This is a genomic window from Jeotgalibaca arthritidis (assembly GCF_011100465.1).
In the GTDB taxonomy this organism is placed as follows: Bacteria; Bacillota; Bacilli; order Lactobacillales; family Aerococcaceae; genus Jeotgalibaca; species Jeotgalibaca arthritidis.
The window spans coordinates 2,150,414-2,265,756 of record NZ_CP049740.1; the positions used below are offsets into that span (position 1 = coordinate 2,150,414).

101 protein-coding genes, 2 pseudogenes, 1 riboswitch and 3 other annotated features (1 of these 107 cut by a window edge) are annotated in these 115,343 nt (G+C 37.6%); of the genes and pseudogenes, 40 read left to right on the forward strand and 63 right to left on the reverse strand.

Going from position 1 to position 115,343, the window contains the following annotated elements; genetic code table 11:
* Window positions 1-211: 211 nt before the first annotated feature.
* The 8 genes from parE (at window position 212) to G7057_RS10815 (ending at window position 11,978) form a co-directional block, all read left to right on the forward strand.
* Window positions 212-2,287 carry a DNA topoisomerase IV subunit B gene (gene parE, locus G7057_RS10780; RefSeq protein WP_166163674.1) on the forward strand — a complete coding sequence of 692 codons (2,076 nt, stop codon included), beginning with the start codon at window positions 212-214 and terminating at the stop codon, window positions 2,285-2,287.
* Between the two features lie 2 nt (window positions 2,288-2,289).
* Window positions 2,290-4,761, forward strand: coding sequence for a DNA topoisomerase IV subunit A (parC, locus tag G7057_RS10785; RefSeq protein ID WP_193566087.1), 2,472 nt, complete (start codon window positions 2,290-2,292; stop codon window positions 4,759-4,761).
* A gap of 271 nt (window positions 4,762-5,032) precedes the next feature.
* Window positions 5,033-7,261, forward strand: coding sequence for a formate C-acetyltransferase (gene pflB, locus G7057_RS10790; RefSeq protein ID WP_166163676.1), 2,229 nt, complete (start codon window positions 5,033-5,035; stop codon window positions 7,259-7,261).
* Between the two features lie 111 nt (window positions 7,262-7,372).
* The gene (gene pflA, locus G7057_RS10795; RefSeq protein WP_166163678.1) at window positions 7,373-8,137 is read left to right on the forward strand and encodes a pyruvate formate-lyase-activating protein; all 765 of its coding nucleotides are present in this window, start codon (window positions 7,373-7,375) and stop codon (window positions 8,135-8,137) included.
* A 91-nt stretch (window positions 8,138-8,228) separates the two neighbouring features.
* Entirely contained in the window at window positions 8,229-9,158 is a 930-nt protein-coding gene (locus G7057_RS10800) for a manganese-dependent inorganic pyrophosphatase (RefSeq protein ID WP_166163680.1), read from the forward strand.
* 178 nt (window positions 9,159-9,336) lie between these two features.
* Window positions 9,337-10,158, forward strand: coding sequence for a metallophosphoesterase (locus G7057_RS10805; RefSeq protein ID WP_166163682.1), 822 nt, complete (start codon window positions 9,337-9,339; stop codon window positions 10,156-10,158).
* A 15-nt stretch (window positions 10,159-10,173) separates the two neighbouring features.
* Window positions 10,174-11,109 carry a magnesium transporter CorA family protein gene (locus G7057_RS10810; protein ID WP_166163684.1) on the forward strand — a complete coding sequence of 312 codons (936 nt, stop codon included), beginning with the start codon at window positions 10,174-10,176 and terminating at the stop codon, window positions 11,107-11,109.
* 26 nt (window positions 11,110-11,135) lie between these two features.
* Complete coding sequence (locus tag G7057_RS10815) at window positions 11,136-11,978, forward strand: VOC family protein (protein WP_166163686.1); 843 nt, start codon at window positions 11,136-11,138, stop codon at window positions 11,976-11,978.
* A 187-nt stretch (window positions 11,979-12,165) separates the two neighbouring features.
* Here G7057_RS10815 and G7057_RS10820 read toward each other — a convergent pair whose 3' ends face one another.
* A complete protein-coding gene (locus G7057_RS10820) occupies window positions 12,166-12,792 on the reverse strand; it encodes a glycosyltransferase family 32 protein (RefSeq protein WP_166163688.1) in 627 nt (208 codons plus the stop codon).
* 141 nt (window positions 12,793-12,933) lie between these two features.
* Window positions 12,934-13,079: riboswitch (Lysine riboswitch) on the forward strand.
* A gap of 84 nt (window positions 13,080-13,163) precedes the next feature.
* On the opposite strand from G7057_RS10820, the pseudogene G7057_RS12015 reads away from it, so the two are divergent.
* The 3 genes and pseudogenes from G7057_RS12015 to G7057_RS10840 all read left to right on the forward strand — a co-directional run bounded on the left by G7057_RS12015 (window position 13,164) and on the right by G7057_RS10840 (window position 16,554).
* Window positions 13,164-14,768: pseudogene (locus G7057_RS12015) on the forward strand (ABC transporter permease subunit).
* The gene (locus tag G7057_RS10835) at window positions 14,768-15,511 is read left to right on the forward strand and encodes an amino acid ABC transporter ATP-binding protein (RefSeq protein WP_076766118.1); all 744 of its coding nucleotides are present in this window, start codon (window positions 14,768-14,770) and stop codon (window positions 15,509-15,511) included. Before G7057_RS12015 ends, G7057_RS10835 begins: the two are co-directional and overlap by 1 nt.
* Window positions 15,512-15,639: 128 nt before the next feature.
* Window positions 15,640-16,554, forward strand: a complete 915-nt coding sequence (locus G7057_RS10840; protein WP_166163690.1) for a DMT family transporter — start codon at window positions 15,640-15,642, stop codon at window positions 16,552-16,554.
* Window positions 16,555-16,606: 52 nt separating this feature from the next.
* Here G7057_RS10840 and G7057_RS10845 read toward each other — a convergent pair whose 3' ends face one another.
* Window positions 16,607-16,948, reverse strand: coding sequence for a metal-sulfur cluster assembly factor (locus tag G7057_RS10845; protein ID WP_076766114.1), 342 nt, complete (start codon window positions 16,946-16,948; stop codon window positions 16,607-16,609).
* A 198-nt stretch (window positions 16,949-17,146) separates the two neighbouring features.
* Between G7057_RS10845 and ilvD the strand changes: the two genes are divergently transcribed.
* The 7 genes from ilvD to G7057_RS10880 all read left to right on the forward strand — a co-directional run bounded on the left by ilvD (window position 17,147) and on the right by G7057_RS10880 (window position 25,042).
* Window positions 17,147-18,850: a dihydroxy-acid dehydratase gene (gene ilvD, locus G7057_RS10850; protein WP_076766112.1), complete on the forward strand. Its 1,704-nt coding sequence runs from the start codon at window positions 17,147-17,149 to the stop codon at window positions 18,848-18,850.
* Window positions 18,851-19,254: 404 nt separating this feature from the next.
* The gene (gene ilvB, locus G7057_RS10855; RefSeq protein WP_166163692.1) at window positions 19,255-20,988 is read left to right on the forward strand and encodes a biosynthetic-type acetolactate synthase large subunit; all 1,734 of its coding nucleotides are present in this window, start codon (window positions 19,255-19,257) and stop codon (window positions 20,986-20,988) included.
* On the forward strand, window positions 20,976-21,461 hold the full coding sequence (ilvN, locus tag G7057_RS10860) for an acetolactate synthase small subunit (RefSeq protein ID WP_166163694.1): 486 nt from the start codon (window positions 20,976-20,978) through the stop codon (window positions 21,459-21,461). The genes ilvB and ilvN overlap by 13 nt, the downstream gene beginning before the upstream one ends.
* A gap of 52 nt (window positions 21,462-21,513) precedes the next feature.
* Entirely contained in the window at window positions 21,514-22,515 is a 1,002-nt protein-coding gene (gene ilvC / locus G7057_RS10865) for a ketol-acid reductoisomerase (RefSeq protein WP_166163696.1), read from the forward strand.
* A 40-nt stretch (window positions 22,516-22,555) separates the two neighbouring features.
* Entirely contained in the window at window positions 22,556-23,350 is a 795-nt protein-coding gene (locus G7057_RS10870) for an ABC transporter ATP-binding protein (RefSeq protein WP_166163698.1), read from the forward strand.
* 282 nt (window positions 23,351-23,632) lie between these two features.
* Window positions 23,633-24,655, forward strand: coding sequence for a threonine ammonia-lyase (gene ilvA / locus G7057_RS10875; RefSeq protein ID WP_193566088.1), 1,023 nt, complete (start codon window positions 23,633-23,635; stop codon window positions 24,653-24,655).
* A gap of 12 nt (window positions 24,656-24,667) precedes the next feature.
* Window positions 24,668-25,042: a RidA family protein gene (locus tag G7057_RS10880; RefSeq protein WP_166163700.1), complete on the forward strand. Its 375-nt coding sequence runs from the start codon at window positions 24,668-24,670 to the stop codon at window positions 25,040-25,042.
* A gap of 272 nt (window positions 25,043-25,314) precedes the next feature.
* Here G7057_RS10880 and nth read toward each other — a convergent pair whose 3' ends face one another.
* On the reverse strand, window positions 25,315-25,929 hold the full coding sequence (gene nth / locus G7057_RS10885) for an endonuclease III (RefSeq protein WP_166163702.1): 615 nt from the start codon (window positions 25,927-25,929) through the stop codon (window positions 25,315-25,317).
* A gap of 256 nt (window positions 25,930-26,185) precedes the next feature.
* Between nth and G7057_RS10890 the strand changes: the two genes are divergently transcribed.
* The 3 genes from G7057_RS10890 to G7057_RS10900 all read left to right on the forward strand — a co-directional run bounded on the left by G7057_RS10890 (window position 26,186) and on the right by G7057_RS10900 (window position 28,695).
* On the forward strand, window positions 26,186-26,854 hold the full coding sequence (locus G7057_RS10890; protein ID WP_166163704.1) for a SatD family protein: 669 nt from the start codon (window positions 26,186-26,188) through the stop codon (window positions 26,852-26,854).
* A complete protein-coding gene (locus G7057_RS10895) occupies window positions 26,848-27,597 on the forward strand; it encodes a DUF3307 domain-containing protein (protein WP_166163706.1) in 750 nt (249 codons plus the stop codon). Before G7057_RS10890 ends, G7057_RS10895 begins: the two co-directional genes overlap by 7 nt.
* Window positions 27,598-27,666: 69 nt before the next feature.
* Window positions 27,667-28,695, forward strand: coding sequence for a M42 family metallopeptidase (locus G7057_RS10900; protein ID WP_076766086.1), 1,029 nt, complete (start codon window positions 27,667-27,669; stop codon window positions 28,693-28,695).
* A gap of 18 nt (window positions 28,696-28,713) precedes the next feature.
* Here the strand turns inward: G7057_RS10900 and G7057_RS10905 are convergent, their stop codons facing one another.
* The 5 genes from G7057_RS10905 to G7057_RS10925 form a co-directional block, all read right to left on the reverse strand.
* Window positions 28,714-29,652 carry a 2-keto-3-deoxygluconate permease gene (locus tag G7057_RS10905; RefSeq protein WP_166163707.1) on the reverse strand — a complete coding sequence of 313 codons (939 nt, stop codon included), beginning with the start codon at window positions 29,650-29,652 and terminating at the stop codon, window positions 28,714-28,716.
* A gap of 67 nt (window positions 29,653-29,719) precedes the next feature.
* Window positions 29,720-30,703, reverse strand: coding sequence for a dipeptidase (locus tag G7057_RS10910; RefSeq protein ID WP_166163709.1), 984 nt, complete (start codon window positions 30,701-30,703; stop codon window positions 29,720-29,722).
* Window positions 30,704-30,713: 10 nt separating this feature from the next.
* Window positions 30,714-32,042, reverse strand: a complete 1,329-nt coding sequence (locus G7057_RS10915; protein WP_166163711.1) for a Na+/H+ antiporter NhaC family protein — start codon at window positions 32,040-32,042, stop codon at window positions 30,714-30,716.
* 156 nt (window positions 32,043-32,198) lie between these two features.
* Window positions 32,199-32,483 carry a transcriptional regulator gene (locus tag G7057_RS10920; protein ID WP_166163713.1) on the reverse strand — a complete coding sequence of 95 codons (285 nt, stop codon included), beginning with the start codon at window positions 32,481-32,483 and terminating at the stop codon, window positions 32,199-32,201.
* On the reverse strand, window positions 32,480-33,145 hold the full coding sequence (locus G7057_RS10925; RefSeq protein ID WP_166163715.1) for a hypothetical protein: 666 nt from the start codon (window positions 33,143-33,145) through the stop codon (window positions 32,480-32,482). The genes G7057_RS10920 and G7057_RS10925 overlap by 4 nt, the downstream gene beginning before the upstream one ends.
* A gap of 208 nt (window positions 33,146-33,353) precedes the next feature.
* On the opposite strand from G7057_RS10925, the gene G7057_RS10930 reads away from it, so the two are divergent.
* The 3 genes from G7057_RS10930 to G7057_RS10940 all read left to right on the forward strand — a co-directional run bounded on the left by G7057_RS10930 (window position 33,354) and on the right by G7057_RS10940 (window position 35,101).
* Window positions 33,354-33,782: a single stranded DNA-binding domain-containing protein gene (locus G7057_RS10930; protein ID WP_166163717.1), complete on the forward strand. Its 429-nt coding sequence runs from the start codon at window positions 33,354-33,356 to the stop codon at window positions 33,780-33,782.
* A gap of 23 nt (window positions 33,783-33,805) precedes the next feature.
* On the forward strand, window positions 33,806-34,084 hold the full coding sequence (locus tag G7057_RS10935) for a hypothetical protein (RefSeq protein ID WP_166163718.1): 279 nt from the start codon (window positions 33,806-33,808) through the stop codon (window positions 34,082-34,084).
* 879 nt (window positions 34,085-34,963) lie between these two features.
* Window positions 34,964-35,101, forward strand: coding sequence for a hypothetical protein (locus G7057_RS10940; protein ID WP_166163720.1), 138 nt, complete (start codon window positions 34,964-34,966; stop codon window positions 35,099-35,101).
* A gap of 417 nt (window positions 35,102-35,518) precedes the next feature.
* Here G7057_RS10940 and G7057_RS10945 read toward each other — a convergent pair whose 3' ends face one another.
* From G7057_RS10945 to G7057_RS10965, 5 genes are all read right to left on the reverse strand, one after another.
* A complete protein-coding gene (locus tag G7057_RS10945) occupies window positions 35,519-36,574 on the reverse strand; it encodes an ABC transporter permease (protein WP_166163722.1) in 1,056 nt (351 codons plus the stop codon).
* Entirely contained in the window at window positions 36,571-37,728 is a 1,158-nt protein-coding gene (locus tag G7057_RS10950; protein WP_166163724.1) for an ABC transporter permease, read from the reverse strand. Before G7057_RS10950 ends, G7057_RS10945 begins: the two co-directional genes overlap by 4 nt.
* Before the next feature lie 11 nt (window positions 37,729-37,739).
* On the reverse strand, window positions 37,740-38,681 hold the full coding sequence (locus G7057_RS10955) for an ABC transporter ATP-binding protein (protein ID WP_166163726.1): 942 nt from the start codon (window positions 38,679-38,681) through the stop codon (window positions 37,740-37,742).
* A 186-nt stretch (window positions 38,682-38,867) separates the two neighbouring features.
* Window positions 38,868-39,521, reverse strand: coding sequence for a response regulator transcription factor (locus G7057_RS10960; RefSeq protein ID WP_166163728.1), 654 nt, complete (start codon window positions 39,519-39,521; stop codon window positions 38,868-38,870).
* Window positions 39,502-40,647 carry a sensor histidine kinase gene (locus tag G7057_RS10965; protein ID WP_166163729.1) on the reverse strand — a complete coding sequence of 382 codons (1,146 nt, stop codon included), beginning with the start codon at window positions 40,645-40,647 and terminating at the stop codon, window positions 39,502-39,504. The genes G7057_RS10960 and G7057_RS10965 overlap by 20 nt, the downstream gene beginning before the upstream one ends.
* A gap of 185 nt (window positions 40,648-40,832) precedes the next feature.
* On the opposite strand from G7057_RS10965, the gene G7057_RS10970 reads away from it, so the two are divergent.
* The 8 genes and pseudogenes from G7057_RS10970 to G7057_RS11005 all read left to right on the forward strand — a co-directional run bounded on the left by G7057_RS10970 (window position 40,833) and on the right by G7057_RS11005 (window position 47,188).
* Window positions 40,833-41,174, forward strand: coding sequence for an NADPH-dependent FMN reductase (locus G7057_RS10970; protein ID WP_319592862.1), 342 nt, complete (start codon window positions 40,833-40,835; stop codon window positions 41,172-41,174).
* Window positions 41,175-41,413: 239 nt separating this feature from the next.
* Window positions 41,414-42,115 carry a DUF6710 family protein gene (locus G7057_RS10975; protein ID WP_166163733.1) on the forward strand — a complete coding sequence of 234 codons (702 nt, stop codon included), beginning with the start codon at window positions 41,414-41,416 and terminating at the stop codon, window positions 42,113-42,115.
* Between the two features lie 43 nt (window positions 42,116-42,158).
* A complete protein-coding gene (locus G7057_RS10980) occupies window positions 42,159-42,914 on the forward strand; it encodes a helix-turn-helix domain-containing protein (RefSeq protein ID WP_166163734.1) in 756 nt (251 codons plus the stop codon).
* Window positions 42,872-43,705: pseudogene (locus G7057_RS10985) on the forward strand (IS3 family transposase); the annotation flags it as partial. The gene G7057_RS10980 and the pseudogene G7057_RS10985, both read left to right, overlap by 43 nt.
* 13 nt (window positions 43,706-43,718) lie before the next feature.
* Window positions 43,719-44,117 carry a hypothetical protein gene (locus G7057_RS10990; RefSeq protein WP_166163736.1) on the forward strand — a complete coding sequence of 133 codons (399 nt, stop codon included), beginning with the start codon at window positions 43,719-43,721 and terminating at the stop codon, window positions 44,115-44,117.
* 171 nt (window positions 44,118-44,288) lie between these two features.
* Window positions 44,289-44,882: a type IV toxin-antitoxin system AbiEi family antitoxin domain-containing protein gene (locus G7057_RS10995; protein WP_166163738.1), complete on the forward strand. Its 594-nt coding sequence runs from the start codon at window positions 44,289-44,291 to the stop codon at window positions 44,880-44,882.
* 42 nt (window positions 44,883-44,924) lie between these two features.
* Window positions 44,925-45,665, forward strand: coding sequence for a Fic family protein (locus G7057_RS11000; protein WP_166163740.1), 741 nt, complete (start codon window positions 44,925-44,927; stop codon window positions 45,663-45,665).
* A gap of 104 nt (window positions 45,666-45,769) precedes the next feature.
* Window positions 45,770-46,001: a binding site (T-box leader), on the forward strand.
* Between the two features lie 77 nt (window positions 46,002-46,078).
* Window positions 46,079-47,188 (forward strand): 5-methyltetrahydropteroyltriglutamate--homocysteine S-methyltransferase, encoded by a 1,110-nt coding sequence (locus G7057_RS11005; protein WP_166163742.1) that lies wholly within the window; start codon window positions 46,079-46,081, stop codon window positions 47,186-47,188.
* A gap of 947 nt (window positions 47,189-48,135) precedes the next feature.
* Here G7057_RS11005 and coaBC read toward each other — a convergent pair.
* The 6 genes from coaBC to trpX all read right to left on the reverse strand — a co-directional run bounded on the left by coaBC (window position 48,136) and on the right by trpX (window position 53,351).
* Window positions 48,136-49,356, reverse strand: coding sequence for a bifunctional phosphopantothenoylcysteine decarboxylase/phosphopantothenate--cysteine ligase CoaBC (gene coaBC, locus G7057_RS11010; RefSeq protein WP_166163743.1), 1,221 nt, complete (start codon window positions 49,354-49,356; stop codon window positions 48,136-48,138).
* Between the two features lie 87 nt (window positions 49,357-49,443).
* Entirely contained in the window at window positions 49,444-49,857 is a 414-nt protein-coding gene (locus tag G7057_RS11015) for an OsmC family protein (protein WP_166163745.1), read from the reverse strand.
* Window positions 49,850-50,446 carry a xanthine phosphoribosyltransferase gene (locus G7057_RS11020; RefSeq protein WP_166163747.1) on the reverse strand — a complete coding sequence of 199 codons (597 nt, stop codon included), beginning with the start codon at window positions 50,444-50,446 and terminating at the stop codon, window positions 49,850-49,852. The genes G7057_RS11015 and G7057_RS11020 overlap by 8 nt, the downstream gene beginning before the upstream one ends.
* A gap of 181 nt (window positions 50,447-50,627) precedes the next feature.
* A complete protein-coding gene (locus tag G7057_RS11025; protein ID WP_076766053.1) occupies window positions 50,628-51,422 on the reverse strand; it encodes an ABC transporter ATP-binding protein in 795 nt (264 codons plus the stop codon).
* Window position 51,423: 1 nt separating this feature from the next.
* The gene (locus tag G7057_RS11030) at window positions 51,424-52,326 is read right to left on the reverse strand and encodes an ABC transporter permease (RefSeq protein ID WP_076766051.1); all 903 of its coding nucleotides are present in this window, start codon (window positions 52,324-52,326) and stop codon (window positions 51,424-51,426) included.
* 17 nt (window positions 52,327-52,343) lie between these two features.
* Window positions 52,344-53,351 carry a tryptophan ABC transporter substrate-binding protein gene (gene trpX / locus G7057_RS11035; protein WP_166163749.1) on the reverse strand — a complete coding sequence of 336 codons (1,008 nt, stop codon included), beginning with the start codon at window positions 53,349-53,351 and terminating at the stop codon, window positions 52,344-52,346.
* 622 nt (window positions 53,352-53,973) lie between these two features.
* On the opposite strand from trpX, the gene G7057_RS11040 reads away from it, so the two are divergent.
* Window positions 53,974-55,647 (forward strand): NFACT RNA binding domain-containing protein, encoded by a 1,674-nt coding sequence (locus G7057_RS11040; protein ID WP_166163750.1) that lies wholly within the window; start codon window positions 53,974-53,976, stop codon window positions 55,645-55,647.
* A gap of 38 nt (window positions 55,648-55,685) precedes the next feature.
* On the opposite strand, the gene pyrE is transcribed toward G7057_RS11040, so the two are convergent.
* The 5 genes from pyrE to lspA form a co-directional block, all read right to left on the reverse strand.
* The gene (pyrE, locus tag G7057_RS11045; RefSeq protein WP_076766045.1) at window positions 55,686-56,324 is read right to left on the reverse strand and encodes an orotate phosphoribosyltransferase; all 639 of its coding nucleotides are present in this window, start codon (window positions 56,322-56,324) and stop codon (window positions 55,686-55,688) included.
* A gap of 4 nt (window positions 56,325-56,328) precedes the next feature.
* A complete protein-coding gene (pyrF, locus tag G7057_RS11050; protein ID WP_166164241.1) occupies window positions 56,329-57,024 on the reverse strand; it encodes an orotidine-5'-phosphate decarboxylase in 696 nt (231 codons plus the stop codon).
* A 26-nt stretch (window positions 57,025-57,050) separates the two neighbouring features.
* Window positions 57,051-57,599, reverse strand: coding sequence for a bifunctional pyr operon transcriptional regulator/uracil phosphoribosyltransferase PyrR (gene pyrR / locus G7057_RS11055; protein ID WP_156892179.1), 549 nt, complete (start codon window positions 57,597-57,599; stop codon window positions 57,051-57,053).
* Window positions 57,600-57,773: 174 nt separating this feature from the next.
* Window positions 57,774-58,685: an RluA family pseudouridine synthase gene (locus G7057_RS11060; protein WP_166163752.1), complete on the reverse strand. Its 912-nt coding sequence runs from the start codon at window positions 58,683-58,685 to the stop codon at window positions 57,774-57,776.
* Between the two features lie 4 nt (window positions 58,686-58,689).
* On the reverse strand, window positions 58,690-59,151 hold the full coding sequence (lspA, locus tag G7057_RS11065; protein WP_166163754.1) for a signal peptidase II: 462 nt from the start codon (window positions 59,149-59,151) through the stop codon (window positions 58,690-58,692).
* A gap of 189 nt (window positions 59,152-59,340) precedes the next feature.
* On the opposite strand from lspA, the gene G7057_RS11070 reads away from it, so the two are divergent.
* Genes G7057_RS11070 through G7057_RS11080 form a run of 3 tightly spaced genes read left to right on the forward strand, consistent with a single transcriptional unit; the run spans window position 59,341 to window position 62,003 of the window.
* Window positions 59,341-59,958: a YkyA family protein gene (locus tag G7057_RS11070; RefSeq protein WP_227004712.1), complete on the forward strand. Its 618-nt coding sequence runs from the start codon at window positions 59,341-59,343 to the stop codon at window positions 59,956-59,958.
* A gap of 14 nt (window positions 59,959-59,972) precedes the next feature.
* Window positions 59,973-60,797, forward strand: a complete 825-nt coding sequence (locus G7057_RS11075) for a polysaccharide deacetylase family protein (protein WP_076766035.1) — start codon at window positions 59,973-59,975, stop codon at window positions 60,795-60,797.
* Between the two features lie 3 nt (window positions 60,798-60,800).
* The gene (locus tag G7057_RS11080; protein WP_166163758.1) at window positions 60,801-62,003 is read left to right on the forward strand and encodes a putative glycoside hydrolase; all 1,203 of its coding nucleotides are present in this window, start codon (window positions 60,801-60,803) and stop codon (window positions 62,001-62,003) included.
* 123 nt (window positions 62,004-62,126) lie between these two features.
* Here the strand turns inward: G7057_RS11080 and addA are convergent, their stop codons facing one another.
* The 16 genes from addA to rpsB form a co-directional block, all read right to left on the reverse strand.
* Window positions 62,127-65,906: a helicase-exonuclease AddAB subunit AddA gene (gene addA / locus G7057_RS11085; protein ID WP_166163760.1), complete on the reverse strand. Its 3,780-nt coding sequence runs from the start codon at window positions 65,904-65,906 to the stop codon at window positions 62,127-62,129.
* A complete protein-coding gene (locus tag G7057_RS11090) occupies window positions 65,875-69,489 on the reverse strand; it encodes a PD-(D/E)XK nuclease family protein (RefSeq protein ID WP_166163762.1) in 3,615 nt (1,204 codons plus the stop codon). The genes addA and G7057_RS11090 overlap by 32 nt, the downstream gene beginning before the upstream one ends.
* 277 nt (window positions 69,490-69,766) lie before the next feature.
* Window positions 69,767-70,126: a 30S ribosome-binding factor RbfA gene (rbfA, locus tag G7057_RS11095; protein WP_076766023.1), complete on the reverse strand. Its 360-nt coding sequence runs from the start codon at window positions 70,124-70,126 to the stop codon at window positions 69,767-69,769.
* Window positions 70,127-70,167: 41 nt separating this feature from the next.
* Window positions 70,168-72,366: a translation initiation factor IF-2 gene (gene infB / locus G7057_RS11100; protein WP_166163764.1), complete on the reverse strand. Its 2,199-nt coding sequence runs from the start codon at window positions 72,364-72,366 to the stop codon at window positions 70,168-70,170.
* 13 nt (window positions 72,367-72,379) lie between these two features.
* Window positions 72,380-72,697, reverse strand: coding sequence for a L7Ae/L30e/S12e/Gadd45 family ribosomal protein (locus G7057_RS11105; protein WP_166163766.1), 318 nt, complete (start codon window positions 72,695-72,697; stop codon window positions 72,380-72,382).
* Window positions 72,684-72,980: an RNase P modulator RnpM gene (gene rnpM / locus G7057_RS11110; protein WP_166163768.1), complete on the reverse strand. Its 297-nt coding sequence runs from the start codon at window positions 72,978-72,980 to the stop codon at window positions 72,684-72,686. The genes G7057_RS11105 and rnpM overlap by 14 nt, the downstream gene beginning before the upstream one ends.
* Before the next feature lie 13 nt (window positions 72,981-72,993).
* Window positions 72,994-74,259, reverse strand: coding sequence for a transcription termination factor NusA (gene nusA, locus G7057_RS11115; protein WP_166163770.1), 1,266 nt, complete (start codon window positions 74,257-74,259; stop codon window positions 72,994-72,996).
* A 26-nt stretch (window positions 74,260-74,285) separates the two neighbouring features.
* Window positions 74,286-74,759 carry a ribosome maturation factor RimP gene (gene rimP, locus G7057_RS11120; RefSeq protein WP_166163772.1) on the reverse strand — a complete coding sequence of 158 codons (474 nt, stop codon included), beginning with the start codon at window positions 74,757-74,759 and terminating at the stop codon, window positions 74,286-74,288.
* Window positions 74,760-74,904: 145 nt separating this feature from the next.
* The gene (locus tag G7057_RS11125) at window positions 74,905-79,230 is read right to left on the reverse strand and encodes a PolC-type DNA polymerase III (RefSeq protein WP_166163774.1); all 4,326 of its coding nucleotides are present in this window, start codon (window positions 79,228-79,230) and stop codon (window positions 74,905-74,907) included.
* A 76-nt stretch (window positions 79,231-79,306) separates the two neighbouring features.
* A complete protein-coding gene (gene rseP, locus G7057_RS11130) occupies window positions 79,307-80,554 on the reverse strand; it encodes an RIP metalloprotease RseP (protein ID WP_193566126.1) in 1,248 nt (415 codons plus the stop codon).
* 37 nt (window positions 80,555-80,591) lie between these two features.
* Window positions 80,592-81,392 carry a phosphatidate cytidylyltransferase gene (locus G7057_RS11135; RefSeq protein ID WP_166163778.1) on the reverse strand — a complete coding sequence of 267 codons (801 nt, stop codon included), beginning with the start codon at window positions 81,390-81,392 and terminating at the stop codon, window positions 80,592-80,594.
* A gap of 8 nt (window positions 81,393-81,400) precedes the next feature.
* Entirely contained in the window at window positions 81,401-82,153 is a 753-nt protein-coding gene (locus G7057_RS11140) for an isoprenyl transferase (RefSeq protein WP_166163780.1), read from the reverse strand.
* A 351-nt stretch (window positions 82,154-82,504) separates the two neighbouring features.
* Window positions 82,505-83,059 carry a ribosome recycling factor gene (frr, locus tag G7057_RS11145; protein ID WP_076766003.1) on the reverse strand — a complete coding sequence of 185 codons (555 nt, stop codon included), beginning with the start codon at window positions 83,057-83,059 and terminating at the stop codon, window positions 82,505-82,507.
* Window positions 83,059-83,784 carry a UMP kinase gene (gene pyrH / locus G7057_RS11150; RefSeq protein ID WP_166163782.1) on the reverse strand — a complete coding sequence of 242 codons (726 nt, stop codon included), beginning with the start codon at window positions 83,782-83,784 and terminating at the stop codon, window positions 83,059-83,061. The genes frr and pyrH overlap by 1 nt, the downstream gene beginning before the upstream one ends.
* Window positions 83,785-83,876: 92 nt before the next feature.
* The gene (tsf, locus tag G7057_RS11155; protein ID WP_166163784.1) at window positions 83,877-84,755 is read right to left on the reverse strand and encodes a translation elongation factor Ts; all 879 of its coding nucleotides are present in this window, start codon (window positions 84,753-84,755) and stop codon (window positions 83,877-83,879) included.
* A 135-nt stretch (window positions 84,756-84,890) separates the two neighbouring features.
* On the reverse strand, window positions 84,891-85,670 hold the full coding sequence (gene rpsB / locus G7057_RS11160; protein ID WP_166163786.1) for a 30S ribosomal protein S2: 780 nt from the start codon (window positions 85,668-85,670) through the stop codon (window positions 84,891-84,893).
* 246 nt (window positions 85,671-85,916) lie between these two features.
* On the opposite strand from rpsB, the gene G7057_RS11165 reads away from it, so the two are divergent.
* Window positions 85,917-86,549 (forward strand): lysophospholipid acyltransferase family protein, encoded by a 633-nt coding sequence (locus G7057_RS11165; RefSeq protein WP_166163788.1) that lies wholly within the window; start codon window positions 85,917-85,919, stop codon window positions 86,547-86,549.
* 15 nt (window positions 86,550-86,564) lie between these two features.
* On the opposite strand, the gene G7057_RS11170 is transcribed toward G7057_RS11165, so the two are convergent.
* The 3 genes from G7057_RS11170 to G7057_RS11180 form a co-directional block, all read right to left on the reverse strand.
* The gene (locus tag G7057_RS11170; RefSeq protein WP_166163790.1) at window positions 86,565-88,340 is read right to left on the reverse strand and encodes an ABC transporter ATP-binding protein; all 1,776 of its coding nucleotides are present in this window, start codon (window positions 88,338-88,340) and stop codon (window positions 86,565-86,567) included.
* A complete protein-coding gene (locus G7057_RS11175) occupies window positions 88,340-90,088 on the reverse strand; it encodes an ABC transporter ATP-binding protein (RefSeq protein WP_166163792.1) in 1,749 nt (582 codons plus the stop codon). Before G7057_RS11175 ends, G7057_RS11170 begins: the two co-directional genes overlap by 1 nt.
* Window positions 90,089-90,168: 80 nt before the next feature.
* Entirely contained in the window at window positions 90,169-90,402 is a 234-nt protein-coding gene (locus G7057_RS11180) for a YneF family protein (RefSeq protein WP_166163794.1), read from the reverse strand.
* 170 nt (window positions 90,403-90,572) lie between these two features.
* Here G7057_RS11180 and lexA point away from each other — a divergent pair, with 170 nt between their 5' ends.
* Window positions 90,573-91,196, forward strand: coding sequence for a transcriptional repressor LexA (gene lexA, locus G7057_RS11185; protein WP_076765987.1), 624 nt, complete (start codon window positions 90,573-90,575; stop codon window positions 91,194-91,196).
* Window positions 91,197-91,287: 91 nt separating this feature from the next.
* Here the strand turns inward: lexA and G7057_RS11190 are convergent, their stop codons facing one another.
* The 14 genes from G7057_RS11190 to G7057_RS11255 all read right to left on the reverse strand — a co-directional run bounded on the left by G7057_RS11190 (window position 91,288) and on the right by G7057_RS11255 (window position 104,868).
* A complete protein-coding gene (locus G7057_RS11190; RefSeq protein WP_166163796.1) occupies window positions 91,288-91,800 on the reverse strand; it encodes an adenine phosphoribosyltransferase in 513 nt (170 codons plus the stop codon).
* A gap of 18 nt (window positions 91,801-91,818) precedes the next feature.
* Complete coding sequence (gene recJ, locus G7057_RS11195) at window positions 91,819-94,143, reverse strand: single-stranded-DNA-specific exonuclease RecJ (RefSeq protein ID WP_166163798.1); 2,325 nt, start codon at window positions 94,141-94,143, stop codon at window positions 91,819-91,821.
* 71 nt (window positions 94,144-94,214) lie between these two features.
* Entirely contained in the window at window positions 94,215-94,643 is a 429-nt protein-coding gene (locus tag G7057_RS11200; protein WP_166163800.1) for a lipopolysaccharide assembly protein LapA domain-containing protein, read from the reverse strand.
* Window positions 94,644-94,669: 26 nt separating this feature from the next.
* Entirely contained in the window at window positions 94,670-95,599 is a 930-nt protein-coding gene (gene rnz / locus G7057_RS11205; protein ID WP_166163802.1) for a ribonuclease Z, read from the reverse strand.
* Window positions 95,600-95,635: 36 nt separating this feature from the next.
* Window positions 95,636-96,943 carry a GTPase ObgE gene (obgE, locus tag G7057_RS11210; protein ID WP_076765974.1) on the reverse strand — a complete coding sequence of 436 codons (1,308 nt, stop codon included), beginning with the start codon at window positions 96,941-96,943 and terminating at the stop codon, window positions 95,636-95,638.
* A 192-nt stretch (window positions 96,944-97,135) separates the two neighbouring features.
* A complete protein-coding gene (gene glyS / locus G7057_RS11215) occupies window positions 97,136-99,199 on the reverse strand; it encodes a glycine--tRNA ligase subunit beta (protein ID WP_166163804.1) in 2,064 nt (687 codons plus the stop codon).
* A complete protein-coding gene (gene glyQ / locus G7057_RS11220; RefSeq protein WP_166163806.1) occupies window positions 99,196-100,113 on the reverse strand; it encodes a glycine--tRNA ligase subunit alpha in 918 nt (305 codons plus the stop codon). The genes glyS and glyQ overlap by 4 nt, the downstream gene beginning before the upstream one ends.
* A 69-nt stretch (window positions 100,114-100,182) precedes the next feature.
* Window positions 100,183-100,352: a binding site (T-box leader), on the reverse strand.
* A 49-nt stretch (window positions 100,353-100,401) separates the two neighbouring features.
* Window positions 100,402-101,214 carry a DNA repair protein RecO gene (gene recO / locus G7057_RS11225; RefSeq protein ID WP_166163808.1) on the reverse strand — a complete coding sequence of 271 codons (813 nt, stop codon included), beginning with the start codon at window positions 101,212-101,214 and terminating at the stop codon, window positions 100,402-100,404.
* On the reverse strand, window positions 101,207-102,118 hold the full coding sequence (gene era, locus G7057_RS11230; RefSeq protein WP_076765965.1) for a GTPase Era: 912 nt from the start codon (window positions 102,116-102,118) through the stop codon (window positions 101,207-101,209). The genes recO and era overlap by 8 nt, the downstream gene beginning before the upstream one ends.
* Before the next feature lie 15 nt (window positions 102,119-102,133).
* Window positions 102,134-102,550, reverse strand: a complete 417-nt coding sequence (locus G7057_RS11235; RefSeq protein ID WP_076765963.1) for a diacylglycerol kinase — start codon at window positions 102,548-102,550, stop codon at window positions 102,134-102,136.
* Window positions 102,522-103,004 (reverse strand): rRNA maturation RNase YbeY, encoded by a 483-nt coding sequence (gene ybeY, locus G7057_RS11240; RefSeq protein WP_076768629.1) that lies wholly within the window; start codon window positions 103,002-103,004, stop codon window positions 102,522-102,524. The genes G7057_RS11235 and ybeY overlap by 29 nt, the downstream gene beginning before the upstream one ends.
* The gene (locus tag G7057_RS11245) at window positions 103,004-103,948 is read right to left on the reverse strand and encodes a PhoH family protein (RefSeq protein ID WP_373836763.1); all 945 of its coding nucleotides are present in this window, start codon (window positions 103,946-103,948) and stop codon (window positions 103,004-103,006) included. The genes ybeY and G7057_RS11245 overlap by 1 nt, the downstream gene beginning before the upstream one ends.
* A gap of 206 nt (window positions 103,949-104,154) precedes the next feature.
* Window positions 104,155-104,328 carry a 30S ribosomal protein S21 gene (gene rpsU, locus G7057_RS11250; protein WP_166163812.1) on the reverse strand — a complete coding sequence of 58 codons (174 nt, stop codon included), beginning with the start codon at window positions 104,326-104,328 and terminating at the stop codon, window positions 104,155-104,157.
* Between the two features lie 144 nt (window positions 104,329-104,472).
* Window positions 104,473-104,868, reverse strand: a complete 396-nt coding sequence (locus tag G7057_RS11255; protein ID WP_166164243.1) for a Fur family transcriptional regulator — start codon at window positions 104,866-104,868, stop codon at window positions 104,473-104,475.
* Window positions 104,869-104,987: 119 nt separating this feature from the next.
* Here G7057_RS11255 and G7057_RS11260 point away from each other — a divergent pair, with 119 nt between their 5' ends.
* Window positions 104,988-105,797, forward strand: a complete 810-nt coding sequence (locus tag G7057_RS11260; protein ID WP_166163814.1) for a pyruvate, water dikinase regulatory protein — start codon at window positions 104,988-104,990, stop codon at window positions 105,795-105,797.
* A gap of 240 nt (window positions 105,798-106,037) precedes the next feature.
* On the opposite strand, the gene G7057_RS11265 is transcribed toward G7057_RS11260, so the two are convergent.
* From G7057_RS11265 to hisS, 3 genes are read right to left on the reverse strand one after another with little or no spacing between them, the layout of a single operon-like run.
* Entirely contained in the window at window positions 106,038-106,931 is an 894-nt protein-coding gene (locus tag G7057_RS11265) for a deoxyribonuclease IV (RefSeq protein ID WP_166163815.1), read from the reverse strand.
* 53 nt (window positions 106,932-106,984) lie between these two features.
* The gene (gene aspS, locus G7057_RS11270; protein ID WP_166163817.1) at window positions 106,985-108,751 is read right to left on the reverse strand and encodes an aspartate--tRNA ligase; all 1,767 of its coding nucleotides are present in this window, start codon (window positions 108,749-108,751) and stop codon (window positions 106,985-106,987) included.
* 22 nt (window positions 108,752-108,773) lie between these two features.
* Window positions 108,774-110,093, reverse strand: a complete 1,320-nt coding sequence (gene hisS, locus G7057_RS11275; protein WP_166163818.1) for a histidine--tRNA ligase — start codon at window positions 110,091-110,093, stop codon at window positions 108,774-108,776.
* 69 nt (window positions 110,094-110,162) lie between these two features.
* Window positions 110,163-110,366: a binding site (T-box leader), on the reverse strand.
* A gap of 182 nt (window positions 110,367-110,548) precedes the next feature.
* On the opposite strand from hisS, the gene G7057_RS11280 reads away from it, so the two are divergent.
* Window positions 110,549-111,856 (forward strand): N-acetylmuramoyl-L-alanine amidase, encoded by a 1,308-nt coding sequence (locus tag G7057_RS11280; protein WP_227004602.1) that lies wholly within the window; start codon window positions 110,549-110,551, stop codon window positions 111,854-111,856.
* A 44-nt stretch (window positions 111,857-111,900) separates the two neighbouring features.
* Here G7057_RS11280 and dtd read toward each other — a convergent pair whose 3' ends face one another.
* From dtd to deoC, 3 genes are all read right to left on the reverse strand, one after another.
* Window positions 111,901-112,347 (reverse strand): D-aminoacyl-tRNA deacylase, encoded by a 447-nt coding sequence (gene dtd / locus G7057_RS11285; protein ID WP_166163820.1) that lies wholly within the window; start codon window positions 112,345-112,347, stop codon window positions 111,901-111,903.
* Between the two features lie 19 nt (window positions 112,348-112,366).
* Window positions 112,367-114,583: a RelA/SpoT family protein gene (locus G7057_RS11290; protein ID WP_166163821.1), complete on the reverse strand. Its 2,217-nt coding sequence runs from the start codon at window positions 114,581-114,583 to the stop codon at window positions 112,367-112,369.
* Window positions 114,584-114,729: 146 nt separating this feature from the next.
* Window positions 114,730-115,343, reverse strand: partial view of a deoxyribose-phosphate aldolase gene (gene deoC, locus G7057_RS11295; RefSeq protein ID WP_166164247.1) — the 3' portion only. Its footprint extends 52 nt past the window's final position; only the last 614 of its 666 coding nucleotides appear in the window; the start codon falls outside the window, past its right edge — the gene reads right to left on this strand; it ends in the stop codon at window positions 114,730-114,732.

A 115,343-nucleotide genomic window follows, 5' to 3' on the forward strand; every position in this document is an offset into this window, starting at 1 on the left:
AATAAAAATAATACCTTATTAGTTTACCATCTTTTTGTTTTGATTGATACTAAGTTTTTGCAACCGATTCCTAAAAAAAGTTGCGAAATGCCTTTAAAACAATCCTTTCAATGATATAATGATATGATTTTCCTTTTACAATTTAGTGCATTTACAGTATTATAATAGAATGGATGTTCGAATTCCGTAGAAGTAATAAAGGGGTTTAACTATGACACGAATGAAAAGCAACGAATATAATGATAATTCAATACAGGTTTTAGAAGGGCTGGATGCCGTTCGGAAAAGGCCAGGGATGTATATTGGATCTACGGATAGTCGTGGTTTGCATCACATGGTATATGAAATAGTCGACAATGCTGTCGATGAGGCTCTATCTGGTTTTGCAGATGAAATAGCTGTTACTATCCATGCTGATCAAAGCATCACTGTTAAGGATAACGGACGTGGGATGCCAACTGGTATGCATCAATCGGGAATACCAACGATTCAAGTTATTTTTACCGTCCTACATGCAGGTGGTAAATTTGGCCAAGCAGGTGGCTATAAAACATCTGGTGGCTTGCACGGTGTAGGTGCCAGTGTCGTTAATGGCCTCTCTGAATTCTTAGAAGTTAGCGTGACACGCGATAAAATGATTTATCATTTAAATTTTGAAAATGGCGGTAAACCAGCCGGAAAACTAAAAAAAGAAAAAACAACAGCTACTTCAAGTGGCTCATCTATTCATTTTTTACCAGACCGTGAGATTTTCGGATCAGCTCAACTATCTTATGATATTTTGGCAGAGCGGATGAGAGAATCTGCTTTCCTTTTAAAAGGCTTGAAGATTACCTTAACTGATGAACGTCATGATAAGAGTGAGGTTTTCTATTACGAAGAAGGAATCAGTGAATTTGTTGCCTACTTAAATGAAGAAAAAGACACCTTAACTAAGATTACAAGTTTTTCAGGAATTATTGAAGGTATTGAAGTGGAGTTTGCCTTCCAATATAACGATGGCTATTCGGAAACCATTTTATCTTTTGTTAATAATGTACGGACTAAAGATGGTGGAACCCACGAGATTGGTGCTAAGACAGGAATGACAAAAGCATTTAATGAATACGCCCGTAAAATTGCCTTGTTAAAAGAAAAAGATAAAAATTTAGAAGGCAGCGACGTTCGTGAAGGACTGACAGCTGTCTTAAGTTTGCGCGTTCCAGAAGAGATTCTACAGTTTGAAGGACAAACAAAAGAAAAACTAGGAACACCACAAGCTCGCCCAATCGTTGATAATTTAATTAATGAGAAGTTAAGTTTTTTCTTAATCGAGAACGGTGAAATTGGACAAATGCTCATTCGTAAATCATTAAAAGCGAGAGAAGCGCGTGACGCTGCTCGTAAGGCGCGAGAACTATCACGTAATGGTAAAAAGAAAAAGGGCGAATTACTTTTATCTGGCAAGCTAACACCTGCTCAAGGGAAAAATGCTAAGAAAAATGAATTGTACTTAGTCGAAGGGGATTCTGCTGGTGGATCTGCTAAACAGGGACGTGACCGTAAATTCCAAGCTATCTTACCGCTAAGAGGGAAGGTTATTAATACTGAGCGTGCCAGCATGCAGGATATTTTGAAAAACGAAGAAATCAGTACCATTATTCATACTGTGGGTGCTGGTGTTGGAACTGATTTTGAAGTCGCAGACAGTAATTACGATAAAGTCATTATTATGACCGATGCGGATACCGATGGGGCTCATATTCAAACCTTGCTATTAACATTCTTCTACCGTTACATGAAACCACTTCTAGAAGCCGGTAAAGTTTACTTAGCACAGCCACCATTATATAAGGTATCAAAAGGTAGTGGAAAAAAAGAAGTTATTGAATACGCTTGGACAGAAAAAGAGTTGGACGAAAAAATTAAAAAAGTTGGCAAAGGTTATATTTTGCAACGCTATAAAGGGCTCGGTGAGATGAACGCTGACCAATTGTGGGATACAACGATGAATCCAGAAACTCGTACACTTATTCGAGTTGTCATTGATGACAAAGCTCAGGTCGAGCGACGTGTGACGACCTTAATGGGTAATAAAGTAGAACCACGGCGTAAATGGATTGAAAGTCATGTCCAGTTTACACTGGAAGATGATAAAAGTATTCTAGAAGAAACAGAAAAAGACGAACGTTCAGAAGCAACTCAACAAGTAAAGAAACAAATCCGTCATGAAAAAACTCATACAGAAGCCGATGCATCGTTTGATGGTATCGACCAAACTGTCTTGGATATTGAAAGTGGTGAATAAGGTTGGCAGAAAGACAAGATATTAAAGAACTAATGATGGAAGATGTCATGAGTGATCGTTTCGGTCGCTATTCTAAATACATCATCCAAGACCGCGCGCTTCCTGATATTCGCGATGGTCTAAAACCTGTACAGCGTCGTATCTTATACGCCATGTATGTTAGTGGCAATACTGCCGACAAGCAATTTCGTAAATCAGCTAAAACAGTTGGTAATGTTATTGGTAACTATCACCCTCATGGGGATTCCAGCGTTTATGAGGCGATGGTTCGCTTAAGTCAAGACTGGAAGATACGTGAACCTTTAATTGAAATGCACGGTAACAATGGTAGTATGGACGGTGATCCAGCTGCCGCTATGCGGTACACGGAAGCAAGATTATCAAAAATTGCTAGTGAATTATTAGGTGATATTGATAAAGAGACCGTTGATTTTATGCTTAACTTTGATGATACGGATGAAGAGCCATTGGTATTACCAGCTCGTTATCCCAATTTATTAGTTAATGGGACAACTGGGATTTCAGCAGGTTATGCGACCGATATCCCACCTCATAATTTGGGTGAGATTATTGACGCTACAACTTATTTAATTGACCATCCCAATGCGAGTTTGGATAAGCTTATGACCTTTGTTAAGGGACCAGACTTTCCAACAGGAGCGATTATTCAAGGGATTGATGGTTTAAAATCGGCTTACAAGACCGGTAAAGGGAAAGTTGTTGTACGTTCAAAGACAACAATAGAGTCTCTTAGAGGCGGTAAGCAACAAATCGTCATCAATGAAATTCCTTATGAAGTTAACAAAGCCCAGTTAGTGAAGAAAATGGACGAAATCCGTATCAATCGTAAAATTGAAGGGATTGCTGAAGTTCGTGACGAAACTGACCGTACAGGCTTACAGATTGTTGTTGAACTGAAGAAAGATGTTAATGCAGAGGGGATTTTAAATTACCTTTTCAAAAATACTGATCTTCAAGTAAACTACAACTTCAATATGGTTGCTATTGATGAACTGATGCCAAAGCAAATTGGATTAAGCGATAGTTTAAACGCCTATATTAAACACCAAAAGGAAGTTATTAGCAGACGTACACGCTATAATCTGAAAAAAGCAGAAACACGCTTGCATATTGTGGATGCTTTGATTAAGGTTATTTCCGTTTTGGATGAAGTGATTCAATTGATTCGTAACTCGAGCGACAAGCGTGATGCTAAAAACAACTTAATTAATGCTTATCAATTTTCAGAAGCTCAAGCAGAAGCGATTGTATCCTTGCAGCTATACCGTTTAACCAATACAGATATTGTTGCATTACAAAATGAACGGTTAGACTTAAGCGAATTAATTGCGTCATATAATAGTATTTTAAAAAATGAACAAACATTATTACGTGTGATGAAAAATGAACTAAATGATGTGAAGAAAAAATACGCAACGCCAAGATTGTCTGTTGTTGAAGAAGAAATTGAAGAAATTAAGATTGAAACAGAAGTTTTAATTCCAGAAGAAGAGGTCTTTGTTGTCTTAACTCAAGAAGGTTACTATAAACGCACAACTTTACGATCTTTCGCTGCCAGCGAACGAGATGATGTTGGGCTTCGTGAAGGAGATCAACCATTGTTAATTGAAAAAGCATCAACCTTAGATGCTATTGCAATTTTTACTAGCAAGGGCGATTACATGCATTTTCCAATTCACGAATTACCTGAATTAAAATGGAAAGACATGGGTCATCACTTATCACAAAGTATCCCATTCTCAAGTAATGAAGAAATTATCGCTGCTAAAGTTATTCGTCATGATGAACCGTTAACAGATAAACAAACGGTTGTCTTCATGACAAAAGAAGGTATGATGAAACGTTCACTGTTATCAGATTATCAAAGCTTTAGAGGCTATAAACGAAAGAAAACAACAGCGATTAAGCTAAAAACAGAAACTGATAGTGTCACTAATATTTACTTTGTTGATGAAACAAATACGTCTCATGAAGTATTGTTGATTACAAACGGCGGCTTTAGCTTGCGTTACTTACTCGATGAAGTATCACCAACGGGCTTACGAACAAGTGGTGTTAAAGCCATTAACCTAAAGGCAGATGATTATGTTGTCGGTGGTGCAGTCTTTGATCTAGACGATGAAAAGTATCCAATCTTAATCTTGACGCAACGTGGCAATGCTAAACGTTTTAGAACTGGAGAAATCCCTCGTTTAGGAAGAGCAAAACGCGGCTTAATGTTGATTAAAGAATTAAAGGCTAACCCACACCGAATTATCTTCGTCGATGCGGGAACAGATGCTAACAGTTTATACGCCCTTCGGACAACGAGAGGGCAAGATAAAGAAGTCTATAGCAAGTCTATTCCATTTACTGCTCGCTACACTAATGGTAGTGCTCTTCTTGCAGAACGAGATGAAGGCAACATTTTTACCATTAAAAAAATACATGACCTTTCACAATTAGAAGGATAAAGTAACACAAATTAGTACAGAAACAGACTGTTGTATAATACAGGCTGTTTCTTTTTTTTAAAAAATTTGTCTAAAAGGTGAATAAAATACGATGTTTGACGTTTGATAAAACGCTGTTAAATCAATGTTTTATCGGGTTTCTTCACACGTTTTAAATAAATAAAACAAAAAGCTTGAAAAGTGTTGCACAATCATTTTAACGTGTTATAATAGTGGCATAAAGTGTGTTACATAAATCACAATAAGCTATTTAAAATAGGGGGCAATACAAATGGAACAATGGCAAGGCTTTAAAGGTAAAACATGGAAAGAAGAAGTTGATGTTCGTGACTTTATTCAACAAAACTATACACCTTACGTAGATGGGGCTGACTTCTTAGAGGGTCCAACAGAAGCTACTAACTCGCTATGGGCACAAGTTATGGATTTAACAAAACAAGAGCGCGATGCTGGTGGCGTTCTAGACATGGATACAAAAATTGTATCAACGATTACATCTCATGGTCCTGGTTACTTAAACAAAGACAAAGAAAAAGTTGTCGGTGTTCAAACTGACGAACCATTTAAACGATCATTACAACCATTTGGTGGTATTCGTATGAGTGAGCAATCAGCAGAAGCTTACGGTTATGAAATTGATGCGGAAGTATCTAAAATTTTCCGTGACTACAGAAAAACACATAATCAAGGTGTATTCGATGCTTACACACCAGAAATGCGTGCAGCACGTTCAAATAAAGTTATTACAGGTTTGCCAGATGCTTATGGACGTGGCCGTATTATCGGAGACTACCGTCGTGTAGCACTATATGGTGTTGACTTCTTAATGCAAGAAAAACTAAAAGATTATGCAGTGGTAGGAAACGGTACAATGTCAGAAGATATTATCCGTCTACGTGAAGAAATGAGCGAGCAATACCGTGCATTGAAACAATTAAAAGAACTTGGAAATATTTATGGTTTTGATATTTCAAGACCTGCTGAAACAGCACAGGAAGCGTTCCAATGGTTATACCTTGGTTATCTAGCAGCTGTAAAACAACAAAATGGTGCGGCTATGTCTCTAGGACGTGTATCAACATTCTTAGACATCTACATTCAACGTGATCTTGAGAATGGTACATTGACTGAAATCGAAGCACAAGAAATTGTTGACCACTTTGTTATGAAATTACGTTTGGTTAAATTTGCACGTACACCTGATTACAACGAATTATTCTCAGGAGACCCAACATGGGTAACAGAGTCAATTGGTGGTATGGGTGAAGATGGTCGTACATTAGTGACAAAGAGTAGCTTCCGTTTCTTGCAAACACTTAAAAATATGGGAACAGCTCCAGAACCAAACTTGACTGTGTTATGGTCAACACATTTGCCTGAAGCATTCAAAAAATTCTGTGCTCATATTTCGATTGAAACAAGCTCAATCCAATACGAAAATGATGATGTGATGCGTCTAGAGTGGGGCGATGATTACGGTATTGCATGTTGTGTGTCAGCTATGCGTATTGGTAAACAAATGCAATTCTTTGGTGCTCGTGCCAACTTAGCGAAAACACTTCTATATGCGATTAACGGTGGTGTAGATGAAGTAACTAAGAAACAAGTTGGTCCTAAATACCAACCAATTACATCTGAATACTTAGACTACGATGAAGTAATGGAGAAATATGACTTAATGAATGAATGGGTTGCAGGATTGTACCTCAATACATTGAATGTTATTCATTATATGCATGACAAATATAGCTATGAAGATCTAGAAATGGCGCTTCATGATACACATATCGTTCGTACAATGGCAACAGGTATTGCTGGCTTCTCTGTAGCGATTGATTCATTATCAGCTATTAAACATGCTAAAGTAAAGGTTATTCGTGATGAAGATGGTATCGCTGTAGATTTCGAAATAGAAGGCGACTATCCAAAATATGGTAATAATGATGACCGTGCTGATGATATTGGTGTTTGGTTATTGAAAGACTTCATGAGTAAAGTGAAGAAACACAAAACTTACCGTGATGCAAAACATACAACATCAATTTTAACGATTACATCAAATGTTGTTTACGGTAAGAGTACAGGAGCAACACCAGATGGCCGTAAAGCGGGTGTCCCATTTGCGCCAGGAGCAAACCCATTACACGGTAGAGATACACATGGTGCTCTAGCAAGTTTATCATCAGTTGCTAAAATCCCTTACCAATACTCATTAGATGGTATCTCAAATACATTCTCAATCGTTCCAAAAGCATTAGGACGTGAGGCTGATATTCAAGAAGAAAACTTAGCAAGTATGTTAGATGGTTACGCACGTAAAGGTGGTCACCACTTGAACGTTAACGTATTTAACCGTGATACTTTACTAGATGCTATGGAGCATCCAGAAAACTACCCACAATTAACCATTCGTGTATCAGGTTACGCTGTTAACTTTATTAAATTAACACGTGAACAACAATTGGACGTTATTAACCGTACAATGCACGAAAGCATGTAAGACCAATCGGATGCGGATGAGTCAATGATTCATCCGTTTTCCATCAAAGGGAGAGAGCCCCTTATCTCTCTTTTTGATGGGAAAGAAGCAAAGAGAAAAGGAGTTATGACGATGACTAACGCACTAACAGGATTTGTTCACTCAACTGAAAGTTTCGGATCGGTTGACGGACCTGGTATTCGTTTTATTGTTTTTATGCAAGGTTGTCGCATGCGATGCGAATTTTGCCATAATCCAGACACATGGAATATGGGTGGCGGAAATGAAATGACAACAGATGACGTATTAGAAATGGCATTACAATATAGAGAGTTTTGGGGAGAAAAGGGTGGTATTACCATTAGTGGTGGTGAACCATTATTACAGATTGACTTTATTATTGAACTCTTCCAAAAAGCAAAAGCACAAGGCATTAATACAACGATTGACACGTGTGGCCAACCGTTTACCTATGATGAACCATTCTTCGGTCGCTTTGAAGAGTTAATGAAGGTTACTGACCTATTATTAATGGATATTAAACACATCGATAGCCAAAAACATAAAGAACTAACCATGTGGCGTAATGAGAGCATCATTGATATGACCCAATATTTATCAAAAATCGGCCAGCCGATTTGGGTTCGTCACGTTTTAATTCCAGAGCGAACTGACTATGACCATTATTTGAAAGAATTAGGCGACTATATTGCCACTTTGGAAAATGTTCAAAAAGTAGAGATTCTTCCATACCATAAAATGGGGATCTATAAATACCAAGCCTTAGGTATTCCTTATAAATTAGAAGGCATTGATCCTCCAACAGCAGAACGTGTGGAGAATGCTCGGAAATTATTACGCTGTGATGAGTATAAAGGTTACTTAAAAGCAAATTAAATCTACAAGGAAAAGGGAGATAACCGTTGCCCTTTTCCTTTTTTTTGATTATCATTAAAAAAGATAAGAAATGAAAGAGGGACATTAAACTATGGAAAAATTATTAGTTTTCGGACACCAAAATCCGGATACAGATGCAATTACATCAGCAATCTCATTTGCATATTATTTAAATCAAATCGGCGTTGAAGCAGAAGCTGTTGCGCTAGGAGAGGTTAGCGATGAAACGGCATATGCCTTAAACCAGTTTAATACTGAAGCACCACGCGTAATCGAAACAGCTGCAAACGAAGTGAAAGCTGTTGCGCTTGTGGACCACAATGAATTCCAACAAAGTGTATCAGATATTGCTGACTTAGACGTTCAATACGTGATTGACCACCACCGTATTAGTAACTTCCAAACTGCAAATCCACTTTATTACCGTGCAGAACCAGTAGGCTGTACAAACACAGTTATTTACAAACTATTTAAAGAAAAAAATATCGAGATTCCAGCGCAAATTGCAGGGTTGATGTTATCAGCTATTATTTCTGATACCTTATTGTTCAAATCACCAACATGTACGCAAGAAGATATTGAAACGGCAGCCGCTTTAGCTGAAATTGCTGGCGTTGATTCATCAGATTACGGTTTAGCTATGCTAAAAGCTGGTACAAATCTAGATGATATCTCATCAGAAGATTTACTTGATTTAGATGCTAAGTCATTCCCAATGGCTGACAAAACTGTTCGTGTGGCACAAGTTAATACGGTTGATTTCCAAGATGTTTTAAAACGTCAAGATGAATTAATGGCATTAATGACTGCTGAAAATACAAAAGAAAATTATGATTTATTTGTCTTAATTGTAACGAATATTATTGATAGTGATTCAACGATCTTAGCAATTGGATCAGGTGTTGCTAAAATTGAACAAGCTTTCAACGTTCAATTGGATAATCACCAAACTTTCTTAGCGGGCGTTGTGTCACGTAAGAAACAAGTTGTTCCACAATTAACAGAAGCATATACAAACTAATCCAAAACCGCTATGTTTATTAAAAACATAGCGGTTTTTATAATAATATCATTAAAAATAATAATATCATTAAAAATAATAATATCATTAAAAATAAAAATATCTTAAAAAATAATATCTTCATTTCGAGATATATGTTATACTCTTAAGTGAGCACAGCTAGTGAGGTGTAAACAGCATGAAAATAGGTGTCTTATCTGACTTACATATTGACACAAATAGAAAGAAACTAAATAGAGGAGACACGTATGACCGGTTGCTCGCTCAATTACTCTACAATAATGAAATTGATTTACTACTAATGGCTGGTGATATATCATCGGATTACCAAGATAGCATTCAATTTTTAGATCAAATGGTTAAACATAGGGTTTCAAAGCTACTATTTGTTCCAGGTAACCATGATTTTTGGTCGATTCGTAATAAGGATACTGACACAGAGGGTATTTACCAAACCTTTTTACAAAGGGAGGATTCGCCTGTCGGCAAACCACTCTTACTAAATGACAAATGGTCAGTTGTGGGGAATCCAGGTTGGTATGATTATGGATTTGCCAGTCAAAGTTATACAACTGAACAATTTGAGCAGAAGAAATTGCGTATTGGTGGCTGGAATGATCGATTATATGTACACTGGAAGCAAAGCGATCAAGAGGTAGCAGAAGCCATGCGGCAACAGCTAGAAGTAGACTGCCAGTCTGTTAATGATCGTCAAATAATTTTGATGACACATATCGTCACACATCCCCAGTTTACCGTACCTTTGCCGCACCGGGTTTATGATTATTACAATGCCTTTTTGGGTAGTAAGAGTTATATGTCCTTGTATGAGGATTATCCAATCCGACATAGTGTGATGGGACATGTCCATTTTCGGAAAAGCATGAAAGAAGATGAGATAGCTTATTATTGTCAGTGTCTAGGCAATGGCAGACATTGGTGGTCAGATGATCCGTATACGGAATTAGCATCAACATTAGAAACCTTTATCATTGAATAGAGTGGAGTGAACAAGATGAGAGCTTTTCGGTTAGAAGGGCAACACTTTGTGGAGACCAAGGATAGTAATCAAGCAACCCTGATTTTGTATGATAATCCGTCTCAAGACGAAATGGATGACTTGCATCAAAAAGAAGAGATACCGCTGGATTTTATTACAGATAGCTTGAACCGCTATATGATTCCAAGAAAAGAAACCTTTCGCAACAGTCAGCAAACAGACATTCAATTATTGTTGTTTCTCTATCCTTTAATGAAAATTGATGAAACTAATCGACTTGAATATCAAACATTGCCGATCTCAATCATTACGTTAGAAAAAAAAGTTATTATGATTTATTCAAAAGAACCTCCGTTTCTAAAAAATGTTCTGAATAGCAACGGAAACTATGATGATTCTCTCTTTATTTTACAATTGCTCTGGCAGCTCACCAATGAATACATTGAGGCTATCACACGAATTGATGACATGATTGAAAATATGGAAGAAAACATCGTCCACACAACTCGGAATGAAGCCTTTTATAAAATGATCGCCATTAATAAAAGTCTGGTTTATTTTGAAACGGGTATTACCAAGAACCATGACATTATCGCTCATCTGTTTGATCACTTACAAGAAGGTAAGGGGTCAGACGCAGGTGAACTGTTGCATGACATCCGTGTCTTATCTAACCAAGCAAAGGTCATGCGGAAAGAATCCGATGAAATGATTAGTCATCTCAGTGAAGTGTTTTCAAGTGTGATTTCTAATAACTTGAATAACATTATGAAGTTTTTGACATCACTGACTATTGTTTTGACCATTCCGACCATTATTGGCTCTTATTGGGGCATGAATGTAGCTCTACCGTTTGAAGATGATGGTTTTGCATTTCTATTATTAGTTGGCGTCTCTATCATTCTCGGGATACTCACTGTATTTTGGCTAAAGAAAAAAGATTACTTATAACATATAAAAAGAGGAGTATTTTTATCATGACACAAGCATGGACGTTAGGAAAAGTAGCATTAAAAGTAAATGATTTAGAAAAAATGACACAATTTTACCAAGAAATTATGGGGACATCAATCCTTGCTCAAACAGATAACAGTGTAACACTAGGTGTGAAAGAAACCGGAGAGGCATTGTTTGAATTAATCAAAATTAATCCAGCAGCTGAGAAGAAAGTGACAGCGGGCTTATACCACCATGCGGTTTTACTGCCAACGAGAAGTGACTTAGGCGAATTTTTATATAACCTATTAGTTAAAAAGTACCCATTAGGTGGCGCAAGTGATCACGGGTACAGTGAAGCGATTTACTTTAACGACCCGGAAGGAAACGGTGTAGAGGTTTACGCTGATAAAAACCGTTCTGAGTGGGACGTAAGAGAAGATGGTAGAATCGAAGGTATTACCATTCAAATGGATGCAGAAGGCGTATTAGGCTCTGTTAAGAAACCTTTCTCAGGTTTGCCAGCTGGTACGATTATGGGACACGTCCATTTAACAGTTAGAGATTTAGTAGAGAACGGTGAATTCTATACGAATATAATTGGTCTAGGACTAAAATCTGACTATTTCGGCCAAGCTAAATTCTTTGCATCGGGAGATTATCACCACCATGTTGGCTCAAACACTTGGGCTGGAAAACTATTGCCACAACCAGAAGCAGACCAACTCGGAATGGCTTACTATACTTGGGTATTGCCAAACCAAGATGAATTGGTCGCTTTGAAAGGCCGCTTTGATCAAAATGGTATTTCATACGAAGAAGAAGCTGGTGTTTTAAAAGCTAAAGATACAAATGGTATTTTGATGCATATCATCGTTAAATAATGAATAAAAGGAGAGTGGGAAAAAAGGCGTTCAGCCCCGAATCACTGGAGCGAATAAGCGCAAGATGGTTGCAGACCATCTGAGCATGATTCGTGAAGTGGACGTCGGGGCTGCCTTTTTGAGCACATTTACGCTACATTATTCGGGTATAGGAAAGAGGCTGGGAGTTTTTTCCCAGCCCCTATTTTTATAGCCAAGACCCCGAATACTGATGAATGCCATAAGTTTCTTCTCCGGCGTTGATTTCTTGCGTCCAATAGCTTTTTGGTGAAAAGTAGATACGGGGAAAGATTGTCACATCCATCACGGTCTGCTTTTCATTATTTAGTAAGAGACCATTTTCTTGAAAAATTTCAGTAATACGAATCACGTTGGTTGTTTCATCATAAGACCCATCATCATTGATGAAATGACGGTCATTATAATCGTCATAAAGTTGTTTGAAGGTCGGATGATTTTCTTTGGCAGCAATAATAGCCGTTGAAATGGTTGTTTCCACTTCGAAGCCCATAAAAGCATCCAATTTAAGTAGCGGATCAAGTGGTTTAATAACCTCCATATCTGTATCCATATAGATACCACCGTATTGTGTTAAGGCATAGAGTCGAGCAACATCAGAAACAAAAGCCCATTTTTTAGCTTGATAAGCTTCTTTCACATAATCGCCCATTTGATCAACATTAAAATTGTCTTCATTCCACACCATAACTTTGTAGTCAGGGCAGTATTTTTCCCAAGTTGCTATTATTTTTTCTTCTTTTTGGCCTAATGGATTGCCACCGAACCAGCAGTAATGAATAATTTTGGGTATCATATCACATGTCCTCCTTCTTCAAATCCTATTATTATTGTAACGAACAGCTATATTTTTGCCTAATCATATGCTAGATTAACGATCTGAGGTTGACATTCGCTTTGCTATCTATTATAGTTACACCAGTAGAATATCAAAACAATATGAATTAGAGGACGCGAAAACCATCAGTAGGAAACGAAAGGGGAATTCGCCGAAGTGCCGTTTAGGTGCTGGGTCTATGCTGAATAAGTATAGGACTGTCGAGATAAAATGCCCATTTTATCTTTTGAAGCGCTGTTCATATTGGGGCAAAAGGACGATACCAATCGTGGGCCTTTTGCTCACGGTTTTTTTGTATTCTCAATACAAATAAAAGGGAGTCGTTTCGTATGAGAAAGAAATTTAATTATGCTGCTATGTTGTTAGGATCGCTAGCTTTGTTAGTTGCTTGTGGTAATGGTAGTAACGCAGAGTCATCAGCTGCAGAGGATGATCAGTTTGTTGTTGGACTGGAGGCTGCCTATGCCCCTTATAACTGGACGCAACTAGATGACAGTAACGGCGGTGTTCCGATTGACGGTACAAATGAATATGCTGGTGGCTATGACGTTGAGATTGCAAAGAAAATCGCTGAAGGTTTGGGACAAGAACTAGTTATCGTTAAGACAGAATGGGATGGCTTAGTACCAGCTCTTCAAGCTAAGAAAATTGATGCCATTATCGCTGGTATGTCTCCAACAGAAGAAAGAAAACAAACCATTTCCTTTAGTGATCCTTATTTAGAGTCGCAATTGGTTATGGTAGTCGCTTCAGATAGTGACTTCGTTAATGCCACAAAACTAGCAGATTTTAACTCTGCAAAGGTAACGGCTCAGTTGAATACCTTCCATTATAATGTCATTGACCAAATTGAAGGTGTTAACAAGCAAACAGCAATGGAAAATTTCTCTGCTATGCGTGTGGCGCTTCAAGCAGGTGTGATTATGGCTATGTATCAGAATATCCTGAGGCAGTAAGTGCATCAAATGCAAATAGTGATTTTAGTTTTGTTGAATTCGAAGATGGTTTCAAAACAAGTCCAGAAGATACGACAATTGCGATTGGCGTACGTAAAGACGAAGCAGATTTAGACAAAATGAATGCCATTTTAAGCGAAATCTCTGACGAAGAGAGACAAGAAATCATGGATGCTGCGGTTGCTAATCAACCAGCAGCCCAACAATAGTAGGAGCTGACATCAATTGAGTCATTTATGGAATATTTTTCAAAATAATGCACCGCTTTTCTTAAATGGTGCTTGGGTTACTTTATACATTTCAATGATCGGGACCATTATTGGTCTCCTCATTGGTCTTGTTCTTGGTGTGATTCGCACCATCCCACATCCAGACAAAGGCTTTAAGCGCTACGCTTTAAAAGGTCTGCATCTTTTAACAACCATTTATATTGAATTCTTCCGTGGTACGCCGATGATCGTGCAAGCAATGGTGATTTATTACGGATCTGCCATTGCATTTGGTTGGGATATGAACCGTATTTTTGCCGCTATTTTTATTGTTTCGATTAATACAGGCGCATATATCACTGAGATCGTTCGCGGTGGGATTTTATCAATTGATAAAGGCCAATATGAAGGTGCAGAAGCAATTGGGATGTCTCACTTTCAAACGATGAGAATTGTCATTATGCCACAAGTATGGCGGAATATTTTACCAGCGACTGGTAATGAATTTGTTATTAATATTAAAGACACATCTGTTTTAAATGTTATTTCAGTAACGGAATTGTTCTTTCAAACAAAAACAGTATCAGGGATTAACTTTGATTACTTCGGGCCGTTTACAGTAGCTTGTATTTTGTATTTAATTATGACATTCTCGGTGACGCGTATCTTACGTTTTCTTGAGAAAAAACTAGACGGACCAACACATTATGATCTGGTTGGTGGTAATCAAAACCAAGTGATCACGTTAGATAAAGAGGTGCAAAGTTAATGACTTCTGTAATGAAAATTAAAGGGCTGAGCAAAAAGTTCGGCGAACGCGAAGTTCTTAAGAATATTAATTTTGAAGTAGAAGAAGGTAAAGTCGTTTGTCTAATTGGTGCATCGGGGTCAGGTAAATCAACCTTATTGCGTTGCTTAAATTTATTAGAAAAACCAACGACTGGTGATATTATTTACCGAGATGACAGTATTTTAGAAGACTCCCTAAATTTATTCCAATATCGTTCAAAAGTAGGAATGGTCTTCCAACACTTTAATTTATTTAATAACTTAAATGTGCTTGAAAACTGTATGACTGGCCAAATTAATGTTTTAAAAGTAAGCAAAGAAGAAGCTGAAAAAAGAGCCTTACACTTCTTGGAAGAAGTGGGTATGGGACAATTTATCCATGCTCGTCCTGCACAACTATCAGGTGGTCAAAAGCAACGTGTCGCTATTGCACGCGCACTAGCAATGGAGCCAGATTTACTGTTATTTGATGAACCAACATCAGCACTCGATCCACAAACGGTTGGAGAAGTGTTGCGTGTTATGAAACAGCTAGCAGATAAGGGGCTGACTATGGTCGTTGTAACCCATGAGATGCAATTTGCGCGTGAAGTAGCAGATCGTGTTGTCTTTATGGACCAAGGTGTTATTGCAGAAGAAGGATCACCTGAAGAAATCTTCAACAATCCGAAAGAAGAACGCACAAAAGAATTCTTAAGTCGTATTTTAGACTCACCATTCTAAATAAAGAGGTAAAACAGCCATTGCGACGATTGCAATGGCTGTTTTTTTGTTGGTACAAATCAAAAAACAAGATAGTCAAATCCAATTATCCCGTTTATAATGACCATATTAATAAAGGGAGGTTAGCAATGAATCAAAAATTAAAGGGTATATTACTATCCGGGTTAGGCGGTAGTTTATGGGGAGCATCTGGCATTTTTGCCCAACTACTATTTAGCGATTATCAAGCGTCAAGTGAATGGCTGGTGAGTACACGTTTAACGATGGCTGGGTTATTAATCTTAACTTACAGCTCTATTCTTCGGAAAGATCCTATTTTTTCCATTTTTAAAAACAAGAAACATGTTTTGCAATTATTATTATTCTCATTAGTCGGTATGGTAGGCGTGCAATACCTCTTTTTCAAGGCTGTTGAAGTAAGTAGTGCCTCTTTAGCAACGATTCTACAGTTTACAGCACCAATTTTTGTTTACTTATATACTTTAATTAGCCGAGAGAAAAAACTTTATGCTACTGAATTTGCACTCGTATTAGCGACTTTTTTCGGAGTCTTGCTTATCGTTACAAATGGGCAATTTTCTAAGATGTCGGTCTCGTTAATCGGTTTTACCGTCGGAATAGGGTCAGCAGTCGCAGTTGCTTTTTACAGCATCCAACCCCGTAAAATTTTAGCAGTATACGGCTCACCGATGATTGTAGGCTGGGGAATGCTAATTGGCGGACTGGTGTTTCAATTCATCCAACCATTCTGGCAACCAAGCTTTAGCTTAACCACTCATAGCGTCCTTCTTTTGACACTAATTATTGTGTTTGGGACTGCAGTTGCCTTTATTGCCTATCTTGCAAGTCTATCGTATATTGATCCATCCTTAGCCTCGATTATGACGGCCTTAGAACCCTTGCTTGCAGCTGTACTCTCAGTTGTCGTCTTTAAACACCAATTCGGCGTATTTGAACTAATCGGTATTGCGGTTGTACTCGTTTCCGTGCTCCTCTTATCACGCTATAAACCAAAAAATAAAGTAGCAGAGACTCTCGGCTAATAAAAAAAGAGCCGGTAGAAGGTGGGCAACCACCAACTACCGGCTCTTTTTTTTATCCTGGATTAATTCCTAATGCGATTCGACCGAAGCGACTAATGCGTGTCATCTTCCAAGCAGGGCTCCACACAATTTTAACATCGACGGCAGTAATACCATCAATCTGCAGTAATCCCTCTTTTATTTCACCTGGAACGGATTCGATACAGTCACATCCAATGCCGGTAAAGGTCGTTGTTACTTCGCAAAGTCCGTCCTCAGACAGTTGAATATCGTACACGAGGCCAAGGTTGTAAATATCTAGGCCGATTTCTGGATCAAAAATATTTTCAAGTTTTTTAATAATCTCATCGCTGCGTTCTTGAGCGCGTTCATTCATAGTGATTAATTCTGGCATAACTATCGATTCCTTTCAAACTTACAATAATTAATTTTCTTTATTTTTTCATGAAATACTCATTTTTGCAAGTAGATAATTTCATCATTTTTTCATATGGCACTGGCAGATTATTTTCTTTCTGTTAGAATATAATTAAGATCATATGAAAACACCATAAAAATAACCGAGCAAGAAAGTTGAAAGGAGTGTCTGTTAATGACAAGCGAACAACCCAAAAAAGATATCAGAATCCGAAGTAATGTGTATGACAGTGTTGTAAAATCACCTAACCGCGCCATGTTACGCGCAACAGGAATGGGGGATGATGAGTTTAAGCAACCGATTATTGGTGTTATCAGTACATGGGCAGAAAACACGCCATGTAACATCCATCTCCATGATTTAGGGAAATTAGCGAAAAAGGGTATTCGAACAGCTGGTGGCTGGCCCGTTCAGTTTGGAACAATTACGGTTGCAGATGGCATTGCTATGGGAACACCAGGAATGCGTTATTCATTACCATCACGTGATATTATTGCCGATTCAGTTGAAGCAGCAGTTGGCGGACACAACTGTGACGCCTTTGTCGCTATCGGAGGCTGTGATAAGAATATGCCGGGCTGTATGATAGCTATTGCTAACTCGCAAATCCCATCGATTTTCGTTTATGGTGGGACTATTGCACCAGGGAAACTAGATGGCAAGGACATTGACTTAGTATCAGTCTTTGAAGCAATCGGCCAATGGAATAATAATGATATGACAGAGGAAGAAGTACGTCGAATTGAATGTAATGCCTGTCCAGGACCAGGTGGTTGTGGTGGAATGTATACGGCCAATACGATGGCATCTGCGATTGAAGCAATGGGGATGAGCTTACCAGGATCCTCTTCACACCCTGCGACAACAGAAGATAAATTAAAAGACGTGGAAGCAGCTGGTGAAGCTGTTTATAAACTACTGGAAAATCAAATTTACCCGCGCGACATTATGACTAGAAAAGCCTTTGAAAATGCGATTACCGTTGTTATGGCGCTAGGTGGATCAACCAATGCCATTCTTCACTTGATGGCGATGGCTCATGCTGCAAATGTTGAATTAACGTTGGACGACTTCAACGATTTTCAAGAAAAAGTTCCTCATTTGGCTGACTTGAAGCCAAGTGGGCAGTATGTTTTCCAAGACCTTTATGAAGTAGGTGGCGTGCCAGCTGTTATGAAGTACCTTTACGAAAATGGCTTTATTCACGGCGATTGTTTAACAGTTACAGGTAAGACGATTGCTGAAAACTTAGCAGAAGTCCCATCACTGAAAGAAGGACAACAAGTTATTATGCCGCTTGAAAATCCAAAACGTAAAGATGGTCCACTTATTGTTCTTCACGGTAACTTATCACCAGACGGATCAGTTGCTAAAGTATCAGGTGTAAAAGTTCGTCGACATGAAGGACCAGCTAAAGTGTTTAATACTGAAGAAGAAGCCATCCAAGCTGTTCTAGCAGATGATATTGTCGATGGCGATGTGGTTGCAGTTCGTTATGTTGGACCAAAAGGCGGCCCGGGAATGCCAGAAATGTTGTCACTTTCAAGTATGATTGTTGGGAAAGGTCAAGGAGAAACCGTTGCGCTTATTACCGATGGGCGTTTCTCTGGTGGAACTTACGGTTTAGTTGTAGGTCATATTGCACCTGAAGCCCAAGTTGGTGGCCCAATTGCGCTACTGAAAACAGGTGATACGGTTATTATTGATCAGGATACTAAAGAGTTAACAATGGTTGTTTCTGATGAAGAACTTGCTAAACGTCGTGATGCACTTGTCTTGCCAGACTTGCATTCTAGAGGTGTATTAGGCAAGTACGCTCATATTGTTTCTAGCTCATCTAAAGGAGCTATTACTGACTTTTGGAAAAAAGACGAGTAGTAATATTCACTTATAATTAAAAAAAGATAAAAAAAGCATTGACACTTTGAATGAGTTAGATTAATATTATATTCACATTAGAAATTAATTAAATTTAGGGGAGCGGTTCTCATGGGAAACAATTGCATGCCAACAAACAATTTATTATTAATTAGCGTCATTAGATAGTGTTTGTATCTTCTCAACGGATACAGACACGTGAAACGAGAGTTTGTATCTATGAGGTGCTAATTTAGTTTGTTACGCCTGTATAGATGATAAAAAATCTAATCAGGCTATGCTCCCTAATTTTATGGACACATTTAAAGGCCTAGTTAGATTTTTATAAATCTAGCTAGGTCTTTTGTTTTTAATAAAAATGATTTAACCATGATAACGTTTAAGCTAACCAAGGAGGATGGAACATGAGTACAGAAGAAATGCCCAAAACAAAACGAAAGCGGAACGGAGCAGATTTATTTGTTCAATCATTAATTGACGCAGACGTTGAAGTTGTCTTCGGTTACCCGGGTGGTGCTGTCTTACCGATTTACGATGCGCTGTACCGTGCTAAGCCAAACTTCAAACATATTATGTGCCGTCACGAACAAGGGTTAATCCATGGAGCAGAAGGTTACGCTCGCGTAACCGGTAAACCCGGTGTGGTTATTGCAACTTCTGGTCCAGGCGGAACGAATTTAATTACTGGTATTGCGGATGCTATGATCGATTCACTACCAATTGTTATTTTTACTGGTCAAGTATCAGCTGCTTTTATTGGATCGGATGCCTTCCAAGAAGCAGATATGATTGGTTTGACAACACCCATTACGAAGCATAACTATCAAGTTCAAGATGTTCATGATTTACCAAGAATTATTAAAGAAGCTTTTCATATTGCGACAACGGGTCGTAAGGGTCCTGTTGTGATTGATTTACCTAAAAACGTTGCAGAAACTTTTTTAGATACAGATGAGTTTGATACTGATTTTTATCTACCAGGCTATCAGCCAACGGTTTATCCGAATCAATTGCAAATCCAGCGTTTGATGAATGAATTAAAAGTAGCTGAAAGACCGCTATTACTAGTAGGAGCTGGTGTGAAGTTTGCGGAAGCCCACAAAGAGCTCTATGACTTTGCGGTTAAACACAACATTCCTGTTGTAACGACACTTCAAGGTTTAGGTGCCTTTCCAGAAACTCACCCGCAAGCATTAGGTATGGGTGGGATGCACGGCAGCTATGCCGCTAACAAAGCCATTCAAGCCTGTGACTTTTTAATTAATATTGGATCACGGTTTGATGATCGTCTGACTGGGAATCTAAGTAAATTTGCGACACAAGCAGTTGTTGCTCACATTGATGTTGATTCAGCAGAGATTGGTAAAAATGTCCCAACTAAATATCCGATTGTATCAGATGCCAAAGAAGCCTTGATTAAACTCTTGGAAATTGATATTGATCAACTAGATATTAGTGATTGGGAAGCTGAAACGCAAACCAATAAAAATGACTACCCATTCTGGTACCAAAACAAAGAAGATAGCATTTCACCGCAATGGTTGATTGAAGAAATCTACCATGCGACTGAAGGTAAGGCAGTAGTCGTAACTGATGTGGGTCAACACCAAATGTGGGCAGGACAATTTTATAAATATGACCAACCACACAACTTTGTTACGTCAGGTGGGCTGGGTACGATGGGCTTCGGCCTTCCAGCTGCTCTAGGCGCTCAAATTGGCCGACCTGGTGAAACAGTTGTTGCAATCCTTGGTGACGGTGGTATTCAAATGACTAGTCAGGAATTAGCGACTATTAAGGATTACGACTTGCCTGTCAAGGTTGTTATTGTCAATAACGAATCACTCGGAATGGTCCGCCAGTGGCAAGAAATTATTTATGAAGAACGCTACTCTGAATCACTACTTGGAGGAGGCAGAAACCCTGACTTTGTCTTACTAGCAGAGAGCTATGGCATCAAAGGTGTTCGCATTAGCCAAGAGACAGAAGTGAAAGAGGCCTTAAGAGCAGCCTTCGATTATGATGGACCTGTCGTAATTGATGCTCGTGTCACACCAAATGAAAAAGTATTTCCGATGGTGCCGGCCGGAAAAGGAAATGACGAAATGATTGGAGTGAAGCCGCCATGCGAAGAATAGTTACAGCAACCGTAAAAGACTCGAGCGGGGTATTAAACCGTGTTACCGGCTTGCTCGCTAAACGTGGATTTAATATTAACAGTATTACTGTAGGTGGAACTGAAACAGCCGGTGTGTCTAAAATGACCTTCGAAGTGAACATCACTTCGAGCACCCAATCTGAGCAAGTCATTAAACAGTTGAATAAGCAGATTGATGTGATTAAGGTCGTTGACATTACCGACCAGCAAATCGTTGCACGCGAACTCGCTTTAATTAAAGTCAGTACGACTCCGACTAACCGTCATGAAATCTATGGTGTTATTAATCCATTTCGGGCGCGTGTCCTAGATGTCGCTAAAGACTCATTGACCATTGAAGTCACAGGTAAGACAGATAAAGTGGATGCGATCATCGATCTCTTATCAACCTATGGCATTAAAGAACTTGCACGAACAGGTATCACTGCCTTCCCACGTGGGAAAAATAAATAACCGTTAGTTACATTATTAAAAACATACAAACAGGAAAAGGGGAATTCAATTTATGGCACAAGTATTTTATGATAAAGACGTTAATCAAGGACTTTTAGAAGGAAAAACAATCGCAATTGTCGGTTATGGCTCACAAGGTCATGCTCATGCACAAAACTTACGTGATAGCGGACATAAGGTTATTATTGGCCTTCGTTCAGGTAAATCTTTTGATAAGGCAAAAGAAGATGGCTTTGATGTAAAATCAGTTGCTGATGCAACAAAAGAAGCAGACCTAGTTATGATCTTACTACCAGACGAAAATCAAAAAGCCGTTTACGAAGCAGAAATTAGAGACAACCTAGAAGCAGGCAATGCTCTTGTATTCGCTCATGGTTTCAATATCCATTATGGCCAAATTGTTCCTCCAAGTGATGTCGATGTATTCTTAATCGCACCTAAAGGACCAGGACATCTTGTTCGTCGTACGTATGAAGAAGGCGCTGGCGTACCATCACTTGTTGGTGTATACCAAGATGCAACAGGCCACGCGAAAGAAATCGGAATGGCATACGCAGGTGGTATTGGCGGAGGCCGAGCTGGTATCTTAGAAACAACATTCCGTGAAGAAACAGAAACAGATTTGTTTGGTGAACAAGCGGTTCTATGTGGTGGTGTATCTGGTTTAATTAAAGCTGGTTTTGAAGTTCTAACAGAAGCTGGTTATGCGCCAGAGAGTGCTTACTTTGAAGTGTTACACGAAATGAAACTGATTGTTGACCTGATTTACGAAGGTGGTCTAGAAAACATGCGCTACTCAATCTCAGATACAGCTGAGTGGGGCGATTATGTAACAGCACCGCGTATCGTTACAGAGGAAACAAAAAATAACATGCGTGCCGTTCTAAAAGACATTCAAACAGGTGAATTCGCTAAAGATTGGATTTTAGAAAACCAAGCTGGACGTCCGAAATTCAATGCCGTTAAACGTGCTGAAGTGGAACATCCAATCACTGCTGTAGGGAAAGAACTACGTGGCCTAATGCCATTTATTGGTGACTCACTAGTTGACTAATCTTTCCTTGGCAAAAACAATTGCTTAGAAAGGATAAACAATGAGTAAACTGATTTCACTAAAGCAAGTGTCTTGGACAAGACAAGGACATCATATTCTAGAGGATATTAATTGGGAAGTGAATGCAGGTGAACATTGGGCTGTTCTGGGGTTGAATGGATCTGGTAAAACGTCTATTTTAAATATTGTGACGGGTTACCATTTCCCTACTTCTGGACAGGTTCAAGTACTTGATACAACATTTGGGGAAGCTAGTATTCCTAAAATGCGGGAACGAATAGGCTTTATGAGTAGTTCTTTAGAAAAGTTTGGCTCTACCTTTAATAAACAAGCCGTTAAAAATATTATCTTAAGTGGTAAATTTTCATCAATTGGTGTTTATAGTAACCAAGTCATTTCTAAAGAAGACCATGATCGTGCTGATGAGATTTTAAGTCGATTACGAATCGCCTATTTACGAGAACAACCATACCGCCACCTATCACAAGGTGAAAAACGGCGGGTTCTCATTGGTCGGGCATTGATGAACCAGCCTGATCTCTTAATTATGGATGAGCCTTGTTCGGGGCTAGATTTATTATCCCGCGAAGAAGTATTAGATATTATGGATGCCATCACAACCGATCAGTGTCATCTGGTTTATGTCACCCATTATATTGAGGAAATTACAGATGTCATTACCCATGTCTTGCTCGTAAAAGACGGAAAAATTGTTGGAAAAGGCAAGAAAGAAGACTTGTTAACCGATGAATGGTTAAGTGAGACCTATAAAATTCCTGTCCGAGTACGATGGGAAAATGATCGACCATGGATTACCATTGATCGAAAAAAATAGAAATGAGGAGATAACAATGACAGTGACCACTTTAACAGTAATGCAAACACCCCTTATTATTAGCATAATTAGATAGTGTTTGTGTCTGAACGTTAGATACAAACACGTTAAAACGAAAGTTTGTATCTATGAGGTGCTAATCATTGTTATGCCCAAGTAGATGCCAAAATCTAATTGGGTATGCTCGCTTATTTTTGTGACCAGCTAAGAAGACCTAGTTAGATTTCATTGCGAAACTAATGAGGTCTTTTTATATTTAAATAGAGAAGGAGAAGTCATCATATGGAAAATCAATTAACATTAGAAATGGTTCAAGATGCTTGGGACTATTTAAGAAAAGAATATGTGACCCATAATACGCCAATGGTAACCTCAAGTATGACCGATGATCGAGTCAATCGTCATGTCCATTTTAAAATGGAGAACCAACAGAAAACAGGCTCTTTTAAATTAAGAGGTGCTAGCTATAAAATTCATAAGCTAACAGCTGAAGAGTTAGAAAAAGGCGTGATTAGTTCAAGTGCTGGTAACCATGCACAAGGTGTTGCGATGGCAGCTTACCGCTTAGGCGTGCAAGCTTCGATTTTTATGCCTAAGACAACCCCACAAGCAAAAATTAATGCGGCTACTGGATACGGTGCAGAAGTGATTTTGGTGGGTGATAGTTATCAAGAAGCAGGCGATGCTGCACAAAAATATTATGAAGAAAATGACGTGACTTATGTGCATCCGTATGATGACTACTATATTATGGCAGGACAAGGAACAATTGCTTTAGAAATGCTTGAACAAGAACCAGACTTGGATATCATTATCTGTCCAGTTGGCGGCGGCGGTTTAATTAGTGGTGTCTCACTGGCAGCCAAATCCATTAAGCCAAGTATAAAAGTGATCGGTGTCGAAGCTGCAGAAGCTGCATCCATGTATCATGCCTTTAAAACAGGCGAAATTAAACGTTTAGATACGGTTGATACGATTGCTGAAGGGATTGCTGTTAAGGAACCTGGTGAAAAAACTTATGCTGTTACTAAGCAATACGTTGATGATATTGTAACGGTGACAGAAGAAGAAATTGCCGATGCTATTTTATGGATGTTAGAGCGAAACAAAACCCTTGTTGAGGGAGCTGGAGCAGCGTCATTAGCTGCTTTATTAGCACACAATGACCGTTTACCAGAAGGAAAAAATGTCGGCTTAATTGTTTCAGGTGGCAATATCGATCTAGGTTCTATGCCAATGATCCAAGGTGTCGCTCGTGGTCTAAAGAAAGCTGTTCAAGTAAAGAGCCGTACAGGCGAAAGATAGGAGAAGAAAAATATGCATAAGTTAGAATCAAATCGTGCTCCTGAAGCACTCGGGCCATACTCCCAAGCAATTGTGACCGGCGATTTAGTCTTTTTATCTGGACAACTCGGTATCAATAGAGAGAAGGGTGGGCTAGAAGAAGGGGCTGAAGCCCAAACGCGACAAGCCTTTAAAAATATTCAAGCTGTTTTAGCAGAAGCAGAGCTAAACTTAAATCATGTCGTAAAGGTAACCGTCTTATTAAAAGACATCGAGGATTTTGCGAAAGTGAACGCTATTTATGCGGAACACTTCAAACAACCTTATCCTGCAAGAAGTGCCTTTGCTGTCAAAGACTTACCTGCTTCAGCGCTAGTAGAAATTGAAGTTATCGCCAGCATTAAATAACAACAAATGAAAACAATTAAGTATAAATAACGTTATTTAAAAACAATAAAGGAGCTAGGAAATAACACCAACCCTTTTTTGCGATGCAAGATACAGTCTAAAAAAATCAACTGTATCTTGCATTCAAGAGCCTAAATGTAAGATACAGACTGTTTGAAGCGACCTGTATCTTACATTTTAAGATAAAAGTGTGCGATACAGCGCCATTTTTGAAGCTGTATCGCACACTTGATTAAAAAACAAGGAGCTGAATTTTTTCAGCTCCTTGTTTTTTAATCGATATGAATATATTCATCACATTTTGGATTTCTGGGTGAACAAATATTTCTTCCAAAAAAGATAATGGAATGATGGGCTTGATTCCATAACTCACGAGGCAAGATGCCTGTGACAATCTTCTCTATTTGAAGGGGTGTTGCATTTTGAGGCACGATCTTGTGGTGCTTGCAAACACGAGAAACATGGGTATCTACTGGGAATGCCGGGATATCGAAACCAACACTTAAAACCACATTAGCTGTTTTGCGGCCAACACCGGCTAATGATTCCAATTCAGGTCGTGTATGAGGGATTTCACCGTTAAATTGTTCGACTAATTGATTGGCACATTGATAGATGTGCTTGGCTTTATTACGGTAGAGCCCAATCGTCTTGATATAAGGTTCAATTTCCTCTGGTGACGCTATTGCAAAATCCTTGGGTGTCGGAAAACGTTCAAATAATGCGGGTGTGACTTTATTAACCGCAATGTCAGTTGTTTGAGCGCTTAACAGAACCGCAATAAGTAATTCAAAATTATTACGATAAGTTAAAATTGTTTTAACATCAGGGTAAAGCGCAATAATCTGTTCAAGTACATCTCTTGCTTTTTTCTTTGATAATACCATTTATAATCACCTATATTGTTTTTTGTTGATACTATTATAACATAGCTATTTACAAAAAATAAAAGACGTTTTACCTGCAAACAGAAGATGGCAGTATCCGTGGTAGAATGGTTATAGATTTCCAATAAATTAAACGAGTCCCTTGTTAATTCCCTTATTAGTGAATCTTTCTAAAAGATTCATTTATAAGGGCATTTTTGTTTATAATTCACTTTAAAGGCGATTTTATGTTATAATGCCCTAAAGAGGTGATTATATGGGAAATCAAAGCTTTATTGCCGTTATTGGCGATATAAAGGACTCCAGGCGTTTAGAAAATAGAAATCAGACTCAAGAAACGTTCAAGGGGGTACTTGACCATATCAATAATAAGTATCAAGCTAATATTGCGTCAAACTTTATGATTACACTAGGAGATAGCTTTCAAGGGCTCTTGCATCCAGAAGCAGACCTGTTTGCTATTTTATTTGAACTAGAGTTAGCCATGTCTCCCGTTGACTTCCGTTTTGGAATAGGTGTGGGGCAAATTACGACGACAATTAACCCTACTAACTCTATGGAAATGGATGGACCGGCTTATCACTTAGCTAGAGAGATGATTGAACAGATCGAGGACAGTGAACGAAAGCACCATCAGCCAGAAACAAACACTCTGATTCGTTTACAAAAGGATGGTTCCAATGTTGAAATAGCCTTAAATACTATTCTTTCACTGACGACGGCACTTAAGTCGAAATGGACTGACCGCCAAAAAGAGGTACTCTATGCCTATGTCAATCAAGCTGAGAATCAGTATCATGCAGCAGAAGCACTAGGTATTGGGCAATCCAGCGTTAATAAAGTCTTAAAAGCGACCAGTTACTATAACTATAAGAATGCCCTTCAACAAGCAACACGTCTATTAAGGGGGACAATCACATGCTAAAAGATGTCTTCCTACTCTTATTAATGGGTCATTTTTTAGGAGATTTTTATTTCCAATCCCATGCGATAGCCAAAACAAAAGATAAAGACAAAGGCGCATTATTCACCCATTGCAGCATTTACGCTCTCACGATGTTTCTGGTAGCAATACCGTTATTCAGTTGGTCAATGCTAGTGACTGTCTTTCTACTAGCGATCGCTCACTTAGTCATTGACTCCGTTAAACACAGGATGAGTCGTCGCCGACTGACAACCTATCAAAAAGAAGCCCGCTTATTTGTTATTGATCAAATGCTCCATCTCGGTTGTATCGTTCTAGCAGTTATTGGACTCAGTTTTATCCAGGAGCCATTTGAGTATCTGCCTATCTTAACGCGCTTTTTTAGTCAGTTAGCGATTCAACCGACTGAGCTTTTAGCTTGGGTGGTTATGCTGCTCTTTATTATGCAACCAGCTAGTATTACCATTAAAAAAGTTTTATATGTTTATCGACCGATTCCGGATACAAGTGAAGATGACGAGGGCGTACCGAATGCCGGCTCCTTAATTGGGATATTTGAACGTTTATTTATCTTTTTGATGCTATCGGTGAGTCAGTACACCGCAATTGGCTTTATTTTAACGGCTAAATCAATTGCTCGATACAATAAAATTTCTGAAAGCCCACAATTTGCGGAGTATTACCTATTGGGGACACTACTTAGCAGTTTACTTGTGGTCATAGGCTATCTTTTAATTTTTTAATTGCCAATAATACTCGCTTAAATAAAGTGACTAGCGTTATAATAGAAAAAGATAAAGGAGTGTGGAATGATGTTTGAAAAAGAAACGACAGTCTCCTTTTTAAAAGAGTTGCTGTCTATTAATAGCCCAACTGGCTATACTAAAAACGCTATTGATTTTCTAAGAGAGCGTATTGAAGCATTGGGATATGAAACAAAGACAACACCAAAAGGGAATTTACTCGTTGAAGTAGCAGGTAAGGATACGTCAGTAACGCGTGGACTAAGTGGTCATGTGGATACATTAGGGCTAATGGTTCGTTCAATCAATAGTGATGGGACTTTAGCACTAACCAAACTAGGCGGACCACTAACGCCAACATTAGACGGTGAGTACTGTGATATTATGACGCGTTCAGGCAAGGTTTATAGTGGAACGATTCTATCAAATACACCATCTATCCATGTTTTCCCAGATGCAGCAACAAAAGCAAGAGACGTTGATAATTTGGTAGTTAAGATTGATGAACGTGTTAAAACAAAAGAAGACGTTCAAAACCTTGGCATTCAAAACGGTGATATTGTTGCTTATGATCCTAAAGTAGTTGTTACTGAATCTGGATTTGTAAAATCACGTTTCCTAGATGATAAAGCATCAGTTGCCTTATTAGTGAGTTTATTAAAACAAATCAAAGACAAGACTATTACTCCAGCGACAAATCTAACGTTTATTTTCTCAACTTATGAGGAAGTTGGGCATGGTGCGTCCTTTATTCCTGAAAATATTACGGAACTATTGGCAGTCGATATGGGTTGTATTGGATTAGATTTAGCATGTAGCGAATACGATGTCTCTATCTGTGCGAAAGATTCATCTGGTCCTTATGACTATGAACTAACGACTCATTTAATTAACCTTGCTCAGAAAAATGAACTTAGCTATGCGGTTGATATTTATCCTATGTACGGCAGTGATGCATCAGCAGCACTAAGAGGCGGGGCTAATATTAGAGCAGCGTTAATTGGGCCTGGTGTGGCAAGTAGTCATGGTATGGAGCGGACGCACGTGGATGCTTTAGAAAATACCTTTAACTTATTAGTCGCTTACATCCAAAACTAAAGAAAAAACCGTCAGACATTAAGCCTGGCGGTTTTTTTGCGTATAACCAATAAATAATGGGGTGAAAATGGAGGTAATGATGGATGCAAGTAGAATCTGTGAGTTGGCTGCTGTTACTTCAGCTTGTAAATGAGGGAAAACCTCGACAATCGTTGGCGCAACCACAGTTGATATGCCGGCAACTGTCATCATTGCTAGAGCAGAAATCCCGTCTTTTTTTAATATAAAACGGTCGACTAGATAGAGAGATGACATGATCACTATAAATATTAGTGTCAGTAGCAGACCTGGTAAGCCTGCAGATAAGGCATCTTTTAGATTCATCGATTGACCCAAATTCCAACCTAAAAAGGGCAGTAATGCCCCAACAAGTGGATCAAATAGTTTCCCAATAGTTGGGTCTAAGTTTCCTAAGGTAATTCCAATGAAGAATGGTAAGAGTGCTGAAACAATCGGCATCCAATTTAACTCCGTTAAACTAGCATTCGAATAAAAGAGCATGAAGACAATAAGGGGCAGCATCGGGAGTGTCACAGCTGCAGATAGACCCATAATTGCTGAATCTTCTTTATAACCGTAGTTGTCTAAAATAGACACTTGGACAGCGGGGTTTAAACTGAACATAGCCCCGACAAAGGCTATTGAAGAAACACCCAAAAATCCATCTGTACCAAATACAGCTAAAAAGGCAAAAGACAAGATAAGTGCAATTATAACTTTGGTTAATAGTAAAACGCCTTGGTGCTTGAGTAGTCGTTTAAGTACTTTAATATTAATGCGTGTTCCAGTAGAAAATGATAATACGGCTGAAATAAACCCAGTTCCAGAGCTTGTTAGCAACGACTCAGTTAATCCTCCAATATGAAACAAATTCGGCCAAAAAGTGAAAAGTATCATACTCACAATCAGTGGGACTAAAAACGTTCCAGCTGGTATTTTATTTACGGCTTTTAACATTTAATATCATCCTACCCATAAAAAAGCTCATCTCATTCTATTATACGCCTTAAGAAGAATGATTTCATTATTTTGTTAGAATACGACTAGCATTGAGGTAGGCAAGTTTCTCAATTCGCTTAGGTGGCCATTTATGTGCTTCTAAGCGTTCAAAGAGTTTTGGCATATCAAGCGGAGACGCAATCTCAAACTGTCCACTCGTACCGTCAAAATCAGTCCCAATTGCTAGTACATCCTCACCACCATAGTTATATAAATAATCCAAGTGGCGAATCATATCAGAAATGGTAGAGTCATCACCAGACCCTCTTAAAAAGCGAGGCGAGATGCACAAACCAACTACACCGCCTGAATTGGCAATTCCCTTAATATGTTCATCAGTTAGGTTACGCGAATGATGAGCAATAGAACGGGCATTAGAATGAGTAGCAACGACAGGTTGTTTTGAATATGCAAGCACATCGCTAATACCACCATCATTGAGGTGAGACACGTCGACTGTTATACCCAATTCATTCATATACTGAGTTGCTTCAATTCCAAATCGTTTTAACCCTTTTTGGTTGAGTTCCGGATCTAAACTGTTAGGATAACCAAAACAGTTTTCATGATTCCAGATTATTCCCATCATTCCGAATCCCATTTTATGAAGCATATCAAGATTATCAAGCGAGTTATTGACCGCACGGGCATCTTCTAGTGTTAAGATAGCTGAAATCTTGCCAGCAGCTTTATTCTTTTGAATATCAGCAGTGTTTTTCGCCCAAGCCATATGTTCATGGTTTTTTTCCATCTCTTTGTTAAGACGATCAACAGCTTTTTTGATATAGGCGATATCTTCTTCATGATTTTGCGGGCTAAACTCAGGATGAATCGTCATCTGATCAAACTGACCATCTGGCAGCCAAACCGCAAAACACTGAGCCAATGCATGACCAGCTTGAAGTTTTTGGATGTTAATATGAGTATTCTCAACATCATAGAGTGATGCTGCTTCGCCAGCTTGCATGAGCGGTAAAATGGTATCTGCGTGTAAATCAATATAATTCATGGTTATCCTCCTAAAACAAATTAACACCAACAAAGGCCCAAATGATGATACAAATCACTAGTGGGGCGATACTTAACCAATTTCCTTTTAACATTAATTTCGTGTTTGACGATTGGGCAATGCCAAGCTGACCAATCATGTTAGAAGTCGGGTAAATACTACCAGTTAAGCGTGTTGCGGATAAGAGCGAGATGGCAAACATCTGCAGAGGAAGACCAGATGACTCAATCATCGGTTTAAACATATCAGTAATAATTTGTAACTCTGCCACCGCAGCAGCTTCGACACCCAAGCCACCGACAATCGCTGAAATTAACATAACAGCTGGTGCGCTAATATTGGTAAATGTCGTTTGAAGGAGTTCAGATAAAGCCTCAAAACCGCCCGCAGCTGTGACCATTTCAAGTAAAACATCAATCGTAATAAAAATGAGGAAGAGATCTGCCATACTGGCAACACCTTCCACAATTTTTTCTTCTGCTACCTTTGGATGAATGCGGCCGAAGAGGGCAACAATAATCATTAAAATAATCATGACGATAATCGCATAATTTGTTCCTTGACCAGTTACTACACCAAAGACAACAAGCGCTAAGAAGGAGACAATAAAGGCAATAGTTGCTTGACGTTCTTTAGAACTAACGACAAACTGATCAAAATCAACAGCTTGCGACAAATCATAGTGTTCTTTGCCTTCTGTTTGCTTTTGAATATGGATGGATGCAAACCACGTACCTGCTAGCCATAATAGACCAAACGGCAGTCCTGCGAACAACATATATTCACCATATGACATGTCTGTCAACTCTAACATAGCCAATGTAACACCTGTTAATGGCCCCCAAATCAAACCAACTTCACCTGCATTTTTTAAGATTAAAGCCGTAGCTGTCGGCGTTAACCCAATACTGGCTAAAACAGGAATAATAATAGGCGCAATAATCGCATTACCGCCACCTAATGTGCCCAGTAACCCACAAATGATAATCGAAATCACCATAAGTGCGAAGCGAGCCTTGTTTTTCGAATTCACTTTCAACCCTTTAACAATCCAATAAACTAACGTCTTAGTAATCCCACTGGCGTTCATAAGACGGCCAAGAGCAGCCCCTAACATAATAATAAATCCAATTGTCGCCACAAAAGACCCTAAACTGCCTGCAAAATCAGCAGCCAACATACCTAAGTCATGGCCAATTAAAATCGCTCCAATAGCAATCCCAATAATCGTTGCTAACAAATTACTTTGATTCATAAAAATAAGGACAATATAAACCACTAAAGGTAATAAACCTAATAAAGAAGGGGATTCTACCAGTGCATTCACTCCTAATTCCATCTTCATTCTCCTTTCAAAATTAAAATAGTATTAGTCGATTATAGCATAAGAGGAGTACTAATCTATTACATTAGCTAGGTAGAGAATATGAATCTTTGCCAAAAAATAAAAAATAGCGTATAAACGCCAAGTAGAAATACAAATGGCGTTTATACGCTACTTCCTCAAAATTGATTCTAGTAACAACACGTAATTTTCAAACTCAGCTTTTCCAAACTCGGTTAGTTTATAGGAAGTTAAGATTTTATCCTTTATTCTGACCTTCTTCGATTCAATGACTCCCCAAGCGTTTAATTTTTTCAAATGAACACTTAGGTTACCATCAGTAGCTTCTGTATACTCTTTTAACTCAGAGAATAGCATATCTTTACTTAATAAACTGCTAACAATCACTATTCTCAAAGGAGAACTAAATATTTCTGAAATATCGCTCACTTTCATGATTTGGATGAGACACCTTCATTCTTGGAAGATAAAAAACCAATAAAAATATAACCTAGAGATATGACGCTAGAATAATAAAGATTGACATAACTAATATAGGAATGACTATGCAGCATAAATCCAGCATCGATTGAAGATAGAACTAAAAACATAACAATGTTAACTGCTCCGAAAACTAGTAGTATCTTTTTCCCTGATAATTTTTCAACTAGAATCAGTGACATTGAAAAAAGTGATATCATAATAAATTGGCTCATTTGATTTAAGTTTGCAATAGCAATTGACAAATCTGCGATGGAATAACTTAAAATAAATCTAACTATTAGTTGAAAGATAGGCATAAAAACAGTTACAAAGAAAAACATTGATATAAAAACTCTAAAAAATATATTTGTATTGTTTTTAGAGCTTTTTGATATCTGAAAAATCTTAGTAGCAATAATAATATAAAATATCGATTTTGTGAAAAAAGATACCGTGGAGTATATTGTTATATTTTGAATAACAAATGGATAAAGTAATGTAAAAATAATTAGAAGTAGATTTAGAATACCGTACTCTATAAACAATTTTTTGAAAAGGTCATGATTTTTTTTAGTATTGTTAATACTATCTTTAATATATTTAATATCGTTTAAAGCCTTGTCTTTAATTTCCATCATTAATCACCAACACTTTCTTTTTTAAAGTTACTTTATATTTCAAAGTTATGATATAACAATAAACATTGAAAGTCAATAGGTGTCTGTTGTCATCACAAGGAAGGGGAGATTTTACAAATATTATAAATAAACCTTATGTTTTTATAATAATGATGTTATATAAAAAGTGTTATAATACAATAAGAGCTAACAGGAGGTTATAAGAGTGAAAATAAAAATATTAGTATCTCTGTTGCTTTTGTTTTTGATTACGAGTAGTTGGCTTATCTATAGAGAAAACCCTAATAATAGCTACCGAGCGCCAGGAACATCTGCATCTGCCCATGAAATCAGAATTGATGATCAGTACTATGTTAACAGTATTTCTGCAACATACTCGTCTATTATTTTTGATGATAACGATGGTCATTATAAGAGCTTTACAGATTTGCTTGTTAGATTAAACTGGGCTGACAACTACATAGTAGCCAGCTATCTTGTTGAATTGAATTCTAAAGAATTGAACTATCTTATTCTTAATAAGGATACTCATGAAGTAACAACTTATTTGACGATTAATGATTTTAAAACAGCTATGGCTGAAAAAGACATAAATTTAAATCTCAAAAGAAAACATGAATTTGATTGGTTTTAAATCTGTGATTTTGGAGGAGAGCAATGAAAAAAAGAATTGATTATATTCTAAATAAGCTTGATTTAAGCACTGCTTTTAAGTGGAATATGGGTTTGCTGATTGTTGGTATTATTTTACGATTAAACTTCTTCCCAGCTAGTGGTATTGATTTACCTGAAGAACAAGCAAAAGAAATTTGGGCTGCAGGATCTATCAATTATCCTTTAGGGAATGTGCTTGTTTGCTGTTCGTTTTTAGTCTTTGTTTTGATTTTCGTAGCCTACGTTTATAAAAAATACAAAAATAAGGAGAAGAGACTGTGAAAAAGAAAACGAAGATAACTATTGCTCTATCTTTGCTAGTGATTATTTTAAGTGTTTAGTTTTGGGAGAATAGCAACCAAAAACACCCAATTTTACTTGGATCTTATCAATCAGAAACAATGCCGCCTAATATTTATATGTTGTCTTTTGATCGAAAGGGTAGGTATGAAGTTTATTACAATTCGGAATTAGTAGACGAAGGGACTTTTAGTGACGTTAATAATACTGAAACCTACATAATAGAATCATCTTCAGAAAATCAGCTTATTGTTTTGTTGGAAAATGATGAATTTTATTACTATGCACCTGACAATCAAGTATTCTTATTAAAAAACTTAGATAAAGTTCCAACAAGCCTAAATTAACCTGAGAATTAATTTAAAAAGTATTTCTTACATATCGTTTAACAACAGGGTTATAGGTAAAATTTGAATGAAAATAAATGTGGAGGGAACTAACAAAAACAACCATTTCGATTTTTCTTTAAAAAGATTAATACAACAGATGATGCCAGCTCCTATCATTGTCCACTATATTGGATCAAAAACACATATGGAAGAGAAAAACTGTTAGTAAAATATAGTGTCAATACAACCATATGAAGAACGACTATAAATCCATTATTTAATTTCTTTTTTTTTAGATTGACGATAAAAGATACAAAAAATATACAATATTATAATTGTTAAAAAAAGCTTACTAATAGATTATTAATATCCATTTTCCATCACTCCTTTTCCAGTATAGTACCAGATAACCTTTAATTTTTTTATAATACTTGAATAACATTTGTGAAAGCTTCATCATGTGAACGTTTTAAAAAAGAGAGTAAACGTATGCTTAATTTTTTATTGACTACGATTGATGCGGTTACGTTGTTTGACGCTGAATTTAGATTTAGGCACATGTACGGAAGAGCAAATTCAAACTTTAAAAGATATTGGTTGGAATTTAGATGCTGAAGTTCCTTATCTTGTTGAAGAAAGTGTTACTTCATTAGCTGAATTACTAGGGTAGCTCAAAAGTGTGCCAGGTGGCACACTAGAAATATGAAAGGGGTGGCGAAGTGTTAGGTAACGAGCGACTTCTATTCGAACGCAATTGAAGGTAACACACTAACGTTATATGAAACAAAGGTTATCTTAGAAGAAGGGATAACTGTCTCAGGTAAAAGTTTGAGAGAACACCTTGAGGTTAATAATCACAAAGAAGCACTTGAGTAGGTTGAAGAATTGGTCAACGCAAAAGTGGCTTTAAGTCAGAGAGTAATTAAAGACATACATGCTATTGTTTTACAAGGTATTAATAAAAAGATAGCAGGCACGTATCGAGAGGTTCATATAATTAGAGGGAAGAAGTTTGCCTCGGCAAACTTCCACCAAAAAGCATTGAAGGTTTTGTGGTAATTAGTAAATGAGACGTTTATCATTTTGACTAAACTTTTACAAGTCGCTCAATTTTAAAACTTCCAGCAGTAAACAACACCAAACCATATAAAATAACCACGGGGACATTGGGGAAAATTTGTCCGGTATCTATGGCCTCAAATATCCAATAGTAAGGCGATAAAAACTGTACAAATTGTAAAGAAGTAAACGATTCGGCGATAAGCGGAATGAATACTAAAACAATGGCGAGTAGCATTCCAATCATCTGGATAAGCGCCTCATTTTTGAATAATCGAAAGAGGACCATAGTTAAGCCGACAATAAAAATACTCATGGAGAGAATTAAACTAACGAGTAAAGCTGGATGATTGATTGGAAGATTAAAAACGGCACTCATAATTGAAATAACGATTGTACTGGCGAGAAATTCATAAAGCACATAAGCGAATAAGACACTACCTAATATTTGCCAGCTATAAGTGTTTGAAATAATACTTCTAGTGAGCAAGCCTTCTTGACGCATCTTCGCTAAATCACCGGCAATGAATCCTGTGGCATACCCCATAAAAAAGAGGAGCATAAACAAAACAAAAGCCGTATCTCCGTTTATCGTCTCCGTTGGACGCACCCACTCAGCCTCTGCAACCTCCACCGACTCAAATGAAAGATTCGCTTCAGAGAAGGCTTCATTCATTCTTGATTCAGTGAGTCTTGAAAACAACTCGGACTCAAATAACGCATCTCGATTTTTACCACTTAAACTATAAATGTTTATCTGTTCGTCATTGAATGGAAAACCCTCGGGGATTTCATAAAGCATCGTTACTTCAAGTTGATCCAACTGTTCGAACGCTTCCACTGCGTCATCAAAAAAGTCTACTTGGAAATTCTCTGATAAATGAGGGACGACTTGTTCTTCCACATAGTCCGAATGATTCACAACCGCAATATTTTGATTTGTCATGGCGGAAGAATCACTTTGCATGGTAATTAAAAAGAAAAAGATGATGACAAGTGGAAATCCGAGTGTAAAAAGGACAAAGCCCCAGTTATTGAAAAGGACACGTTTTAAATGAAACCATGTTAGATGTAATGTTTTCATGCGGTTTGCATCTCCTTTCTGTCGCTCAATCGAATAGTCATAAAAATGAGTAAAAGACTCGCTAAAATGAGACCTAAGGCAACACCTATATTTTCGCCAACTTGCCCTGTGAGCATATAATCATAGAATGGTTGGGTAAAGATTTGCCGGACAATATTTTCACTAAGCAATTGACCAATTTCCCCACCAACTATTCTGTCGATTGGTATAAAACCAAAAATCATATAAACCATTAAAATCACTTGATAAAAGATATTCGTCCATTTTCCAGAAGGGAGCTTAGACATTCCAACATTTAATACTTGGAAAAATAGGGTATAGATAAGTATCCAAAAAAGATAATGGAATGGGTTTCCAACAAATGTTTGATGATCAAATAATCGCCAAAGCCCCATATAGAACATGGATAGAACAGTAAAGACAAGGGTATTGGTTAAAATGTCGTACAGAACAGTTTGAGTTGTCGTCAAAGGGAGGACGCCAATCCGTTTTTTCAAGCCTGTAAATTCTTTTTTCGTCTGCATGGCTACACTAGATGAAAGAGACATAAATAATAAATATAAAAAGCCTGAAATGGCGGTAAACTGATTACTTGTAAGGGCAGTATCTGAATCATACGCTACCGTTTGAATGGTATCTTCTCTATTTAAAGCAACAGCTTCTTCTAAAGAAGCCACCAAATTTTGAATACTTTCTGGGTTTTCTACGGCTTCTAATTCAGAGGCTAGTTGTCTTTGATCGACTAAGGTTTGCTGCCACTCTTGAATAAATTGCGAAAGAATCGTGGAATCTGTTGAAGAGACATTTGGCTCAGTCTCAATCGTGATTAATGTGTCTTCTAATTGTTCACTATAATCTTCTGCAATCTGTAAATGAAAATCGGCATCATCCATTTCAACAAGTTCAAAAATTTCACTCATTTCTTCTGATTTCATCACATCAACCAATTGTTGTCCAGCTGGTCCTTGATCTTCATTTCGAAGAGAAACAGAGATAGGCTCTATGGATACTTCAGGCGTGAAGGCTGTATCAAATGAGAAACCCATGAGCAGAGCGAAAAACAAAGGAATTAAAAGATAGGTTCCAATGACTTGCGGCCACTGCTTTAGTATCGCACGGACTTCAGTTTTTAAATGAATCCAAAATTGTCGCATATTTGCTCCTCCTAATCTCTCAGTGTTTTTCCAGTCAGTTGTAAGAATGCTTCTTCTAAGCTAAGGTCTTCTTTTTGTAAGGTCACTAATTCTAAATGATTAGCGGTTAAGAAATTCATCAGCTGCTGTGTTTTAAAAGTAATCGGATCAACGATAAGATGCAGTTGATTATTCTTGGCAATGACTTGTTCTACGCCATTTAATTCTTGTGTCAGTTGTTCATCTAGCTCAAGTGGCATCTGCTCGAGTTCAATGAGCCACTTCACATGGTCTTGAACGAGCTGTTTGATTTCTTCTTGGCTTCCATAGCCAATTTGTTTCCCTGCGTCTAAAATAAAGAGGCGCTCACATAATGCTTCCACTTCTTCCATATAATGCGACGTGTATAAAACAGTTGTTTTATATTCTTCATTCATATATTTGATAAACTCAAAAATTTTATTTCTAGATTGAGGATCGACACCAACAGTCGGTTCATCTAAAATTAAAAATTGAGGGCGATGTAAAATACCTGCTGCGATATTCAAGCGCCTTTGCATCCCGCCGGAAAAATGTTTGACTGCTTTTTTATCTTGGTCCGCTAAACCAACAATTTCAAGCGCTTCTTCGATTCGTTTTTTTAACGTCTGGCCAGACAATCCGTACAGTCCGCCGAAGTATTCTAAATTAGAGGGTGCATTTAATTCTTGCATTAAGGCAATTTCTTGTGGCACAAGTCCAATTTGTTTTCGAATGTTTACAATATCTTTCGGCACTTTTTTTCCATCGATAATAATCTCACCTGAATTATATGGGGTGAGGCCGGTCATCATATCAATGAGTGTCGATTTTCCAGCACCATTCGGACCGATTAAGCCAAAACGTTCTCCCCTTTCAATTTCAAAAGAAACATTTTCTAAGACTTGATTTTCGCTATAGTTTTTATATATATGTTTAATTTCTACGTAGCTCATCTGTCTCTCCTCCTCTTTTTATTGTCTTCATTATAAAAGATGTAGACGGTCTTGCCTATTCACTCAAGTAATGAAAATAGAATGACTTGAGTCACTTTTATTGTCATATGGGGAAGTAAATTTTTAGCGGTATTAAAAAAATCCTCTCTTCTGTCAGAAAGGAAGACAAAAGAAAGGAGCGAGTAATTAGTTCATGAGTCCTTTTTCAAAAGCAAAAATGGCTAATTGCGTACGGTCTCTTAAGTCTAATTTATTTAAAATGAGACTCGTATTGTTTTTAATTGTTCCAAGAGATAAAAAGAGCTCATCCGCAATTTCTTGGTTACTGTAACCACTTGCGACTAGTCGAATAATTTCCACTTCTTTTGAGGACAGCTCATAATTTTTTGGGTCAACGGGAGCGTCCGTATGATTTTTTGAAATGGCCGTAAAGAAATCAGTCATTTTCCCATCAATGACGAGATTATTTTTGTGTGCAAGTTTTATTCCTTCGTAAATGGTTTCCTCATTGCTATCTTTTAAGAGATAGCCTGAAGCACCAACCTTCATCGCTTGAGCAATATACTCCATATCTTGGAAGGTCGTTAAAATAAGGACATGAATATGTGGATGTTTTTCTTTTATTTGTTTGGTTCCTTCAATTCCATTTGTTTCTGGCATCCGAATATCCATTAAGACCACATCTACTTCTTCGGTGGCGCAAAAATCAATCGCTTCTTGACCGTTGGCTGCTTGTCCAACGATTTCAATTTCTTCATACATCTCCAGTAAAATGGCTAGACCACTTCGAATCAGTTGTTCATCATCGACAAGCAGTACTTTAATGGCGTTCTCTGTCATTTAAAAATCCTCCTTTAGGTAAGACGATTCGAATTCTAAACCCCTCACCACTTGCGGATTGAATCGTTATCTTTCCACCGAGTAGTTTTACTCGTTCTTTCATTCCACTCAATCCCATTTTCGGAACGATCGAATCGGTTCCTTTTCCATTATCATGTAGCGTTAAAATAATAGAAGAGGGCGTATAGTGGTATTGAATACGTACTTCAGTTGCGGAACTATGTTTGGAAGAATTGCCTAAAAATTCTTGGATAGCGCGATAAATAAGCATTTCTTGTTCCTCATTTAAAAGCCACAAACTCTCATTAGTATTGAATATGATTTGGATTTTCGTATTTTTTTCGAAATTTTGTATTAAAACTTGTAAACGATCGATAAAGGCAACTCTTCGATAGTCGTTGGGTTTCATTTCATGAATGACTTCTCGAACGTTTGTTAAACCGTCTTTTGTGAATTGATGCAATTCTTCGACCATTTGAGCAACTTTGGGTAGTTTGGGTTGTGTGATTTTGGAAATCGCGGCTAACTGGATGACAATGGTTGATAAGGTATGGCCGACTGAATCATGGAGATCTCGAGAAATCCGGTTCCGTTCATTGATGCGAGATAATTCTTCCAGCGAACCCATTTGTGTTTTTAATAATTGAGATTGCTTCTTTAATTCCTCTTGCATTTGAATGAGTTTGTACCACTCTTCTTCTTGTTTCTGACGATTCTCTTCCTGTTTAGAGAGCGAGAGACAGAGTCCAATAATGGCGATTAAAAATCCCCATTCAGTGAGAGTGAGCCAAATGCCTTGTGTACCTAAAAGACCTAAACTGATCCCCAAAGTAAGAGTTAAGAGGAGTAAGGTGTATTTGAGAGAACATATTTTTCGCATTTCAAGTGCGAATACCCCAAGCATCAAAAATGGAAATTGAGGCAGGAATTGGATATTAAGAATAGAAAATAAAGTTAAAAAGGCGAACGTCAACTTTTGAACAGTCGCTCGTTCAATATAAAACCAGAGGATCTGGAGTAAAATAACCCAAATAAAAAAGAAATAAAAAGAACCTGCCCAGAAAGCGTCGATAAAAATAAACTGAATATAACTGAGTAGTAGTAAACCGATTTGAATAATTATCATCTGAAAACACCTCCATGCACTAACTTTTTAAAGTATAGCACACTTTTAATTCGGTTAAATCAGACAAAAGTAAAGAAATTGTAAAAATGTCTCGAAATCGAATCATTTTACTTTCATTATATTTAAATGTGATAAAGTGGAGCTAGAGATAAAAATATTGGAGGAATTTATAAATAAAAATTGGAATTATTATGGGAAGTATCCGTGAAGGTCGCGCAAACGAAGCTGTTTCAAACTGGGTAAAAGAAGTTGCTGAAAACTACACTTCAGATGCACAATTTGAATTAGTGGACTTACTAGATTATCCACTACCATTATTTGACGAAGCTGCTTCACCAGCTTACACTTCAGACTTGAAAGCTAAAGAACAACAACAGCCATGGGCAGAAAAAATGAATGAACTAGATGGCTATATTTTTGTGACACCTGAATATAACCACGGCGTTTCATCGGCATTAAAGAATGCGCTTGACTATGTTTATAACGAATTAAACGTTTATAAAACTGAGAAAAAACAAAACAAATGATTTTGACGATGATTAATTTTTGAACTGTACTAGTAACTGAAAAAACTTTAATCTTTTATTACTAATGCTATAATTGTAGGTAATAAATTTTAGAAAATAAACTCATTTTAATCATTTATGACTAAGAGGACTAGTTGAATGGTGGAGAAAACTAAGAAAAATAGAATTAAATCCACACTACAAACTAGAGGTTATTATCATATTATTGAAAATGGTTTATTTGTGGGAGGATACAAAAATTGTTTTTAAAAAAGTTACTCACTAAACAACACAAGCAGAAAGAAATCGTTCAGCCACCGATTGAATACAAAAATGCTATGGCGTATATTGAACGAATTTTAAATGAGAAAATGAAGGATGAAGACAAAATCGTGATACTAGATTTTGTTTCTGAGATGGTTAAAAAAGATCTTCAAAGTAATGTTATAACCACAATATTTTACAGTGAAGATCATTTCAAAAAAAATCTAACATTCTTGTTACCGCCACTCTATTTTGATGAAAACAATGTAGAGCACTATTTTCTATCTGAAGACGCCTCTAATTATTCAAAGAATATTGATCTGTCAACAGATTGTGTTTTAGTTATGCCCTGGAATAAAGACAGATTGCCTAAAAATATATTGAATATTTTTAAGAATGGGTTTATCCATCATCCTAGTAATCACATGGCTTACTATTATACAGAGCTTGATATTTGTTATGTTTATAATGGAACACATTCTATTACTTCAGGTATTGGATACAAGAACGGTTTAATTACAGCGGAAGTTATTCAAATGAATCGTATTTTTGAACATATTCGTACTGATGGATTGCATTGGTATAGTACCCACAACAATATTCAATTGGGAGAAGTTTATGATTTTAGAGTGGCAATAATCTATGAAATAGCAAAAATTAAATACAATCTACTTAAGCAGCTGATATGCTCCCCCTAAAGTAGACACTTGAAAAAGTAAAACTATTTTAGGGGGAGTTTTTATGCGTTCAAATAATAAGCATAAGATTGAAGAGCTTGTAAAGTATATTCATTTGTACCTTGAAGATGGTATTAGCCATAAAGAATTATGTAAAGATTATGGTTTATTATTGGGAGGGTCATTATTTCGTGATAAGGTCTTAAGGTATCAGACCCATGGTCTGGAAGGGATTCAATCAAAATTAAAAAATAATCACTATAGTAAAGACTTTAAACTAACTGTCGTTAATGAACATATCATTGAAGGTATTCCTATAAAACAATTAGCTCGAATATATAATATTCCATCCTATCGAACTGTCAGGAGTTGGGTATTGAAGTATACTAGAGGGGAAGAAATGAGGAGTTATTCTCCAAAACCCGAGGTGTATACGATGAAAGGTAAAATAACAACACAAGCAGAAAAATTTGAAATTGTTAAAGATTGTCTTGCCAACGGCTTATCTTATAAAGAAACGGCTGAAAAATATCAAGTTTCTTACAATAATGTCTATTCATGGATTCAAAAGTATAAAGAACACGGCCCTGATGGACTCATTGATGGACGGGGTCGTGGAAAACCAGAATCTATTCAAACAGATGAAGAAAGAATTCAAGCTGAAATTACGGTATTAAAAGCACGAAATGAGTACCTAGAAACAGAGAACGCTGCGTTAAAAAAGTTAGAAGAAGTAGAAAGAGAGTTGATGTTACGCAAACGAGGTTTGAAGCAGAATTTCAAACGATCAAAAAACTCCAAAAAGAAGGATTCAAAGTAGTCCACCTTTGTGACGTATTAAAAGTTAGTAAAGCCGGCTATTATAAGTGGTTAAAGCGTGCGCCAACTGTGTCGGAAAAGCGATTACGAAAGCTGGTTGAGTTAATTCATCAAGTCTATGAAGAATACAAAGGCATTTATGGTTATCGTCGCATCACTATTTACCTGAACTATTTCTTAAACGCCAAAGTGAACCATAAATGTGTTTATCGATTGATGAAGCTGTCAGGGTTAAAAGCCGTTATCCGACGGAAACGGTACTCCTACAAACCACATAAGCCTACACATATCGCTGAGAATATTCTCAATAGAGCGTTTCAAAAGAACTATCAACCGATGGAAGTTTTACTAACCGATGTGACTGAATTTAAGTATGGCAATCACTCTAAAGCTTATCTCAGTGCTATATTGGATTATGGAGAAAATGAAATCGTGGCCTTTAAAGTGTCTAAGAATAATAATAATGCTTTAGTTCGTGATACGGTTCGTCAAATAGAAGGTGATATCGTACCGACCAAAACGCTTTTACACAGTGATCGTGGCTTTCAATATACGTCGCACGGCTTTAGAAACTTTGTCCAAAAACATCAACTCACTCACAGTATGTCTCGTGTGGGCAAGTGTATTGACAATGGGCCAATGGAAAACTTTTGGGGTATTATCAAAGAAGAAATGTATCGTTTGAAGACCTATATGACATTTGAAGAATTAGAAAGGGATATCAAACAATACATTCGATTTTATAACACTCAACGGGTGACATTAAAAATGGGGTTGAGTATTCCAGCATAAGAAAAAACCAGGAATGAAATTTATCATCCCTGGTACAAAATATTTTGTTTATTTACCTGTCTACTTGACAGGGGGCAGTTCACCTGAAGTAGAAGAGGTTTATTATGAAGAAGAGCCGATTTATGATTCGGAAAAATCAACAACATCTATTGCTGAGGAAGGAAACTCCTCTTCAAACGCTGGCTCTAACAATTCGGATAATACACAAGTAGCACCTCCTTCAAGCGAGTCAGCTACAGAAACACCTAAATCATCTGAAAATGAAAATATCTCTAATAGTGAGTGGAAATATGTTGGCAAGAACCCCAATACAGGCGGTGATGTCTATATTTCTGATGGACCACCTATAGCAAACATTGAAGATTTGAATACTATTCCAGGTATCGAAGTAGGCAATCCAGACTGGGTTTAAACACTAAATACCTTCAAAAGCATTAAATAAGCGTTTATGTTTATTTAATGCTTTTTTGGATTTAACAGGGTTGGTTACAATTAAAGAAAACAAAGCTTCTCATAACGACAAGTTTGTTTTTTTAATTGTATCAAGCGTGAATTGAGTTATAATATTTTTGAGGTGAATAATGTGATTCAATCGAAACTTACTCAATTGTTTATGGATAATAACGGAATCATTACTGCGAAATTAGCAAAAAAACATGGTATTGACGACTCAACTCTAAGAAAAGCAGTTGATCGAAATGATATTATAAAACATTCTAGAGGCATTTTTCTGCTAGATGAGTCACATCAAGATGATCTTTATATTATTCAGCTAAAATATCCTAAAGGTGTTTACTCTCACGAAACAGCAGTTATGCTACATTGGCTGACCACAAACTACCCATTTACTTATCATGTGTCCTTTCCTAGAGATTATCATTTAGCTACTGCAGAAGAACAAAGTATCAAGCCATATTATTTACCTCATAAAGAACTAGATGAGGAATATATCGTTGAACTTGAGAGTTGGGATGGAAATCCATTAAGGGTAACAAATTTGGAAAAAACAATTATTGATATGATGAGATATAAACATGCAACACCAGGTATAATCAAAGAAATGTTAGATGACTATTTAGATAGAGATGACCATGATTTTAGACGGTTAGAAAGATATGCACGTGAGCTTAATATTGAAGAATTAGTCAAAGAGAAGATTTTGTCCATTTTAAATTGAACAAATATGTGTATGTATACTTATGAATGGGAGGTAACTATTTTGAGTCATATCATTAAAAAATTAACTAAAAGCTACATTGATGACGCGTTGGTACGTTTGGCTTATAATTCTAGTGCAATAGAAGGTAACACATTCACATTACCTGAAACAGCAACAATCATCATTAATCAAACACTACCTAATAATTCTAAAATTACTAATAGAGAGTATTTTGAAGTATTGAATCACCAACCAGCGTTTGAGTATATGTTTAGAAATATTAAAAATAAAGCTTTATCTGTGTCAATCATAAAAGAAATACATGAAATTCTAACAGATCGATTACAACACGATAAAGGTATGTTCAAAACATACCCTAATCATGTTAGTGGAACTGAATTTAACACAGCACTTCCAGAGAATGTTCCAGCGCTAATGAATCAATTGGTTAGTAATTTATCCTATCGAATCAATCAGCCGATATCCGATGAAGAAGTTATAAAAGCCATATTAGAAGCGCATATCACCTTTGAACGAATTCATCCATTTTCTGATGGGAACGGCCGAACAGGGAGATTAATTATGATCTATTCTTTATTAGAAAATAATTTGCCGCCTTTAATAATAAAGAATAAGGATAAAAATAGTTATCTAAACATTCTTCATAATGCTCAAATCAAGGATGCTCCTAGTGATGATGATATTCAACAATTTTATGCATTTGCATTACCTTTATTGCTAGAAGAGGAAAAACGTATCGATAGTTTTTACCATCAAAAACTACAACAGATTGAACTGTGATACTATTTAAAATCCAATCAGAGAGAACATCTATTAGTGGGAACTCTAAATAGCACTTGACTATTTAATTAGCAATAGGTTAGAATGTGATAAGCTTATTTTAATAAAAAGCGTTGAAGAGTAGAGTAACTAATAAGAATTATTTAAAGAGAATCCTCATTTGGTGGAAGAGGGTATAAGGAAATTAGTGAAAATGAGCTCTGAGCTTCTAAGCTGTGCAAGCAACTTAGACGGAGAGTCCCGTTACAGACTAGAGTATGCATGTACTTATTAAGGTGGAAGTTGAGAAACTTTCATAAACTAGGGTGGTAACACGGAAAAAAATCTGTCCCTTTGGCGATTAATTGATAATCGGCAAAGGGACGGATTTTTTATTTTCCGAAACTTACCATAAAAAAGGAGAATGATATATTATGACAGCAGCATTTCATCGTTTTGACCATGTAGGATCTTACCTACGTCCTGATTATTTACTAAAAGCTCGAGAAGATAACGAAGCGGGTATTATTACTGATGCGGAATTAAGAGAAGTAGAGAACGCAGCAATCATTAAATTAATTGAACAGCAAGAAAAAATTGGGTTAAAGACAATTACAGACGGCGAATTTCGTCGTGCATCATGGCACTGTGATTTCTTCTGGGGATTCAATGGTGTCGATAAGATTACAGACGAGCCTAATGGATCTAAGTTTGAGGGTAAAGTGTATGGTATTACTGCTCGCATTTCAGGAAAAATTTCTGGAGAAAACCATCCTTTTATCGAAGATTGGAAGTTTGCGCGTGAGCATGCTTCAAGCGACGTAGATGTTAAATTAACAATCCCAGCGCCATCTCAATTCGTACAAGAAGCTTTACGTGAGATTAATAGTGATTCTACAAATAAGCATTATGCTTCATTAGATGAACTAGTTGAAGATACGATCTCAGCATATGCAACATTCTTAAATGAAGCCTATGAAGCTGGAATTAAGACTCTACAGTTAGATGACTGTACATGGGCACGTATTATTGCAGGAAAAGACCACTCAGGGAAAGACTTTACGGCAGAAGAGATTGCAGACCGTAAAGATTTATTTATTAAATTAAACAATGGCGTTATTGACAAAGCCCCTGAAGGATTAACGATTAACACCCACGTATGTCGTGGTAATTTCGCTTCAACTTGGTTCGCTTCAGGCGCATATGACTCTGTTGCAAATCCGTTGTTTACAGACGAAAACGTTGAAACTTACTACTTAGAGTATGACTCTGACCGTGCAGGAGGATTTGAACCTTTAGCAGAAGTATCTGGAAATAAAAATGTCGTATTAGGATTAGCAACTTCAAAAGATGGTCAATTAGAAGACAAAGATGAATTAAAAGCACGTATTAAAGAAGCTGCAGCATATGTGCCATTAGAACGCTTAGGAATCTCAACCCAATGTGGATTCTCATCTAACTCAGTAGGAAATAAATTAACCGAAGAAGATCAATGGAAGAAAATTACATTGCTTAAAGAAGTTGCAGAAGAAGTTTGGGGATAAAAGTAGAGTGCCAGGTATGGAGTAATTTCATCCCTGGTTTTTTATGCTCAAATGTAGAATAAGAAGGGAGTATCAGCTGAATAACTAGATACTCCCTTCTTATTTTTATTGTTAAGTGAACATAGAATCGTTCTTAATAAACTACGGCATATACAATATATATAATGATCATAGTAATGGGAAATAAATACGTCTTGATAGTTTTATAATCAAAATTTGGAATACTACGAGTGAAATAAACTGACGATGCTAAAATGAGTGTTAGAGTTTTGCTTTCTATGTGTCCTGTGTATCTTAACCATGCATTAACTACTACAAATATAATGATCAAGATACTGGTTGATTTGTTGATCTTTCAACCGTTGTATCATGTGTTTGCATATATTTTTAACTTATTTATATTTATGGGATTTGGTTATATTAGAGTTAGCTCACTCAAACAGAATTTAGATTATCAAAACCCAAGAAAACAACTTGATTTTACTTTTCTAGTATAAATAACAAATGGATTGATTATCTGATCTTTGAGAGTTTGATCTGTTAGCATATAAAGAAGCTCATATATAAAAAGATTAATCGATTGGAGCTCTAAGGAGTAAGCTGATGGACTATTAGTGCTTTTGAATGCTGTCATCAGACAGGATCAAGCTGTTGTTTGCTAATATTAGTTATAATGATGCGATAATTTAAAAAGTAAGATGTTAAATAAGTATAGTTGGAAACATTATAATATCTAATGAATATTAGCTATAACGAATGAAGAGGCTACGAATAATTAGTTGTTACTATTATTTTCAATCTTTTAGTTTACATAATATATATTATACAAAGTTATGTATATAGTTAATCTACTTAATAACTAACTTAAAAAACCGTCATTTTTATCATTTTGATGTCTAAAAACACCTTTTAATAAAAATAACGGTTTTTGAAATTTTTGTGATGGTTTATTTGTTTAATAAATCATTATTTTGCATCGTCTTGATTGCTTCTAATAAAATATCAGTTGCGATTGCTGCTTTTGTTTTTGTTTCAATATGAATCGCTTCTTTATCAACTTGGAAAATAATGACTTCGTTTGTATCCTTGTTAAAGCCTGCGTGTTCTTTAGACACATCATTAGCGACAATCATATCTGCATTTTTGCGTTTAAGCTTGCCTTTAGCATATTCTTCAACGCGATCTGTTTCAGCTGCAAACCCAATTAAAAACTGCTTATTTTTTTCTTGTCCCATTGTTGCTAGTATATCTGGGTTTTCTTCTAGTAGGATTTGTAAGTCACCGGACGTTTTCTTAATCTTATGGTCAGCCTGGTTCTTTGGTCGGTAATCAGATACTGCTGCAGCCATTACGACTATGTCCGCTGTATCAAAGTCTGCCATCATGGCAGTTTGCATCTCTCTAGCGCTTGAGACGGCTTTTACACGGACTCCGAACGGATGTTCTAATGATGAAGCTGTTACTAATGTGACATCGGCTCCTAGGTCTCGGGCAGCCTCTGCAATGCGGTGCCCCATCTTTCCGGATGATTCATTGGTTAAGTAGCGAACCGGATCAATCTTTTCTCTTGTTCCGCCTGCTGATACGATGATCTTTTTGCCAATTAAAGGTAAGTCGGTTGAACGGTCAACTAATAATAGATGAGCAGCTTCAACAATCGCTTGTGGTTCAGGCATGCGCCCTTTCCCTTCGTATCCTTCAGCTAGGAAACCTGTATCAGGTTCCATGATCTGGTAGCCGAATGACTCCAGCTTTCGTAGATTGGCTTGAGTGGCTGGATTCTCAAGCATATGTTGGTTCATAGCCGGGACAATTAATCGTGGTGCTGTAACGGCTAAAAGAACGGTTGATACGGCATCGTCTGCAATACCATTGGCCATCTTTGCGATAGTATTCGCTGTTGCAGGTGCGATAACGGCTAGTTCAGTCCAGTCTGCAAGGTTAATGTGTGAAACGACCTCAGGATGCTTCTCATCGAAGGTATCTACCATCACATCATGTTTGGATAAAATTTGAAGGGTTAATGGCGTAATAAATTCAGTTGCACTCTTAGTCATCGCAACACGAACGTCGGCGCCCGCTTTAATAAATTTTCTAACGAGGTCTGCTGACTTGTATGCGGCAATACCGCCAGTAACAAAGACCGTTACTTTTTTACCTTTTAACACACTATCATCTCCTATATACAGGCATCAATCCACATACCTATGTATGATCATATTTTATTTTAACATACTATAAAAAAAAGTACCGTTCTATTTGAACGGTACGGCAGTTAATCGTATATGCTGGTAATCACCAATTATTTTAGAAACAGGACATTTCTGGTGAGCGCTATTCATGAATCGCTCTGTTTCATCTATGCTAGCCCCTTCGATCGCTACATAAGCATGCAGATCAAAGTAGAAACCAATACCATTTGTTTCTCTCTCGTAGTCAACAGCAACCTCTACTCTACTTTTTGAAGTCAACCCTCTACCATTTAAAAGTGCTTGAATCGTAGCGTTTAAGCAAGTTGCCCAAGCTAAACCAAATAATTCTTCTGGATTCGTCCCCTCTTCGTCTGATAAAGGACTACTAACCATAACCTTCAAACCGTCTTTGACATAAGCTTCTCCGCTTATACCATGTTCATTGACGACTTCAGTATGGAACAGTGAATCACTCATTGCTTTCAGTACCTTCTTCACCAACAAAAACCACTTGATTATTGTCTAAACTAGCGACTCTTGCTAATGATTCGATACGAATACCGGTTTCTTCAACCCAACGGCGTCCTTTTTGGAAAGATTTTTCAATTACAATACCAATACCAACAACATCAGCTCCGGCACTCTTACAGATTGATAAAAGACCTGCCACAGCTTGACCATTCGCTAGGAAATCATCAATGATTAACACACGGTCTGATGCAGTTAGATAATCTTTTGAGATAGAAATCTCATTTGAGATTTGTTTGGTGTAAGAGTAAACGCTAGTTGTATACATATTATCTTGTAGTGTTAAGCTCTTATTTTTTCTTCCAAATACAACAGGAACGTCTAGTTCTAAGCCAGCAAATACTGCTGGTGCAATACCAGAAGTTTCAACCGTTAGGATCTTGTTTACGCCTGCGTCTTTAAATAGTTGAGCGAATTCATCGCCTAGAGCCTTCATAAGTTTAGGGTTAATTTGGTGGTTTAAAAAGTTATCAACTTTAAGGACGCCGCCTTCTAAGACTTGTCCATTTTCTCGTATTTCTCGTTCTAGTAATTCCATTGAGTGATTCTCCTTAGTCTATTATGGATATATCTTAACATTAATCAGTTAAATTTGGAACATAGAATGATTTTAATCGTTTTAAACGCTTATTTTCAAACTTTGAGGGCTAGTTATTTATTAAAAAACGTCAAAACACGAACAAATAAAAAGAAGTTAGGATTCCTCCTAACTTCAATGGTTATACTAAAACATCATTCATTGCGAGTGATTGTAATTCAGCAAAGACAGCTTCTGTCGTCAATTGTTCCTTCTCTGCTTGAGAATAGTCTTTGACAATTTGACCATGATGAAGGACTAACATGCGGTTACCATAAGTTAATGCGTCTTGTAAGTTATGGGTAATCATAATACTCGTTAATCCCATTTCTTTCACTTTTTTATCGGTCAGTTCTAGAACAAGTTTAGCTGTTTTAGGATCCAAAGCAGCAGTATGCTCATCCAATAACAGAATATCAGGTCGTTTCAATGTAGCCATTAATAACGCAATTGATTGACGTTGTCCGCCTGATAATAGGCCGATTTCTGCATCCATACGTCTCTCTAGGCCTAGTCCAAGTGATTGTAATTGCTCGTGATAGAGTTGTTTTTCTTCTTGGCTAATACCGATTTTTAAGCGACGGCGCTCGCCACGTCTATAAGCAAGAGCTAAGTTCTCTTTAACCGTCATCCGTGGAGCTGTTCCCATTTTAGGATCTTGGAAAACACGACTAATAAATGGCGCCCGTTTTTCTTCTTTTAAATAGGTAATCGTTTGGTCATTGATGGTAATCTGACCGCTGTCTGGAAAGAAATAGCCTGAGATAGCATTCAATAAGGTTGATTTTCCAGCACCGTTACCACCAACCAGTGTAATAAAGTCGCCTTTATTAACCGTTAAATTAATATCTTGTAAAGCCTTCACTTCATTAATCGAACCTGGGTAGAATGTTTTTGAAACGTTCTGTAATGTTAAAATTGCATCTGTTTGAGTCATTCTATTTCCCCCCTTTTCGAGCATTCTTCTTGCTGTATTGCCAGATATAGTATTTTTCTTTTATCTTTGGTAAAGCAAGGAAGATAGCTAGCATCGTTGCTGAGATGAGTTTGAAGTCATTTGGATTCAAACCAGCTTCAAGTACTAATACCATAATTAAACGATACAAAACGGATCCGACTACTAAACATATTAAACGTACTGTAAAGGTCACATTTGAAAAGAGTACCTCACCAATAATAATCGAAGCTAAACCGATAACGATCGCCCCAATACCCATTTGAATATCGGCATAGCCGTTACTTTGCGAGATAACAGCACCTGCTAAAGCAATAATCCCATTTGCCATCATCAAACCAATTGTTTTCATGGTATTCGTTGAAATACCTAAAGAACGTGCCATCGCTTCATTATCGCCAGTTGCAATTAAGGCTTGTCCAAATTCTGTTTTAAAGAATAAGGTATAAATAGCAATAATAACCGCAACGAATAGTAAACCGATTAAAATGGTATCTAAGTGTCTTGGTAAGTTAATCGCTGCTAACTTAGAATAAATAGTTTCCATCCCTAAGATATTAAGGTTTGCTTTTCCCATTACTCTTAAGTTAATGGAATAAAGCCCCGTCATGGTTAAAATCCCAGCTAGTAAACTTGGAATATTTAATTTTGTAATTAAAAATCCCGTTACGGCGCCTGCTAGAGCACCTGCGAAGATGGCGATAAAGACGGATAGAAATGGATTCAATCCTAAGGTGATACATTGGACCCCAACGGCTCCTCCCAATGTAAATGTTCCTTCAGTAGACATATCTGCTATATCAAGAACACGGAAACTAATATATAGTCCTAATGCTAACAAACTCCATATTAACCCTTGCGCTACAGCAGAAACTAACATGTTCATACGGTTATTCCTTCTTTCTATTCGATAATAATGGCAGATTCTTTAATGGAATCCGGCACGTTAATGTTTAATTGTAAGGCTTTTTCTAAATTTAAAATCGACTCTGTTTGATTAGGTAATTGAATAGCGTATTCAGCAGGATTTTCACCCTCTAATACAGCAACTGTCATTTGTCCAGTTTGCACACCTAGGTTGTATTGATTGAGGCCAACAGTAGCTAGTCCCCCCTCTTCAACCATTGTATCAACAGATGGGAAGACTGGAATACCATATGAATCAGTTACTGAAATAAGTGTTGCCGTACTTGAAGCAACGGTATTATCAAGTGGAACCCAGATGGCATCCACATCTTTAGCTAAAGATTCAGCTGTTTGCGCCACATCATTTGTAGATGTGATTGTTTTTGTAATGACTTCGATACCCAGTGACTTCGCAATCGCTTCAGCTTCCTTAGCGGAACTCATTGAGTTATCTTCTGAAGAAGAATAGAAGAAGCCAATTGTCTCTATATCAGGTAGCAAGCTTTGAATCAACTCAAACTGTGCTTCAACTGGAATCTTATCACTTACACCGGTAATGTTTTTACCAGGTGCTTCTAGTGATTCAACAAGGTTTGCGGCAATAGGATCGGTTACCGCTCCTAGGATGATCGGAATATCTTGCGTCGAATTCGCTAGCGTTTGAGCAGCGGGCGTTGCAATACCTACCAAAACGTCAGCATCATTAGCAATAAACCGATCAGTCATTGACTGTAAGTTAGCTTGGTCGCCTTGGCCATTTTGCAAATCAATCACAGCTGTCTCGCCGTCCACATAGCCAGCTTCTGCCAATTGATCAATAATACCTTCTGAAATGGCATCTAAGGCTGGGTGAGATGTGAGTTGTAGAATACCGATATAAGGTAAATCTTCTCCAGAAGTTGAAGAAGCCACTGATTCCGTTTCAGAACCGCTGCCACATGCAGCTAGTCCTAAACCGAATAGTAATGTTGCAGCTGATTTTAAATAGTTAGAATAATTTGTCATTTGAAATACCTCCTAATAATGTGTATTAATGATAAGAAAAAAACTGCCATCTGAATGACATCAGGGCAGTCTTCTTAAACAGAAACCGCCACATAGACTATAAATTGGTCTATGTGGCGAATAGTTATATTCAGTGTTCCACATAGATACATTCAGATAGCTCTGAGGTTGTATCTATGGACAGTTAACGTGTCACCAAAGAAAACAACCTACTCCATGTGGCTGTGCCAGTAAAAGTTCATAAAGTTTGTTTGATTCAATGCTTTTGACATGTTAACGTCTCCTCTACAAATTTAATATACTCATACTATCGTTTAGAAGATTAAAAGTCAATAGCAAAATGAGAAAAAAATGAGAGTAAACAGTTACCTTTAACTGCCTACTCTCACTATCTCAAAATAGCTCGTTGTTAAATCCCCCCGAACTATCAACCGCTATCTTGATGATGTATGACTATAATTATAAAACAAAGGATTATAAGGTCAAGCGACGAAAGAGAGAAACACCCCTTTATTTGGTAGTGAATAGAGACGAATTTGGCGTGTTGACAAAAATAATGAAAAAAATGATTGAATGATCAGCCATATGCTATAATTAAAGGGTTAGAAAGGGAGGTTTTCTCATGTCTTACGATGGCATATTTACCCATATTATTGTTAATGAATTAAAAGAAAAAATTGAAAATGGTCGAATTAGTAAAATCTATCAACCATTTCCGCATGAACTCTTATTAACGGTTCGTGCTAATAGAAAAAATCAAAAATTATTATTATCAGCCCACCCTTCTTATGCGCGTATCCAATTAACAGAAGAAGGTCTATCTAATCCCGACCAAGCGCCTAACTTCTGTATGTTTTTAAGAAAAAATATTGAAGGTGCCTTGATTGAGGAGATTAGCCAGTATCATAATGACCGGATTGTGATATTTAAAATTCTCCGCTTTGACGAATTAGGTGACCGCAAACACGTCAACTTGGTCATTGAACTAATGGGCAGACACAGTAACATCTTCATAGTTGATAATGAAACCAACAAGATTATGGATTCGTTGAAGCATGTCCCAGCTTATCAAAACTCTTACCGGTCAACTTATCCAGGTGCAGACTATGTATTACCACCCCATCAAGATCGTTTGAATCCCTTTGAACCGATTCAAGTCGAAGATACTATTGAATCAGCTAAAGACATCCAGTCTCGCTACCAAGGGATTGGTCGAGATAGTAGTGAAGAAATCTTTCATTATTATCAAACCAGTCATCCTGTCATATCTGATGCGGTAGCTCACTTTGTTAGAGCTGTGCAATCAGGAAAGCCCACCCTTTTTACTTCTAATAAGGGAAAAGAAAGCTTTACCCCCTATCATTTTGAAACGATTGAGGGAGAAGCTAGAGAATGGGATAGCCCGAGTGCCTTGTTAGATCATTACTATCAGCATAAGGCGAGTCGTGATCGCATTCAGCAAGTCGCCTCTGATTTACTGCGAATTATCCAAACTGACCTTCAAAAAAATAAGAAGAAGTTAGAAAAATTAGAGGACTCCTTAAAACGAAGTGAATCTGCGGATGACTACCGCATTAAGGGAGAAGTTTTAACGGCTTACCTTCATCAAGTTGAAAAAGGCAGCAAGCAAGTTAGCTTACCTAACTTCTACCAGGATGATGAGGAATTAGTTATTGATTTAAACCCGTCATTAACGGCTTCTCAAAATGCTCAAAAATACTTTAGTCGTTACCATAAGTTAACGACTGCAGTGAAATATGTAAACGAGCAAATAGAAAAAACAAAAGAAGAAAATGACTACTTAGACTCGATTGAAACGCAAATTAAATTGTCCGATCCACAAGATTTAGAAGATATTCGTGATGAATTAAAAGAGTCTGGTTACTTGAAGTCAAAACGATCTCAAAAAAATAAAAAGAAAAAAGCCAGCAAGCCACATAAATTTCAATCAACAGATGGCACGTCTATTCTAGTCGGTAAAAACAACACACAAAATGATGAATTAACCCTTAAAAAAGCCCGAAACAATCATTTCTGGCTCCATGCTAAAGATATTCCAGGGTCACATGTGATTGTTGAAAGTTCTACGCCTTCTGAAGAAACCTTGCTAGAAGCAGCGACTATTGCGGCTTATTATTCTAAGTACCAGCAATCCGCTAACGTACCGGTTGATTATGTTGAAGTAAAACACGTTAAAAAGCCAAACGGTGCCAAACCTGGTTTTGTTATTTATACTAATCAAACAACTTTGTTTGTGACTCCATCAAAAGAATTTGTCGATCAATTACGACAATAATAAAAAAATCGCTCATCCATGACGGACGAGCGATTTTTTTATTTAATAGCGTCTGACCAAGCTTGAGGATCGTTGCTCCATGATTGAAGTAGTGTCAATTCATCTTCTGTAATTGCCTTTGTATCATGAGCCACGTTTAGAAGAGTTGTGTAGTTCGATAATGTATCGATACGATAACCGCTAGCAGCAAAGTTATCTTTCCCCTTTTGTAATTCGTAAGAGAAAATAGCAACACAGCCAAGGACAACTGCTCCTTCACGTTCTGCAGCTTGAGCAGCTTCAATCACGCTACCACCTGTTGAAATTAAGTCTTCAACTAAAACAATTTTTTGTCCTTTTTGAATGCGGCCTTCGATTTGATTGCCTTTACCATGGTCTTTTGCTTTCCCACGAATATAAATCATTGGTAAATTCATGACTTGTGAAATAAAGGCAGCATGTGGAATACCCGCTGTAGCTGTTCCAGCAATTACCTCAACATCAGGGTATTTTTCTTTAATTAAATCAGCTAAGCCATTCGCAATTTGTGTGCGAACGTCTGGTACGCTAATGGTAATACGGTTATCACAATAAATCGGACTTTTTAAGCCTGAAGCCCATGTAAAGGGTTCTTGGGGGCTCAAGCTAACAGCTTGAATATCGAGTAGTGATTGGGCAACTTTTTCTGCAATTGTCATGTTATTACGCTCCATTCCATTGTCTATTGATTGTATGATAGGCTTCTACCGGATTGTCTGCTTGAGTAATCGGTCTACCGACTACGATATAAGATGATCCCATTTCACGTGCCTTATCAGGTGTGGCAACACGTTGTTGGTCTCCTAGGCTAGCACCAGCTGGGCGAATACCAGGTGTCACACATAAAAAGTCTCTTGAAGTTGCAGATTTAATGGCGCTAGCTTCCCAGGCAGAACAAACGACACCATCCAAACCAGATTGATGAGTTGTTTTTGCGTAGTTGATAACACTATCCATTAATGACACTGGGATGAGTTGTTCCGTTTGCATAGCTAACTCGGTTGTTGAGGTTAACTGTGTAACGGCAATCAATTTTGGAACGGTCGAACCAGCTTGTGTGCCATCGATAATGCCTTCTTTAGCGGCTTTCATCATTTCTGATCCACCGGCAGCATGAACATTAATCATATCAATATCTAGTGCCGCAAGACCTTTCATGGCGCGATAAACGGTATTAGGAATATCATGCAGTTTCAAGTCTAGAAAAATATCATGACCTAAACTTTTTACCCATTTTACAATTTCAGGGCCATTTTGGTAATATAATTCCATTCCCAGTTTGACATACAAGCGGTCGTTTGAAAATTGAGATAAGAACTGTTTTGTTTCGTCAGCTGTTGAAAAATCAAGTGCTATCATTGGTTTGGTCACGGAAAATCCTCCTTTTATTCGGCGCTATCCTTAATAAGGGTCACTTGTTCTTGACCATCATATTCCTGAAGCTTCACAGATATTTGTTCGGTAATTGCTGTTGGAATGTTTTTACCAACATAATCAGCCTTAATCGGTAATTCACGGTGACCTCGATCAATTAATACGGCTACTGTAATACGGTTAGCTCGGCCGTGATCCATAACAGCATCCATTGCCGCGCGAATCGTCCGAGCTGTAAATAACACGTCATCGACTAAAACAATGTGTTTTCCTTCTACTGAAAACGGCAGATTTGTTGCGTTTAAAACGGGATCTTCACCTTCAGCAAAATGTTGGTCATCACGATAAAGAGTAATATCTAGTTCCCCAACCGGTACTGCCACATCTTCAAAATCCTTAATCCGGTTTGCGATTCGTTCTGCTAGGTAAATACCACGCGTGCGAATACCGACTAAAATTAAGTCCTCTGTTCCGCCATTTCGTTCTAAAATTTCATGAGTAATTCGAGTAATTGAACGCTTCATCGTTGCTTCATCCATAATACTAATTTCTTTTTTCATGGTTATTCTCCTTTAAATGATGTTATAAAAAATACCCCTATGCCAAAAAGCGCATAAGGGTTCCATTAGTCAAAAAACGACACTCATAATAGACTTCCTTTTAGCCTCTCTGGACTGTGTTAAAGGTTGCTTGTTTTATTATTCAATTAAGCATAATCAAAAGTTGACGAACTGTCAATTAGTCTCTGCTAGCATTTCTAACTTTTTAACGAAATAATCAGGTAATGGTTGCTCGAACCGTAACCATTCACCACTTGTAGGATGCTCAAAGCCAAGAACACCTGCATGTAAATATTGACCGTGCTTATCTACGCTAGCAGCAGGTCCGTACATTGGATCACCGACAACAGGGTGATTAATGTAGGTCATATGAACACGAATTTGGTGAGTGCGACCTGTTTCAAGCGTTAATTCAAGAAGTGAAAAATCATGGTATAGCTCTAAGCGTTTGAAATGTGTCACAGCAGGACGACCTTCAAGGGTAACCGTTCGTTTCATCCGATTATTTGTCATCCGACCAATTGGTGCATCAATCCGACCTTCATCATGCTCTACTTCACCATGAACCAACGCCGTGTAAACACGTTCCGTTGTGTGGTTGAGAAATTGTTGTGCCAAGTGTTCATGTGCTTCATTAGTTTTAGCAATCACTAATAAACCAGATGTATCCTTATCAATACGGTGAACGATACCGGGTCTAAATTCACCTGTACCATCCGATAAGTTTTTAAAATGGTGAAGTAAGCCATTCACCAAGGTACCTGATAGGTGGCCTTTAGAAGGATGAACAACCATGCCAGATTCTTTGTAAATAACGGCTAGCTGATCATCTTCATAAACAATATGAAGCGGCATTGCTTCCGCTTGGATTGAAACAATTTCTTTTTCCTGAACAGTCATCACGATTTGATCGCCCGCTTGGACTTTATAATTAGCTTTCACGATTTGTCCATTAACTGTCACTTTCTTTTCTTTCAATAGGCTTTGAATTTGGGTCCTTGTGAACGAGCTAAACCGTTCAGTTATCACTTTATCAATTCGCCCTTCTTCATTATTCACATTAAGGGAATACGTTCTTTCAGTCATTTTATTATCCTTTTCTCTCTTCGTTTTCTTCAAAAAATAGTACATGAATAATCATTAATGCTACCCCAATTGTTAAGCAAACATCTGCCACGTTGAAAATAGGGAAGTTGATGAAATCCAGACGGAACATATCAACAACAAAACCATTCAATAAGCGGTCGATAAAATTACCAATCGCTCCAGCTAAGATTAATGAAAAACTATAACCAACTAACTTACTCTTGATCGGGTATTTATGGAAGGTATAAACCAAGTAACCAACTACCAGAACAGTAATAATATAAAAGAAAACCATTTTTCCTTCGAATATCCCCCATGCCGCCCCCTTGTTTTGGATATAAAACAAAGAGAAAAAGCCTGGTACAAGTACCTTTTCTTCATACAAAGCAAAATTCTGAACGATTAACCATTTGCTAATTTGATCAATTATAATTAATAACACTGCGATGATATAATAAAAAATCATTGGGTCTCCTCACTTACTTGCATTATTCAATACTTCTCTATTGTAAACGAAAATGTGAAAAAGCTAAAGGGCAAGTTCAGATGGAATTAACGCATTGTGCTCTTGTGCCTTGAATTCTAAAGAAGAGTTTAGTTATAATGGTTTATAGGTTTAGAACTTATTGATAAAGGAGACGCTATTTTGAAAAAGATGTATATGATTTTGGCAACAAGCGGCTTGTTTCTAGCGGCTTGTTCAAACGGGGCTGCAGACCTTCATGAAAATGTTGAATCTGTCAGCCAAATTAAAGAAGAGTTGGTTGTTTCATTAAATGAAATTCAATCTAAAGAAGCTAGTATGCAGGAGGAATTTGACGCATCACTAGTATCAGATGAAGACCTAGTCAGTTTTAAGGATGGCTCTGCGCAATTGTTCAGTAATATTGACAGCCGTAGCGAACAACTAGCTAGCATTCAAAAATTATTAAAAGATTTAGAGAAAGAAACATCTCGCTTAAATAAACAAGATGACGAAGAACTTCCCCTAACAGCAGTTCAAACACTTTCTCAAACTGTTACGGACATTCAAACAACTTTAACAGATTATGTTGAGACTTATGACAATCAGTTAGCTGAGGAAAAAACGACCTTTGAATCATTTGGATCAGACGATGCGGATTTCAACACCCTATATAATGGCATTGATCGTTTAAATGCAACAAGTCATACTAATCTAGAAAAAATTCAACCTTTAGTTGATTTATTGGCATCATTTGATAGCCAATTTGAGGAATTAATGGCTGAATTAACAGAACTACAAGACAAATAAGGAGTTTATTCGCTATGAAGCAATCATTATTACTATTGTTGGCTGTCTCTTTATTAGCAGCTTGTTCATCAGATTCACCAGAAACAGAAACGACTCAATCTAGTCAAGAGACTATTTCTTCGTCAGAAGACGTATCAAGTTCTAACGCTTCTTCACAAGACGTCATCGAAGAAGAAAGCGTTGCTTATGAGTATGATATTAATCAAGCTATTTTCACCGTTGAACCGATTGACGATGCACCAGTAGAAGTTGCCCTTTTGACCTTTGATGATGCACCTCAACCACCTAATAGCTATTCACTAGCTATTGCTCATACCGTAAAGGAAAAAGACGCTAATGCCATTTTCTTTGTTGTAGGACAGTTTTTAGAAGATGAGACATCACAAGCTATAATTAAAGAAATTTATGATATGGGATTTGAAATTGGTAATCATTCTTATTCTCATCCAGATTTCCATAGTTTAACTTATGAAGAACAAAAAGAAGAAATCGTGAAAACAAACGATAATATTGAAGCCATTACGGGCCAACGTCCTCGTTTCATCCGACCGCCTTATGGTCAATACGATGATAATACGTTAGCTGTTATCGAAGAAGAAAAAATGACTATGATGAATTGGACGTATGGCTATGATTGGGAAGAGGCGTATATGAATACCCCTGCCCTAGCTGATATTATGGTTAATACGGAATTCTTAGGCAACGGCGCAAACTTATTGATGCATGACCGTGAATGGACAGCGGGGGCCATTGGAGACATTATTGATGGTCTTCGCGAAAAAGGCTATGAGATGGTCGATCCAGCTTTAATTGCGTCACCAGAACGGGAGGAAGACTAATAAATGACACATCGATTTTTAAAATTACTAACAGCTTCTGCATTACTGACTTTAGGATCCCCTTTTATGTCAGAAGTAAAAGCAAGTGAAGTCCAAGAGGCGACTACATTATCATTAAGACAAGAACCGTTTTTAAAGGCCCCTGAAGTTAAGAGTCTGCCGAAAAAGTTTTTCTATGATAGTGGTGTCGACATAGCTTACCCGGAAGATGGGGTTAAAGGCATTTACTTAACAGCTAATTCAGCCGGTAGCACTGAGAAAATGGATGATATGATCAGTTATTTAAACAGCAATGATTTAAATGCTATGGTTATTGATATTAAAGATGATTTTGGTTTTGTTACAACACAATTCGATACGGATGATGAACATTTACAAAGTAACACCATTACTACTATTGAGGATATTGATGCTTTAATTGGAAAATTAGAAGAGAATCAAATTTATCCTATCGCTCGTGTGGTTGCCTTTAAAGATTCAGAACTACCAAAAACACAACCTGAAATGTCCTTCCGTTATCCTAGTGGTGAAGTTTGGACAGCTGGCAATGGTGAAGCTTTTATTAATCCCTTTATGAAAGAAACATGGGATTACGCCATAAATGTTGGAATTGAAGCGGCTAAAGTTGGCTTTAAGGAAATCCAGTTTGACTATGTTCGTTTCCCAGAAGGATTTGAAGTATGGGGAGAAGACTTAGTTTATGATATGGGTGACTATGCAGATGCTGATATGGATGATGTTCAAAAACGTGTGGCTGCTGTCTCTGATTTTGTAGCTTATGCCCGCGAACAATTGATGCCGTACGGTGTTGAAGTATCCGTTGATATTTTCGGTTATGCTGCAACAGTTCCAGAAGCACCCGGTATTGGACAAAACTTCAGCAATATTGCTTCTCATGTCGATGTTATTTCATCTATGATTTATCCAAGTCATTGGGGCGCATCTTACTTTGGGATTGATGCACCAGACTTACACCCCTATGAGGTGGTTGATGAATACATGAAGGTGGAATTACCTTTGCTTGAGTCGTTAGACCATACACCAGTGACTCGCCCATGGTTACAAGACTTTACTGCTTCTTACTTAGGCGCTGGTTATTATAAAGACTATGGCAACGCAGAAGTCATGGCACAAGTACAAGCACTAAACGATCATGGTGTTACTGAATTCCTATTGTGGAATGCCGGTAATGTTTATAGTTATTAATTAAAAAAGGAGACAAACCGTTTATATAAACGGTTTGTCTCCTTTTGAGCGAGTAGAAACGAGAAATTGCCCTTCTATTCACTCAAACAGCCATTCCCTGTATTTGGGAATGGCTGTTTTTGACTATAATAAAATATTTTGATTAGCAGAGAGTAAACAAATATAGGCTTCAGTCACTTTTTTCTGCTTAATTTGCTCGAGAGCTTCTCGGTAGACAATCATCTGTCCTTTATATTTAGCGATAATCTCATCTTGTTTATTGCCGACATAATCTGTTTTAAAATCAAACAAGATAATATGATCATCAAACTCAATAAAACCATCGATAATCCCGTGAATGAGTAAATTGTCATCTGAATCTGGTGCAATGCCTTCAAAAATTTGCCCTGCTTTCATCAACATGGTAAATGGTACTTCTTGTTGAACCAAGTTGGCATGTTCTTGAATACGTTGACCAAGCGCTGTTTCAAAAAAGTCTAAAATAAGCTGTTTATCAATTCGCTTACCAACATTTTCCTTAATAGTTCCTTTTGAAACTAATTGATGAATTAAGGAATCAAGCTTTTCAGCTGTAACCGATTCGGAAAGAACCACATTTTGTAGAACATAGTGAACGGCTGTCCCTATTTCGGCTTGTGTCGGTTGGCTTTCTTCCTGCAAAAAATTCGGACGCTGTAAGCTAGGTTCGACGTATCGTCCTCTACCACTTTGCTGACTAACATCTAGTTGTAACAATTGGGCATTGTCAGGATCTTCAAATAGTCGTTTAATTTCTGATACAGATTGGTAGCTAGTTGTTTGTGTTGCAGCTTCATGCGGGTAAGTATATGCCATTAGAGCAACTGCTGTTTTAAAATCAAGCTCGGGTTCAACCGTATCTGCCTGTTGAATGGTTGTTTGGATATGATTATCCCAGTCAATATCGTCGTCTAAATTAACGGTCACAATATTCCCTAATAGGTCATCAGCACTATAAAAGGACACATCAAAGGTCACCGGATATTGGCTGATTTCGCCACGGTAAGTCTTGATTTCAGAATCAGGGTCAACGAGCTGGTGACGATACAAGCTTAAGCCTACCCATTGCATGAAATTATTTGCAGCTAAGCGCAAATGATCTGGTAGTAAACGGCCAGCAGCTTCATCGGCTTTGCCCCATTCTTGCCACATTTTTTCTTTTGATTCATAAGACCCAACTAAGTAGAGTTTTTGCTCTGCCCTCGTCAAGGCAACATAGAGCTTTCTCATTTCTTCAGCTAACAGGTTCTTTTTCTTATCATTGGCAAAGGCATAAGTAACTAGTGAGGGGTACTTAATCCGCTGATCGACATCAATAAAGTCAGTACCCACCCCATAACGGTCAGAAAAGACATACGGTTTCCGTAAATCTTGCATATTAAACTGTTTGGACATATCCATAATAAACACAATTGGGAACTCTAACCCTTTACTAGCATGAATAGTCATAATACGAACGGCATCTTCGTCTTCACTAAAGGTTGTTGGCTCAGCTAGATCTTGATCACGGTCCTGGATGCGTTCAATAAAGCGAACAAACTGGAAAAGACCTTTATAGTTGGATGATTCGTATTTTTTAGCACGCTCGTAAAGGGCATGCAGATTAGCAACACGTTGCTTACCAGAGGCCATTCCACCAACATAATCAATAAAGTTTGTTTCTTCATAAATTCGCCAAATTAATTGGACAAGATTACTTTGTTTTGTAAAATCTCGCCAGCGATTTAACTGTGTCATAAAGGCAGTTACTTTTTCATAACAACTCATTGTTTCGCTTGTTTTTTCGAGTTTTCCTTCTTCATAGTCACTTAAAAAATGTTGAACGGCATCATAGTAGTCTCCGCTAGGCTGGCTTAATCGAATAGTCGCTAATTGGCGTTCATTTAAGCCGACAATAGGCGATCGTAAGACTGCAGCTAGTGGAATGTCTTGCCTTGGATTATCAACCACCTTTAACAGAGATAGCATCACAGTGATTTCTGTTCGTTGGAAGAAGCTCTGTGAGTCATTTAAAATGACAGGAATGCCGTATTCTTTAAAGGTTTCTAGAATCAATAAATTATTTTTCTTAGTCGGTGTCAATAAGACAATGTCTTTAAAACCAATCAGTCGCTGAGATTTTGTTTTCTTGTCATAAATAGTCTGTTTGTTTTGAATCAAGTCTTTGATGGTTTGAGCAACCATGGTCACTTCGCCCGTCGCCTTATCATCAATAGCAGCTTCAAAGTCAACATCTTCTTGAAGGTGGTCTTCTGCTGCTGGTGTCTCCTCGTCTGATTTCCCTTTTAAATAAATTAACAATTCAGTTTTGCAGTCGGAAACATCTGGAAATGACAAATTACCTTGCTTTAATTCAGCGAGTTTATCATAAGCCATTTGCCCTACTGCTTTATCCATCAGCTGGGTAAAAATAAAGTTAGTAAAGGAAATAACGTCGCCTCTTGAACGGAAGTTTTCAGCTAATATAATCCGTTCGCCGCCCTCTTTTTCCGCGAACTGTTCATATTTCGCTAAAAATAAACCAGGATCCGCTAAACGGAAAGCATAGATAGATTGTTTGACATCCCCTACCATAAATAAGTTTTCTGTTTCTGGCTGATGTCTCGTTACGCCATACAGAATACTTTCTTGTAGCTGGTTAACATCTTGGTATTCATCAATCAATACTTCCTCAAACTTTTGGCGATAATATAAGCTTGCTTCACTAGGCTGGCGTTTTCCGTCTTTTAAAGGCATTAAAATATCGAGTGTTAAATGTTCCAAGTCATTGAAATCAAGCGCACTATCAGTTTGTTTCTTTTGCCAATACATATCTGTAAATAGTAAGGTAACACGGATCATTTCTTCAATAAACGGTTTAGTTTGCTGAATCATCTCTTCTTGTTCGTCCAGAGGTCGGCTGAAAAACTGGTCCTTTACATTGATCGTAGTTTGCTTGGCTTGGTCTCTTAATCGCTTCATATCTTGAATCAGCTCTTTATCAGGATTATCCTTTTTCACAGACGGCCATCGTTCGAACGTCATGCGATCAATTAAATCATAGGCCTCTTGATAACGACTGGTCATTACTGCGTCTTGAATGGCAATAATACCATCACGCTCAGCCATCATTAAATCGTGATGTTTTAAGGTATGCTCCGATTCACCAGCTTGATGAATACCCATCTCTAAGCTGTAAATAGCTGACTCAAGCTCCGTTTTCATTTGTGGAAGAAGTAATTCTTGATAGAGACGACTATTTACTAAGCCATCCGTTAAATCATACAAATCTCCAAGGGAATTAATCCACCGCGTTGGATCAGGATTTGCCCGTGAGAAGTTATAAAGAGAGAAAATGAGTGTTTTTAAGCCCTCATCACTGCGGTCATTGGAATACGCCCGAGCCAGTTGCTTGAAGGTTGTGCCGGCAATGCCGTATTGCTCTTCTTTTAGTTGTTCCCAAACATCTTCTTTAGTCATTTCAACTTCAATATTATCAGCGACAATACGGAAAACAGGATCAATTTCAATTAGATAGAAAAAGCGCTGAATCACTTTTAAACAGAAGGCATGGATGGTTGAAATATGTGCTTGCGGCAATAAGGTGACTTGACGCATTAAATGCCGATACTGTTCATCGTTGACTGCTGTGTTAATCGCTTCTTGAATGGCCACACCAATTCTCTCTTTCATTTCAACGGCAGCTGACTCTGTAAACGTGACAACTAAAAGTTCATCGACGTTCGTCCCATTTTTTACTTTTTCAATAATCCGTTGCACTAAAACAGTCGTTTTACCTGAACCTGCAGAGGCTGCGACTAAAATATTGTCACCTGTTTGATAAATGGCTTGCCATTGATCATCAGTAAAGCGATCATTGGTCGTTTTTGGTGGTATCATGGCCATCTGTCTCATCCTCCTCTTCAAATTCTTGCTTTAGTTTCTCTAACACCATTGCCTTATTGAGTTTATCAAGACGGCGATAGCGGTTTTCTATTAAGGTACTGTCAAACTGTGAAATAGCCCGGTAAGGCCCTTGAACTGACGGTATAAATAAGCGATCCTTAACAGGATTCATCTTTAAGTCGCCAGATAAAATTTGATTGCCGGCTTCTTGAATACGGCGACGGTTGTTCTTAATTAATAAATCCAATTCTTGCCGACTAACTAAATCGTTGGAATTAGAATAGAAATCACCTGATTTTTTATAGCGGAAAGGCAATACTAATCCTGATTGACCTGCTTCTATATCCGGTTCAATAGCAGCTGTTAGGTCTGTTTCAGCAACTAATAAGCCTTTAAGCTTATGTTCACCGAGTAATAATTGCGTTAGTTCCTCTTCCTCAGGGCGTTTTAGGACCTTTAAGAGTGGATTTTTAACGTGTAAGTAAAAGGCCCCTGCTGCTTTTGCATTGCTGAGGTTAAGTCGGTCTGCATTAAGCATTGCTACATCTAAATACGTAATCATCTGCATAGCCAATCCATAATAAGCATCGATAAACTGGAAGCTATGTTGGCTTGATTTATAGTCTAGAACAGATAAATAAAGTTGCCCGTTCGATTCGACTTTATCGATTCGGTCTATTTTCCCTCTTAAATAGAGCTTACGATTGTTGTTTAAAGGGAAAACCATTCCTTCCAAGTCATTATTCAAACCTGGTGGTCCAAAGACTGCTTCGGTTTTAATATTTTGGAAATTGGTTAAGTTTTGTTGCTTAAAGAGCATTTGTGATAGATGACTAATGGTATCGCGTAACTGGTCCTGAATAAAGCTCATTCGATTTGAACTGGAAAGGATCTGGTATTTATGAGACCCAAATAGCATATCTAACACTTCAGAAGTAATTTGATCAATTGATTGTGGTGTTAAAAGTGGCTCTTGTGCCATGCGAGAAACAATATATTCTAAAGCTTCATGGTAAAATTCACCTGTTCCCGCCGCTGTAAGTTCATACTTTTGTCTTTCTTTTAGCTTTAAACCGTATTTTAAGAAATGACTATAGGCATCTAAATAATAACTTTCCAGTTGTGAAACGGATAGAAAAAGATTTTTCCCATAGAGTTTCTCAGCAAGTTCTGCTGTTAAATGGGTAGGAATATTCTTGTATTTTAAACTTCTAAAAATACGTTCTAAATCAGCTGAGACTGTTTCATCTCGGTAAAGGTAAGATAAAATTCGTCGCCAGATTACTGGCATTTTCTGTTCTGATGTGACTTGATGACGAATTAATTTAACTAATTGACTAATATTTTGGATTTTATTTCCTATGAAATCCATTTGATTGTCTGAATCAGTGATATCAGCTGCCTTATATTGAGTAGGAATCTTGAGATCTTTTGAGATTCGAGAAACATAAGGAGAAATCTTTTGGACACGATTGCTGCCATCAATACTTAAAGGATAAGTGATAAACAACTGATCAGTAGCCGCTAAAAAGGCTTGATAAGCCACAAATGGCTCTGAAGCTGTCGATTCTGAGACAGACTGATTCAAATACTTGCTATCGGCCTGCAAACTAGTCTGTAAACTTTCTCGTTCTTCTTCCGTTAACAACGATTTATTTTCATGAACTTTAGGTAAATTATCTTGGGTAGCACCAATGATAAAGGCTACCTTTGCAGTCTGGAATCGCGCTCCTTCAATGCTTGAGAAAATGACCTCATCAAGAGTTGGCGGCACAATACTAAAGGTCGCATTTTCTAAACCAGTCATCAAAATATCATAGAACATCTTGGCATCGAACTCATAATCACCCAGCGTTTCGACATATTCATCGAGTAACGAAATAAACGTCTTCCAAACTTGCTCATGCTGACGGGCTTTTTCTAAATCATTTTCTTCAATAGCTAAATCTCTCCAAAATAGGAGCTGTTGGTCAATTTTGTTAGTTTCTAAGAAATGGTAAAGCAAGCTAGCAGCTTCCCGCCCTGTTTTAACTTTTTCTAATTGCTTGTAGAACGGCAATAAACGCTCCTGAAGGAAAGTTTTTACTTGGTTAGCTTCTGCCATTCCTAGCGGTTGTTGAGGCGTTTCCTCCCCTTCTTCCAGCTCATTGAACTGATAAGCAGACCAGTCAGTCTTTTTAAACCAAGCATTTCCTTCATAACCGAAAGCTAACATAATATTTTCAGTCTTATCGATGGTATCACGGTAAAAAGTTACTTGTTCTTTTCGATCTGTCAACGAAAGTTCCTCTTCAGTTTGTGGAAGAAAAAGTTCCGTCCGAAGCATCCGCATTAAATCGGGATAACGCCAATAATGGAACTTTATCCGGAATAAGCTGTCAAGAAAATCAGCAAATGGATGGTGTTGCATTTCATCGGCCTTATCATAAAAGACATTTAAATTTGCTTTTTCAAAAAGTGGTTTCAAAATAGTTTCGTAATCTTCTACTCGTCGAGCCATAATTAAAAAGTCCTTGTATCGATAGCCTTTTTCAATCATCAAACGATTAATACTATTGGCAACATGGAAAATTTCAGCTTGCTTATTGTCACATGACCAAATATGGATTTTGTCTGATGGCGTCGTATCTTCGTTAGATTCTATCGTCAACCTACTTCTATTTCCAGATGAACTATTCACCCAATAACGGTCGAGTTGAAGCATAGCTGGATCATAGCCATCCGTATCTTTCGTAATCCGCTGGTCTTGTAAGACAGGGACACCATTGGAACGTGCAAATTGATATAAATGGAAATAAGTTGAACCAGCAGCATGGAACAGGTTCTGTAATTCAGGTGGCTGGTCAATATAAGCTTTATCTAAATCTAAAACAATGGTGACCTGACTGGCTTGATGCAGAAAAGCCTGAATAATTTGCATTTCCTGTGCAGTAAAATGATAATAACCATCGATATATAAGTAAGTCTCGCCCATCTCGCTACTACAGATCGTTTGAGCTAATGTTTCTAGCAATAACTCATATTGAACATAGTTCTCATCAACGACCGCGCAGTATTGACGGTAAATGTGCAAAATCTCTTTTAATTTTTGTTGTTGATCTAACAAGCGTGTTGAACGAGACTCACGGTCAACCGCTTGCTCTAAGTCCTCTATGCTGATATTTCCAGCTTTAAACTCCTTAAAAAGCATAGTCAACTGTTCAATAAAACCATCTTTTTCAATTTCGCGTCTAAATAAAATAAAATCTTCTCGTGACTCAAGCAATAGCTTTCTTAATAGCATACTGATTCCGATATCCGTTAATCGCTTTTTTTGATAAATTTCTTCATCTTTTAGAAAAAACCAAGCTAGTCGGCTGAAACTAAAAATTTGAAGGTTAATTGATCCATAAAATGCGTGTTGCTCATCGTCTTGCTTCCATAAATCTTCTAATACAGTCATCTCACCTTCAAACTTGGCGTGTTCAGGTACGACAATGAACACTTTAGCTTGAGGATTATTTCTAAGTCGGGCTTTTATGTCAGTAATATAGGCATGTCGCTTATCTGCCGTTGCTTGACCTAAAATAAATTGAAGACTCATTTGTTCACCTTCTTTATTGTCTTTTGTAATTCATTTTATCATATAACAGTAAAAATAGTGTCTGTAAGAATATATCCCGTTTTAGTTAGTCGATACAACTCTGAAATCTCTTCTGTATCTTACATTTGAGAGTAGAAATGTAAGATACAGATCGTTATTAGGAGGTTGTATCTTACATTCTAGAGCCTAACTGTAAGATACAGCTGTCTTTTTTGATCTGTATCTTACAGTTAGGACAAAAAGACACTAGGGAGCTGAACTCCCTAGTGTCTTTTCATTATCTCGCGTCATCCTCATCGTGGATTTGACGAATTAATTCTTCAATCTTATTACCATACGCGATTGATTCATCACGTTTGAATTCTATTTCTGGTGTACGATATAAAGATAATTTTGATCCTAATTCTTTACGAATTAGACCTGTTGCTTTTTCCAAGCCTAGCTGAACCTTTTCACGGTCACTTGCTAGTTCTTGAAGCGTACTATAGTAAATGGTTGCGTTTTGCAAGTCACCCGTTAGGTCAACATCAGTAATTGTCACATCTTTGATACGTGGATCTTTGATGTTTTTTGACAAAATGGTGTTTACTTCACGTAAGATTTCTTGCTTTACTCTACCAGCGCGATAGTTTGCCATGTCATTCTCTCCTTTATAGCTGTCGTAGTAACAGGATAACGTTATTTTCTAACGATTTCAACCATTTCGAATGCTTCGATGACATCATCTTCGCGAATATCGTTGTAGCCTTCAATCATTAAACCACATTCAAATCCTTTTGCTACTTCACGAGCATCGTCTTTAAAGCGTTTCAAGCTCGCTAGTTCGCCTTCAAAGATAACAATGTTATCACGAATAACACGAACGCCACTGCTACGTTTGATGACACCATCAGTAACGAATGCACCACCGATTGTACCCACTTTAGATACTTTAAACGTCTCACGAATAAGCGCAGATCCAGTGATTTTTTCTTCGTACTCAGGATCAAGCATCCCTTTCATAGCTGTTTCAATCTCTTCAATTGCGCTATAGATAACACGGTGAAGACGAATATCAACACTTTCTTGGTCTGCTTGAATCTTAGCTTGAGGTGTTGCACGAACGTTAAACCCGATAATAATCGCATTACTTGCTGCAGCTAGTGTGATATCACTTTCGTTAATCGCACCTACAGCCGAGTGAATAATACGGATACGAACGCCTTCTACTTCAATCTTTTGTAAACTTCCAGCAAGTGCTTCAACCGAACCTTGAACGTCAGCTTTAATAATAATGCCAACTTCTTTCAATTCTCCCTCTTTCAAGCTAGAGAATAAGTTATCTAATGTCACTCGGTTTTGGTTGTTACGTGATTCAACTTGTGCACGTTTAGTACGATCTTCCCCAACTGAACGTGCCGTTTTTTCGTCTTCAAAGACTACGAAACGGTCACCAGCTTGAGGTGCTTCGTTCAAGCCAGTAATTTCTACAGGCATAGATGGTCCAGCTGTTTTTACACGGCGACCTTGATCGTTAGTCATCGCACGAACACGTCCGAATGTATTACCTACAACGATAGGATCTCCTACTTTTAATGTTCCAGCTTGTACTAGTAATGTTGAAATCGGTCCTTTTGATTTATCAAGACGTGCTTCAATGACACTACCGATTGCTAAACGATTTGGATTAGCTTTCAGTTCTTGTACTTCAGCAACTAATAAAATCATTTCTAATAGTTCGTCGATACCTTCACCAAATTTAGCTGAGATGTTAACGAAGATGGTATCGCCACCCCATGATTCAGGAATTAAACCATGTTCTGTTAATTCTTGCATAACGCGGTCAGGGTTCGCTGTCGGTTTGTCAATTTTGTTAACTGCTACGATAATCGGAACATCTGCTGCTTTCGCATGGTTAATCGCTTCAACTGTTTGTGGCATAACACCATCATCAGCTGCAACAACGATAATCGTAATATCTGTTACGTCCGCTCCACGCGCACGCATCGTTGTAAAGGCCGCATGTCCTGGTGTATCCAAGAATGTGATTGGTTTTTTATCAATTTCAACTTGGTAAGCACCGATATGCTGTGTAATTCCACCAGCTTCACTTAAACTTACTTTTGTATTTCTAAGTGAGTCAAGTAGTGTTGTTTTACCATGGTCAACGTGTCCCATAATGGTAACAACTGGCGGTCGAGTTGTCATTTCTTCTTTGTTGTCATCTTCTTCGAAATAAACATCTAAATCTGAAATATCAACTTCAATCTTTTGTTCTGCGTTAATGCCATAATCAGCCGCAATCAACTCTAGCGTTTCAGCATCTAACGGTTGATTTTGAGTTGCTACAATCCCCATCATGAACAATTTTTTAATGATTTCTGCTGGTTCACGGTGTAGTTTTTTAGCAACATCTTGAATATTCATACCTTCTGTATAAATAAATGTTTCTGGCAATTCACGGAATTTACGTTGTGGTACAGGTGGTTTAGGCGCACGATTATCACGCTTTTTATTGCGGTTGTTACGTTTGTTAAAGCCGCCTTTACCTCTATTATTATTAAAGTTACTTTGATTTCCACCTCGTGCAGGTTGACGATTACCTTGAGTTGCTGGCTTTTGTCCGTCAGCTTTTTTAGCAGCAGGTTTACTTGCTGGCTTAGCAGTTTGGTTGGTAGTTGTTGTTTTTTGTGAAACTGTTGTATTTTTCTTGTTATGGGAAGATACAGGCGCTTCATTCTTACTCTTCATTTGTTTATCCATTTTTTTAACATCCTCATCTTCCATTATTGACATGTGGCTTTGAAAGTTTAGTCCCGCTTGTTTTGCTTTTTCGATAACGTCCTTACTAGATGTGTTATGTTCTTTAGCATATTCGTAGACTCTTTTTTTAACCATGTCTTCACCGTCCTTATCTCATATTGTTCGTTCCTTTCAGCTTTAAATAACTGTCAGCAAATCCCTTTTCAGTAAAGGCACAAATTGAGCGACTTTTTCCAATTGCAATGCTTATTTCATCAGATGTGAATGAGCTATCAAAAGGAACCTTATAGTAGGTGCATTTGTTTAATAGTTTTTCTTTTGTATTATCGCTACAATCAGTTGCAACAATAACAAGTTTTGCTTCGTTACGTTGAATCGCTTTAATTGTTAGCTCTTCACCGCTAATTAGCTTTCTTGCTCGAGTTGCAATGCCAAGTAGGTTCAGTTGTTTTTTAGACTGTTCCATTAATCTGGCTCCTAGCTTTTTGGTGATCAACGTAATCGTATAATTCTTGGTAAAAGTCGTCTGATACTGCTACTTCGAACTGACGCTCAAACAGCTTGTTCTTCTTAGCCTTTTCAACTAATTCAGGTTCTAAAGAAACATAAGCGCCTCTACCATTCTTTTTTCCAGATGGGTCTATTTCAAGGACCCCTTCTGGTGTTCTTACGATTCGAATCATTTCTTTTTTAGGCTTCATCTCGTTTGATACAATGCAACGACGCATTGGAATCTTTTTTTTCTTCATAAAGCGTCACCTCTTATTGATCAGAGTCATTTAATAATTCGTTATAATCTTCTTCAGGATCTAACTCCACTTCAGCGATACGATTTTCTGTTTCGTCAGCATCCAAGATATCTTCAGCTACTTCATCTGCTTGTTGAATGTCTTCTGCTGGATTAACAGCATCCATTTCAAGAACTTCATCAATATCTGATACATAAATCTCTTCTTCAACAACTTCTGATGTGTCAGCTTGTTCTGCCATCATGACACCATAATCTGTTTCTGATTTAATATCAATTTTAAAGCCTGTTAGTTTAGCAGCTAGACGTGCGTTTTGTCCACGTTTCCCAATTGCAAGTGATAATTGATAATCAGGAACGACAACTGTACAGCTACCTTTTGCAGGTTCAAAATCAACATGAACCACTTGTGCTGGGTTTAGAGCATTTGCAATATATTGTGCTGGGTCTTCATCCCACTTCACAATATCCATGTTTTCGCCTTTTAATTCATTAACAATCGCTTGAACACGTTGTCCGCGAGGGCCTACACATGTTCCGACTGGATCAACGTTAACGTCGCGTGAGCGAACAGCGATTTTCGAACGGTCCCCTGCTTCACGCGCGATTGAAATAATTTCAACAACACCGTCGTAGATTTCAGGAACTTCTTGTTCGAATAAACGTTTCAACAAATCAGGGTGGCTTCTACTTACAAAAATTTGAGGGCCTTTTGATGTGTTTTCAACTTTTGTAACATAAACCTTAATACGGTCATGTGGTTGGAACTCTTCTCCTGGAATTTGTTCTTGTTTTGATAGAACAGCTTCGATTTTACCTAAGTTAACATAGATATAACGAGAATCTTGTCTTTCAACAACACCGTTTAAAATATCATTCTCATAAGCAATGAACTCATCATAAATAATACTGCGTTCTGCTTCACGAATACGTTGCATAATAACTTGTTTAGCTGTTTGTGCTGCAATTCGTCCAAAGTCACGTGGTGTCACTTCAAAGCGGATTTTATCACCGATTTCGTAGCCTTTATTAATTTCAATCGCATCTTCGATGCTTACTTCTAAAGTTGAGTCAAACACCATATCGACAACTTCTTTAACTGAATAAACATGGATATCACCATTTTTTTCGTTAAATTCAACATCAACATTTTGTGCTTGTCCATAGTTACGTTTATATGCAGAAACTAAAGCTGCCTCAAGAGCACTTATGACAATCTCTTTTGAAATACCTTTATCTTTTTCTAATACATCTAGAGCACTAAGCATATCTTTATTCATTTTTCTAATTCACTCCCTGCTTCACTTTAAAATTGGATGGCTAGTCTTGCTTTCGCAATTTTTTCACGCGGAATTTCAATTGTTTTCACACGTGTTTTAATTTTAATTTCAAGTTTCACGCTGTCTTCTGTAACTTCTAAAAGCGTTCCTTCGTGGGATTTTTCTCCATCGATGGCTTGGTAATAAGACAAGTTGACGTAGCTTCCAACGGCATTTTGTAAGTCTTTATCTGTCTTTAATGGTCTTTCTGCACCCGGAGAGGATACTTCTAAGAAATAAGCCTGAGGAATTGGATCTGGATCCATTTGATCCATAATATCGCTGACGCGCTCACTTACCCATGCACATTCTTCAATATCAATTCCACCTGGTTTATCAATGTAGATACGTAAAAACCAATTTTTACCTTCTTTCAAAAATTCTACGTCAACCAATTCAAAGTTACGTTCATCGACAACAGGCAAGACTGCTTCCTTTACAACATCAACTACTCGGCTCACAAAAACCCTCCCTTTATAATCTCTCAAATCAAATTTTAGTGCCCTATGCGTTAAAAAGAGCGAGCGTCTCCGCTCACTCCCTCAGCAACTTTATTCTTTACAAAGCATACACTATTTATCCTTAAAAAGCAAGAAAAGCGGCTTTTTAGAAGTCAAATAGCGACAATTGGTTTTCATCTGGCATACCGTCTAAAACACCATTTTCAGTCATGTAGTCAATAATGGTTTTAGAGACTTTACCTCTTGTTTGTAAATCTTGTTTTGATAAGAATGGTTGTTCTTCACGCGCAATGACAATTTGCTTGGCCACGTTTTCTCCCAAACTTGGTACTGCTCTAAATGGCGCAATTAAGCTATTACCATCAATAATGAAGTTGGTGGCATCAGAGCGATCAATATCAATCATTTTAAATTCAAAGCCGCGTTCTACCATTTCATTAGCGATTTCAAGTACCGTTAAGAGGTTTTTCTCCTTAACCGATGCTTCTAGCCCTTTATCCATAATCTCTTTCATTTTAGCTTTAATGGCTTCTTTACCCTGTGACATAGCTACCAAATCAAAGTCGTAAGCACGAACTGAGAAATAAGCGCAGTAATACAAGATTGGATCGTGAACTTTAAAGTAAGCAACACGAAGTGCCATTAAAACGTAGGCAGCCGCATGGGCTTTCGGGAACATGTATTTGATTTTTAAGCACGATTGAATATACCATTCTGGAATATTATTAGCTCGCATGTCTGCTTGCCAGTCATCTGGAATGCCTTTACCTTTACGAACACTCTCCATAATCTTGAACGCAATACCATCTTCCATACCATGATAGATTAGGTAAACCATAATATCATCACGACAGCCGATAACATCGGCAAGTGGAATATTATTTTCACGAATTAAGGTTTCCGCATTCCCTAAATAAACGTCGGTACCATGCGATAGACCTGAGATTTGAAGTAATTCGGCAAAGGTTGCTGGTTTCGTTTGTTCGAGCATGCCCCGAACAAAGCGCGTTCCAAACTCCGGAACACCTAGTGTACCTGTCTTACTAAAAATTTGCTCTGGTGTGACACCCAAGACCTCTGTTCCAGAGAATATCTTCATAACCTCAGGATCATTTGGTGGAATCGTAACAGGATCAATACCGGATAAGTCTTGCAACATCCGAATCATTGTCGGATCATCGTGACCTAGAATATCCAGTTTCAAGACATTGTCATGAATGGAATGGAAGTCAAAGTGAGTTGTTTTCCATTCGGATGATTGGTCATCAGCAGGGAATTGGATTGGTGTAAAATCATAAACGTCCATATAGTCTGGAATAACGATAATCCCCCCCGGATGCTGTCCGGTTGTCCGTTTAACGCCTGTACAGCCTTTAGCTAACCGATCAACTTCTGCAGCTGAATAATGATAACCATGATCTCGTTCGTAACCTTTAACATAACCATAAGCTGTTTTATCCGCTACTGTACCAATTGTTCCTGCACGGAATACATAGTCTTCACCAAAAAGAACTTTCGTATAAGCATGGGCTTGTGCTTGATACTCACCCGAGAAGTTCAAATCAATATCGGGAACTTTATCCCCATAGAAGCCCAAGAATGTTTCAAATGGAATATCATGGCCGTCACGGTCCATCATCGTGCCACAGCTTGGACATGCTTTTTCTTCCAAGTCATAACCAGAACCAATCGATCCGTCATTTATGAAGTGACTGTAATGACAGCCTGGACAGCGGTAGTGAGGCGGTAACGGATTTACTTCCGTAATCCCCGTCATAGTAGCCACAAAACTTGAACCAACTGATCCCCGCGACCCAACAAGATAGCCGTCTTCATTGGATTTATGAACGAGTTTTTGTGAAATCAAGTAGATAACAGCGAACCCATTTCCAATAATACTTTTTAGTTCCTTTTCTAACCGCTTGACAACAATGTCTGGCAAATCTTCACCATAAAGGCGTTTCGCTTCGTTATAAGAGAGCTCTTTAATTTCATCGTTGGCGCCTTCGATATTTGGTGTATATAATTTATCTTTAATTGGCGTAATCTCTTCAACCATATCGACAACATGGTTAGGATTCTCAACAACAATTTCCTTAGCGACATCTTTACCTAAGAATTTAAAATCATTCAACATCTCATCGGTTGATCTAAAATGTGCTTCCGGCAAGTTTAGCTTTTTACCTTGGTTAATTTTGAGTGATCCTAACAAGATTTCACGGTAAATGGCATCTTCACGGTTTAAATAATGGACATTCCCTGTTGCTACAACGGGTTTATTTAGTTCCTTACCAATTGTAACAAGCTCTGAAATGATTTCTTCCAAATCACTTTCATTCTTCACTAATTCACGTTCAATAAGAGGTTTATAAATCCCTTTTGGCATGACTTCGATGTAATCGTAGAATTTTGCGCGCTCACTGGCTTCTTCTTTACCTTTTTGCATCATAGCTTCAAATATTTCGCCATTGCTACAAGCAGATCCAATTAATAAATTTTCACGTTTCTCCATCAAGAGACTGCGTGGGATACGAGGTACTCGGTAATAGTACTGCACAAATGACAGACTAAGTAATTCAAATAAATCTTTTAGACCGTCCTGGTTTTTGGCTATAATCGTCGCATGGAATGGACGCGCTTGTTTATAGGAGTCCCCTTTTCCAACACCATCATTTAGTTGATCGTGATAGAGAATATTGTGATCTTCCTTAGCTTCTTTTATAAAAATCCAGCACAAATGGCCTGTTGTTTCCGCATCAAAAACAGCCCGGTGATGCTGTTCCAGATTAACGTTGTAACGTTTAGCTAGTGTGTTCAAACGATGTGATTTTAGTTGCGGATGTAAAAAGCGAGACATCTCCAGTGTATCAATAACAGGATTTGGTGCTTCTCCTAACCCTAAACGTTCATAGGATTTGTTAATGAAACCCATATCAAATGATGCATTATGGGCAACTAAAATACCGTCTTCACAGAACTCCCGGAATTTAGGCATAACAGCTGCTTCATTCGGTGCATCGCGTAACATCGAATCTGTAATCCCCGTTAAGTTAATGATGAGTTGTGATAAGGCAACCCCAGGATTGATAAATGCTTCGAATGTATCAATCACATTTCCCTTGTACATTTTAACGGCCGCAATCTCAATAATCGTATCATAAACGGCTGATAGCCCGGTTGTCTCAACGTCAAAGACAACATAAGTACTTTCTGATAACTCTTTGTGAACAGGATTGTAGGCAACGGGAACCCCATCATCGACAATGTTTGCTTCAACACCGTAAAGGATTTTTATGCCATGCTTTTGGCCGGCAGCGTGAGCATCTGGATAGGCTTGAGCAGTCGCATGGTCAGTAATTGCAATTGCTTTATGGCCCCACTTAGCTGCCTGAGCAACTAAATCAGATACACTATTCGTCGCATCCATTGAACTCATATTCGAATGTAAGTGCAGTTCCACACGTTTTTCATTGTCAGGAGCATAATCTTTACGTTCAGGAACTTTTACTTCATTAACATCTCTCGCATTAATCACGAGATCTCTCATAAAGGTATCTTCTTGAACACTACCTCGAACCCGAACCCAAATACCCTTTTTCACTTTTTCAAAGTTTGCTTCATCTTTTTCATTATTAGAAAAAATCTTAACACTAAATGAAGAAGAATAATCAGTCACTTTAAAAATAAGTAGCTTTCTTCCTGAGCGCAGTTCTCTGACCTCACTATCAAAAACATGTCCTTGAACAATAACAGACCGTTCCTCTTCTGTTATTGAAATCATTTGTCTCGGCTCTTCTTTATCCGGAATATTAGAGCCAAGTTGAAGTGGTCCTTCAACCATACCGCCGTTATCGGCTTTCTTACTTTGCTCCTCTTCATAAATCTTCAAGTTTTTCTCGGCTTGCTGAATCATAATAGCTTCTTGTTCTTCTTTGCGTTCCAAGTAGCGTGTGCGCATCTCTTCCGATGCTTTTTCATTTAACTCAACTTGAATTTTAAACTCAGGAAAACCTAGAACTAAGAAATTTTGTTGAATAAGAGAGAGATAATTGTCTTTCAAGTGGTTTTTAGTAATTTCATTAGCTAACTGTAATGTCACAACACCATCTTGTACAATAGGTGCGTGATTTCTTAAAATTTCTTTTACAATTGGTGATGAGATATTACTACGATTAATGACTGTATCCCAGTAATCTATAATTTTTTCATCAGTAATCACTGGTTTTTCAGCCTTTATTTGCAAATCAATGTCTGCAATGGTCTTAAAAGCGCGTGTCAAATTCGAGGTCAAGGCTTGAAAGATTTCAAATGGTAAAATATCAGGGAAGCGAAGGATAAAATGCCAAACTTTTGATTTTTTATAGACATAAACTTGCTCTACTTCACCCTCATTAAAATACGGTAGATAGTCTACCTCATTCTTCAGCTGAATTTGTTCTAGCAGCTGCTGGAAAAGTTCTTTTTTATTCATCCAATCTACCCAACTTTCTATCAAGAAAAAAAGTCAAAGACATCATTGATTGAGATCTTTGAACTTTTTTAGTTTATTAGCCACCAAAGAAGAATCTTTGGATATCATTCCATGTAATTAAAATCATCAATATAAAGAGTAAACCAACACCGATAACAGTAATAATACCCTCTTTTTCAGGTTCAAGTGGTTTGCCTCTCACACCCTCAATAATGTTAAGCAGGATTTTACCGCCATCTAGGGCCGGGATCGGTAAGAGATTAACAGTACCTAAGTTGACACTTAAAAACCCTAAGAAACTTAAAATACTATAAAAGCCATAGCTAACGACTTCTTCCGTTGCAGCGTATATCGCTACAGGCCCACCAAAGGCATTAATGTCAAATCCCTTAGTAAACATTGACAAAATCAAGCTGAATATAGAACTGATTACAAACCAAGTCTGAGAAAAACCATACATGATTTTAGCCCCAAAAGAGCGATCAATACTTTGTTGAATACCAATCAATCCTGTTTCAGGATCTGAGATTAGCTGAATATGTTGTTCCTCTTCGTTTCGCTCAATTAAAAGCTCCATATCTTTGCCTGGATTTTCTTGGATCAGTGCGGTGATTTCAGACCATGTGCTAACTTCCTGACCGTTAATAGCCGTTATGACATCATTGGCTTGAAGCCCTGCTTCTTGTGCAGGACTATTTGCAACGACATCCCCTACTTGAGAACGATTGACTGCTACCCCACCTTGCATGAAAGCTAAGGAAGAAAAAACAATAATCCCTAAAATAAAGTTATTCATTGGCCCTGCAAAGTTTGTTAGCATACGGTTAAACAAGGAAGCCGATTGGAATTGAACATCAATAGGAGCCACTTGTACTTCTGTTCCGTCAGTCTCAATAATTAAAGCATCTCGTTTTACGCTATATCGGCTTGCTTGTTCCTGACCAGGAACAACGCCTTCAATCACCATATCACGATCTAAATCAAAGTGAGTAAGTTCGAGAGGAACAGCATCAATAAGTGGCTTTTCACTCAAGTTAATGTGAGTAACGTCTCCTTTTTCATCCAAAACAACGCTGAGCAGCATCCCCGCCTTTAACTCCGTTTCATCGTCTCCGTAACCAGCCATTCGGACATAGCCTCCAAGCGGTAATAGACGAACGGTGTAAGTGGTATTGTTTTTGCGGTAAGAAAAAATTTTAGGGCCCATGCCAATAGCAAATTCCCTCACTAAAATTCCTGCTCGTTTAGCAAAATAAAAATGACCAAATTCATGGATAATCACTAGAATACTGAAAATGATGATAAAGGTGATAATTGTTCTTATCAAAATGATGCACTTCCTAACTGTTATATTGGAATGGTTAGTTGATATTAAAAATTGCTAGCACGAGTTGAAAGAGTGGCATAACGAATAACATACTGTCAAAACGGTCTAAAATACCGCCGTGGCCGGGTAAGATTTTACCAGAGTCTTTTACGCCAAAATAACGTTTATAAGCTGATTCTGTTAAATCACCTAATTGGCCGACAATAGATGTTAATACTGCAAGTAATATAACCATGGGGATTGATAAATTCAAAGGGTTATACCATTGAATAAACAGCATACCACAAATAACTGATAGTACCATTCCTCCAAGAGAACCTTCAATTGTTTTATTAGGACTAATAACCGGTGCTAATTTTGTTTTTCCAAATTGTTTTCCAACTAAATAGGCTCCGATATCTGTTGCCCAGATTAATAGTAATACAAATAAGACCATTCTGAAACTAAATAATGCTGTCTGTAGAAAATAATGGAAGCCTGTTCCAATATAGATTGCAGCTAGTAAAAAGACCCCTGCATCATCAAAGGTAAAATCGTTCTTTGATAAAACAGTCATCACTAATAACGTCATTGCAAACAGGAAAAATACAGTCGTAATGTCAATCCCTTGTGGTAAAAACGATAAATAAGTCGTTGGTACAATGATCATCACTGTCGCCAAGGATGTCAATATTCCTGTTAAACTCCAAAAATTCTTTTTCTTCATTGCGAACATTTCTGAAACGCCGATAACGCCCATTGCAGCTGTTCCGAGAACTAATGGCCACGAACCATACCAAACAATTGGCAACAAGACCAACAAGGCGACGAGGCCCGTAATTGTTCTAGTTTTCATAATTCACCTCATAGACCGCCAAAGCGACGGTTTCTCTTTTGATATTCTCCGATCGCTTCATTTAAAGCATCTGTTGAGAAATCAGGCCATAAAACATCTGTGAAATAAAGTTCACTGTATGCGATTTGCCATAATAAAAAGTTACTAATTCTAATTTCACCACTTGTACGGATGAGTAACTCTGGATCTTTAAATTCTCCTAGAGGACCCGTAAATAGGTTGTCAGAAATATACTCTTCTGTAATATCATCTTTAGAAAGGTTACCGTTTTGCGCTTGCTCCACAGCTTTCTGTACCATTTCTAGCATTTCATGACGCGAGCCATAATTGAAAGCAAAGTTCAAAATTAGGCCAGTATTATGCTTTGTTTCCTCCATTGCTTTTTCTACAACTGCTTTTGTTTTCTCCGGCAGCAGATCAATCCATCCAATTGCATGAACTTTGATATTATTAGCAATCAATTCAGGCATAAATACATCAAAAAAATCGATGGGTAGATTCATTAAAAAAGACACTTCATCATTGGGTCTTTTCCAATTTTCAGTTGAGAATGCATAAAGCGTTAGAACTTTAACTCCTAATTGATTAGCATGAACCGCAATTTTTTTAACAGTATTCATACCCTCTTTATGTCCGAATACACGAGGCATCATTCTTTTTTTTGCCCATCGACCATTACCATCCATGATAATAGCGATATGGTTGGGTATTTGACCCTTTTCATTAAATGGTGTTTCTGTTGATTTTTCAAAAAAAGCCATGATTTTATACCTACCTTTTAGTCTTTAGCTCATTCCATTTTATCAAAGATTCCAGTTATTACCAACAATGAATGCAAAATTACAAAAAACTTAGGAAAGAGCCTTTCTATAAGAAAAGCGGACAAGTCCGCCTTGGCCTATGAAAAAATAGGAAATTTGACCCTGAATTGTCAGGAGACTTCACGCTTCAGCGGGTTAGTCGAATGATATGCGTTAGCGAGCAGCGAAGCGCGCAATGGGGCAAATTTATCTTTTTTTCACTAGGTCAGGACTTGGGAGCTAGACATTGATGGCTGAACTTATAATCCCCTAGTCTATAAAAAAACCCAGAGCAAGCTCTGGGCAAAAGGTTTAAACATCCAACAATTCTTTTTCTTTCTTAGCTGCAATGTCATCAATACGTTTTGTACTGTTGTCCGTTAGTTCTTGAACTTTTTTCTCGTTTGTACGTAATTCATCTTCTGTAATTTCGCTGTTTTTCTCAGCTTTTTTCAAAGCGTCCATAGCGTCACGACGGATGTTACGAACAGCAACTTTAGCATTCTCAGTATCTTTTCCTACTAATTTTGCTAAGTCTTTACGACGTTCCTCTGTCAATGCTGGAATCACAAGACGAATGAGTGTTCCATCATTTGTTGGGCTGATTCCTAGATCGCTTTGGTGAATCGCACGTTCAATATCTCCAAGGCTTGATTTGTCGTAAGGTGTGATTGCTAGCATACGCGCTTCAGGCACTGTAATTGATGCAAGTTGATTAACCGGCGTTGGCACACCGTAGTATTCAACTTCAATTCGATCCAGTAGACTTGCGTTTGCAACACCTGCACGAATTGAACCTAGTTCTCTTTCTAATGCTTCTTCTGCTTTTTTCATACGGTCTTCCGTATTTTTTAAAATATCTTTCATTATTTGTTCCCCCTAACAGTTGTACCAATTTCTTCTCCCATTATAACACGACGGATATTTCCTGGAGTATTTAAATTAAAAACAACTAATGGAATATCATTATCCATACTTAGTGAACTTGCGGTTGAATCCATAACTTGCAATCCTTTTGAAATGACATCAAGATGTGTCAATTCAGTAAACTTAACTGCTGAACTATCTTTCATTGGATCTGCTGAATAAACGCCATCTACATTGTTTTTTGCCATTAAAATGACATCTGCTTCGATTTCTGCTGCACGCAATGCTGCTGTCGTATCTGTTGAGAAGTATGGGTTGCCAGTACCACCTGCAAAAATAACAATACGACCTTTTTCGAGGTGTCGAACTGCTTTTCTACGAATATAAGGCTCTGCAACTTGTCTCATTTCAATAGATGTTTGAACGCGTGTTGGAACTCCTTCATTTTCAAGAACATCTTGTAATGCTAAAGAGTTCATAACAGTTGCTAACATTCCCATATAATCAGCTTGAGCACGTTCCATTCCCATTTCAGCGCCAGTTGTACCACGCCAAATATTTCCACCACCAACAATAATGGCAATTTCTACTCCTAAGGCATGAATTTCTTTAATTTCTTTAACAACTTCTTTGATAACAGGTGGGTTAATTCCAAAGCCAACTTCTCCGGCAAGAGCTTCACCACTCAACTTCAATATAACGCGTTTATATTTAGGTTCAACCATTATAAATCCTCCATTTTAATCCAGTTTGACTGATATAGTTCGGTATAGTGAGAGAGCCTGAGACAATTGCCCCAGGCTCTATTCATATTTGATTATTTTTTAATTTGACTCATAACTTCTTCAGCAAAGTTTTCTTGACGTTTCTCAATACCTTCGCCCACTTCGAAGCGGATGAATGATTTCACAGAACCACCTTTAGATTCTGCAAATTTAGAAACAGTCATATCTGGATCTTTAACGAATGATTGGTCATTCAATGAGATTTCGCTCAAGAATTTGTTCAAACGTCCTACGATCATTTTTTCTACGATGTTAGCAGGTTTTCCTTCGTTTAGAGCTTGTTCAGTTAGAACTTTTTTCTCATGTTCTAATTCTTCTGAAGAAACTTCTTCACGAGAAACGTATTTAGGATTGATTGCTGCAACGTGCATTGAAATGTCTTTAGCAGTTTCTTCGTCAGCGCCTTCTAGTACAGAAAGAACAACGATACGTCCACCTTGGTGAGAGTATGCTCCGAAAGATTGAGAATCAGTTTTCTCAACGATTTCAAAACGACGTAGAGAAATTTTTTCTCCGATAACTGATGTTGCAGTAGCGATTGTGTCGCTTAATGTACCTTCTTCAGTTGATAAGTTTAATGCTTCTTCAACGTTAGCTGGTTTGTTGTCTGCGATAAGTGTTGTTACGTCTTGAACTAATTTTTGGAATTGATCGTTTTTAGCAACGAAGTCAGTTTCAGCGTTAATTTCTACAACAACTGCTGTGTTGCCAGATACATAAACGTTTGCTAACCCTTCTGCTGCGATACGGTCAGCTTTTTTAGCTGCTTTAGCCATACCGTTTTCTCTTAAGTAGTCTACTGCTTGATCCATATCTCCATCAACAGCTACTAAAGCTTTTTTAGCGTCCATCATACCAACGCCTGTCATATCACGTAATTCTTTTACCATTTTTGCGGTAACTTGTGCCATGTTAAAAAACCTCCTATTATAATTGTTTTCATATAAAAACTGTTTCAAAATAGAAAATATGCTGGCTTTGTCCTGCTATATCATTCTTATTTTGAAACAGCCATGTTCAATCAACTATTTTCTTAGAAAAATTGATTATGCGTTTTCGTTGTTTCCTTCAACAACTTCAACGATTTCTTCTAATGATGTTGCTTCTTCTTCAGTTGAGAAAGCTTCTTCAACTGCTTGGTCAGCACCTTGGTTACCTTCGATGAAAGCATCTGCCATTTTAGCAGTGATTAGCTTAACGGCACGAATAGCGTCGTCGTTTGATGGAATAACTACATCGATTTCATCTGGGTCACAGTTTGTATCAACCATAGCAACGATAGGAATGTTCAATTTATGAGCTTCTTGAACAGCGATTCTTTCTTTTCTTGGGTCAACGATGAACATTACATCTGGAATTCTTGGCATATCTTTGATACCGCCTAGGAATTTTTCAAGACGTTCGTGTTCTTTACGTAAGATACCAACTTCTTTTTTAGGTAGAAGTTCGAAAGTACCATCTTCAGACATTCTTTCGATGTCTTTTAGACGTTTGATACGTTTTTGGATTGTATCCCAGTTAGTCAATGTTCCACCTAACCAACGGTGGTTAACGAAGTATTGTCCTGAACGGATAGCTTCATCTTTAATAGCTTCTTGAGCTTGTTTTTTTGTTCCTACAAAAAGAGCAACGCCGCCATCTTCAGCGACTTCACGCATGTAGTTGTATGCGTTATCTACTAACTTAACTGTTTTTTGTAAGTCGATAATGTAGATACCGTTTCTTTCTGTAAAGATGTATTGTTTCATTTTTGGGTTCCAACGGCGTGTTTGATGACCGAAGTGAACACCAGCTTCTAGCAATTGTTTCATTGAAATTACTGCCATGTTGTATTCCTCCATTTGGTTTTGTATTTTTCCTCCCCCAACTTCAATTACAAGTATGACTTCATCGAAGCACCCATCCCTGCATCCATTGAGGTGTGAAATATTTGGTGTTTTAGCACCGTCTTACATTATACGGTTATTTGAAAAAAATGCAAGAAAAATCATAATAAAATTTTCTTGAAAATTCTGTCATAGTATCGCATACTAAGATAACTGATTATTTGATTATAAAAAGGAGGTTTCCTATTGTTTTACAATTGTGTTGTTCGAATCGTCGGATTTGTTGTCTGGCTATTAAATGGCAAGACTGACGTTCAGAATAAAGAAAAGTTACCAAAAGCTGAAACATATATTTTAGCGGCACCACACCGGAGTTGGCTTGATCCCATTTTTATAGCTGTGGCAGCCTATCCCCATGTATACTCTACTATGGCTAAACAAGAGCTATTTAAAAAAGGCTTCATTAATTGGTTTTTAAGAAAAATGCACGCCTTTCCTGTTAACCGTGAAAATCCAGGTCCTAGCGCCTTAAAACAACCCGTTAACATTTTAAAAGAAGGCGAACGTAATATTTTTATTTTCTCTACTGGTTCTCGCTATGATAATGAAGTTAAAGGCGGTACGTCCGCTATGGCTCGCTTAGCCAAAGTTCCGATTGTACCGGTCGTTTTCCAAGGACCGTTTTCTTTAAAAGCTTTAATTAAAAGAGAAAATGCTTTTGTTCGTTTTGGTGATCCGATTCGTTTACCGGAAGGCAAACGAATTAGCAAAGATGAATTAGCAGCTATCGATCAAGCTTTAATGGATTCATTTGATCGTTTAGACAATGAAGTCAATCCTAATTTTAAATATGACTATACAAAAAAACAGAGCTCCTAAGCTCTGTTTTTTTTGTTAATCTGACATTGATTGTAGTTGGTACATATCGTAGTAAATGCCTTTTTTAGCAATCAAATCATCGTGTTTACCACGTTCGATAATCTCACCCTTATCAAGAACTAAGATGAGGTCAGCATCACGAATCGTTGATAAACGATGGGCAATCGCAATCGTTGTACGCCCTTTTCGCATTTTATTCATACTCTCTTGAATTAACAATTCTGTTTCCGTATCAATATTAGCAGTCGCTTCATCTAAAACTAAAATCTTAGGGTCGCGGATAATCGTCCGTGCAAAAGAAATCAGTTGGCGTTCCCCACTTGAGTAAGAAGCCCCTCTCTCAATAACCTTTGCGTGGTATTGCTCAGGGAATTGCTCGATAAAATGATTGGCGTGAACAAATTCTGCAGCATCCTGAATAGCTACGTCATCTAATTCATCATTCATGAGACGGATATTACGGCTAACATCACCATAAAACAAGAATGAATCTTGTAGAACAAGCCCCATCTGTCTTCTAATTTCCTCGATTGGATATTTTTTAATTGATTGTCCATCAATCAGTATATCCCCTTCGTAAAACTCATAAAAACGCATTAGGACATTAATAATAGAACTTTTACCACTACCTGTATGTCCAATCAAAGCAACCGTTTCGCCAGGATTAGCAGTAAAACTAATGTTTTTCAAAACGTTATGTTCGTTATCATAGGCGAATGTCACATTTTTAAACTCAATTTTACCTTTTGTAATAGCTAAATCAGCTTCTTCATTTTGTTGAGGGACTAGTTCATCATGATCGAGTACACGGATGACACGATAGCTTGACACAATCCCGTCTTGAAAAACACTCAAGTTGTCCATCATCATTCCAAGTGGTCTAAAGAAGTTGTTAATGTAGCTAGTAAAGGAATAAATAACCCCTATCTCCACAAATTGGTCAAATGACTGTTCACCAAACAAATACAACACAACCGTCAATGCAATGGCTTGTAACAAACTGATAAAGGGATTAAGAAGCAAGGCATTCATCCTAACCATGGCTATTCTGCCACGCGCATACTCTTCGTTAACATCACTAAATTCCTTTTGCAGTCTTTTTTCTTGGCGGAACTGTTGAATAATAGACATCCCTAGTATATTCTCATTCAATTTTGTGTTTAGTTCACTTAGCTTTTCTCTCATTGTGCGGTATACGCGAGTACTGACACGTTGGTAAAACCATACCATTAAGGCCATAACAGGCAAGAAATAAAGAAAGGTTAAGGTGATTTTTACATCTAATACCCACATTGCAATAAAAACTGTTACGATGCTCAGCAGTCCCTCTGCTAGAGCCAAGAAGACAGCCCAAAAATCTTTAATGGTTTCCGTGTCATTTGTCACACGAGACACAATTGAACCGGCCGGTGTTTGATCGAAATACCGCATGCCGAGTTGATTAACTTTTCTAAACAGTTGATTACGAATATTCTCGACTGTTTTTTCGGACGCCACGCTAAATAGATAATTCTGAAAATACATCGTAAGCATGCTGATGATAATGGATAACATGTACAATAGTGAAAATTGAATCGCAATCGAAATGGTTGCTTCCCCTTGAGTGACATAGTTATCGAGAAATACTTGAATAATCCTAGGGGAGACAACATCGGTTATAGCTAGTCCGACACCAAAAATAAAGGACCAAATAAATGGTGCTTTAAAAGGTAACGCATAAGCTACAATTCGTTTAACAACTCGAACTTGTTCTTTGACCGGAATGGTTTTAGACCAAACTGATTGTTCCATTATTTCTCACCTTCTAACTTGCTTTCCAATTGCTGTTTCTCATACATTCGACGATACCAGCCTTGGTTTTGCATTAATTGGTCATGATTTCCACGTTCCACAATGGTGCCATTATCTAGAACGATGATTTCGTCAGCGTGCATCACACTCGAAATACGATGAGCTGCGATAATAGTCGTTTGATTCTTCCGCTTCTCTTTCAACTGACTTAAAATTCGTTCCTCTGTTTTTGCGTCAACAGCTGATAAGGAGTCGTCTAAAATCAATAATTCTGGCTGTGTAATCACGGCGCGAGCAATCGAAATCCGTTGCTTTTGACCACCAGAAAGTGACACACCACGTTCCCCTACCAATGTCTCGTAACCATTTGGAAAACCGAGAATATCATCATGAATCGCTGTAATTCGAGCTGCTTCGTAAACCTCTTCGTCTGAATAAGCTGGATTGGCGAATCGAATATTATCCGTTACATTTGTTGAAAAAAGAAAGTTATCTTGTGGCACATAACCAATACCACTTAGCAGACTATCCAAGCTATAATCTTTAATATTAATACCATTGTAGCTAATGGTGCCATCATAATGATCATATTCTCTTAGCAACAAACTAAATAGGCTACTTTTTCCTGATCCGGTTCGACCGACAATACCTAATGTGTGTCCTTTTGGAAGATGGACAGCAATATCCTTAAGGGAGATTTGTTCTGAATCGCTATATTGGAATGATTGAATCGCAATATCTAAATCACCATCTAGTGGCTGAGTAATCGCATGCTTGGGTTCAATAATGCGTGATTGTTCTTGAAGCAGTTCATCGATACGGCTGTAACTAGCGCTACCTCGCTCTAAAACATTCAATAATCGACCGACAGCAAGCATTGGCCATCTCATTAGAGCAATGTAGCTAAAGAATGTTACGAGGTTACCAATAGTCATTTCGCCATTTTGAATAAAGTAAGCACCAAAAATCAAAGATAGGGCATATGAAATACCCATAACAAAAATAACAACCGGTCTGAACATCGAATCAATGGCATAGACCTCTTTGTTTTTTAAAACAACGTCACGAGTCTTCGCTTCAAAATCAGCAATATCTTCCTTTTCCTCGCCAAATGTTTTAATCACCTTTACTCCCGTAACACTTTCTTGTGTCTTATCATTCAAGGCTGAAAAGGATGCTTGTGCTTTCCTAAAGGTACGATGAATTTTCTTCCCTAAAATTCTTGAAACGAGTGTTAAAGCTGGCACTGGTATCATGGCAATTAATGTTAATTTCCAGTTTACGGTTAGCAACATTGTTAAAAACGTAATCCCACCTGATGAGATCGAGTCAGCTAGTGTCAGAATTCCTGCACCAGCAACCATACGAATGGCATTCAAATCATTAGTGGCGTGAGCCATTAAATCTCCTGTACGATACTTTTGAAAAAATTCGGCATCCATCTTTGTAAAATGATTAAATAATCGTGTTCGAAGTATTTTTTCAAGTTTAGCAGACGTTCCCCAAATCTCCATGCGCCAAATGTAACGAAAAATATACTGACTAATGCCACATAATAGGATAATCCCTGCTTGAATCATTAAACTTCTAGGTGTTAACAATTGCTCATTAATATCATCAATAATATTTCCGACTATTCGGGGTGAAACAACTTGTATCAGGGCTACAACAATTAAGAAAAAGACCCCCACTATATAAGAACGCCATTCTTGCTTGAAGAACCACTTTAATTTTTTAAAGATTTGCACGGGTTTCCCTCCTTCTATGTTCATACAAAACAAAAAAGTGGACCCAAAAAAGCATCCACATTTTTCATTATTTCATTCAATTATTTCTTTTTAGCTTTCTTGTTTTGAACTTTCATAGAAGCCATAATTTGTTTCACTTTGCGTTCTGATGGTTTTTGACCCATTTGCATCATCATGTTGCGTAACATATCTTCTGAAATAGGTGGGTTTTCAGCAAAATAATTCATCATATAACGACGTGCCAAAAAGAAGCCACCTACTGCTCCTAAAAGTACCCCTAAAATAACAATAAAAATCCATGCACTTGTACTCAATTTGTATCCTCCTTCCAAAAGTCCTCATTTAAATATATTACAAGATATTCGCCAAAAAGGAAATAGAAAAGCGCAATTATTCATTTTTTTTCAAATACCGAACATCTGTTTGATTCTTTTAGTTAGGTGTGATAAAATAACACTATAAAAATACGGGAGATGATGGTCCGATGACTAAAGGTAGAGACTCAAGACAAATGAACGTTTTGCATTTCATCTATACGGAAGTTCAGCAAAAAGGTTATCCACCAACGGTAAGAGAAATTGGTAATGCCGTAAACCTATCATCTACCTCAACCGTTCATGGCCATTTGGCTCGATTAGAAAAAGCAGGATACATCTATCGAGACCCGACTAAACCAAGAGCTATTGAGGTCACTGAATTAGGTTTACAACAATTAGGAATCAAGAGCGATCAAATGCCATTACTAGGTGTAGTCACAGCTGGTGAGCCAATCTTGGCGGTTGAAGAAGCAACAGACTTCTTCCCTATTCCACCCAACTTAAAAAATAGTTCGGATGACTTATTTATGCTAACCATCCGAGGAAACAGCATGATTAACGCAGGCATCTACAATAACGATGCGGTTATTGTTCGAAAACAAGCTTCTGCTGAAAATGGCGATATTGTGATTGCTATTACAGAGGATGAGGAAGCAACCTGTAAACGATTCTACAAAGAAACAGATCATTATCGTTTGCAGCCAGAAAATGACGAACTTGAACCGATTATTTTGGACTATGTACAAATATTAGGTAAAGTTGTCGGCTTATACAGAACTCATATCAGTTAATAGCAACAGCCAGAAAGTAGCATACTTTCTGGCTGTTTTGTTGTCAAATTTAAAAAGAGATTAAGCAAAAGCTCAATCTCTTTTTTTGATTTTAGTATTCCATTAAGTTAAAAATGTCGTAGCCAGAGATTTTATCTCTTCCGTTTAGATCCAACAATTCAATTAAGAATGCTAAACCAACGACTTCGCCACCTAATTTTTCAATTAATTCAACTGTTGCTAATGTTGTTCCACCAGTTGCTAGTAAATCATCACAGATTAATACTTTTTCACCAGGTAAAACAGCATCTTTATGTAATTGAAGAACAGCCTCACCGTATTCTAAACCGTAAGCGATTTCTACTGTTTCACGAGGCAATTTACCTTTTTTACGAGCCATTGCAAAACCACAATTTAATCCTACTGCAACTGGACAACCTACCATAAACCCTCTTGCTTCAGGTCCAACAACCTTATCGACACCTTTATCTTTTGCATATTCTACAATTTTAGCAATTGCAGCCGCATAAGCATCGCCGTCTTGCATTAATGGTGAAATATCTCTAAAAATAATTCCTTCTTCTGGAAAATCTTTCACATCAGCAATATACTTTTTAAAATCCATCAAAATTTCCTCCTATAACTACTTATTACAAGCTTCAATCCACTGAATCAATTCTTGGAATGGCTGGTAAATAAATAGTTTCTCAGCATTCATTTTATTTATTCTTTGTTTATAAGTATTGGTTTCTTCCAAATTGACTTTTTCAGGTTGCGGATTTGGATTCATTATACCGTTATCAATTGTAACAAATTTTGCTTCTAAAAACACAGATATGATAAAAATCAACAAATTCTTATCAATTTTTAAGTATTGGGCCAAGGCGCTTAACTTGCTACGAACATCCATATTTTGATGGGTTCTAAAATAACGGTAAGCATGAGCAAATACCGTTTGATTAGGGATTCCCTCAGCCGTTATACTTTGAATCGGATAAGCATAAATATAATAGTTATTAAATTTATGTCTTTCCAAGAAGTAAGTCAAATAATCAAGATTACTTGGACAATCAATAATAATCAGATTTGTTAATTCCTCTTCAAATGGCGGGATATCATCTCTACTTTCCAATAAAACGGAGACACTGCTATTTGGCAAGTGATCAGCTGTTTTCTCAAAAAATGCACGGTTAAAGAACAGATAAACACTATTCTCAATTTTAAGAGACTCGTCTTGGACATGAGATGTTCGCTTATCAAAAAACTGAACATGGTCAATGGTCAAATCTTTTAACTGTAATTGTGGTTTCGATAAATCTCGCCAGGTATTAATCCCCAATTCCCCTATTACGGATATGGCTTCCTTTTCAGGCATAAACTGCGCTAAATGCCCTTTGTTGAAACCAATGACATCAAGTGCTTGTTTTTCGGTATGTAGAGAAAATTTAAGGTGCTTTTGATCTGCTCCTATTTGTTTAATATTTTGTGCAGGGACATCCTTAAAGGCAAAGATTGGTTTAGGATTATCTGTTCCAAAAGGTTTCAACTGATCAATCTCATTTAGAAAATCCAAAGTAACTTCATCAACATCTAAGTACTCATCAACCTCGATTGTCGCACCTTGCTTAATCTGTTCAGCATAGACTGATGTGAAGTTATTCAGCGCATAACTTAATTGACTAACTTGGTCAACACTAACACTCAAACCAGCAGCCATCTTATGGCCACCAAATTTCAGAATACAATCTGAGCAAGCAGATAATGCTTGATAAAGGTGAACAGCATCGATACTTCGACCTGACCCTTTAGCAATCCCCGTTTCTGAATTTTCAGCAAGCAAAATAGTTGGTCGACCTGTTTCTTCAACTAACCGACTTGCAACGATACCTAAAACACCTTCATGCCAAGTCGGATCACTTAAAACGATGATATTTGGCAGAGACGAGAGTTGTTCTAGTTTAGCTGTCGCTGATTCAACAATCTCACTGACAATGGCTTGTCTTTTCGAATTTGTTTGTTGAATTTCTTCGACCACTTCTTCCAGGCGTTCTTCATCAAAGGAAGTCAATAATTCGACTCCAGGAGAAGCATCTCCTAAACGACCGAGTGCATTTAAGCGAGGACCAATGGTGAAGCCAATGGTTTCCTCATCAACACCTTCTAGAGAAGTTCCCGCTTTTTCTAATAACATCAATAAGCCGATACGTTCGCTTTGTTTTAAAATTTCTAATCCTTTTTTTACAAGCCATCTGTTCTCATCTGTTAAACTAACTAAGTCTGCAATAGTCCCTATAGCTGCAATATCAAAGTATTCGTAAGGGATTCGGTCTTGAAGTGCGCCAGCTAATTTTAAGGCAACGCCTGCTCCAGATAAATCAGAAAATGGATAGTCAGCAGATGGATGGTTAGGATGAACGATGGCATAAGCGTTAGGTAATTCTATAGGTAATTCATGGTGGTCAGTAACAATCACATCAACACCTTTTTCATTAGCTAATTGGATGGCATCATGTCCCATAACGCCGTTGTCGCAAGTTACAATCAGCTCAATACCACTTTCAATTTGCTCTTGAAAGACACGTTTATTAGGGCCGTAACCATCTTTAAAACGGTTAGGCAAATAGAAAGTTACGTTTCCGCCCAATTCTTCGATTGCTTCAACTAAAATAGCCGTACTAGTTATGCCATCAGCGTCATAGTCACCATAAACCAATATAGCTTCTTCCGATTCAATTGCTTGGAAGATCCGATTGACTGCCCGTTCCATATCATAAAGCAGAAATGGATCGTGGTAAGCTACGTCACTCTGATGAATGAAGTCATTTATTTTCTCGATTGTATCTAGATTCCGCTGTAAACATAGTTTTAAAAAAGCTTGACTATAAGTTGTCTCTTCAGCTAAATGACTGATGACATGCTCGTCAAACGGATACTCTTTTTGTTTCCAGTTCATTCTTGCATCTAACAAATTATTATCTCCCTCTTTTTCATTTCAAAGAAAATTCGCCTGTTAAAAACAGGCGATTATCATTTCTATTTCTATTCAATAGGATCTTGTGAGGTCGGTTTAGCGATATTTACATTATTGTAAGTGATTTGATTAACTAGTTCATTTTCTAAACTGTTAATTTTATTATCTTTACCGCTAATGGTCTCCTCAAGTGCTGTTATTTTTTCAGTGTACTCAGCTTTAATCTCATCTCTTAATTGACTGGACTGACTTTCAAGTTGTGAAATTTCAGCTCGTAGGGTCTTTAATTCCTTTTTCCGATGAACACTTGCCATTGTTGAAACAAGTAATGTTAATAAGGCTCCTAATAGTAAAGATACAAAGATGATAATAATAAGCGGTGCAGCAAACGTTGTGAACCCAAAACTAACGGGCACACTTTCCACGTTTAAAACAGCAAACACACTGATAATGGTCATTAAGACAATTATTAATACTAATCTCCATTGATTTTTCATCACTAACACACCTCACATGTTAACTTTTATTTACTTAACGGAATGTCAAATTCATCATAGTCATGAACTAAAGTTGAATTTGGGAAAATAGCTTGGGCATCATTTTGCAGTTGTGCCTGTTCTTTCCCTACATATCGTGAAGAGATATGGGTTAAGTAAAGCTGGCTACTGTTTGATTCTTTAGCTACTTTAGCAGCATCTACACAGGTAGAATGGAAATAATCTCTCGCAATCTTTTGATTATCCTTTGAGAAAGTTGATTCATGGACTAACACATCTGAGTTCATGGCTAGTTGTGTACTAGCAGGAGTTCGTTTTGTATCACCTAAAATGGTTACTGTTCTCCCCTTCACAGAAGGACCAATGTAGTCATTCCCATTAACTGTTCGACCATCTGGTAAAGTCACCGTCTGCCCATTTTTTAGTTTTCCATATAATGGTCCAGCTGGAATATTATCCGCTTTTAATTTCTCAACTAACAGCTCACCGACATAGTCAGCCTCTTCGATTCTGAACCCATAGGAAGGCATGCCATGCGCTAATTTTGCACAAGTCACTTTAAAGGTTTTATCTTCAAAGACTACCCCGTCTTCTTCTATTTCATGGAAAAAAATCGGATAGCGTAAATGGGATTGGGAAACTCTTAGACTCGTTAAGACAAAGTCTTTGATTCCTTTTGGTCCGTATATCGTCAATGGCGTATCGCCACCTTGGAAAGCGCGGCTACTTAGAAAACCAGGAAGACCAAAAATATGGTCCCCATGTAAATGTGTGATAAAAATCTTATTAACTTTACGAGGTTTTAAGGTTGTTCGTAAAATACGTTGTTGTGTACCCTCTCCACAATCAAACAGCCAAATGTCATTTCGTTCATCTAATAGTTTTAGCGCAATACAGGATAGATTTCGATTGGTTGACGGGACACCAGATCCCGTCCCCAAAAATTGAATTTTCATGATGCAAACACTCGTTTCTCTTCATCTAGCGGGTTTTTAGTCTACGAATTCAAATTCGTAATCCATAATACGGACAAGATCGCCGTCTTCTGCCCCACGTTGACGAAGTTTTTGGTCGATTCCCATTCCACGAAGTTGACGAGCAAAACGCATGATGCTTTCATCATGGTGGAAGTTCGTCATCAAGAATAGTTTCTCTAGTTTCTCACCACTTAATATCCATGTACGGTCTGGATCGCGGTTAATAATAATTTCATCAGATGGATCATCCAATTTATATTCAACAGAGCGAATTAATTCTTCTTCATCAAATAATGGGAATGCTTCTGTATGTTCCAGTAATTCTGCTGTGTAATCTAACAACGGGCCGAAGCCTTTGTTTTGGTATGCAGAAATCTCAAATATTTTTGGAACATCTTGTCCAGCAAATTTTTCTTCTAATTTTTGACTGAATTTAGCAAGTTCTTCTTCAGCGCCTTCAACATCCATTTTGTTAGCAACAATGACTGTTGGGCGTTCAAGTAATTTTAACTCATAGTTTTCCAATTCAGCATTGATTTTTTCATAGTCATCGAATGGATCTCTACCTTCAGTAGCTCCCATATCAATAACATGTAAAATAACACGTGTGCGTTCAATATGACGCAAGAATTGAATTCCTAAACCAACACCTTGTGATGCCCCTTCAATCAGACCTGGTAAATCGGCCATAGCAAATTGACCGCCACTTGGTGCTTGTACCATACCTAAGTTAGGCACAATAGTTGTAAAGTGATAAGCAGCAATTTTTGGTTTTGCCTTTGATACAACTGATAGAATAGTAGACTTACCTACTGATGGGAAGCCAACTAACCCAACGTCAGCGATAACTTTCAATTCTAGATTTAGAACAAATTCTTCCCCTGGTTCGCCATTCTCAGCGATTTCTGGGGCTGGGTTTCTAGGTGACGCAAACTTAATGTTTCCTCGTCCACCACGACCACCTTTAGCAACAACTAATTGTTGACCAATTTCGGTTAAATCTCCCATTAACTCATTTGTTTCTGCATTACGAACAATCGTACCTGGTGGCACTTTCACGTAAGTATCTTTTGCAGATTTACCGTATTTACTTTTACTCATTCCATGTTCGCCAGGGATACCTCGGAAATGACGATTGTAACGGAAATCAAGCAAAGTGCGTAGTCCAGGGTCTACTTCAAAGATGATACTACCGCCCTTACCGCCATCGCCGCCTGCTGGTCCGCCATCTGGTACATATTTCTCACGTCTAAATGCAACCATGCCGTCTCCGCCATTACCGGCCTTTACATTAATCTGTGCGTGATCTAAAAACATTGACATATTGATGTCCTCCTTGGATATAAGAAGTCTTAACTCCTATATCCTCGTTTCTCTTTATTATTTAGCAAACATTCTTTACTAGTCTACTCTAATTTAACACATTGAGCGACCGACATAAAGAATATTTATCTTTGATTTTAAAACAATAGGAAAGGCTAGGACACTATCCTAGCCTTTCGTTGACTTGAATCATTACTTTGTGATTAAACGTCTAACATCAGCGAACTCTAAAATAAGCTCTGTTAAACTTGCTAAAAGGTTCAAGCGATTATTTCGAACTGCTTCGTCATCAACCATAACCATGTTTTCATCAAAGAAAGTGGTAATAACTGGTGCAATTTCTTTTAATAGATCGTAGCGTTCTTCAGAATTTGCTTTATCCCAAAGTGTTTTTACGTGGTTAATTTGAACATGTAAGTTCTTCTCACTAGCTGTTTCAAACACGTTACTATCAGTATCAAATGGTTTTTCGATTTGATGTGAAATATTAACTACACGGGCTAATGCTTCAATCACTGCTTTGTAATCATCATCTGATTGATGGCTATGAAGTGTTTGACCATTTTCAATCAATTCTAGCAAGTTATTTTCAGTTGAACCAAGAATCGCATCTTGCACGTCATGGTTAACATGATAGCCTTGTAATTTTTGTTGAATACGACCTTTAGCAAACTGAATAAATTGATTAATCAATTGCGCTTTTTCGTCATTGTTTTCAAGGGCGTACACAGTTTCCAAAGCCTGTTGCAAGAAACTGTCTAACGGCAATGTCCAATGGAAATTTTCAAGAATTTGGACAACACCAATCATTTGTCTTCTTAAGGCGTAAGGGTCATTAGAACCGGTTGGAATCATATCAACTTTAAAGAAACTAATAATGCTATCTAATTTATCAGCAAGAGCTAAGACTGCACCAATAGCTGTTTGTGGTAAGTCACCGTCACTTGAAAGCGGCAAGTAGCGTTCTCTAATTGCAGTCGCAACTTCCGGATGTTCACCTTTTAGAATCGCATATTTTTCACCCATGATTCCTTGTAATTCAGGGAATTCTCCGACCATGTTTGAAACAAGGTCAAAGTTATAGATTTCTGCTGCACGTTTTAGCAATGCTTGAGAATCTTCATCCAAAGCAACCATTTCAGCAATAGCTGCTGCTAGTAAACCCGTATGGGCTGTCTTTTGAGCGATTGATCCAATTTTAGCATGGAATGACACGCTCTCTAATTTCTTAAGTGCCTCGTCGATGGTTTGCTTCTTATCTTCTTCAAAGAAGAATAAGGCATCTTCCAAACGAGCTGTTAACACCTTGCGGTTTCCTTTTTTAACCATATCAATATGTTCTGCATTACCGTTACGAACTGAAATAAAGTAAGGTAGCAATTGACCATCAGCAGAAGTCACTTCAAAGTAACGTTGGTGGTCTTTCATACTTGTAATTAACACTTCTTCTGGTAGCGATAAGTATTTTTCATCGAAACTGCCAAAGAATGCCGTTGGATATTCAACTAAAGAAACAACTTCCTCCATTAATGTTTCATCAGCTGGGATAATCCAAGCATTTTCTTTTTCAATCTCAGCAATTTGATGGCTAATCATCGTTTTACGTTCGTCTAAATCAGCAATAACAAATTGCTCTCTTAGTTTTTCAGTATAGTCTGCTGCATGGTCAAATGTAGCTGTTTGTCCTAAGAATCGGTGACCTCGCGATTGACGACCACTTTCTAAGTCAAGGAAAGTAAATGGAATAATGTCATTATCCAACATGGCAACTAACCAATGAATCGGACGAATATACTCATACGAACTATTTCCCCAGTGCATCGTAATTGGGAATGTCATGGCATCGATAACTTGTCCTAAATTTGTTAGGACATCTTTTGTTTCTTTACCAAGAACTTCTTTATTGGCATAAACGTATTCGACACCCTTTAATTCTTCAAAGTAAAGGTCTGCTTCGGTAACACCTTGTCCTCTTGCAAATCCAAGTGCAGCTTTTGTCCAATTACCATCAGCATCGACAGCTATTTTTTTTGCTGGTCCTTTTGCTTTTTCATGAAGATCTTCTTGTTTATCTGCTAAACCATGAACCATAACAGCAAGTCGTCTTGGTGTTCCAAAATAATCAATTCGGTCGAAAGTAAGACGATTTACTTTCAAAAATTGTTCCATACGTTCTTTTAATTGTTGGCTACTACTCTTCACATAACGTGCAGGTACTTCTTCTAAACCAATTTCTAATAATAATGTTCCGCTCATGCTTGTTCCTCCTTCAATAAACGTTGACGTTCTTCTTCTGAAAGAAGTGGGAAACCAAGATTACGTCTTGATTCAACGAATGCTTTTGCTAACTTACGGGCCATATTTCTAATTTTTGCTAAAAATCCAGCGCGGTCTGTAGCAGAAACCACTCCTCTGGCATCTAACAAGTTAAACGCATGCGAGCATTTTAAGACATAATCATAAGCTGGATGGATTAAGCCATTGTCAATTTGTTTCATTGCTTCTTCTGCGTAGGCATTGAATAAATTCATTAGTAATTCTGGATCGCTTTCTTCAAATGAATATTTTGAATGTTCATATTCTGGTTGATAGAAAATTTCGCCATATTTAACGCCTTCTACCCAGTCAAGGTCGTAAACATTTTCAACATCTTGGATATACGATGCCAAACGTTCAATCCCATAAGTTAATTCACTCGTTACAGGGCTACATTGTAAGCCGCCAACTTGTTGGAAGTAAGTAAATTGGGTAATTTCCATACCATCTAACCAAACTTCCCAACCTAAACCAGCACATCCTAGTGATGGGTTTTCCCAGTTATCTTCAACAAAACGGATATCATGCTCTAACGGGTTAATTCCTAAAGCTTCCAAACTCTTTAAATAAAGTTCTTGGATGTTGTCAGGTGACGGCTTCATTACAACTTGGAATTGATGATGTTGATATAGTCTGTTTGGGTTATCACCATAACGGCCGTCAGCTGGTCGTCTCGATGGTTCTACATATGCTGCATTCCAAGGTTCTGGACCAATTGCACGCAAGAAGGTATACGGACTCATTGTCCCTGCTCCTTTTTCCGTGTCATATGCATTTAAAAGCAGACAGCCTTGCTCTGCCCAATAATTTTGAAGGATTTGTATCATTCTTTGAACGGTTACTTTTTCTTCCATAGTGATTCTCCTCATTTCTTTTCCTTTAATAATAGACAAAAAAACGCCCCTATGCTGCTCGCGGAGCAACATAGGGACGAGTTTATACTCGCGGTTCCACCCTATTTCTGGTTAAGACCAGCTCTTCATTGGTAAAACTCAGATGTGCCTTTCCATGACAACTGTATGCGTTTGGCTCTCACCTATCCAAACTCGCTTTAGCATCATATTGTATGTACTCTCATCGTCAACGTTCTTATTTATTTATAACCATAATAGTAAACAGTTAGCCTATTAAAGTCAAGGTTTTTATGTGTTTTCAGATTCATCAGCTTTACGTTTCTCAACTGACAATTGCAAGGTATTCTCCCATTCCTTCATTTGATCAATGTAGGATTTACTTTTTAGTTTGATTCCAACATACTCATCATAAAGAAAATCAATAAAGTCTTGAATAGCCTTTTTAGTGTCATCTTTTAGTGAAATACGCTCCACTTGATTGGGCTTAATTTTTAAAAAAATGCGACAAAAATGAATAGCGGCTGGATGAGCATGCAGGCGGTGGCTGTCCTCATGAAAATGATTGGTGCATAATACACCTGAATGCTTAGCCGAATAATCAAAAGGTTCATTTGGATTCCCACAAATTCGACAAGCTGATAACTGCGGATGAACACCAAAATACTTTAACAGATTCATTTCATAGACATTCATAATGGTTTGACCATCATTCTTATTGTTCATTGCACCTAATGATTGTTGTAGCAATTCGAACAGCTCTTTGTTTGGTATACGGTCTTCCATAGCAGCATCAGCTAAATTAGCCATATAGGTGGCATAAGCATTCAAATAAACATCTTGCTGAATAGCTGTATAGTTTTCAGCCGACTGATAGTCTCTTAAAAAAGACAAACCATCATCATTTATGGTCCCAATATAGCTAGCGTGTGTAAAGGGGAGTAACGATGCCTTCATTTGGAAATTTGACTTAAAGTAATGCCGTACAAAAAACATGCGTTTTCCATGCTCAAGTGTAAAAATCTTAACGAGTGCATCCGTTTCCTTATGCTTTCTAACCGAAATAACAATCCCTTGGAATGTTTGAAAGCCTGTTTTACTCATAATCTTTCTTGCGGTAACCATATTCTTGTAAATGGGTTTGCTTATCACGCCAATCGCGTTGTACCTTTACCCACAATTCTAAGAATATTTTATCACCTAACATGACTTCGATATCACGGCGCGCACGCGTCCCAATTTCTTTCAACATTTTGCCACCTTTACCGATAATCATCCCTTTTTGACTAGCGCGGTCTACAACGATTGTGGCATGAACATGGATTTTATTGTTCTCATTACGCTGCATGGATTCCACTACAACTGCCACCGAATGTGGAATTTCATCACGAGTTAATTGCAAGACTTTTTCACGAATAAACTCAGACACAATAAAGTATTCCGGATGATCTGTTACTTGATCTGCTGGGTAGTATTGCGGACCTTCTGGTAAATAGTTTTGAATAGTCTCTAACATGGATTCGATATTGTTACCATTTGTTGCTGAAATTGGAATAACTTCATCAAACTCTTGAACAGAGGTGTAGTCTGTAATGATTTCTAATAGAGACTCTGGGTTAATTTTATCAATTTTATTAATAATCAAAAACTTAGGCGTACGAATGTTTTTCAAACGTTCCATAATAAAGTTGTCGCCTGCTCCACGTTTTTCCTCTGCGTTAACCATGAATAACACAATATCAACTTCATTAAATGTACTGTATGCACTCTGCAACATAAAGTCATTTAAGCGATGTTTCGGTTTATGGATACCAGGTGTATCAATAAAAACCATTTGCGCCTGATCGGTTGTGACAACGCCTTGAATCTTATTACGTGTCGTCTGTGGTGTATCACTCATAATCGCCACTTTTTGTCCGACGATACGGTTCAATAGTGTCGATTTCCCAACGTTGGGTCTTCCTATAATAGATATAAAGCCTGATTTAAATGCTTGATTGTCTTGCATAAAATAAATACCTCCCTAGAAAAATAATGCAAGAATTTTTGGCAGAAATATAATGGCAGCAACAATAATAGAAAAAACTGCTGCAACTAAAACGGCTCCTGCGGCTATATCTTTAGCTTTCTTAGCCAGTGGGTGGTATTCATAATCGGTTACCATGTCCACTACCGTTTCAAATATAGTATTAACAAATTCCATCATGACAACAAGAAAAATACAACTAATAAGAGCAATCCACTCTAAGCCACTAATTTGAAAGAAAAAACCAAACAAGATGGGTAATAAGGCAATAAATGCATGATGGCGCATATTACTCTCTTCTTTTAAAATAAGTTTGACCCCATCCCAAGCATGACCAAAGGATACAAGAAAGGTAGGATTCTTCCAAATATTACGCTTTGAACTGTTATTCTTCTCTTTTGAGTCCATAGGCATCTAATATCTCTTTCTGCAGACCAAACATTTCCTTTTCATCTTCTTCTGTCATATGGTCATAACCATTTAAATGCAAGAATCCATGAAGGGCTAAAAAGCCAAGTTCTCTCTCAAAGCTGTGACCATAAGATTCTGCTTGTTCTGCTGTTTTATCAATCGAAATAATGATATCACCCAAATTCATTGGGAAGTCATCACCAAGTGTTTCTAGATTTACGGGGAAATCATCTTCCTCATCATCATTTAAAGCAAAGCTAATAACATCAGTTGCTTGATCTTTGTTTCGATAGTCCCGATTAATTTCGCGAATACGCTCATTATCGACAAAACTAAGCGATAATTCTGAATGTGGCGGAAGGTCTAAGTAAGTGGCAGCAAACGAAATAATATCAAGAACCAACGCTTCATCTTTCTCTGAAACACGGCTTGTTTCATCAATTACATCTATATCAATCATTTATTCGTATCTCCTTCTTTATCATAGGCTTCTATAATTCTGGCAACAACAGGATGGCGAACAACATCATGCGCATCGAAAGCCACAAAAGCAATATCTTTAATCCCTTTTAATTTCTTTTCAGCATCAATCAAACCAGACGAGGCCCCTTTTGGCAAGTCTATTTGTGTTTTATCGCCATTGACAATCATTTTAGAACCAAAGCCTAAACGAGTCAGGAACATTTTCATTTGCGCACCAGTCGTATTCTGTGCTTCATCTAGAATAACAAAAGCTTCTTCTAATGTCCGACCACGCATATAGGCGAGTGGCGCAATTTCAATGACCCCTCTTTCCATTAAACGCGTTGTATGGTCAACACCGTAGATAGCATATAAAGCATCATAAACAGGTCTGAGGTATGGGTCTACTTTTTCTTTTAAGTCACCCGGAAGAAAACCAAGATTTTCTCCTGCTTCAACAGCGGGACGGGTTAAAATAATTTTTTGAACACGTCCCGCTTTTAAGGCTTGAACGGCCATAACAACAGCTAAAAATGTTTTGCCCGTTCCTGCTGGTCCAATTCCAAAGACAATATCATTCTTTTGGACCGCTTCATAATATTTTTTTTGCCCGATATTTTTCGCTCGAATAGATTTTCCAGCATAGGTCTTTCCAATTACTTCATCATATAAAGTAGAAAAATAATCGCTACTACCTCGTTCAGCCATCTTGATAGCTGTTAGTATGTCTGCTTGCGTTATTTGAATATCTTTTTTAATTAAGGCTACCACTTGATTTAATAAGGACTCAACGACTTTTGTATTCGCCTGAGAACCTGTAATATCAATATGACTTCCCCTACTATTAATGGTGACATTGAGGTTAGCTTCTAAAAGTTGTAGGTTTTTATCTTGAGAACCAAACAACATGGGTAATAGTTCTGCATCTTCTATATCCATACCAACCGTTACATCGTGTGTTTTATTTTCAATCAAATATGTTACACCTCTCTGATTAAATTCCATTTATTTTGCCCTAATTATAGCACAGACCACAATTAGTGACGTCATATTTCCATTCTTTTCACGAATTTCTCAGATAGTTAAACACAAAAAAGGATTAAGACCTGAGCCTTAATCCTTTTTTATCTTTAACGATGCAACAATTAGAATTTACGTTTTCTAGCTGCCTCTGATTTCTTCTTACGTTTCACACTTGGTTTTTCATAGAATTCAAGTTTACGGGCTTCTTGAAGAGTACCTGTCTTGGAAACAGTACGTTTAAAGCGACGAAGAGCATCGTCAAGAGATTCGTTTTTACGAACAACTGTTTTTGACATTAATATTCCCTCCCTCCGAGCATTAAAAGTAACCGTTCCATTAAAAATGTTTTTATATTCTTAATGAAAATGTTCTTTTGATATTATAACACAGCTTCAAGCATTTGCAATGCAAAAATAAGAGTTAAATGACAATATGTGAAATCACTTGTTAGCGTTACAATCATTGCAGCTTCCGAAAATTTCAAAGCGATGGGTTTTTAGGGTGCAATTTTGCAGCTGCTCCTTAAAGAAATCCATCGGACACATTTCCAACTGAATGGTTTTCCCACATTCTTCGCAAATGAAATGATGGTGATGATGGCCATCTTGCAAGCATGTGATGCGGAAAAGTTTTTCATTATTAAGTTCGGTTGTTTCTAAAATACCTATATCAACAAATGAATAAAGATTGCGGTATATAGTATCGAAGCTTAAGGTTGGGTAACTATCTTCTAACTTTTGTTGAACGTCTTTTGCTGTTAGGTAGCGTTCTTCTTCTGCGAATAGTTTAATCAGTTCTTCTCTTTTTGCAGTATGTTTTAGACCGTTGTCCTTCATACGTCTTAAAGATTGATCAACTAGTGTTTGTCCCAATTCTGCCACCTCCTACTGTTCATTATACCCATACTGTAGTATATTGAATGGAAGAATGCAACAAAAAAAGTTGAGGTGTCACTATGGAAAATCATCACGTAAATTTCTTTGTTATTTCCGATTCAGTCGGTGAAACGGCTCGAAAAGTATTGAACGCAGTACTATCTCAGTTCCCTGATGTGGAAACTGTTATTCACCAATTCCCCTTTGTCAGAAAGGAAACTGAGCTAGAGAACATTTTTATTCAAGCAAAAGAAAAAGAAGCTGTTATTATCCATACACTGGTTACTAACAACCTAAGCAGTTTTACAGAAGCCTATTGCAAGGAAAACGAGATTCGTTGTTATGACGTTTTAAAAGACCTTGTATCAGGTGTTTCGGAAATTACCAATCAAAGTCCCATTAAACGTGCGGGTGCCTCCCACCAGTTAGATGATGAGTATTTTAACCGGATTAGCGCTATTGAATTCGCTGTTAAGTACGATGATGGCAAAGATCCAAAGGGGTTGCTAGAAGCTGATTTAGTCTTATTAGGTATTTCAAGAACATCTAAAACACCATTATCCATGTTTCTTGCTAATAAAAATATTCGCGTCGCTAACTTACCCATTTTGCCTGAAGCCCAGATTCCTGATGAATTATGGGAAGTTAATCCAAAGAAAATTGTTGGCTTAACCAATGATATTGAAACGCTCGTTAATTTTAGAAAAGAGCGTATGATAGCTTACGGTTTATCAGAAGAAACGATTTATTCTAATATTGACCGTGTGAAGAAAGAGATTGCTTTTGCTGACGAACTCTATGAGAAACTCGATTGTTATATTATTAATGTAGCTAAGCGATCGATTGAAGAAACAACAGAGATTATTATTAAAAATGTTTTAAATAAATAAAGAGTGCGAAAAAATTAGTCGTCTATATTTTAGGGCTGGGGTGATTCCCCAGCCCTTTTTGTCGAGATGTAAGATACAGACTAAAAATATCAGCTGTATCTTACATTCAAGAGCCTAAACGTAAGATACAGACTGTTCGAAGCATCCTGTATCGTACAATTTAAGATAAAAGTGTACGATACAGCTTCAATAATTGAGCTGTATCGCACACTTGAGTAAATAAAAATTTCTTATATGACCTTATTGGTTGATAATATCGTCCAGTAAGTTTGGATTGAAGCCTTGCTTTCTAAACATATCAATTTCAAAGCGATACGGCGGCTGCTTATTCTTTTTATCTTCACCTACGTAAGGTGTTTCTAAAATTTTTGGTAAATCCATTAATTGAGGGTGATGAACAATATGATTGAGTGCGTCAAAACCAATATAGCCATGGCCGATATTGGCATGGCGGTCCTTTTTAGCACCTTGCTCATTTTTAGAATCGTTGACATGAATCACTTTCAAGCGATCTAAGCCAATAATGCGATCAAATTCTTCTAAAACACCATCAAAGTCATTACGAATAGCATAGCCTGCGTCATGTGTGTGACAAGTGTCCAACGTCACTGATAATTTTTCATTAAAGGTCACACCATTAATGATTTGTGCTAACTCTTCAAAGGTTCTCCCAATCTCTGTTCCTTTTCCTGCCATTGTTTCTAAAGCAATTTGAGCCGTCTGATTGCGTTCTAAAACCTCATTTAAGCCTTTTATTATCTGTGCAATACCTGCATCAGCACCTGCTCCAACGTGAGCACCTGGATGCATGGTAATTTGACTAGCTCCTAAAGCTTGCGCTCGCACGATTTCTTCTCGTAAAAAGGCTGTCGCAAATTCGAAATGGTCAGGCTTAGTCGTATTAGCCAAATTAATAATATAAGGCGCATGAACAACAATATCGCCCATTTGATAATCGCTCATTAACGATTGCGCAGCTGGGATATTCATCTCATCTATGGCTTTCCGTCTCGTGTTTTGTGGTGCTCCCGTATATATCATAAAGGTATTCGATCCATAAGAATGAGCCTCTTCAACGGCCCCAACCATCATTTTCTTCCCTGACATTGATACATGTGATCCGATTTTTAGCATATGTTTCTCCCTTCTAAAAAACAGGTTGGAGGCATCCCCAACCTGTTTGGTCATTAATCTTCTACTGTTAAACGTAAGTTTAGTTCTTGCAATTGTGCGTCGCTAACTTCTCCTGGAGCTTTAGTCATCGCATCGTATGCTTTACCATTTTTAGGGAAAGCAATAACTTCACGAATGTTATTTTCACCAGCTAATAACATAACTAAACGGTCTAACCCAAGTGCGATACCGCCGTGTGGTGGGAAGCCATAGTCGAATGCTTCTAATAAGAAACCAAATTCTGCTTCTGCTTGCTCTGGTGTAAATCCTAAAGCAGCAAACATTTTCTCTTGAACCTCACGTGTATAAATACGTAGCGATCCGCCACCGATTTCGTAACCATTGAGAACAATATCATAAGCTTGAGCGCGAACAGCAGCTGGATTATCAGCTAATAGCGCAACATCCTCTTCTTTTGGCTGCGTGAATGGATGATGTAGGGCAACATAACGTTTCGCATCTTCATCATACTCAAGTAATGGCCAGTCAACTACCCAGAGGAAGTTAAACTTACTTTCGTCAATCATATTGAACTCACGACCAAATTTCAGACGCAACTCGCCTAATGATTGTGCTACGACTTCTTTTTTATCTGCAACAAACATCAGTAAGTCGCCTGGTTCAGCATCCATAGCTGCGATTAATTGATCAGCATCGTCTGCAAAGAATTTAGCAACAGCTCCGTTAAGGCCTTCTTCGGTTACTTTAACCCATGCTAGACCTTTCGCACCAAATTGTTTGATGTAGTCTGTTAAGCCATCCATATCTTTACGTGAATATGAGTCAGCTTTTCCTTTCAAGTTTAGACCTTTCACTTGCCCACCATTAGCTAATGCTTGTTTAAAGACATTAAATGATGTTTCTTGAGCAAAAGCTTCTAAGTCAATAAGTTCCAAAGCAAAACGCGTATCTGGTTTATCAGATCCAAAACGATTCATTGCCTCATCATAAGTCATTCTTGGGAACGGTACTGGAATATCAAGACCAATCGTTTCACGAACTACTTTTTGAAGCATTTCTTCTGTCATAGTTTGAATGTCTTCAGCTGATAGGAAGCTTGTCTCTAAGTCAACTTGGGTAAATTCAGGTTGACGGTCACCACGTAAGTCCTCGTCACGGAAGCAGCGAACGATTTGGTAATAGCGGTCAATACCAGCGCCCATTAACAATTGTTTGAACAATTGTGGTGATTGTGGCAAGGCATAGAATGCTCCTGGGTGAACACGAGATGGTACAACATAGTCACGTGCCCCTTCAGGTGTTGATTTTGTTAGATAAGGTGTTTCAACGTCCATAAATCCTTCATTATCTAAGTACTGACGAATTGAACGTGTTGTTTGATGACGCAATTTCAAGTTATTTAGCATTTTTTCTTTACGTAAATCGATAAAACGATATTTCATCCGCAATTCATCTGCAACTGCATTGTCATCGTCAATATAAAACGGCGGTGTTTTTGCTTTAGCAAGAACCGTTGCTTGGCTAACTTCTAATTCAACTGTACCTGTTTTAATATTAGGGTTCACTTGATCTTCTTCACGTTTAACAACTGTTCCTTTTACTTCCAAGATGTATTCGCTACGAACGCCCTCTGCTAATTCAAACAAAGCAGCGTCGTGTTCGTGGTTGAATACAATTTGCAAAACACCTTCGCGGTCGCGCAGATGAATAAAAATTAATCCACCTAGATCTCGACGGCGATTCACCCATCCTTTAACGACAACCTCTTGTCCTACATATTCTTCTGTTATCAGACCACAATATTGGGTTCTTTTCTCCATCTCAATCTCTCCTTACAGCGGTTTATTCTTTACCAAAAAATTCATTGAAAGCCGTCATATCTGTTGTGTTTGTATTGAAAACACTCTCAAAGTTTGAATAAATATCAGCTAAAGCGACATCTGATTCTTTAGATGTTTCCATCACTTTAAATTTAGCGATTTTCTTCTCTAATTCATCAGCACCTACTGTAATAACGACTTTTGCACCGTATTTTGAAGCAGATTTAAATTGTGCTTTAACTTTACGGTCCATATAATCACGGTCTGCTGAGTAACCAGCTTGGCGAGCAGCTTGAACAATTTTTAGAGTCTCTAAATTCGTTTCTTCGCCTAGGCCAACCACATAAATATCTAGTTCATCTGTTTCTGGAATCTCAATTTCTTGTTGTTTAATCATTAAGATTAAACGTTCTAAACCAAGACCAAATCCAAATCCTGGATCTGCTGGCCCACCAATTTCTTCAACTAAACCATTATAACGTCCACCACCACAAATGGTTGTTTCAGCACCGAATACTTTTGACGTTGTCATAATTTCAAAGATAGTATCTTGATAATAGTCTAACCCTCTTACCATGTTAGCATTAATTTCAAATGGAATATTTAAAGCTGTTAACATCGCTTGAACCGTTTCGAAGTGTGTTTTTGAGTCTTCAGATAGAAAATCTAAAATGCTTGGCGCATCTTTAACGAGTTCTTTATCACGTTTGTCTTTGCTATCAAGTACACGTAATGGGTTTTGGTGCAGACGTTTTTGAGAGTCTGAACTTAATTCTTCAAAAAATGGCTCAAGATATGAAATAAGAGCTTGACGATACGATGCACGCTCTTCTTTCTTACCTAGCGAGTTAATAACGAGACGAACATCTTTAATACCAATTTCATTTAATAAATCCCATGCTAACGCCATACCTTCTACATCAACTGCTGGGTTATTACTTCCTAACACTTCTATTCCGAGTTGGTGGAATTGTCTACTACGTCCACCTTGTGGGCGTTCATAACGGAACATTGGGCTCAAATAGTAAACTTTTAATGGTTTTGGATATTCTGGACCAAATAATTTGTTTTCGACATATGAGCGAACGATTGGTGCTGTTCCTTCAGGTTTTAGGGCAATTCTTCTACCACCCTTATCTTCGAAGTCGTACATTTCTTTCGATACAATATCACTTGTATCGCCAACACTTCTTGAAAATAAATCGAAACTTTCAAATAACGGGGTTCTCATTTCTGTATAACGGTAATCATGCATAACGATTCTAGCTGTCTCTTCAACGTATTGCCAGATTTTCATATCATCAAGATAAATATCTGATGTTCCTTTTGGCCTTTGGATCATCGGTTTTCTCTCCTTTAAAATCAAAATTATTTCCTTTGTGCAAAAAAAATAGCCCATACCCAATAATTGGGTAAGGACGTGATGAGGACGCGGTGCCACCTTAATTCGAGAGTATAAACTCTCCTCTTACAGTTAACGCCTGTTACGTGGCAGCTTTTCACTACCAATCCTCCAACTCGTCTTTCAAAACTACCTCTAGGAGCAACTTTCAGCCACGGTTACTCTCTCTAGAACAAAAAGATATGTTTTTACTTTAATCTTCACAGGAAAAATATTAACTCAACGATACAAGACTATGTAACTTTTGTCAAGATAAAAATGAAAAAACCATGAGAAAAAATTTCTAAAAGCAATAAGTTGATTTATTTAAAGGAAAATTGAAAAGGCTTTGCATATCTTTTCATAGGTTTGCTATAATATGAACCAAAGAGTATTTTTTGAAAGGGGGGCACTCATTGAGAGCAATTAGAATTAGTAGAAACGCTATGCTCGTTCTACTATTGATCTTTTTTATGACACTCGGTTCTGTGGGAACCGTTGCTTTAGCGAATTACACAAATGTTCTAGTTGAAGCAAGCGTTGTAAATGTTAGACTCGGCCCTGGCCTTTCTTATGATATTATGACGCAAGTTCAAGGTGGCAGCAGTGTCAATGTCCTATCTGAGCGAAACGAATGGTACAAAGTTCGACTAGATGATGGTCGTATTGGTTGGATTGCGAGTTGGTTGATTGATAACACTGAAGTAGCAGCTAGCCAAAACTTAATGGCAACAGTTGCTGCGTCATCTGTCAATGTTAGAGGAGAAAATAATTCTGATTCAGAAATCATTGGAACAGCTTCGTCAGGAGAACAATTCAACCTTCTCTATGAAGAAAATGGTTGGAGTCAAATTGCCTTTAATAATCGTGTGGGTTGGATTCTATCAGAATTAGTTGATATTACCCCTGGTACGATTAAAATAGAGGAAATTGTTACAGAAACGCCTAGTGAGACAACTGATTCTACTGTAACGATTACGAGTGAACGTGTTAATCTACGTATTGGTCCTTCGCTAAATGACGAAGTGGTTTATACAGCCTCTCAAGGTGAAAGTTTTACATTTAGCCGTTCTGTGGGTGACTTTTATGAAATTATTCTGACTGATGGCTCTCAAGCTTATGTAGCCAATTGGTTAGTTGACCTAAGCGGTGAAAGCTCTCAAGCTGAAGCACCTGTTATTACAACAACTCTATCCGAAGCAACCATCGTTATTGATCCTGGCCATGGTGGTTCTGATCCTGGTGCTCTAGGGTCTTATGTATATGAAAAAGACGTTACCATGTCCACAGCAGAACAATTAGCAGAGAAACTTGAGGCAGTTGGCGCTAATGTTATTTTAACGCGTACGACTGATGCATCTGTTTCTTTGGATGAACGGGTATGGATAAGTAATAGTTATCGAGCAGACTTATTTATCAGCTTGCACTATGATTCAACACCTGAAGGTATGGCAGCAAGTGGATTTACAACTTATTATTATGATAATACCGATTCTTACTTGGCAGATTTGGTTAACAGTAAACTAGCGCAAAATTTACCGCTACCGAATAATGGTGTAGCATTTGGTGATTATTTAGTGTTACGTGAAAATACACAACCTGCCCTTCTATTAGAACTGGGCTATATGAATAATGATTCTGATGCAGCTGTTTTCGATAATAATTATTACCGTGATCTCGTTTCAACGAGTATTTTACAAGCTTTAACAGAATACTTCCAATAACAATAAAGAAGAAGCTGGGACTTTTATCCCAGCTTCTTCTTTATTTATTTTCTTTTACTATCTATTAAAATCGTCACTGGCCCATCATTAATCAGGCTAACTTGCATATCAGCACCAAATACCCCTGTTTCAACTCGGAAGTCATTTTCTCTCAAGTTTTGATTGAATAATTGATATAATTTGTCCCCTATTTCCGGTTGAGCCGCATCAGTAAAACTTGGTCGGTTACCCTTCTTAGTTGATGCAAATAAGGTAAATTGCGAAATGGACAAAATAGCACCATTAATGTCCTTTAAGGACAGGTTCATCTTACCTTCGTTATCTTCAAATACCCTTAATTGTGAAACTTTACGGACAAGATAATCGACATCTTCCTCACTATCATCTTTTCCAACACCAACAAGCAGGAGAAAGCCTTTAGCAATTTGACCAACGATTTGTTCATCTACAGCAACAGATGCTTGTGATACTCTCTGTATAACAACGCGCAAGACCAAACACTCCTTATATTTATGAAATTACACGACGCACACTATAAACGTCAGGAATGTTTTTGATTTTATCAACAATTTTATCTAATTGACTTAAATTTTGAATTCCCAGCTTTAATGTGATTGTAGCGATTTTATTTTCATCAATTTTTCCATTCACGCTATTAAGATTTTTAGTCATTGAATTAATGACATGTAACACTTCATTTAATAAGCCTGAACGGTTATAACCTTCTACCAACAATTCAGTTTCATAATCAATATGAGACGAGCCAGAATCTTCCCATTCAACATCGATGAGTCGGTCTTTATTATCATCTGATAATTGAACATTTGGACAATCAGTTCTGTGAACGGAAATGCCGCGGCCTCTTGTAATATAGCCAACAATTTGATCACCAGGAACAGGATTACAACAATGACTGATACGAATTAATAAATTGTCGACTCCTTGAATAACAATCCCATTCTCATGTCTGATTTTCATTTTAGCTGGTTCTTTTTTGGCCTTTTGCTCAATGGTTTCCATTGTTTGCTCTTGTTCTTGACGGTCACGTTCACGACGCGCTTTTTCTGTTATACGGTTGGCTACAATAAATGGTGACAATTCACCAAAGCCAACAGCTGCATATAAATCATGCTCAGTTTGCATATTGAAACGTTGTAAAGCTTCTTTCAGAAGTGGTTTCGTTAGGAAATCTTTAGGCACAAAGTCCATTTCTTGGAGTTGTTTCTCCATCAAAGACCGGCCTTTTTCAATATTTTCTTCACGATCTTGTAACTTGAAGAAACGTTTAATTTTATTCTTTGCCTTGTTGGTTGTTACCAAGTTAACCCAGTCACGACTCGGTCCGAATGAGTTAGGGGATGTCATGACTTCAATGATATCACCATTTTGTAGTTTGTAGTTGAGTGGCACAATTTTATTATTTACCTTTGCTCCAACCGTTTTATTTCCTACCTCAGAATGGACATTGTATGCAAAATCTAATGGCCCAGCGCCAAACGGCAATTCCATAACGTCACCTTTTGGTGTAAAGACATACACTTTGTCTTTGAAGATATCTTCCTTTACACTTTCAACAAATTCACTGGCGTTACGTGAATCATCCTGTAGATCAATCAAGTCACGGAACCAATTGAGCTGCTGTTGAAGATTATTCTCTTCACCCTCAACTTTCTTAACGGTCCCTTCCTTATATGCCCAGTGAGCAGCTACCCCGAATTCAGCAACACGATGCATATCTTCTGTACGGATCTGAATTTCTATAGGTGTCCCTTTTAGACCAATAACGGTTGTATGTAAAGACTGGTACATATTCGCTTTAGGCATGGCAATATAATCTTTAAAGCGACCTGGCATGGGTTTCCATTTGGTGTGAATGGCACCTAAAACAGCATAACAATCCTTGATAGAATCAACAATAACACGGACTGCTAAGAGATCATAAATCTCATTAAATTGTTTCTTTTGATCTTTCATTTTACGGTAGATGGAATAGATGTGTTTAGGGCGGCCATAGATGTCTGCCTCAATACTAAGCTCATCGATCGATTCAGTAATCTTTTGAATGGTGTCAGAAATATAATGTTCCCGTTCATCACGTTTGGTATTCATTAAATGAACAATACGGTAATATTGTTGCGGATTAAGATAACGTAGTGACGTATCTTCTAATTCCCATTTAACCCTATTAATCCCCAAGCGATGAGCTAGCGGCGCATAGATTTCTAATGTTTCATTCGAAATACTTCTTTGTTTTTCAGGACGGTGGAATTTTAATGTTCGCATATTGTGCAAACGGTCAGCAAGTTTAACCATAATAATACGAATATCATTGGCCATTGCCAAAAGCATCTTACGATGATTTTCAGCTAGTTGCTCCTCATGAGACTTGTATTTAATCTTACCTAATTTCGTTACACCATCCACTAATATAGCAACTGTTTTTGAAAACTCATACTCAATGTCTTCTAATGTATAATCCGTATCTTCCACAACATCATGAAGGAAACCTGTCGCGATGGTATCAGGATCCAGCTTCAACTCGGCTAAAATAGCGGCCACTTGTGTTGGATGAACAAAATACTCTTCCCCTGATTTTCTCATCTGTCCTTTATGGGCTTGCTCAGCGAAGTCAGCTGCTTTTTCAACAAAGGCAACGTGTGGAAGACTCATGTAAGAGGCGCATAAATCAATCACTTCTTGTTTACTATAATTTTTTATTTTTGGCATTCTGTCACCCCTTTACATTCTATTTATTTTTACCTTCAATTATACGCTAATTTAGGCTAGATATCTATGTTTATACTTATATAAAAACAAACTGGACTTCTAGGGTCTCAGTGGAGAGACTTGAAGTCCAGTTATCTTATTGTAAATTAGTTTGCTGTTGCAGCTTTCCACTCATCAACAATTGCTTTACCACTTGAAGCTCCTAGGCGTGTTGCGCCTGCTTCGATAAAGTTTTGTGCATCTTCATAACTACGCACGCCTCCACTTGCCTTAACATCCATATCTGGTCCAACAGTTTGACGCATTAAACGAATATCCGCTAATGTTGCGCCACCAGTTGAGAAACCAGTTGATGTTTTAACGAAATCAGCACCTGCCTCTTTCGCGATTTCACAAGCAGCTACTTTTTCTTCATCCGTTAATAGTGCTGTCTCAATGATAACTTTTAAGATTGCTTGTCCTTTAACAGCTTCAGCAATTGATGCAATTTCATGGCGAACAACGTCGTATGATTTTTCTTTCAATGCACCAATATTGATAACCATATCCACTTCATGCGCTCCATTTTGAACGGCTTGTTTTGCTTCGAATGTTTTCACTTCTGCTGTATTTGCTCCGTGTGGGAAACCAACAACGGTACAAACTTTAACATCTGATCCTGTTAGGAAAGCAGCTGCTTTTGATACCCAGTAAGGTTGGATACAAACAGACATAAAGTCATAATCCAATGCTTCGTCGCATAGGTTTTTAATATCAGCCT

Excerpts from the sequence above, each read along its gene's own strand:
- parE (WP_166163674.1), top strand. The coding sequence starts at position 212 with ATGACACGAATGAAAAGCAACGAATATAATGATAATTCAATACAGGTT.
- pflB (WP_166163676.1), top strand. The coding sequence starts at position 5,033 with ATGGAACAATGGCAAGGCTTTAAAGGTAAAACATGGAAAGAAGAAGTT.
- pflA (WP_166163678.1), top strand. The coding sequence starts at position 7,373 with ATGACTAACGCACTAACAGGATTTGTTCACTCAACTGAAAGTTTCGGA.
- G7057_RS10800 (WP_166163680.1), top strand. The coding sequence starts at position 8,229 with ATGGAAAAATTATTAGTTTTCGGACACCAAAATCCGGATACAGATGCA.
- G7057_RS10805 (WP_166163682.1), top strand. The coding sequence starts at position 9,337 with ATGAAAATAGGTGTCTTATCTGACTTACATATTGACACAAATAGAAAG.
- G7057_RS10810 (WP_166163684.1), top strand. The coding sequence starts at position 10,174 with ATGAGAGCTTTTCGGTTAGAAGGGCAACACTTTGTGGAGACCAAGGAT.
- G7057_RS10815 (WP_166163686.1), top strand. The coding sequence starts at position 11,136 with ATGACACAAGCATGGACGTTAGGAAAAGTAGCATTAAAAGTAAATGAT.
- G7057_RS10820 (WP_166163688.1), bottom strand. The coding sequence starts at position 12,792 with ATGATACCCAAAATTATTCATTACTGCTGGTTCGGTGGCAATCCATTA.
- G7057_RS10835 (WP_076766118.1), top strand. The coding sequence starts at position 14,768 with ATGACTTCTGTAATGAAAATTAAAGGGCTGAGCAAAAAGTTCGGCGAA.
- G7057_RS10840 (WP_166163690.1), top strand. The coding sequence starts at position 15,640 with ATGAATCAAAAATTAAAGGGTATATTACTATCCGGGTTAGGCGGTAGT.
- G7057_RS10845 (WP_076766114.1), bottom strand. The coding sequence starts at position 16,948 with ATGCCAGAATTAATCACTATGAATGAACGCGCTCAAGAACGCAGCGAT.
- ilvD (WP_076766112.1), top strand. The coding sequence starts at position 17,147 with ATGACAAGCGAACAACCCAAAAAAGATATCAGAATCCGAAGTAATGTG.
- ilvB (WP_166163692.1), top strand. The coding sequence starts at position 19,255 with ATGAGTACAGAAGAAATGCCCAAAACAAAACGAAAGCGGAACGGAGCA.
- ilvN (WP_166163694.1), top strand. The coding sequence starts at position 20,976 with ATGCGAAGAATAGTTACAGCAACCGTAAAAGACTCGAGCGGGGTATTA.
- ilvC (WP_166163696.1), top strand. The coding sequence starts at position 21,514 with ATGGCACAAGTATTTTATGATAAAGACGTTAATCAAGGACTTTTAGAA.
- G7057_RS10870 (WP_166163698.1), top strand. The coding sequence starts at position 22,556 with ATGAGTAAACTGATTTCACTAAAGCAAGTGTCTTGGACAAGACAAGGA.
- ilvA (WP_193566088.1), top strand. The coding sequence starts at position 23,633 with ATGGAAAATCAATTAACATTAGAAATGGTTCAAGATGCTTGGGACTAT.
- G7057_RS10880 (WP_166163700.1), top strand. The coding sequence starts at position 24,668 with ATGCATAAGTTAGAATCAAATCGTGCTCCTGAAGCACTCGGGCCATAC.
- nth (WP_166163702.1), bottom strand. The coding sequence starts at position 25,929 with ATGGTATTATCAAAGAAAAAAGCAAGAGATGTACTTGAACAGATTATT.
- G7057_RS10890 (WP_166163704.1), top strand. The coding sequence starts at position 26,186 with ATGGGAAATCAAAGCTTTATTGCCGTTATTGGCGATATAAAGGACTCC.
- G7057_RS10895 (WP_166163706.1), top strand. The coding sequence starts at position 26,848 with ATGCTAAAAGATGTCTTCCTACTCTTATTAATGGGTCATTTTTTAGGA.
- G7057_RS10900 (WP_076766086.1), top strand. The coding sequence starts at position 27,667 with ATGTTTGAAAAAGAAACGACAGTCTCCTTTTTAAAAGAGTTGCTGTCT.
- G7057_RS10905 (WP_166163707.1), bottom strand. The coding sequence starts at position 29,652 with ATGTTAAAAGCCGTAAATAAAATACCAGCTGGAACGTTTTTAGTCCCA.
- G7057_RS10910 (WP_166163709.1), bottom strand. The coding sequence starts at position 30,703 with ATGAATTATATTGATTTACACGCAGATACCATTTTACCGCTCATGCAA.
- G7057_RS10915 (WP_166163711.1), bottom strand. The coding sequence starts at position 32,042 with ATGGAATTAGGAGTGAATGCACTGGTAGAATCCCCTTCTTTATTAGGT.
- G7057_RS10920 (WP_166163713.1), bottom strand. The coding sequence starts at position 32,483 with ATGAAAGTGAGCGATATTTCAGAAATATTTAGTTCTCCTTTGAGAATA.
- G7057_RS10925 (WP_166163715.1), bottom strand. The coding sequence starts at position 33,145 with ATGGAAATTAAAGACAAGGCTTTAAACGATATTAAATATATTAAAGAT.
- G7057_RS10935 (WP_166163718.1), top strand. The coding sequence starts at position 33,806 with ATGAAAAAAAGAATTGATTATATTCTAAATAAGCTTGATTTAAGCACT.
- G7057_RS10945 (WP_166163722.1), bottom strand. The coding sequence starts at position 36,574 with ATGAAAACATTACATCTAACATGGTTTCATTTAAAACGTGTCCTTTTC.
- G7057_RS10950 (WP_166163724.1), bottom strand. The coding sequence starts at position 37,728 with ATGCGACAATTTTGGATTCATTTAAAAACTGAAGTCCGTGCGATACTA.
- G7057_RS10955 (WP_166163726.1), bottom strand. The coding sequence starts at position 38,681 with ATGAGCTACGTAGAAATTAAACATATATATAAAAACTATAGCGAAAAT.
- G7057_RS10960 (WP_166163728.1), bottom strand. The coding sequence starts at position 39,521 with ATGACAGAGAACGCCATTAAAGTACTGCTTGTCGATGATGAACAACTG.
- G7057_RS10965 (WP_166163729.1), bottom strand. The coding sequence starts at position 40,647 with ATGATAATTATTCAAATCGGTTTACTACTACTCAGTTATATTCAGTTT.
- G7057_RS10980 (WP_166163734.1), top strand. The coding sequence starts at position 42,159 with ATGCGTTCAAATAATAAGCATAAGATTGAAGAGCTTGTAAAGTATATT.
- G7057_RS10990 (WP_166163736.1), top strand. The coding sequence starts at position 43,719 with ATGAAATTTATCATCCCTGGTACAAAATATTTTGTTTATTTACCTGTC.
- G7057_RS11005 (WP_166163742.1), top strand. The coding sequence starts at position 46,079 with ATGACAGCAGCATTTCATCGTTTTGACCATGTAGGATCTTACCTACGT.
- G7057_RS11015 (WP_166163745.1), bottom strand. The coding sequence starts at position 49,857 with ATGAGTGATTCACTGTTCCATACTGAAGTCGTCAATGAACATGGTATA.
- G7057_RS11020 (WP_166163747.1), bottom strand. The coding sequence starts at position 50,446 with ATGGAATTACTAGAACGAGAAATACGAGAAAATGGACAAGTCTTAGAA.
- G7057_RS11025 (WP_076766053.1), bottom strand. The coding sequence starts at position 51,422 with ATGACTCAAACAGATGCAATTTTAACATTACAGAACGTTTCAAAAACA.
- G7057_RS11030 (WP_076766051.1), bottom strand. The coding sequence starts at position 52,326 with ATGAACATGTTAGTTTCTGCTGTAGCGCAAGGGTTAATATGGAGTTTG.
- trpX (WP_166163749.1), bottom strand. The coding sequence starts at position 53,351 with ATGACAAATTATTCTAACTATTTAAAATCAGCTGCAACATTACTATTC.
- G7057_RS11040 (WP_166163750.1), top strand. The coding sequence starts at position 53,974 with ATGTCTTACGATGGCATATTTACCCATATTATTGTTAATGAATTAAAA.
- pyrE (WP_076766045.1), bottom strand. The coding sequence starts at position 56,324 with ATGACAATTGCAGAAAAAGTTGCCCAATCACTACTCGATATTCAAGCT.
- pyrF (WP_166164241.1), bottom strand. The coding sequence starts at position 57,024 with ATGATAGCACTTGATTTTTCAACAGCTGACGAAACAAAACAGTTCTTA.
- pyrR (WP_156892179.1), bottom strand. The coding sequence starts at position 57,599 with ATGAAAAAAGAAATTAGTATTATGGATGAAGCAACGATGAAGCGTTCA.
- G7057_RS11060 (WP_166163752.1), bottom strand. The coding sequence starts at position 58,685 with ATGACTGAAAGAACGTATTCCCTTAATGTGAATAATGAAGAAGGGCGA.
- lspA (WP_166163754.1), bottom strand. The coding sequence starts at position 59,151 with ATGATTTTTTATTATATCATCGCAGTGTTATTAATTATAATTGATCAA.
- G7057_RS11070 (WP_227004712.1), top strand. The coding sequence starts at position 59,341 with ATGTATATGATTTTGGCAACAAGCGGCTTGTTTCTAGCGGCTTGTTCA.
- G7057_RS11075 (WP_076766035.1), top strand. The coding sequence starts at position 59,973 with ATGAAGCAATCATTATTACTATTGTTGGCTGTCTCTTTATTAGCAGCT.
- G7057_RS11080 (WP_166163758.1), top strand. The coding sequence starts at position 60,801 with ATGACACATCGATTTTTAAAATTACTAACAGCTTCTGCATTACTGACT.
- addA (WP_166163760.1), bottom strand. The coding sequence starts at position 65,906 with ATGGCCATGATACCACCAAAAACGACCAATGATCGCTTTACTGATGAT.
- G7057_RS11090 (WP_166163762.1), bottom strand. The coding sequence starts at position 69,489 with ATGAGTCTTCAATTTATTTTAGGTCAAGCAACGGCAGATAAGCGACAT.
- rbfA (WP_076766023.1), bottom strand. The coding sequence starts at position 70,126 with ATGGCAAACTATCGCGCTGGTAGAGTAAAGCAAGAAATCTTACGTGAA.
- infB (WP_166163764.1), bottom strand. The coding sequence starts at position 72,366 with ATGGTTAAAAAAAGAGTCTACGAATATGCTAAAGAACATAACACATCT.
- G7057_RS11105 (WP_166163766.1), bottom strand. The coding sequence starts at position 72,697 with ATGGAACAGTCTAAAAAACAACTGAACCTACTTGGCATTGCAACTCGA.
- rnpM (WP_166163768.1), bottom strand. The coding sequence starts at position 72,980 with ATGAAGAAAAAAAAGATTCCAATGCGTCGTTGCATTGTATCAAACGAG.
- nusA (WP_166163770.1), bottom strand. The coding sequence starts at position 74,259 with ATGAATAAAGATATGCTTAGTGCTCTAGATGTATTAGAAAAAGATAAA.
- G7057_RS11125 (WP_166163774.1), bottom strand. The coding sequence starts at position 79,230 with ATGAATAAAAAAGAACTTTTCCAGCAGCTGCTAGAACAAATTCAGCTG.
- G7057_RS11135 (WP_166163778.1), bottom strand. The coding sequence starts at position 81,392 with ATGAAAACTAGAACAATTACGGGCCTCGTCGCCTTGTTGGTCTTGTTG.
- G7057_RS11140 (WP_166163780.1), bottom strand. The coding sequence starts at position 82,153 with ATGGCTTTTTTTGAAAAATCAACAGAAACACCATTTAATGAAAAGGGT.
- frr (WP_076766003.1), bottom strand. The coding sequence starts at position 83,059 with ATGAAAGATATTTTAAAAAATACGGAAGACCGTATGAAAAAAGCAGAA.
- pyrH (WP_166163782.1), bottom strand. The coding sequence starts at position 83,784 with ATGGTTGAACCTAAATATAAACGCGTTATATTGAAGTTGAGTGGTGAA.
- tsf (WP_166163784.1), bottom strand. The coding sequence starts at position 84,755 with ATGGCACAAGTTACCGCAAAAATGGTAAAAGAATTACGTGATATGACA.
- rpsB (WP_166163786.1), bottom strand. The coding sequence starts at position 85,670 with ATGGCAGTAATTTCAATGAAACAATTGCTAGAAGCTGGTGTTCACTTC.
- G7057_RS11170 (WP_166163790.1), bottom strand. The coding sequence starts at position 88,340 with ATGGAACAATCAGTTTGGTCTAAAACCATTCCGGTCAAAGAACAAGTT.
- lexA (WP_076765987.1), top strand. The coding sequence starts at position 90,573 with ATGACTAAAGGTAGAGACTCAAGACAAATGAACGTTTTGCATTTCATC.
- G7057_RS11190 (WP_166163796.1), bottom strand. The coding sequence starts at position 91,800 with ATGGATTTTAAAAAGTATATTGCTGATGTGAAAGATTTTCCAGAAGAA.
- G7057_RS11200 (WP_166163800.1), bottom strand. The coding sequence starts at position 94,643 with ATGAAAAATCAATGGAGATTAGTATTAATAATTGTCTTAATGACCATT.
- rnz (WP_166163802.1), bottom strand. The coding sequence starts at position 95,599 with ATGAAAATTCAATTTTTGGGGACGGGATCTGGTGTCCCGTCAACCAAT.
- obgE (WP_076765974.1), bottom strand. The coding sequence starts at position 96,943 with ATGTCAATGTTTTTAGATCACGCACAGATTAATGTAAAGGCCGGTAAT.
- glyS (WP_166163804.1), bottom strand. The coding sequence starts at position 99,199 with ATGAGCGGAACATTATTATTAGAAATTGGTTTAGAAGAAGTACCTGCA.
- glyQ (WP_166163806.1), bottom strand. The coding sequence starts at position 100,113 with ATGGAAGAAAAAGTAACCGTTCAAAGAATGATACAAATCCTTCAAAAT.
- recO (WP_166163808.1), bottom strand. The coding sequence starts at position 101,214 with ATGAGTAAAACAGGCTTTCAAACATTCCAAGGGATTGTTATTTCGGTT.
- era (WP_076765965.1), bottom strand. The coding sequence starts at position 102,118 with ATGCAAGACAATCAAGCATTTAAATCAGGCTTTATATCTATTATAGGA.
- G7057_RS11235 (WP_076765963.1), bottom strand. The coding sequence starts at position 102,550 with ATGCCTATGGACTCAAAAGAGAAGAATAACAGTTCAAAGCGTAATATT.
- G7057_RS11245 (WP_373836763.1), bottom strand. The coding sequence starts at position 103,948 with ATGGATATAGAAGATGCAGAACTATTACCCATGTTGTTTGGTTCTCAA.
- rpsU (WP_166163812.1), bottom strand. The coding sequence starts at position 104,328 with ATGTCAAAAACAGTTGTTCGTAAAAACGAATCTCTTGACGATGCTCTT.
- G7057_RS11255 (WP_166164243.1), bottom strand. The coding sequence starts at position 104,868 with ATGAAGGACAACGGTCTAAAACATACTGCAAAAAGAGAAGAACTGATT.
- G7057_RS11260 (WP_166163814.1), top strand. The coding sequence starts at position 104,988 with ATGGAAAATCATCACGTAAATTTCTTTGTTATTTCCGATTCAGTCGGT.
- G7057_RS11265 (WP_166163815.1), bottom strand. The coding sequence starts at position 106,931 with ATGCTAAAAATCGGATCACATGTATCAATGTCAGGGAAGAAAATGATG.
- aspS (WP_166163817.1), bottom strand. The coding sequence starts at position 108,751 with ATGGAGAAAAGAACCCAATATTGTGGTCTGATAACAGAAGAATATGTA.
- hisS (WP_166163818.1), bottom strand. The coding sequence starts at position 110,093 with ATGATCCAAAGGCCAAAAGGAACATCAGATATTTATCTTGATGATATG.
- G7057_RS11290 (WP_166163821.1), bottom strand. The coding sequence starts at position 114,583 with ATGCCAAAAATAAAAAATTATAGTAAACAAGAAGTGATTGATTTATGC.